The organism is Thermococcus sp. AM4 (assembly GCF_000151205.2).
Lineage (GTDB): Archaea > Methanobacteriota_B > Thermococci > Thermococcales > Thermococcaceae > Thermococcus.
Map to the genome: position 1 here is coordinate 766,630 of NC_016051.1, position 111,254 is coordinate 877,883.

The following is a 111,254-nucleotide window of genomic DNA, read 5'->3' on the forward strand; positions in this document are numbered from 1 at the left end:
GAGTTACTTGGCGGGTTACTGAGAAGGGCAACGTAATAAGGAGGGAGGGTTGATCACCCCTCAATGCGAAACGCAACAAGGGGAACTCCTTGATCTGTTTCCTTAGATTCTGATAAGCCTTCAAAGACCAGGTGGCGCGAACCGCTCTCACCGTAGAGGTCGAGGGTAAAGGTGAAGGCGCTCATGTTATCGCTTTTGTACCTCACATCAATGGAGAAGTTCCCCGGCCAAACGTCGGGAATTGCTCCCTCTGGAGACAGAACTGAGACAAAACCTGAGGCATCAATTGAGAAATAATCACTGGGAAGCTCGTTCAGCGAGAACTGGTAGTATGGATACGTGATGGTATCCGAGGTGTACCCGCCCGCGAGCTTCCACGAACTAACCGGGGCGGGCATTACGTTGGGCGGCCTCTCGTGTCCCCACGAAAGCGAGGCAGGTTCGAAGCCCTTTACGAAGACGTACTCCTCGTAGAAATTGCCACCGCTTACGTGCACACTCCAGCGTTCGCACCTGTAGGTAAAGTTCATCCAGACGTACACGCCTTCACCGCGACCAAATGCCGCGTGAGAGACGCTCCCCCCATGGGGGCTGTAGAGATAGACCGTTCCCACTCTCATCAATTCCCCGTTGAGGAAGACGTAAACTCCGAATCCAACGCGCGCGTTTTGGGAATAGCTCCAGGTTACCTGTCCCCAGCTGGTGTTGTCAAAGTTCCTAACCTCCGCAACGACCGCTGGGATAGTCATTTCTTTCGATTCTTCAAGAACCTCGCTGACATCATCCGATCCCGAGGTGCAGGAAGAAGTCCCGCTCTGCCCAGGCGACGCGTTAACCTGCAAAAGCCGCCTATACCTTGGAACGATCGTTATTTTTGAAGAGCGGGCCTTTTCGTCCAGGGGAAATCCGTGAACGGCAACTTCGCAGCCCCGCACAATGGTCAGCACAATGAAGGGCTCACCTCCGTAGGATCTCTTCTTTACCGCTTCACTCCATGCTCTCCTCAGCCCGGACACGTCCAGATAAACGGTTCCTCCCTTAATCGAGAGGGGCTGGATTTCCCTAAAGCCATCGGGATAGAGGGCCTTAACGAGAATCCTCGCCCCCGTGGAATTCTGGATCTCGATCGCCACGACCTCCGAGGAGGACGAGTGAGCGTGAAGTGCCATCGCAAGAACTCCCAACACGACGAGGATCGCCGTTAACAGTGCAAGCATCTTCCCCTTCATGGGAACCACTAAAACAATGTAGGCTCATCATGATATTTAACAATTGCTGTTCATCGCCGATATTTTGCATGAGTATATTGTTCTTTCGACTGTGCAAAGTATAAAGAAGCTCCAGTTGGGGCCGTTTGCGGTTTAGTGGGCTTGAGACTGTCCCAAGGAACCCACAATTAAACAAAAGTATAATTACCGAATTAAATAATTATCGGGGCTAAACCCCGAGCAGGAACTTCCAGAGGGGAACGACCCTTATCTTCCTGCCCTCAAACTCCCGCACGTCTTCTTCGTCGAGAGTAACTACCGTCAGATTCTTGCAGTTGAGCGTTTTGGACGCGCGGATAAGGGCTGAAATCTCTCGTTCCCTGGCATCTTCAAGGCTTAGGGTGACCTGAATCAGTTCAACGACTCTCCCGGATTCAGAAACCACGAAATCAACCTCCTTCTCGCCGGAACCGCCATAGTAGTGAATCTCCAGGAGAGGATTGAAGTAGTGCTTCCTCCTGAGTAGCTCAAGGAAGACCGCGTTTTCCATGTCCCTTCCGGTCTCTTTGCGCGAGAAAAGGGCAAGGCCGGTGTCCACGAGATAGACCTTCTTCGGCGCCCTGAGGGATTCCTTCTCGGAGCGGGCGAACCTGGGGAGGAAGAAAACGAAGAACGAGTCTTCCAAAGCCCTGAGGTACTCAAGAACGGTCGTCTTCGACGTCCCGAACTCCGACTTGAGAAAGCGGTGTATCGCGCTGTACGACGTGTACTTAGCGTAGCTCGCCAGGAGAAGCTTGACTATGGCCTCAACGAGGGCCACGTTCCTTATCCTGTGCCTCTCAACGACGTCCCTCGTTATCATCACCGAGAGATACTCTTCAAGGATTCTAACCCTGTCCTCGAACAGCGCCACTTCTGGAAAAGCGCCATAATAAAGGTACTCGTCGAGCAGTTTCCGCACTCGATTGGTGGTTCTGCCGTAGATGTCCTTCCGCTCGAAGGATAGGCCCCTGAACCTCAGGAACTCCCGGAAGGATAGGGGAAGCAGAGTGTACGCTACCCCCCGTCCCCTGAGCTGGGTGGCGACTTCCCTCGACAGCAACCGCGACGAAGAGCCGGTGACCGCCACGAGGAAACCCTCATCGAGGAGGTATCTAACGCCGATTTCCCAGTCCGGGACGTTTTGAACCTCGTCGAGCAAAAAGTGAACCGTCTTCCCGATGTTTTCGGGGTAGAGGTCAAAGTAGGCATCAACGAGGTTTGGAAAGTCACGTCCGGTTATTCCAAAGAGAAGGGGGTTTTCGAAGTTCATGTAAACGTAGCGCTCCCGTTCTTTACCTATCAGCGAGTAGAGGAGGTACGTCTTCCCTGAGCGCCTCGGGCCGACAATCGCGGTTGCCTTGCCCGGAATGAACGTGAGCTTGAGTTCTCTCTCGATTACCTCAGGAAGTTCACGCTCATGGAAGAGCCTTATGTATCGCTTGACGTCCTCAGGGTTCATGGTACTATACACTGTACCAATGCTTAAAAAGATTTGGTACGCTTTACTGTACCAAAAACAACTTTTCTTGGTACATCGCACAGTACCAGTCAAAGGCAAGCCTAACGGTCCCGGAGAGAACGGGAAAATATCAGAGCGCGCCCTTCTCTCTCAGAAGCGCGAGATAGCTCGTGAAGGCTCCCGTCGAGATTGTATCGCCGAGGCCGACCGTCGAAACCGGGTTCTTAACGAGCCTCGTCGGGATTATCACGACCTTGTATTCCCTCGTGCGGAGCCTCCTCTTGGCCTCCTCAAAGCGGAGCTTGACGTACTCCCCGCGCTCGTTGTAGGGGACGCTTAGACCGACTTTAAAGTCCTCGGGCGAGCGGACGTCGCCGAGCGAGGCCCTCGCCGCCGCTAAAGTCGTTGCCAGCTCAAGGCTTCTCCTGAGCTCGTCCTCGCTCAACGGGTTGTCAGCGTGGGTGATGTACATGAGGTAGTAAATCGTGTGGATTTGAAGAACCTCGAGGTTCATCTCGTCGATGAGGATTTTTCCGCCCAAGACAGTGTCCTCGATGCGGTTGTAGGTGAATATCCTGTCGGCGAGCTTGGAGTAGCCGAGGGCGCTCAGAACGTAGGCTATCTCAGACTCGTCCATGCCGACGCTGTCAACGAGCGGGAAGAGGTTGTAGATGACCTTCTTCCTGAGTTCCCTGCTCTGTATCGAGGCGAACTCGAGGTGGACCTTGACGTCCTTCTCGCGCTTGAGCAGGAGAATGTCCTTCTTGGCCTCCCTGAGGTAGTAGTTCGCGTCCTTTCCGTCGGAATAGCGGAGCCTTATCCCCTGATAGCCCGAGAGGATTGCACCGTCAATCTGGAGGCCAATCTCGGGGAGGAAGGGTTTGAGCTTCTCCTCCGTGTAAATCCTTATGCTCTCGAAGCGGGCCGAAACGATGAAGCGACCGGAGTACGGAACTGTAATCGTCTCGTCGCCCAGTCTGAAGGTCGTTCCAGCGCGGAACTCAAAAATCCTGTTCACCTTGACGGGGTCGTTCTCGCGGTAGGCCTCGCGGGGGTGCTTCAGAACGAGCTTTCTGTTCTCAACGACGGGATAGAATAAGTTGGGCTTATTAACGAACATCTCCGCCTGCCTTTTCGCGAGGTGGGGAGTGTAAACGATTACCTTCCTGAAGTCGAGGTTGGCCAGGAGGTTCGCTATTATTCCAGCCTGACCCCCGATTCTCTCAACGTCGTACTTGAAGTGGCTGTCGAACCAGCCCTGGAGCTCCTCGTTGACGAGTGGAACCGCCATCGGCTTTCCGGTCTTGAGGGCGTGAACGAGCCTCGCAACAAAGTCAATCGGCTCCTCAATCTGCCGGGGGAACTCCTCCATTCTTTTCCTGACCGCATCGGCGCCGAACTCGTCGATGAGCCTCTGAACGGTCTCGCCTTTCAGGTAGACTATCGCGTCAACGTTCGCGTTGTAGGCGGTGAAGATCGATAGCTTCCTTGCCTCGTCGAGGAGCTCCATCATTATGTATCACCCTCAGTGAGTAAAGAGCTCTGAATCTTAAAAGGATTTCGGGAGGCTTTATCACTCCGAGTGTTCAGGCAAATTTTAAAAGCACATGCACGTGATTATCTTTCGGGATTTTGAGGTGGTACACATGCGATTTAGGAGAACCGTTATGTCGGTAGGCCTGGCCCTTCTCCTACTCCTAAGCGTGGGGGGGGCCGTTGCACTTTTGGAGCCACAGCCAAAGCCAGACCTGATCGGGGACCTGCCAAGGCCGGTGATAATCGGGATGAGCGTGCATAAAACCGTCTGCAACGGAAAGGCCACCATCGACGTCACGGTGAACAACTACGGGGGAAGCACCGCCATGGGCACGCTCAAGGCCTACGTCGACGGAAACGCCGGGGACGGCGTGGCCATAGAGGTTGACCCATACCACCCAACGACCTTCACAGTAGAGGCCCCCGCAGGGCCCGGTGAGCATACTGTCAAGGTCGTTCTCACCTATCCGGGCGGAAGCGACTCGATGAGCAAAACGGCGACGCTCCTCAAGGATTCCGACTGCGACTACCTCAGCGATCGGGAGGAATACGAATACGGAACCGACCCACTGAACAAAGACACCGACGGGGACGGTATTATCGACTCCCGGGACATGAACCCCGTTGGGGACTACAGGATAACGATCTACATCCTCAGGGCGAGGGCGCTGGACGATGTTGACAGTTCGATTACCGGTCACAACCCTGCGGACATGAGCCTCGACGTTACCGTGAACGGACAGACCAAAACGCTCCGCCTGACCGACAATCAGGACGACCTGGAGAGAAAGATCCCTGCCGGTGCGGATCCGCTCTTCAACCTTGAGGACTACGCAATAGCCAAGGCTACCTTCGACGTCCCGGACGACAGGGTTTTCGTCCCGATAACCTTCCACCTCTACGACAGAGATAACGATGACGGGACAAAGAGGACCGAAATGGACGTTTCCCCCGGTCCCGACACCGTTGCGAGGATAATGTACAACCTCAAAACAGGAACCTGGAGCGGCGACGATTATCCGGGGGACGCGGAGAAGTACTTCGGTTACGGCCACCTGAGCGGCTGCGGCGACGGCTCGTGCGGCGTTTCTTCTCACGATCCCGACAAGGATCTGAAAGTCTACGTCAAGTACGAGAGCATACTGCAGAAAAAGGGAATCGACGGGAGAATTTTGAAGGTGTACTCGCCCGCCAACGTCAGTGAAGTAAGGCTGAAATCCGGAAAAGACACCATGATCATCAGAAAACCGGAGAGCGTCCACGTGGCTGAAGTTCTCCTGAGCAACGGGAGCGTTGTGAACGTCACCCTCGTCAACACATACAACGCCAGGATCTTCGACCTCAAGCCAATAAAGCCCCCCGTCAATCCGGACGTTCCCCTGGCCAGGAAGAACCTATCGAGCGTGGAAGTGATAGCCACCACCCCGGAGGAACCGTTAAAGGGTGAAGTTGAGATAATTCCACTGGAAGGCGGCCTCATCGATCCCGGCCTCGGGGACGTAGTTACGTACTCCTCCCAGGAGGAGCACGACGGGGAGATCTGGTTCGTCATCGTGCCGGACGATTCCGACGGGATACCCTTCTGGCGCGAGGTCGAGCTGAACAAAGAGCTGGAAGCGAACGGGTTCTCAGAGAGGTTCGACCCGGGCGACGGCTACATGATAAGAAGCTACTATCCAGAGCTCGCCGAAAGCCTGAACGAGATGGACGAGCTCGGCGACTACGACGGTGACGGTGTTCCGAACGCGGTTGAGGTTTTGATCGGGAAGGATCCTGCGAAGAGAGATATACTTGGAATCCAGCTCAACGTTTCCGTTGAGTGGAAGATGAGCGATGAGGACAAGGAAAAACTGGTTTACAGCATCAGGAAGGCGAGCGACTTCATCTACGACTACACGGACGGCTACGCGATGATTACGAGGATAACGGTCTGGGACGACAAGAGGAACTGGGATAAGGCTGATGTTAGGGTGCACGATACAACATGGGTGATTCCCCAAACTGGTTTTGAGATTTTCTATCAGGGGTGGCCAAAATCTGCAATAGGAGGATATTGGACTGGCGGAAACGTTATGATGCCTGAGAGGTATCAGGGTGGACCAGGGAACGGTGGTTCCATTGGTGACGTTAGCTGGGGCAGGACTTTGGGCCACGAGCTCGGTCACTACGTCTTCTGGCTTGGGGACGAGTACATGGACTGGCACGGTCATAGTTACCAGCTCTGGTACTATGGAACACTGGAGGCCGCGGCAACTGACTCGACAATAATAGCAGGCGGGGTACTCTCCGCATTGGATTTAACATACTACGCCTATAAGATACAGTTTGGGGACTTTATGAATATTCATTCGGTCATGAATAAACAGTGGAAGTGGAGTGAGCTCAGCACGCCCAGGGATTACGAGAAGTTCAAGAAGGATGCGAGTGAGCTATGGGACAAAACCGATATAGTGTGGAAACTCCTAGGATACAACTCACCCGACGACATGCTCACAGACCAATGGGGTAACGTAACAAAGAACTCTACAACCGACTATGGAATTTGGCATTGCTCAGCATGGGAGGCTGTTTATTCATTCATCACAGACCATAACACTCCTACTTGGATTGTTAATAAGTTTAATAACCCTAAGACACCCCCACGCCGTCAGAGAATCGTAATATCAGCGTCTTTGGCAATTGATAAATGGTTTAAACCCAAAACAGGCCCATATACTGGCGTTGGTTATTTCATGGAGGTGACTTGGGAATGAAAAAGGTTTTAGTTGCTCTCCTCTTGATTCTGCTCCTTTCCTTCTTCGCATATAACGCGTACACTTACCATCAGCTCTCCTCAGCGGAAGGAGCTTACAAGTTAGCGGGAATTTCAGGAGATGAAAAGCTCATTGCGGTCTACCATGATGCTCATTTCTGGCAGTTCGCAACGTACAATCCAAAAACCAACACGCTCAAGCTCTACACGGTTGAGCAATCTTCTATATTCTGGCTGAAGAGCATAACAATGGAAAGCGCGAAGGCTTTAGTAAACTACACTCCCTTAGCTTTAGACTTAAACCAGCTCAAACGATACAAGCCTCACAGTAAAGCACTTCTCTTCAAAACCCTCGGCTGGAAGTACGACTACCAAATCAACGGTTCATACTGGGCAAACTTAAGCGAAATCATCCGGCCGGGAGAAAAATATTATCGGATTTATGGGCTCGGGAGCAGTTCTGGACTTTGGATTAAGTCAAAAGCCGTGTGCAGAAAAACCACCCTCGAGGCTGTATGCTACGGAACAGTGGGGACTAATGGGATTCTCGTGATCCCAGGATTTAAGGATAGTAAAATGCTGTGGGTAGTTGAAGGAGTTAAGGGAAATCCCCAAGTGGCATTCTTTTATCCTGGAGTGGTGCTCAAGACTGTGACAGAGGAGAACAAAGTATTCACGTACTCCAGCGAAGATGGTGACGTAATTGAAAGCATCGTCCAAAAGCTTGAGGGAAAAAATCCCTTTTACCTAGAAGTATGGTTTTCAAGAAAAGCCAAGTGCCCAGGTTACGGACAAATTCTGGCCAACAGGGGAACGTTTTGTGAGCTCTATGCTTGTTACAACGACAATTCAACAAATATAGAACTTGAGAATATTTCCTGCATTCCAAACCTTGAACTAAGAAACGGGTGAGGGAGACATGAAAAAACTTACTGTGATTTTTGGACTCCCTCTAGCTCTCCTCTTGCTCTTCTCTTACTCATACCTCCCAAGCGAGAACATGAACGAACTCTACCAAAAGATTCCAGAGCAAATGAGAGAGAATTCTCAACTTATCGCGGCTTACTACTCCTCCCAAACCGGCTTTAGCGGCTTCAGAGAATACCAATTCGCATTCTACAATCCAAAAGAGCGGACAATTAGCATTTACACGTTCAAAATCTCCAAACTCTTGAAAATCTGGCCAAGAATGACAGAAAACAAAATAACCTGCAAGACCCCATTCAACTACTCAATCCTCGCAACAAGTCCGAAAAAACTCAAAAACTTCACAAACTGCAACAACTGCAGAATACTCCTCTACACGGGCAGAATTTACAAGAATGAGGAAATTGAGAGAATTCAACCAAGAATAGATAACATTCTGCAGCGTAATCGGGAATACTGGAAGGTCAAGGGGATAAAAAGCTCTGAACTCTCTGTCGGAACCGTTAGCATGTATTCAGGAGACACTATAAGGGATATCGGATTCGAAGGTTACCCTGGAGCGCTTCTCCTGCCCAATCAAGGCTCGGAAGTTGGAAAGGCCGTATGGATCGAGATTTACCTAAAGAACAATAAAACAGTTGTGAACGTCCACTATCCAATGAACATAACCCTCAGCGCGATAGCCAAATACAAGATTACCAATAGCTCACTGTGGAGTCCTGACTACACTAAACTCCAGAATATGCTGAGTGAACTGGAAAAATTCGGGAAGTACTCAAAGAAGGCATGGAGATTTAAAGTCTCAATATGGGATCCAGATACAGTATGGATCGAATGGATAATCCCCAGTAAGAACACGTATAGCTATCTCAAAATCGGGAACCAACCCATTCCCATTAGAAGGATATACTTCAAAAAGGTCTACATAACCCACTGTTCAAATAACTAACACGTGATAGACAAGTAGGAGGGCAGACCATGAGAACTCTGGCTGTCTTTGGTTTCTTTTTGATCATCCTTTCCTTCTTCGCCTATAATGCCTACACTTACCATCAGCTCTCCTCAGCGGAAGGAGCTTATAAACTGGCAGGGATTCCAGGGGATGAAAAGCTCATCGCTGCATATCACGATAATGGCTTCTGGCAGTTCGCAACGTACAATCCAAAAACCAGAGAACTCAAAGTCTACTACCTCAGCCAGGGTCATCCATTAGATTTTAGAATCAAAAAGACAAAAACCGTAAAAACATCATTAAACTACTCTCCCCTCGCCCTTGACTTGAAACTCCTTAAGAAAGCGCCGGAAGAGACTCCAGCGTTGCTCTTCGCGGGGAAATGGTACACTAAGGAAAACCCACCAAAATTCCCTACAGTTGAGCAAATCCTTAAAGAGTGCGGCAACAAAACAATAAGGAGATTGAGTGCTTATTATGCCGAAAAGGAACTCTGGATTGGGGCAATAACCATGCAGACAGGCGATGCAATTTATGGAGGAATAGGGCCCGGGAGAATCCTCGTAATACCAAGTTTGAGATCCTACATGGAAAAACCCTTTGTGTGGCGTGTTGAAATTCCAGCAGGAAGGGATAGGTCCCAGCACATTGTCTATTACCCAGGCGGAATTGCAATCAAGGGATATGGAGAAGTCGTTCTCCCAAAAGCGTTTGTGATGGAGAAATGGGTTCTTGAAAAGTCTTTAAACGCAACATTGAAAGCACTGGCAAAGCCTACTCCAATCTCAGGCTCTGCAAGAAGTTTTGTCGATCTCACGATATCCTGCTGGGGCTCAAACTCAATAGAGTGGAGCATCATGTACATTACCAGATACTGGCCCGGCATCTCAATGCAGAACAAAATACCGGAAGGTTACGTTCTTAGTGACTATGGTCAAACCCCCGGAAAATGCCAATAACAAGAACAGCCAATTCACAGGGGTGATCCGGGATGAAGAAGTTCCTTGCTTTGGTTTTACTTTTCCTATTTTTCGCCTATAACACCTACACTTACCATCAGCTCTCCTCAGCGGAGGGAGCTTATAAACTGGCGGGAATTCCAAGCAGTGAAAAACTCATCGCTGCATATCACGATAATGGCTTCTGGCAGTTCGCAACGTACAACCCAAAAACTCGGAAACTCAAAGTCTACGCCATTTACACTGACAAACCAATCCTCCCATGGGGAAGGGACGTAAAGAGCGTAAAAACACCCTTAAATTATTCCCCACTCGCGCTCAATCCAAAACTCCTCGAAAAAGCGCCAAAAGAGACTCCCGCATTACTCTTTGCCGGAAAATGGTACACAAGAAAAAACCCGCCAAAATTCCCAACGGCAGAGCAAATAGCCAAAGAGTACGCTAATAAGACCCTGCGAGAACTCACGGCATACCACGCCAGAAAAGAACTCTGGATCGGAGGTATAACCATCCAAACCGGCGATGCGATTTACGGAGCAATTGGGTCAGGTGGGGTTCTGGTAATACCAGATCTAAAACAAACGGGAAAAAGTTTCATTTGGGAGGTCGAGATACCTATCGACTCAAACGCTTCTAAGTTTGTTGTCAGGTATCTCACTAATATGACAGTGAGAGGAATAGGTATACCCACTCCATCCAACGATTTCATAGTGACCAATGAAACTGTAGAGAAAGCACTAAGCCTATTTGAGAAATCGCAGGTTTCGAAAGCTAATCCCATTTTCCTTGTGATTACCTTATACTCAAGGAGTTCGAATCTTGTAAAGATAAGCATCATGTCGATCACTACATATCAGAAGGGAATATCAATGATGGACAAAATTCCCCGCGGGGACACTCTTGGAGATTACCAAGAAATTCCGATAAACAACACAGAATCAAAGTCTAAAATGCCCGACTAGCATCAATACCAAGTGGAGGTGGCTTGGGGATGAACATCGTTAAGGCTTTGTTTGTTTTTCTTTTTGTCTTTCTCCTCTTGCTTGGCGGATTAGCTTATACAAAGCACACAAAGAACGAGAGATTAAAAGACCCCAAATTCGTTTACGAACACTACCTAAAAACCTATGAAGCCCAGAATTACACCCTCCTTGGAGTCTACTTTGAGCTGGACAGGAGTTCAATACTCAACCCGTGGAAGCCTAAGTGGGAGTTCTATCTCTACAACTCAAGCGGAAAACTCGTGAAGCTTACAATAACGCCAGACGGAGAGAGCAAAGAAAAAGCCAAAACAATCCTCAACTACACAAACCTGACGGTACCTATTAATCAAGTCCAAAACCTACCAAAATACGAGGAAAGATTCAGGGAGATAGTATACCTGCCCAGAGAAGGAAAACTGATAGACCATCCGGCAAGGGGTTACAGTGATTTCAGGAAAGTATGTGTAAAACTCAGCAGAATCCTTGACAACAGAACCTTCAAACTAATCAAAACCATTCGTGGAGGAGTCTATCATTGGTTAACCTTGAAGAACACGAGTATTGTTGGTGGTGTTTTTACGGTAATGAGTTCTACTGATCCGCTTTGCGAGGGCACTTGGCTGGTGGTTGAGCCGTACAACGAAACGCACGATTTAGTAAAAGTCATTTACCCGCACGGGAATGCAAGTACACTAGTAAAAGCACTAAACCTGCCAGTCTTCCAAGGAAAAGAGTATTTGGGACTTTTGAAGAAAGTGGAGGCGGGACATTGCTCGGCTGTGGAGGGTACTTTAGTGAATGCCACTGGAATTTACGTTAATCCTCACGCTCAGGAAATCTTCAACCAAACGGCACCAAAAGCAATAAAGGAGAGGAGATGCTTCACAATCATACAAGTGATAGTCCTGAAAAACGGCACGGTGAAAACATGGGCAAGAGGAACAATATGGTGTGCCAGAGGAGACTAAATACCCACACACTAACACTGGCTACTTCATGGAGGTGGTCTGGGGGTGAAGAAGATCGTTGCCTTTTTGTTTTTGTTCCTTACATTCACAGTGTCTTGGATACTGTGGGAGAGCCATGAAGCCGTGTCCTGTTTTAACTCTCCATATTGCATGACGGAACATCTTAACATAACAGACCACATACTCATCATGCAACACAACGGAAACGAATGGAGAATCGTTACCTACACCGCGGGGAAACTGTCCCTCCATAAAATCGAGCTCAGCGGTTTTATAATCCCCAACATCAGAGACTCCGTGAAAAGCGTCGAGACACAAGTTGATTATTCACCCCTGACTTTTGAAAACAATGCCCTCAAAGGCTTGAAAGGAACAATTGGGCTCATTGCGAAGTTCAACGGAAGCGTTAAGGCCATTCCACCCACTGAGCTTCAAAAACCCCTTGCTTATGAAGAATTACTGAAACTGTGTTCTTCATGCAAGCTCCTCCTTGGCGAGGGCGGGAATTTCCTAAGGCTCGGCTACACCAACCTCACAAGTGGTTACGTGGTCATGCCCTCCCCTAAAGGTAGCTCCAGATTCGTCCTTGAGATCCAATCTTACAACGCAACCAAAGATGTCATAATCGCCAAATACCCAATGGGAACCGTCAAGGGATATATCCCAAAGCTTGATCTTCCTCGTATCGGAAACACGCGCATTCCAACTGACGCTTCCCATTACCTCGAATCCGCTTGGGGTATCCTTGTAACAAAGAATGAAACAGTACTCAATCCAGATCCGTGGAGCATTGTTGAGGAACTAGGAGAATGCAGAATGGTGTACAAAATTACAATTTACAACAACGGAACAATAGAAAAAACAGAATACGGGCTGCCCTGCTGGAGAAGGTAAAACTAAAACCCTTACAATAGTGTTGGCTACTTCATGGAGGTGAGGTGGGGATGAGAGCTCTGCTTACTCTCCTCTTAATTTTGCTCCTTTCCTTCTTCGCATATAACGCGTACACTTACCATCAGCTCTCCTCAGCGGAAGGAGCTTACAAGTTAGCGGGAATTTCAGGAGATGAAAAGCTCATTGCGGTCTACCATGATGTTCATTTCTGGCAGTTTGCCACTTACAACCCTAAAACTCGGGAGCTTAAGGTGTACTACGTCGGTCAAAATCTCCCCCTGCTCTTCAGGACAAAGAAAACAAAAACCGTGAAAACGCCGTTAAACTACTCCCCACTCGCCCTTGACTTAAAACTCCTAGAGAAAGCCCCAAAAGAGACTCCCGCATTACTCTTTGCCGGAAAATGGTACACGAGAGAAAACCCGCCAAAATTCCCAACGGCAGAACAAATCGCCAAAGAATACGAGAACAAAACCCTGAGAGAACTCACGGCATACTACGCCAGAAAAGAACTCTGGATTGGCAGCATAATCCTCCAAACGGGAGATGCCATTTATGGAGGCATTGGGCCAGGACGAATCCTTGTGGTTCCGGCTCTGCAGGACAACATTAGCTTCGTCTGGTATGCTGAAATTCCAGTTAATGCAAATGTTTCACTGAAAAGAGCCGCGTACCCGGGAGACATTACAGTGAAGGGAACCGGAAAGACTAGCCTTTCGACGAGACCCTTTATAATTACAGGGAGGATATTGAACAGGGGACTAACTTCAGCTTTGCGTTCAATTGAAGAGTATCAAGCAAAGGCCGGGCAAAAAACAGAGTTCGCATCCATAACCTTCTACTGTTACCCTGAGAATATTACTTGGGGTTTGATATTTTTAGACGAGTACTGGAAAGGAATTTCAATGGAAAGGAAAATCCCAAGGGCCTACGGCCACATAGATGTTGGTGACACTCATGAGAAATGCAACAAAACCTGAAAATCCAAAAACAGGCCCGTATACTGGCGTCGGCTACTTCATGGAGGTGACTTGGGGATGAAGAGATCTCTTATCCTCTCTAGCCTTCTTTTGATCTTTCTCTTGCTCTTCTCTTACTCCTACCTCCCGAGCGAAAACATGAACGAACTCTACCAAAAAATTCCAGAGCAAATGAGAGAGAATTCCCAGCTCATTGCGGCTTACTACTCTTCCCAAACCGGCTTTGATGGCTTCAGAGAATACCAATTCGCATTTTACAATCCAAACGACCAAACACTCAGCATTTACACTTTCAAAATTTCCAAAATATTGAAAATCTGGCCAAGAATGACAGAAAACAAAATAACCTGCAAGACCCCATTCAATTATTCAATCCTAGCAACAAGCCAGGAAAAACTCAAAAACTTCAAAAACTGCAACAACTGTCAGCTCTTCCTCTACAAGGGCAGGATTTACAAGAACGAAGAAATCGAGAGCATTCAACCAAGACTCTCGGAAGTGTTGAAAGCAAACGAAAGCTACTGGTGGGTTCAAGTCCTCGGAGCCAGCGAACTATCAACAGGAAATATAATAGGCTCCTCTGGCGATGCTGGAGAAATGTTTGGTCTATCAGGGTACCCAGGATTGCTGATTCTTCCGGCAGGAAATAACGCAAGCAGGGGAGTAATCATTGCGATTCAACCGTTGAATGAAACTCATGAGGTTATCAGAATACACTTTCCGCTGAACGTTACTTTTGAATTCGTGGAGAGACATTATGGCAACCCAGATTTTCCCCTCTGGGATTTGGAGAACTTGTCAAGTGCTGTTAAGCGCTTGCAGGCTTTTAAGATTGAACCAAAACCCTGGCGCTGGGAGGCCACACTAAGCGGCAAATACGCCGGAATAGCATGGTTCACACAATCAGGAGCGTACTACGAATACGAAATACATCCTCAGTCAAAGTGGATTTATAATGGTGACTTCACAATATCGCGGTTCGAGTTCAGGTGTAGGAGAGGAGGTGCATCCCCATACTCATACTACTACCCATAACGGAGGTCGGAAGATGAAGGGACTTCTCATGGTTTCAGTTTTTGTCTCAATCCTTTTGCTTTTCGGGATGACTAAAGATAAGCTCAATAACCTGAATTGGGGTGATCCTAGATGAAGCGCATAATGTTGCTTTCCCTTGCCTTGCTCTTTCTTTTAATTGGAGGCTGGACGTATCATCTCTACACCAAAAACGAACAACTAACGGATCCAAGCTTTGTCTATGACCACTATCTCAAACCCTATGAGGCTCACCATTACAGATTAGTTGCAGTGCAGTACACACTTAAACCAGGTTTCATCGTTCAATGGGAACCCCACTGGAAAATTTACCTGTACACGGATCACAGACTTCTTGAACTCGATGTGGACTACAGAGGGGGAAGTACAAGGAACTATTCGACTGTTCTGGACTACTCAACGATCAGCACCTTAGTAGAGAATTTTCGAAATTTGGATCTGCCAGCTAGGGACTATTCAACGTGGATCTACGTTCCCAATGAAGATAGACTAGTTGAATATCGTGACAAGTGCATGAAACTTGAGAAAGTGCTCGACAATAGGACGATAAAGTTGATAAACTCAACGTTTAGCAGAGATCTTCCCAATCCAAGGGATCTTAAACTCATTAAAATGAAACCCATCGGAGGGGTTTTGGCGTTGCACTATTACCGGGGCTGCAAATGCTCGGCCATGTGGGCTGTATTCAGCCCCTACAATGAGACCCACGATCTGGTGTGGGTAGTTTATCCATGGGGAGTCGTGAAGGGCTACTCACCCGCGTTAAAGGTTCAGCCTTTTAATGGCACGTACTATCTCAAACTTGCGGACAAACTAAACAATAGGTACTGTGAATTCCTCGGGGGGGTCATTGTAAACGCGACTGGAATATACGTTAATCCCAATGCTGAAGTTGTCTTTCGAAAAGTTATTGAGGAGGCCAAAAAAGATAGGCGACGGCTTATAATCCCGAGCATAACAATATACAGAAACGGCACTATAGATGAAAGGGGAATAGGCGTTATGTGGCCTTCTTACGGATCCGGGTAGGTGATATATGAAAAAGAGCGCTTGCGTTTGTTTAACCCCTTTTTTCTACCCTAGCACCCCAATAGAATCATTGAGATCTAACCGGGGATAACACCTGAAAATCTGAAAAGGAGCACTAATACTCCGTCAAAAGCCTCCCAAGCTCGGGGATCTTCTCCATAACGTCCATCTCTCTTAAAGCCAGCCAGAGAGAGGCCTGGTTGCTCGTGACGACGGGAACACCGAGATCGTCCTCAAGGGCCTCGATTATCTCGAACGTTCTCCAGTTGGTGCAGCTTATGAAAATCCCCTCAACCTCGTCCATAAAGGCCGACTTGGCCAAACGGTAGGCCTCGTACGGCTCAAGCCTTCCGATCTGGAGGTTGTCCGTGAGGCCAAGGCCGACTATATCGAGGACGTTGAACTCGTTTGCCTCAAGGAACTCCTTTTCGCGCCGGTTTATCTCGTCGGTGTAAGGGGTCACGACGAGTATATCGCGAACGTCGAGAATTTTCAGGGCCTCCACAACGGCGGTGCTCGTGCTTATCACTGGAACGTTCACCTCGTCCTCTATCCTCGCCTCGAGTTCCTTCTCGAAGTCCTTACCGCCGATGAATGAACCGCTCGTGCATCCATAGAGGATCAGCTCAACGCCAGCATCGCGGAGGAGTTTTGCGCCCTCAACCGCCATCGTGCTCATTTTGAGAAGTTCCTCCTCGGTGACGTCCCTCAGGGGCATCCTTGAAACGTGAAGCGAGACGCCGTAGGGGAGGTAGCTGTGGAGCTCCATCTCCATCGTGGTGTTTGATGACGGCACTATGAGGCCGAGCCTTCCTCTCCATCCGTACATGCTTTCACCCTTTGAAGTTTCTCGAGGGCTCTATTAAACCTTTGGTTTTGAAAAGGGATTAATACGCAATCCACCAACGATCCATGGTGGGAGCATGGAGCTGGACGAGGCTATAAGGAAGAGAACCTCGGTGCGCTACTTCCGCGAAGAGCCCGTTCCAGAAGAGGCCATCAAAAAGCTAATCGAGGCCGCGATAAGGGCTCCAACTGCCAGCGGACTTGAGAACTGGCTCTTCGTGGTCTTCAGGAGCGATGAGGCGAGGGAGAAACTCTACGAGCTCATGGCGAAGGGCATGGAAGTTTACTACCGCGCGGTCAGCCTGCCGGAGGAAAAGATAGAGAAGCTCAGGAAGAGGATGTACGAAGAGGGCATGTACCGGGCGCCGGTCTACATAGCGGTCTTCATAGACAGGCGCGTTCGCTTCCTCCCGGGAGAAGAGTTCGACGAGGTTGAGTTCATCTGGAGCGTCGAGAGTGCAGCAATGGCGATTCAGAACCTCATGCTCAAAGCTGTGGAGCTCGGCCTCGGCACGGTCTACATCGGCGTGACGAACTTCAGAGGCATCGAGGAGAAGGTTAGAGAGCTCGCGGGTCTCGACGAGAACCACTACCTCGTGGGTGTCATTCCAGTTGGCTACCCGAAGACCGAGCCCAAACCGAGGCGGAGAAAGAAGGGCGTTGAAGATGTGACGATGTTCATCTAAACTTTTTTATCCCCTTCACCCAAGCAGGGACGATAGCCATGATAGAGTTCGTGATCCTGCTGGGCGTCATAGGCGGCTGGTTCATAGCCACGACGACCCTCATAGCCATGCTCATCTTTGGGAAAATGTGGGGACTGATCGGCGTCCCCCTGCTCGTGCTGGGCGTTGAGCTCAACAAATTCCTGAAAAGGCGGTACATGGACGTCGTTGTCTCCAACTCGCCCCGCGCGAGGGAGATATCCAAGCACATCTTTGAGATGAACGAGCTCATAATTCTCTCCTCCTACGCCGCCGCCCTTTTCCTGTACATCGTCGTGCAGAAGTACGTTGAGATCGTAATCAAGGTGCCACCGAGGTGATTCCATGAACGTCGTCATAGTCCGCTACGGCGAGATTGGAACGAAGTCGAGGCAGACGAGGAGATGGTTCGAGAACATACTCATGAACAACATACGCGAGGCTCTGGTAAGCGAAGGAATCGACTTCAAGAAGGTCGAGGCCAAGCACGGGAGGATTCTCGTGAGAACGAACAAAGCCAAAGAGGCCGTTGAGGTCCTTACGAGAGTTTTTGGCATAGTCTCGCTCTCACCGGCGATGGAGGTCGAGGCGAACCTTGAGAAAATAAACAAAACCGCGCTAAAGCTCTTCAGGAGGAAGAAGAGGGAGCTCGGCCTTGAGAAGCCGAAGTTCCGAGTTACCGCGAGGAGAATCACCAAGGAGTTCCCGCTGAAGAGCCCCGAGGTTCAGGCCAAGGTCGGGGAGTACATACTCGAGAACGAGGAGAGCGAGGTTGACCTTCACAACTACGATATCGAGGTCGGCGTCGAGCTGATGGAGGGCAAAGCGTACGTCTTCGTTGACAAGGTGAGAGCCTGGGGAGGACTGCCGATAGGCACGCAGGGCAAGGTCGTTGCGCTCCTCAGCGGGGGCATAGACTCACCTGTGGCAGCTTTCCTGATGATGAAGCGTGGTGTCGAGGTCATTCCGGTTCACATCTACATGGGCGAGAAGACCCTTGAGAAGGTCAGGAAAATCTGGAACCAGCTGAAGAAGTACCACTACGGCGGGAAGGCCGAGCTTATAGTTGTCAAGCCGAAGGAGCGCGAGAGAATCCTTGAGAAGCTGAGGGAACTCGGGAAGGAGAAGTACACCTGCGTGTTCTGCAAGTTCATGATGGTGAGGCACGCGGATAAGATAGCCAAGGACTTCGGCGCGAAGGGCATCGTGATGGGCGACTCCCTCGGACAGGTGGCGAGTCAGACGCTTGAGAACATGTACATCGTCAGCCAGGCGAGCGACTTACCGATTTACAGGCCGTTGATAGGCATGGACAAGGAGGAGATAGTCAGCATAGCGAAGAGAATCGGCACCTTCGAGCTTTCAACGCTTCCCGAGGACGAGATACCCTTCATCCCGAAGCACCCGATAATCAGGGGCTCGTGGGAAGAGTTCAGGAAGCTCTACAAGGCGGTCTTTGGCGAGGAGCCAAGGAAGAGGGAGTGCTGAGGTGGTCGCGGTGGAACTCGAACGCTTCGCCTCCTACGTAGCCCTCTCCCTGCCCATCATCTTCATCGTGGGCTTAGCGGTGGTTATCCACGCCAACCCGTGGTTCTCCTTTACAGACAACGCGCTGAGCGACATGGGGTCCTTAAAAAACCCCAACCGCTGGCTCTTCAACGGCTTCGTGATGTTCTTCGCGGTAGTTGCAATGGTTCCATCCGTTGTAGCCTTCAAGCACGGTCTCTCCTACCTGATGCCCCTCGCGCTGGTCTTCCTGTTCCTCGTTGGAGTTTTCCCGGAGGAGCTCCCCTACCACACACCCTCAGCGGTTCTCTTCTACGTTCTGGCTTTAGCTGATATAGCGCTCGTCGGGATAAAGCTCGGGCGGAAAAACCCTATCAACTACGTCTGGAGCGTTCTCTCGGTTGTCGTGTTCCTCACGATGCTCTACCTGATTAGGGCGAGGGTCTTCAAGGGGCTGGCGATTCCGGAGTTGATAGGGGCATCGCTAATCCTCGCGTGGTTCGTCTACATCGGCCTTCTCCTCAAGGGTTTGAAACCCTGAGTTGAAGAAAGCCTCATAAAAGCCCACCCGAAGTTCCGGTCATGAAGGCCGTCACACTGCTCAGCTCGGGCATCGACTCACCTGTGGCAATCTACCTGATGCTCCGGAAGGATGTCGAGGTAGTTCCGGTTCACTTCAGGCAGGATTCCATCAAGGAGGAGAAGGTTCACGAGCTCTGGGAGGTTCTGAGGAGGTATGGCAAGCTCGACGAGCTGATAGTTGTAGATTTTGCGGAGGAGCACGTCCCGGTGTTTGAGAGGCTGAAGGAGCTCAAGAAGGAGCGCTGGACCTGCGTCTTCTGCAAGTGGCTGATGCTTAGAAGGGCCTGCAGGATTGGGCACGAGGTCGGGGCGAGTACGATAATAACCGGTGACTCCCTCGGACAGGTCGCTTCACAGACGCTCGACAACCTCCTAATCGTCAGCAGGGCGAGTGATTTACCGGTTCTGAGGCCCTTGATTGGACTCGACAAGGAGGAAATCGTTTGGATAGCCAAGGAGATAAGAACCTTCGAGATAAGCGCCCGCGAGGAGCCGGGGTGTCCCTTCACGCCGATGTATCCGATAGTTAGGGGCTCACCTGGAGAGTTCAATAAAGTGTTGGAGGAACTTCGAAGAAATGGGAATAGTTTATAAACTGAACCATTCCATTAAGCCCAACGGTTCCAATTTTGGATCCAGACGGTGGTGTTAATGCCGGACTCTTCGATTGTGATCGCGGGTGCCCTAACCGTGATGGGCATCGACGTACTCGCCGCACTGCTGATATTCTCGATTTACCTTAAGAACAGGAGAACCTCCGCACTCCTCTTTTCAATGGCGTGGTTCTCGGATTTTCTGGCGATAGCGACGTCCTCTTCGTCAGCATTAAGGCCTATCAGCCTGTTAATGCTCCCCCTCTTCTCGTCCCTTATGTTCGCGGGCTCGTTCTACCTAGTCGATGAGGAGGGCATAAAGATCAGTACAAAGACTGTTAGGCTGTTCTCCGCCGCACCGGTTGCTTACATGCTCTACCTACTCATGGTCTACTGGTACACGCAGAACCCAGAGTGGACGGCGACGGTTGCGGCTTCACTGGGTATCACGGGCGTTTTTGTGACCGCATCCGGGCTCATAGTGAAGAACGTGGTTAGCATATATCAAAGTGTGGCAAAGTATCTCTACGTTGGGATAACCCTGTTCGGTCTCCACCTGATCCCCGCCGCCCTCTTCGGCCAGGAACGGTGGTATCAGCCAGTAGGATTCCTGCTCTCCGCGAGCCTGATCGTGGTGATGACGACGGCGATGGTCAAAATAATGCGCTCGGAGGGCTTCAGGAGGATATCCCTTCAGGAGCTTCCCCAAGAGCCGGAGGCAGAATTCGAGAGCCCGGTGGTTATAGTTCACCCAAGGGAACTACCAGAGATAAAGGAGAAGTTCAGGGATTTTCCTGTGCTCGCGTTTCTCAGAAACACGCGTGACGTCCCCGATGCCTGGACCGTTTACTTCATGACGACGGTTCCCTTCAGCGAGAGGAGGAAGAGAACCATAGAGCCAACGGAACTTCCCAGGATGGGGGAGATAATCTACCGCTACCTTCAGGAAATGAAGTCAAAGAACCTCAAGGGTGTCGTACTGTTCGATTGCGTCGAGTATCTGCTCGTGTACAACAGCCAGGAAAGCCTCCTCAAGTTCCTGGCAAAGGTTAGGGATTTCGTGGTTGTGAGCAACGGCTCTCTGATACTGGCGGTTGATCCCCAGGGAGTTGAACCCCAGTTCATCGCCCAGCTCAGGAGGATACTCCTCTGAGCTCAACTTTTTATACCCATGTTCTCTACTCCCTCTGCCCCCGCGCGAGGACCCCGGGGAGAATGAACCGGGGGGCGATGCGGGGGCCACAGCCCGGTCTCAGCGAGGTCCCCGCGGGAGGGCCTTCCGCGTCCCGGAGCACGATGACCGCGGGAAACCCAGACCGGGCACAATTCTCGGCCCGCCTGGGTTAGCCCGTCCAATTCTGCCGTCCGGCTGAGATGAGGGCGGGAGTTACGGGCGGGCCACACTCTTGAATTACTCCAAAGAAATTCACAGAGAGCTATTCTCTGCCGGTTCTACTCAGAAACCTAGAAAAGGATCAAAAAGTGGAGGGAAATCACTCGAGAACCTCGAGGATCTTGGCCTTGATGATGCCCTTACCACCGGTCGGCTCGACGAGGGTTGCACCGCAGACGAGGCAGCGGACCTTGGTGGCCGGGTGGCTGAAGACTATCTGCTCGTTGCCGCAGTCAATGCACTTGACGCGGAGGAACCTGCTCCTCGGCATCGGGATGAGGTTCTTCGGGAGCGCCATGTTCACACCTCCACCAGCTCGAACTTCTTAACGCGGAAGCCCTTTCCTCTGGTGTGGGCCTTGCCGCAGACGGTGCAGCGGAAGCGGAGGTCGAGCTTCTTGACCGGCTTCTCCCTGCCAGCGGGGTTCGGCCTCGGGAAACCGCGGTAACCCTTGAGGATTCTTCTAAACCTCCTCTGGCCCTGGCTGAGCTCGCTCCTCGGCCTCTTCTTGACCTTCTCTACCTTGTGGATGGTGTGCTTCTTACAGTACGGGCAGTAGGTTCTTATCTTCTTTGGATACTTCATCCCACTCACCTCCAGAGGGAGCCCGGTGGGTTCCTCCTCGGATACCCCCGAGCCATGAGGCGTGATAGTGCCTTCGCCTTCGGTTGGGGCGAAGCTTTAAAAAGTTTTGCCGGGGAAAAGTTTAAGAACAAAAGGTAACTAAAAATCTCGGAGGTGGTTGAAAAATGGTCGGAATCGAGGAGACCATCAGGGAAATCGAGGAGGTTGAGAAGAGGGCCGAGAAAGAATACAGGTCCATTCTCAAGAAGCTCAAGGACCCCCAGTACGCCGACTTCAGGGTGCTCCTCCTCAGGATGGCCATAGACACGGCCCTTCACAAGCATCTCGCGGAGGCCCTGAGAAAGGCGTACAAGGAGGCCGTTGAGCTCGTCGACGAGTTTGGCTACACCGACGGCATTGAACTGCCGGAGGACGCCCCGAGGAGGCAGATGAACGAGGAGATCGTCGTGATACCCGGACTGCCGAGCATAATACTCCCCGGCGGCGAGTTCATGGGTGGAAGGATACCCCCTGAGGAGGCGCTCAGAGAACTGCTCAACCTCAAGCTTGAGAACGTCGTCATACCCCTTGAGAAGAAGAGGGACATAGTCAAGGTCGTGGATGAGATCCTGAGCCTTGAAGGCAGAATGAGGGACGGCTACTCCCACCTCGAGAAAAGGGCGATACACCCATTGATAAAGGCGATCGCCGTGGAGAGCAAAAACAACGAAGAACAGCACATAAGCGTTCTCCAGAAAATCAAGGAAAGGATGGAGTGATCATCCTTTCATCTTTTTGTCCCAGTTCTCGAGCATCCTGTCCAGAGCTAAGAGGCTGTTCAGTCTGAGGCGGACGCGCTTGTTCTCCCAGTCTATCGAGCCCTTGAACTCGTTTAGGAGCTCAAAGACCTTCTCGGCCTCCTCCCTCGGCAGGTACTTGCCGTAGAACTCCTCACCGCAGTGGGGGCACTTGAAGGCGAACTCCTCGATGGCCTTCAGGAACCTCTCGCGGTCCTTCAGCGTTTCCTCGGCGTTCTCAAGGCTCAGCATCTGCTCAACCAGCTCCCCCCAGTCGAGGGGCTTTCCGCACAGCGGGCACTTCGCCATCTCAATCACCCGTTCTCCCTGAGGAAGTTCTCAATCTCCTTGAGGATTAGCTTTATGGCCTTATCAAGGTTGGCCTTTCCGTTCGCTCCTGCGGCCCCGGCGTGGCCACCGCCAGAGCCTTCAATAACGGGCCCCACCTTCTCCATGATTTTTCCGAGGTGGAGGCCCTTCTTAACGAGGCTCTCTTTGGCCCTTGCAGAAATCCTAACGCCCTTCTTCTCGCTCCCGACTATCGCGATATCTGCCCCAAGCTGGAGGAAGACCTTGCAGGCGTAGGATTCGTAGGCCGAGACCTTCGAGACGGCGATGATGTACTTCCTGAACTTCATGATTTCGAGCCTCTGGCAGGCCTTTAAAACCGCCATCCTCCGGGCGTTGTCGGTGTTTTCGTCGCTGGCAGGGGCAACGAGGGAAAATACCTCCCCCATCTGGAGCGGAAACCTCTCCAGTATCTCGCTCACCGCTTTGAAGGTCTTCGCGTTGGCAAAGCGAAAGTTGGCCGTGTCGGTAACGATTCCCGCCAAAAGGGCTCTCGCGCTTTCCTCGTCGGCAAAGCCGAGGTACTTGAACAGCTCCCACACGATTTCAGCTGTTGATGTCCTTGAGGAGTCAACGACCGCTATATCTGCTTTAATCGGCCTCTCCTTCTCCACGTGGTGGTCAATCAGGATTACCGTCTTCCCCTTCGGAATCTCAATCGGTTCGAGCTGTTCGAGGGAGGAGGTATCGAAGATTACGACAACGTCCTCCTCAACGGTCGGGTTTTTCTCAACGGGAACGGGCGAGAGCGTCAAAAGCCGTTTCGCGTAGGAGGAAACGCTCTGGGCAACGCCTATTCTAACCATCTCAACGCCGATAAACCTGAGGTAGCGGGCGAAGGCTATCGCCGAGCCGAGGGAATCGGGGTCGGCGTTGTGGTGGCAGAGGAGGAGGTAGGATTTGTCGCGCGAGCGCTCGAGAAAGCGCTTAAGCTTGAGCTTTCCCTTCATTTCAGCTCCTCCAATGCTTTTTCTACCCGCTCAATAAAGCGTTCTGCGTCCTCTATTATGCTTTCGGCCTCCTCTTCACTTGGGCGGTATGTTGGGTCATAGTCAGCTCGCTCCCTACTTGTCTCAGCAAGGGAAAGCGCCTTTGCATAGTATTTTTCAACGATACCCATGTTCACGAACTCAAGCCCGAATTTTGCAATAACTCCTCGGTGGCTTTTTGTGACGACCCCTTTAGCACGAAGAAGGGCACTTGCCGCATAGAACATCGCATAATATGCTCTGCTAATCGCATCTCTGTAAAATCCATTCTCAAGAAGCACTCTTGCCGCTTCAAGGGATTCATGGGCATCGTTAAGGAGTATTTCGACCTCAGTGGCCAACCCTAACTCCCTCCCTGCTCACGTTGATGTAAAACGCCGAGTTTATGCCCTTCATGAACTCGAACTCCTCGACGCTCAGGACTTTGGGGGATACGTAGACGCCGTACTTGAGAAGATAATCAACGACGAGGTCGGCAAGCTTCTTTTGGCTATCCCAAGGGTTTTTCTTGACAATCACGAGGATATCAACGTCGCTTTCCTCACTGGCCTCTCCCCTCGCGACGGAGCCGAAGAGTATGACTTCGATGACGTTGTCTCCCAGCAGTCTTCTGACGTCCCTTGCGAAGGCCTCGGCTACTTCCCTGTGTCTCATTCTCCCACCAAGAAGATGTTGTCAAAACTGAATTTAACCCTTACCCGCAATCTCCCTCAGCTTTCTCTCAACCGCTTCGTAGGCCTTCTCGAGGGCCTCGTCAATCAGCCTCTCGACGTCCACCTTGACGAAGACAGGCACTTCGAGGTAGACCTCGATTTCGAGGTTGAGCGTTTCGTCCCGGTTTATCCTCGTGGTTACTTCGATGTCCTTGACGTCGCTCCTGTTGAGGGCGTCGAAGACGTGCTTTATTATGACCCTCTGCGCCAGCTCCCCGATTTCGATGAGCTGTTCTTCGCTCAGCTCTGGAAGACCTATGTTGATAACGCCCCTCTGCTCCATGCTCACCACCGGGGGAGAAAAGGGAAATCAGCCCGCCGTCGGGCGGAGCGAGCTCTGTATCTTGGCGGTCAGTTCCTTGAGCTTCTCATTGAGCTTCTTCTCCTGCCTCTCAAGGGCACTGAGGCGGACTTCGAGAGTTTCTACCTTCTCCTTGAGCTCCTCGACGGCCTTGGCCTTGTCGGTCTTGACGATGAGCGTCCCAACGGTCTTGTAGACGACCGCGTCGTCGGGGAGCTTTTCAATCTCCTCAAGGGCCTTCTTGGCCTCGTTGAGTTCGAGCTGGACTTTCTGCTTCTGCTGAACGAGAAGCTGAAGCTGCCCCTGGTAGCTCTCAAGCTGGGCCAGCATGGACTGAACCTGTGGCGGAATACCCTGCATGACAACACCTCCGTAATCGTAATGCCGGGTTAGAATAAGGGCGGGGCTTTAAATAGTTTAGGCCGGAAAAGTTAAACTCAAGCCGGCGGGGAAGCCCCGGAGCCGGACTTCATACTCAGCCGGTAGAGGAGGGCACCAAGCAGGAGGCCCAGCAGAATTATCCCCGAGACGAAGAACCACACGACCCCATCGTCGCACGTTGTTGGCGTGCAGTTTCTTGTGAGGACGAGATACAGGACAACCGACACCAGCATGACCGTCAACACTGAAGTCAGGCCGAACTCGGCGGGGGGCTCACGGGTTCTTCTCAGGAACAGGAACGACGCGAGGGCAGGCACCGCTATGAGGAGACCAATTTGGAGTAGCTCCTCGATGGGACTGGACCCTTCATCAGAGGGAGGAAGGAGCATTATGGCGGCGATTATGGAGAGGTAAACGAGGAGAACAAAGAGGAAAGAGGCCAGGGTTCGATTCATCAACAATCACCCCTCTGGATTAGTGTGTTCCATTCACTTTTGTTATGTAGATCCCCGGTTATAAGCTTTACCACTTCTTGTTATTAATTTCCAGAGGACGTGTGAGAATCACACAAAATCAGAGCTCAAGGGAATCCATCGCGACCTTAATCCATCTCAAATATGAGTTCAGCGTTCCCCGTAATGCCGAGTTGTCTTTGGCCAAAAAGCGGATTACGATTTTCCTCCCGTCGAGAAGGAAATCAATCCTGCTCCGCCTGTAGGGGACGGTCTTGTGCTCGTAGAGAACGCTCTCGTAGACAACTCTGGCCGTTTCCTCGTCGGGAAAGGCGAGCTCAATCACTCCCTCGATTGGCCAGACTTCCTCAGAAGAGCTTCCTTGTAGTCCCATCTCCGCCCGTCCTCCATAATCCAGATTTTCACGAGGATTAAAGGCCCTACCGGCCGGTCCTTTGTGACGTCGAAGCGGTAGAAGTTGACGGCCATTCCCCTGGGATAGTTCTCGATTACGCCGATTACGTCCGTGTTGTTCTTGTCCGCGATAGTCTGGAGACTCTTGTTACCGCGCGGGACGAACTTTCCGCCGGTGAGCTCGGCGAAGGCCTGGGCGAAGGCTGTGTGGTCTATGCCAACGCGCTTGGCGGTGGTTACAACGAAGGGCATCTCCTCGCGGATTGGCCTGATGTCCCTAAAACCGATTTCACGCTGGAGCTTAATGCCGTGGAGGTAGAGGTAGCCAAGGTAGCCCCAGTCGTCGGGGTCAACCTTGATGAAGGTCATCTTGAGCGGGTTGCCCTTCCAGACGTTGATTATCAAGAGCCTCTCGTAGTTCCTGTCGTAGGCCTCCATGAGCAGGTCCTGGATGGTCTTCTTTCCCCTGGTCAGGTAGAGCGAGTTGGGGAAGACCTTCTCCAGGTCGTGGCCGAAGCTCCTCGTCCTCCTCGTCGGTCTGTGGGAAGTCGTTATCAGCATCATGGCATTTCTTAGCTCTGGTGCAGGGTTAAAAACCTTTTCCCGAGCCGGTTCTAATTTTCTCGAGAGCCGTTCTGGCTTTCCTCTCGAAGTCCTCCTTGTCCTGGTACTCCCAGTAGTGCTCGGAACTTGGAAATTCTCCGGCCTTGACCTCGCGGTTGTACTGACTCAGGGCCTCCATTATAACCTTCCCCAGCTCGGCGTAGCGCTTGGCGAAGGGAGGCGAGCTTTCGTAAATTCCAAGGAGGTCGTGCCAGACCAGAACCTGACCGTCAACGTACGGACCCGCCCCGATTCCTATCGTCGGTATCGAGACTTCCTCAGTTACGAGCTTCGCGACATCAGCTAAAACGAACTCCAGAACGACCGCGAAGGCTCCGGCTCGTTCCAAGGCTTTCGCGTCGCGCAGGATTTCCTCGATTTCCTCCTCCGTCTCGCCCGTGATTCTGTAGCCACCGAGCCTTAGATAGCGCTGGGGAGTTAAACCAGTGTGCCCCATAACCGGAATTCCCATTCTAACGAGCTTCCTGACGAGCTTCTCGTGGTCGGCACCGCCTTCAATCTTCACAGCATCGGCTCCGGCCTGAATAAGCCGAACGGCGTTCTTAACGCCCTCCTCGATGCTGACTTCGTAGCTGGAGAAGGGCATATCCGCTAAAACGAGCGCCCGCTTAACGGCCCTTGCAACGGCCCTCGTGTGGAATACCATCTGCTCCATCGTCACGTTGAGCGTGTTGTTATCGCCGTAAACGACCATGCCAAGGGAATCGCCAACGAAGACGATGTCAATTCCCGCTTTATCGGCCAGGAGCGCCGAGGGATAATCGTATGCCGTCACCATCGTGATTTTCTCCTTCCCCTTCATCTCGCGGATTTTCTTCGGCGTTACCTCCCTCATGCCACCACCGGCTTCGTTTCGACGGCGGTCTAATTAACGGTTTCGATAGGGTTATATACCAACGTCGGTAATTACCTACAGGTGGTAGCATGGGCAGGGTAAAGACGAGCGTTTACGTTGACGAGGAGCTGTGGAGAGAATTTAAAGAGCTGGCCCTTCGGGAGGGAAGTGAAGTTAGCAAACTGCTGGAAGAGGCAATAAGGAACTACATAGTCAGGGAGCTGATAAACGTTGACGACTCGGACATCCCAATATGGTTCGAGCCGGTTAAAGTTAGGGGAAAGCCAGCATCAGAGATAGTGAGGGAGATGAGGGATGAACGGGAGAAAAGCCTACTTGGACAGTAGCGCACTCATCAAGCGCTACGTGGACGAGAATGGGAGTGAGGTCGTCAAGGAGCTATACAAGAAAGCCTACAGCGGGGAAGTCAAGCTTGTAACGAGTCTCTGGAATGTGGGAGAAGCACTCGGAGTCTTTGACAGAAAAAAGCGAAGAGGCGAGCTTGATGAGAAAACTCACGACTTCGTAAGGAGAGCCCTCCTTGCGGACATTAAACGACTCTCAACCCTTGGTGTTCTCGAACTCGTACCCGTCCATTCCATGCTCCTCGCCGATGCGTGGGAGTTGATTGAGGGGTATCACATTTATCAGGCAGACGCCTTGCAGATAGTTTCGGCGAAGTACGTTGGAGCCGATGCCTTTTACACCGCAGATAAGAGGCTTCACGATGTGGCCCTTAAAGAGGGCCTGAACTCAATCCTCCTGGGGGTGAGAGAATGAGAACCTGGGAGCACTACGAGCACACGGCAGACATAGGCGTTCGCGGTTACGGCTCAACTCTGGAGGAGGCCTTCGAGGCGGTCGCGCTGGGTCTCTTCGACGTGATGGTGGACGTGAGGAAGGTCGAGCCGAGGGAGTGTCGCGAGGTTGAGGTGGAAGAAGAGGACCTGGAGGCGCTCCTGTACAGCTTCCTTGAGGAACTCCTGGTGCTCCACGACATGGAGGGGCTGGTCTTCGGCGACGTCAGGGTCAGGATAGAGAAGACAGAGAACGGCTACCGCCTCAAAGCGAAGGCCTGTGGAGAGGTCCTCGACTACGAGAAGCACGAGCCGAAGGAGGAAGTCAAGGCGATAACCTACCACGACATGAGGATTGAGAAGCTCCCCGACGGGAGATGGATGGCGCAGTTCGTCCCCGACCTGTGAGGTGATTGGATGAGCGCGAGGGACGTTATCAGGGAAACCAATCCCCCATTTTACGAACGCTACTCAAGGCTCGACGATTCGGACGAGTTCTGGGAGTTCATGGTTAAGCCCCTCAGGCAGAGCATCAGGGTGAACACGCTCAAGGCACCGCTGGAGGTTGTGGTTGAGAGACTCAGAGAGGAGTTCGAGCTCGAGCCGATTCCCTGGGTCAGGGAGGGGTTCTTCATCAACGTTGACAACCTCGCGAAGGTCCCGGAGCACGGCCTCGGCTTAATCTTCGGCCAGGAAGCGAGCTCAATGATTCCGCCGGTGGTTCTCAAGCCGAGGCCGGGGGAGCTGGTTTTGGATATGGCCGCTGCGCCGGGCTCGAAGACCGGACAAATAGCCCAGTACATGGAGAACGAAGGCTGTATAATCGCCAACGACCCCAACAGGGACAGGGCCAACGTTCTGATAGCGAACCTCAACAGAATGGGGGTCCTGATAGCGAGGGTAACGACGAGAGACGGGGCCAAATTCGCGCGCTTCGAGAATACCTTCGACAGGGTTCTGCTCGATGCCCCCTGCTCCTCGGTGGGGATGATACGAAAGAGCTGGCGCTTCCTGAGGGAGTGGCGTGAGAAGGCCGTCGTCAAGTACATGAACATTCAGAAGAGGCTCATCTTGGCGGGCTACAAAGCGTTAAAGCCCGGCGGAACTCTCGTATACTCCACATGCACGATAGACCCGCTGGAGAACGAAGAGGTCGTTGACTACCTCCTGAGGAAGACCGACGCGAGGCTTGAAAAGATAGACCTGCCCGTGAAGACGAGCGAGCCCGTCCTTGAGTGGGAGGGGAAGACCTACTCGGACGAGCTGAGGAAGGCTTTGCGTATACACCCGAACGACAACGACACCGAGGCCTTCTTCATAGCGAAGATAGTCAAGCCGGGTGATGGGGAATGAGCAACCCAAGAAACGAGATTGGGAAAACCGGCGATGCCGAGCTCGTTAAAAGGCTCCTTATCGAGAACTATGGTTATGCTCCGGAGCTAATCTACGAGATAAGGGGCAACCACAGCAAGGTCTACGCCTACAAGCCTTGTCAGTTGAAGATAAGCGACACAGGCAGGCGAGGAATTTACTTCGGCAGGATAGAGAGCGACGGGATAAGGCTTACCATCGAGGGTGCCTTCCTCGTCGGACCAAGGGCAACGAAGAACGTTGTTGAGCTGGACGATGAGCGAGCGAGGCGCTACTTGGCCGGGGAGAGTGTTGAGATTGATGCGCCGGACGGCTGGGTGCTCCTCAAATGGCGCTCCTACTACCTCGGCTCCGCTAAGGCCAAGAACGGGAGGTTGCTCAACTACGTCCCGAAGGAGAGGAGGTTAAGGCTTGAGTAACATTTCCGTCCCGCGAAAGCTTAAAATAATTTTAGGGCAACCTAAGGAGGGGTGAGAAGATGGTTCCGCTGAAGAGGATTGACAAAATCCGCTGGGAGATTCCGAAGTTCGACAGGAGAATGCGCGTTCCGGGCAGGGTTTATGCTGACGACCAGCTCATCGAGAAGATGCGGCAGGACAGGACGCTGGAGCAGGCCGCCAACGTTGCCATGCTCCCGGGCATCTACAAGTACTCCATAGTGATGCCCGACGGGCATCAGGGCTACGGCTTCCCGATTGGCGGCGTCGCCGCGTTCGACGTAAAGGAAGGTGTGATAAGCCCCGGAGGCGTCGGATACGACATTAACTGCCTTGCCCCCGGCTCAAAAGTCCTCACGGAGCACGGATACTGGATTAAGGTTGAGGAAATGCCCGAAAAGTTCAAGCTCCAGGGTCTGAGGGTCTACGACGTTGACGAGGGCCACAATGATTTCTCACAGGTTGCCTTCGTCGCCGAGAGGGACGTCGAGGAGAACGAGCTCGCGGTGAGAATCATCACCGAGTCAGGAAAGGTCATCGAGGGCAGTGAAGACCACCCGGTTCTAACCCCCCAGGGCTACGTTTACCTCGGCAACGTCAAGGAGGGGGATGAAGTCCTCATTTATCCGTTCGAGGGCGTTGAGTTCGAGGAGCGGAAGGGCGTTCTCCTAAGCGAGGATGACTTTAAGGGCGAGGACGGCCAAATAGTGAAGTTCCTGCGCGAGAGAAAGCTACTTCCGCTCCGCTGGGACGACCCGAGGATAGGAACCCTCGCGAGAATCCTCGGCTTCGCCTTCGGCGATGGTCACCTCGGCGAGATGGACGGCAGGCTCTACCTGAGCTTCTACGGGAAGGAGGAGACGCTGAAGGAGCTCAAGAAAGACCTTGAGAGGCTCGGCATCAGCGCGAACCTCTACGTGCGCGAGAGGGACTACCACATCGAAACGGTGAGTGGCGAGTACGAGGGCAGGAGCGTTTCAGCAGAGCTGAGGGTCACCTCAAGGAGCTTCGCCCTGCTCATGGAGAAGCTCGGAATGCCGAGAGGTAGGAAAGCGGAAACCCTGTACAACGTCCCTGAATGGATTAAGAGCGCGCCCCTCTGGGTGAAGAGGAACTTCTTGGCGGGTCTCTTCGCGGCCGACGGAAGCATCGTCGAGTTCAAGGGCAACACTCCACTTCCGATAAACCTCACCCAGTCAAAGGCGGAGGCGCTTGAAGAAAACCTCAGAGGGTTCATGGAGGAAATAGCAGGACTTTTGGCGGAGTTTGGCATCAGAACAACGGTTTACAGGGTCAAGTCGAAGAAGGGCGTAACGTACAGGCTGGCCCTCGTTGGAGAAGAGAGCATCAGGAACTTCCTCGGCAGGATAAACTACGAGTACGACATCGAGAAGAAGGCGAAAGGCTTAATCGCCTACGCCTATCTGAGGTTCAAGGAGCGCGTTAGGGCCGAGAGGAAGAGAGCCGCCGAAATCGCGAGAAGGGTTTACGCCGAGACCGGAAGCGTAGCAAAGGCCCACGAGGCCGTCAGAGATGTCGTCAACAAGCGCTTCGTAGAGAGGGCAATATACGAGGGTGAGAAAGAACCGCGCGTCCCCAAGGATTTCCCGACCTTTGAGGAGTTCGCGCGCGAGAGGGGCTACGAGGGCGGCTTCGTCGCCGAGAAGGTCGTTAAAGTCGAGAGGGTTAGGCCAAGCTACGAGAAGTTCTATGACATCGGCGTCTACCACAGGGCGCACAACTTCATAGCCAACGGAGTTGTCGTTCACAACTGCGGCGTCAGACTGATTAGAACGAATTTAACGGAAAAAGAAGTCAGACCAAGGATAAAGGAGCTCGTTGACACGCTCTTCAAAAACGTCCCGAGCGGACTTGGAAGCAAGGGAAGGGTGAGGCTCCACTGGACCCAGCTCGACGACGTCTTAGCGGACGGCGCCAAGTGGGCCGTTGACAACGGCTACGGCTGGAAGGAGGATTTGGAGCACCTTGAGGAAGGCGGGAGGATGGAAGGTGCCGACCCGAACGCCGTCAGCCAGAGGGCGAAGCAGAGGGGAGCGCCACAGCTCGGCTCCCTCGGCTCCGGAAATCACTTCCTCGAGGTTCAGGTCGTTGACAAAATCTACGACGAGGAGATAGCCAAGGCGTACGGCCTCTTCGAGGGGCAGGTTGTGGTAATGGTCCACACCGGTTCGCGCGGTCTCGGCCACCAGGTGGCGAGCGACTACCTCAGGATAATGGAGAAGGCCAACAGGAAGTACGGAATCCCCTGGCCCGACCGCGAGCTGGTGAGCGTTCCCTTCCAGAGCGAAGAAGGTCAGAGGTACTTCAGCGCGATGAAAGCTGCCGCGAACTTCGCCTGGGCCAACAGGCAGATGATAACCCACTGGGTCAGGGAGAGCTTTGAGGAGGTCTTCAGGAGGAAAGCGGAAGACATGGAGATGCACATCGTCTACGACGTGGCACACAATATAGCCAAGGTGGAGGAGCACGAGGTCGACGGGAGGAAGGTTAAGGTCGTCGTCCACAGGAAGGGAGCGACGAGGGCCTTCCCGGCAGGCCACCCGGACGTGCCAAGGGCTTACCGCGACGTCGGACAGCCGGTTCTGATTCCGGGCTCGATGGGAACGGCGAGCTACGTCTTAGCTGGAGCCGAGGGTTCGATGAGGGAGACCTTCGGAAGCTCCTGCCACGGCGCAGGAAGACTGCTCAGCAGAAAGGCCGCAACGAGGCAGTACCGCGGTGACAGGCTCAGGAACGAGCTCATGAGGCGCGGCATCTACGTCCGCGCGGCTTCGCTCAGAGTCGTCGCAGAGGAGGCCCCCGGAGCCTACAAGAGCGTCGATAACGTCGTTAACGTCGTCCACCAGGCTGGCATAGCGAAGCTCGTCGCCAGGATGCGCCCGATGGGCGTGGCGAAGGGCTGAGGTTTTTCAGCTCTTTTTTTGCTTTTCTGTATGTTCCCCGGATCAATATCGAAAGTCTTCCAAATCCCAGGCGAGACAGTTCTCGTTTTTCAACTCGTCTTTTTCAGAAATATCTTTTGCCACCAATCCATAGCTCTTCTCCCAGCCATCAAGTCCCACAAGCTCCGCCTTCCTCTCCAAGTCCTTCAAAATTCCCCGCGCTTCTCTTTCCTCCAACTCCTTCCACTTCACCTCAACGAAGAGCGCCTTCCTCTCGCGTTCGTTCAAAGCAACCAAATCAATCTCCTCGCCCTTACGCCACCACCTGCCGATTTTTGTAAAGCGGAACGGCAGCTTTCCGGCCCTGTTAAGGGCGATTAGAAACTGTCCCACAACGTCTTCAAAGACGCCTCCGAGGTAACGGTTGTAATCCTCCAAGAACTCCCCCCAGAATTCGAGGCTCTCAAGCTCTATCCGCTCCCTGTAGCGCTCGACAAAGCGGAAGTAGAAGTTCAGGTAGTTGTCCTCAATCCGGTAGAGGGTGTTCTTTGTGTTGGGCCTCGCCGTTACGGGGATTTCCCGCTTGAGAAAGCCGAGCCTTTCGAGAACTTCAACGTACTTGAAGAGGTTCGAGCGCGGGATTCCCGTGTAGTTGCTTATCTCGTTGAACCTCCTCCTCCCTTCGGCGACCGCCTTCAGAACCAGCTTGTAAACCCTCGGCTCCCGCAATTCGCTGGACAGGAGAAAGTCCGCCTCGGCGTAGAGGAAGCCCCTCTTATCGAAAGCCAGCCTCTTCACGTCCTCAAACCTTTCAAACAGCTCAAGGTAGGCGGGAATTCCGCCAGCTATGCCATATACCCTAATCGCCTCCTCGACATCCACCCCCAGGAGTTTCCAGGAGCTGAAGAAATCGAGTTGGGAAAGCTTAATCTGACCGTCCCTCCTGCCGTAGAGGGGGCTCTTCTGGCTCAGAACGTGTTCCTCCATCATGCCAACCGATGAACCCACGAGGATTAGGTGAAGGCTTGAGGCTCTCACTACCTCGTCCACGATGTACTGAAACTCGCTGAGAACCCTTTTATCCGACTGAATGAGATATGGGAACTCGTCTATCACAACGATGAGCTTTTCCTTCTCGGCGAGGTATTTAAAGACGTTGGAAAAGCTTGAAAAAGAGGCCACGCTGAGGAAAGGCGCCGGAAACCGCTCAAGAACCGCCCTTGAAAACTCCCTCAGGTTGTCGAGGTAGGTGCTATTCCGGGCCAGGTAGTATACAGAGGGCTTGCCGGTTATGAACTCTTTGATGAGCCTCGTTTTTCCGACCCTTCTCCTGCCATAGACTGGAATGAAGGAGTTCTTTCTCTCCCACAGCCTCTCGAGGAACTCAAGCTCCCGCTCCCTGTCAATGAAAGTTATAGGCATGGTATAATACTCGGGCTATAACTTTTTAAGGATTTCGAAGGAACCTAAGGCCTCGCGAAACGCTCAAGGAACCGCCCGGCCCCCTCGAAGTCTCTTCTCTCGAGGAGCCTCTGGAAGCCGAGGTAGAGGCCGAGGAGCTCAAGGTTTTTCTCCTTCATAAGCTCATCAACCCGGGCGTCGAGCTCTCTGAGGGCCCTTTCGACGGCCTTCTCGGAATAGTCCGCGAACTTAAGGCCGTTCAAAATCCCGAGGAGTTTCTGGGCCTCGAGCTTGACGGTTTCAGGCGTTCCCTCTTCCTTCACCCCAGCCTTGGAGCCCTTCGGCTCTACCCTCTTCCCGCTGATTTCCGCCAGGAACTGCCTGAACTCCTCAAGTTCCGGCTCTATATCGATGCCTGCTTGCTTGAGAACTGGGAATGGGTTGTCCGCCTTGAGTGCTGTGCGGAGCGCCTTAAGTTGGTCCTCCTGATATTTATCATATAACTTGTCAACGATCTTTCCTGCCTTTTCCACGGCTGTCCTTATGGTTTCCCGCAGTTTTTCCTTGTCGTATCTGTATCCCAGCTTTTCTAGTTGGAATTGAATCTTATCCACAATTAGATCCGGATTTTGCTTCAGATGGTCGTAGTGTTTTCCATCTTCTGCAATATCTGACAGAGCATTTCCAACAATGTGTCCAATGTTCCCGTTGTATACACCTGTGTGCTCCGCCAGGGCCATCGCAAGGAATGGCTGTATGAATACTAATTTTACGAAAGGCGGCTCTTTAGTATGCGTTGCAATCTCGTGGAATTTCTTCCGCATCGACCTTATATATATAATAGCTACCTCCACCAATATCGAGTATTTTCCTTATCTTTTCCTCGTTATTATCCGGATCTGCGCGTTTGAGAAGCTCGATGATCCCCTGTCTGTGCTCCAATATGGTGGCTGTTAGGTGACCTATCGCATCGTACGTCGTGTCGTACTTTGCCGCCACGCGCCTCCTTAGTGCTTCCCAGTCGACTTTCTGCACCTCTTTCTTCTTTTTCCTGAAGAGCATCACACCACCCATCAAACTACGGCGGAAGAAGAGAAAAGGGTTTCGAAGAAGACCTCACCTAATCCTCGCGCCGAGCTTTACCTCCTTGTCGGGCATGAGTAAAGCCACGTTCTCGCCGTCGTCAGCGGCCAGAAGCATTCCCTGGCTCTCGACACCGCGGAGCTTCTTGGGCTCGAGGTTCGCTATGATGACGACGGTCTTGTTGAGGAGCTCTTCCGGCTTGTAGTACTTCTTAAGGCCAGCCACCAGCTGTCTGACCTCGTCGCCCAAATCAACCTTGACCACGTAGAGCCTGTCGGCGTTCGGGTGGTCCTTGACCTCGATTATCTTTCCAACGCGGAGGTCGAGCTTCGCGAAGTCGTCAAAGCTGACGTAGTCCATCTTTCCACCCTCCTTTTTCTTCACCTTCTCCTTCTTCGAGGCCTTTCCGGGCTTTTCGGACTTAACCTCGAGTTCCTCACCGTAGACGCTCTTAAGGATTGCGAAAGCTTCCTCCCTGTTCTTGAAGCGCTCAAGGGCGACCTTCACGACATCGTCGCGCTTGTAGTACTTGTCGAGTAGCACCCTCGCGCTCTCCGGGTTTCCGCGCGCTATGTAGTTGAGTATGAAGTGGATAATGTCCTCGTCGGCGACCTTCCTGAACATCGGAGTTGCCTTCCTGACGCGATGACCGGCCGGAATCTCGGTGAACTCCCAGCGCTTGAGCTCCTCGAGGTTGAGCAGGTGCCATATCTTCTCGCTGGCATCGGGAAGGAACGGCTCAAGGAGGATTCCGAGGGCCTTGACTATCTGGAGCGAGACGTTCACGGTGGTGGCCGTCCTCTCGCGGTCGGTCTTTGCCGTCTTCCAGGGCCTCTGGTGGTCGAAGTAGCGGTTGCCGAAGATGGCCAGCTCCATAACCCTTCTGAGCGCGTCCTTGAAGCGGTACTGGCTTATGAGCTCGCCGACCTCCTCGAAGGCCCTCTCAATCTCCTCGAAAGCCTGCTTGTCCAGCTCGTTGAGCTCGCCCCTCTCCGGCACGATTCCGTCGAAGTAGCGGTTCACGAAGGTGAGCGCACGGTGAACGAAGTTGCCGAGGTTGTTGACGAGCTCCTCGTTTATCTTCACCTTGAAGTCGGCGAAGCTGAAGTCGCTGTCGCGAGTTTCGGGCATTATCGCGGTGAGGTAGTAGCGCAGGTAGTCGGCAGGGAAGGCGTCGAGGAACTCGTGAACCCAGATGGCCCAGTTCCTGCTCGTTGAGAACTTCTTGCCCTCGAGGTTGAGGTACTCGTTGGCGGGAATGTCGTATGGGAGATTCCACTCGGCCTCGACTTCCTCGTCCTTATACTTGCCGTAGGCCATCAGGAACGCCGGCCAGAATATCGCGTGGAAGGGTATGTTGTCCTTGCCGATGAAGTGTGTAACTTTGGTCTCGCCGTCGAGGTTGAGCCAGAACTTCTTCCACTCCTTCTCCTTTCCGGCGCGCTTGAGGGCCTCGATGGTGATTGAGATGTAGCCGATAGGAGCTTCAAACCAGACGTAGAGGACCTTGCCCTTGACGTCCTCGTCGTCGAGGGGAACCGGGATTCCCCAGTCGAGGTCGCGCGTTATGGCCCTCTCCTCAAGGCCCTCGTTAATCCACCCCAAAACGGTGTTCTTGACGTTGGGCTTCCAGTGCTGGCTCTCAACCCACTTCTTGAGCCTCTCCTCGAAATCCTGCATTTTGATGTAGTAATGAGCTGAATCCTTGAAGGTTATCGGGTTCCCGCAGATGTTACAGCGCGGGTTGATGAGGATTTCCGGCGTTAAGGGCCTTCCGCAGACCTCACACTGGTCGCCACGCTGGTTTTCGGCACCACAGTAGGGGCAGGTTCCGATGACGTAGCGGTCCGGGAGGAACATCTTGTCGTGCTCGCAGTAGGCCTGCTTGGTGACCTTCTTGACGAGGTGGCCGTTTTCCAGGGCCTTGAGGAAGAACTCCTGGCTTATCCGGTAGTGGACGGGAAGCTCGGTCCTGCCGAAGTAGTCGAAGCTGATTTTAGCCCTCTCGAAGGTCGTCTTTATGTGCTCGTGGAACTCGTCAACGATTTCCCTCGGGCTTCTGCCTTCTTTGAGCGCGCGGAAGGTTATCGGCGTTCCGTGCTCATCTGTGCCGCAGATGAAGAGCACTTCCTCGCCCTTCAGTCTGAGGTAGCGGACGAATATATCGGCTGGCAGATACGCTCCCGCCAGGTGGCCCGCGTGAATCGGCCCGTTCGCGTAAGGGAGTGCCGAGGTTACCATGTAGCGCACCATTTCAACCACCGTTGGCCGTTGTTTCCCGGTTTTATAAGGCCTGCGGGTTTTAAGCATTACGGTGGGTTATTAAGTTGCGGGTAAAATATGCAGGGTTTGATATATCACTTGCCGAGGGAGAGGCTCTTGGCCCTCACCACGATAGCTCCTTCGGGAAGCTCGATTTCTCCCCTCGTGATTATCAGCGCCCCGTCGTAGGTGGTCATCGTCAGCCTCGTCTTCTTGAAGCCGCCGGTTTCGCCAATTATGACGAGGGGACGCCCCTTGAGTTCGAGAAACCTCTTGAAGTCCTCCGGCTCAACGAAGATGAGCACTCCCCCAGCCACAACCCGGTTCGCGTCAACGGCCATCCCGCAGCCCATGGCACCACCGGGACTATTCCGATCCCGTTCCTAATTGGTTTTTCGCTCGAAGTCCCTTGACGAGCTCCACCAGCTCCCAGAGGTCAGACACGTAGAAGTCCGCACCGGGGACGCGCTCAAAGCGCACGATGTTCACCGTCCTTATCCCCGCGTTTCTCCCGGCCAAAACGTCGTTGGAACTGTCGCCGACGAGCAGGACTTCGTTTCGTTTCAGGCCGAGTATCTTAAGGGCCTTGTTCAGCAGGTAGGGGTTCGGTTTGACGCCGTCGAGGTAGGAGTAGTCCTTTCCGAGGATCACGTCGAAGTGCCTGTCGAGCCCAAACGCCTTGAGTACGAGCTCCGTATTGTCCTGAGAGGCGTTGCTGACGGCCGCGAGCTTCAGACCGAGGTTCCGGAGCTCTCCAAGGGCCCCAACGTCCGGGAAGGGTTTTATCTTCCCCGCCCTCAGGAGTCTTTCCCGATAGGCCCTGTTTGCCCTGTCCATCGCCTTCCAGAACTCAACGTGATCAATCCCGAACCGCTCAACGTACTTCCTTGAGAGCTCTCCCCGAACTATCCTCCTGAACGTCTCCCAGTCGAGGAGAACACCGAGTTTTTCCATAGCGGGCTTTCCGACCTCCTCATACCATCCCCGCAGGGTGTAACCCTCGTAGTAAACGAGGGTCTCGTCAACGTCAAAGATCAGAGCCCTGAGCATGTGACCCCGCCCCCAGCTTGTCCCTTATCTCCACCGGCAGGCCCTCGTAGACCTCCTTGAGGGCATCGATGAGCTCGACGAGTTCTTTAGCGGTTAGAGTCGTCGTCTTCGGACCGATTTCGAGTATCAGCGCATCGTATTCCTCCGGCGAAACCTCCTCAAGCTCGTCTAAATGCTCCGCTTTCCTCGGGATTATGTTCACCTCTCCAATCATTCTACCGGCCCTTATCTCGGCTTCCCGCTCCTCTATCGGCACCTCCTTGGGGCAGTCGTAGCGCTCGACGAAAATCTTGATGTCCACCACGGGAGTTCCGTCGAGGGCGTCAATCTCGTCTATGTATAGCCTCCCATCCTCGATGCGGTGTATCCTGACGGTGTAGAGAGCTATCGGATTCGGCCTGTAGGGCGAGCGCGTGGCAAAAACGCCGGTGAGCGGGTTCTTTGGGTTTCCGTAGGGGTGCACCTTGAGGATTTTTCTTCTGGCGGGCGTGTCGCTCTCGTGGAACCAGAGGACGAGCTTGACCCAGTCACCTTCTCTGAGGCCCTCCGTTGCCTCCCGGAACTCGGGCAGGATTTCGATGTGCGTTTCCCCGCTTTTCCTCACGAAGCCGACGGGGGTTATTTTGAAGGGCTCGAAGTTCATGGGCACCACATCTTTAGTTCACGGGGGATCTTATAAATCCCAGCACTCCGCAACTTTTAAAAATGGCTGTTGTTTTCAAAATACAAAGGTAAATTGAAAACATTTGCGAGGTGTAGACAGTGAAGCCCAGCAGGTTCAGGAGTATTGTGGAAGAGATAACGTCCACGATATCTTCGGTGTACATTGGAAACGAAACGCCGATAAGAAAGACCCTTGCAGCCCTTCTCGTGAACGGCAACGTTCTCTTTGAAGACTATCCGGGACTCGGCAAGACCCTTCTCGCCAAAGCCTTTGGAAAGACGCTCGGACTCAGCTACACGAGGATCCAATTCACCCCGGACCTCCTGCCCGCAGACATAATAGGAACCAAGGTGTGGCGCCACGATAAGGGGGTTTTTGAACTCGTTAAAGGCCCAATTTTCACCAACGTCCTGCTCGCGGACGAGATAAACCGGGCTCCCCCAAAGACCCAGTCGGCACTGCTTGAGGCCATGGAAGAGAGGCAGGTGACGATAGAGGGGGAAACCCACAGGCTTGAGAGGCCTTTTTTCGTCATAGCAACCCAGAACCCCATAGAGTTCGAGGGAACGTACCCGCTCCCGGAGGCCCAGCTTGACCGCTTTCTCCTCCGTCTGAGCGTCGGTTACCCCAAGAACTTAGAAACCGAAATAGCCATCATGGAGGCCCGCCTGCGCTGGGGCAAGGACGATCCCACCGGGGACATAAAACCTGTGATTGACAGGGAAACCCTCTTAGAAATGCAGGCCCTCGTCGAGGAGAGCGTCTTCGTCGGACGGGAAATCCTGACCTACATTGCGAGGCTTGTAAGAAACGCGCGTTCTGACGGAAGGGTTGAGGCCGGCCCGAGTCCAAGGGGAGCACTTGCCCTGATGAAGATCGCCAAGGCCAACGCTTTAATGGAGGGAAGGGATTACGTCATCCCAGACGACGTAAAAGCCTTCGCAATCGAGGCATTGGCCCACAGGATAGTCATAAAACCGGAGCGTGCCTTTGAGGGCGTCATGGGTAGGGATGTGGTTTTGAGTGCCCTCCAGAAAACACCTGTACCAAAGGGAGAGAACGATGAGGCGTGAGGGATACGCTCTGATGTTGCTCCTCTTCATTTTCCTCGCAACCTTGACCCTTGGATACGGGAGTTCTTTCAACTCTGGAGACGGCAGTAAAACGAGGAACATCATAAGTGAACTCCTGAAAGAAACATCCAACAAAACCGAAAAAGTTAGCGGTTTAGATTCTGGAATCAACGGAAAGCCGACTTTGATGGAACCGTTCACCCCCCATCGTAGTGGAAATCAGGAGCCTGGAATCCCACCGACCGACTTGAAGTTCACCCCAACTAACCTGAAGGTTCAATGTCCTGTTGCAATCCTGCCGAGGGATCCCATGCTGGTCTGCGTTAAACGGCCCGCCAAGAGCGTTCCACTTATCTCCTGGAGCTTCCCCCGGGACTTTAAGATGGTGGTCTGGTACAGGGGAACGTACTACATCCCCTACATCAAAAGCCCCACTGGCCCGGACTACCTGAAGGGCATCAACGGCCGGCCCCGGTATAGCCTCGACACGGAGACCCCAATCGTCGTAACGACCTATGGAATCTCAAAGAGGTTCAGGGTTTACACCAACTTCACGGGCCCGCTCAACTATACCTCCGGACTTCCCCTTAAGGTTGAATCCTGGACTGAGAGCGGCTCCACAGTCCTTTACACATTCGAAATCCCTCCCCTTGATAGAAACTACACCCCTGGTTACTATCCCGTTTTCATCTCCATCCAACCCAAAACCGGCAGGACCGTTCTCCTCATGTGGATAGCCCTCCTTGAAAAGCCCTTCGTTAAGATAACAAAATACCCCAATGTCCTTGCTGGCAACGGTGATCTTAGAATGTCAGTTTCGGGAACCGTTGTTTACCCAAACGGAAGCCCAGTCAATGACGGTATTATCACCGTAACCCTCAACAGGACAAAGAACACAACGGGCACTATAGTCGGTACCGTTCGGATCAGCAACGGCACGTTCAACCTGACCGCCGTCATCCCGGAGGGTGAAACGCCCGGAAGCTACCACATAATCGCCCACTACAGCGGTTACCTCGCATACCCCTCCAACAGCGATCCGGTAGTCAGGATAAAGAGAGTTCCAGAGGTCAGACTTGAGCGTCTAAACGGGACACTCGAGATTTTTCTAAACTGGAACGGCAATCCCCTGCCCAACAGGACGATAACCATTGTCGCTGGAAACCTGAGCACGAATCTCACGACCGATGCAAAAGGCCGCGCATTCCTCAGAATCGACAACGCCACAGGAACCATCAGGGTGGTGTATTCTGGGGATAGCCTTTATTTACCCCTCGACAGAACATTTAAAATTCCCCCCGCGGGAAAAGGTGGGAAAACGGATTCCACAGGTAAAAAGACGAGGCACTTCCCCAGCGCTTCTCAAATCCTGGGGTTAGCAAAATTAGCATCCGGACTTTTCATAGGTGCGGGCCTCGTCTACGTTGTGATGAAGCGTAAGAACCTCCCCAAACTCCCCCTACAATCCCCACTGGCCAGTGAGGAGCCTTTAAAAGTTCTCCGGCCGACCAGGAGGGTTTTCCTGCTCGATGAGCCGATAAGGATCGTGCTGAACAGGCCCGCTGAAGCCTTCCTTGACGGGGAGCCCCTTGGGAAGGGGGACACGTTTGAACTCCGGCCGGGAGTTGGAACCCACGTCTTCTCGTCAGAGAGCATTAGTTTTGAGTTCTATGTTCTTCCCCCGCGAGAAGCCGTGATTAAGGCCTACAATCTTCATTTCCTCCCCTATGTGGAGTCCCGGGGAGTGCCCACCGGGAGAAGAACTCCCTTCGAAATAATTAAGGATCTCAGGGGAAAGGGGCTTAATGAATCGGCCCTTGAAGAGATCGCGCTACTCTTCGTTCTCGCCGACTACGCGGAGCGTCCCCTCAGGACCCGTAGCTTCCAAGAGTTCATAAAAGCCCTTGAGAGACTGGGGGTGTTCGATAATGGAGATGAAGAAGGTTAATTCAGCCATCTCAACGGTCTTCACCTGGACAGTAATCGGTTTGATGTTCATGAAGGATCCCATCCCTTCCATTCTACTCGGCATCGGAGCGGGGGTTGCAGTGTTCGCCCGATATGCCGGAAGATACCGCGACCTCCTCATCCGGGGTGCTGGGTTTGGAATAGGTTCCATCGCGTTTCTCCTTTACCCCAGTTCCCGGTGGTACAGGTGGTTCTTCGTTTGGATCACCGCGTGGGTTGCAGTCTCCTATATCCTCTCCTATCTTCTGAGGGCGAAGTTCAAGAGCGACTTCGTTGAAAGGAACTTCCTCGCGTTCCTCTCCGTGGGGGCAGTCTTTTCGTTCCTTCTTGCGTACCCGGATCCGAGGGGAGCACTGCGTTTGCTGATCCTACTAACTATAAGCGCGCTGATCCTTTACTTGACCTATGCCGTCTCCACGTACATTTCCTCACACTTTGGAAGGGGGTCGCGCATTAAACCTCTCCCGCTCCACTCTCTCAAAGTTCGAGATGACCACTACTCAAGAGAACTCAAAAAGATCATAAGCACCTTCGTTGAGAACGGAGACAAAGTTCCCCTGGCAGTTTTCCTTATCAGAAACGCTCCGGAGGGCCTAACCGAAGACCAGATTCGCGAAATCGTGAGACCAATCGTTGATTACTCGCCACCTCACGTATCTTCCCTGTTGCCTCCCTGGGTTGCCGAAAAGATTATGGAGGAGGAAAGGGCAAGGAGAGCCGAGGTTCTCAGGCAGACCCTTAGAAAGCTCGGCTTTTTGGGGGTTGACTCATGAGGCGGATGAATGTCCTCCTGCTAATTACTCTGACCCCGTTCTCAATCGCCCTTCTTACGGGAATTTTTGGCCTCGCGTATGCGAGTCTGATCCCGGCGTCAATACTCGCGTACTCCCTGGTGGTGGAACCCCCCTCTGGTTTCCACGTGGAAAGGACTGTTGAGGCGGATAAGATAGCCGTCGACAGACGGGCCAAGGTTCGTGTAAAGCTCACCGTTGAGCGGGGCGCGGGTTTGGTTTTCATCGGGGACGTTGCATCCCCCGGACTTCGGGTTTACGGCCGAAACCGCAGGGTTTTTGTAAAGCTCCCGAGACGGGTTCTGAAGGTCGAGTATTCCTACGAGGTCTCCCCCTGTAAAAGAGGCCTCCACTCAATCTCGCCTGTGGAGGTTATAAGCCAGGACTTCCTTGGAGTCCTCGGAACTAACTACGAGATATTTGAAGACGAGGTAACAATAGAGGCAAGACCCGCTGTCAGCAGTCCCAGGATGGACCTTCTAAAGAGGACTCGGGCCAGAAGACTTGGTCTGCCCCTTCTTCTTTCCCGCAGGGGCGCGTCGTCTAGAGAGTTCAAGGAGATCAGAAATTACCTGCCGGGAGACCCGCTCAATGCGGTTAACTGGAAAGCGACCGCCCGCCTCGACGTTCCCCTCGTCAATGAGTATGAACCCGAGGGCATGGCAACGGTCATGATCTACGCGGACACGACGGCCGAGATGGGGACGGGGGACATCTTCAACGGGGCCCTCGAAAGCGCCCTCAGCCTCTCGCTTTCCCTGGTCTACACCCTTCTCCGGGCAAACCTGAAGGTCGGCCTTTACCTGGCGGGCTCCGAAAGGCTCGTGACACCGAGAATTGGAGCTCAGGCGTTTTCAAGCTTTATGAGGGCCGTTCTTTCCGCAGGCCCATCCCCCAATCCGGAACCGATAACACTTGCAGTGGAGCGCTCAAAAAAGGCAGGAAAGATAGATCTCGCGGTAATCATAACTCACATTACCCCCTACAAGGTCCTTGAGCTGAAGGAAGCTATCGAAAAGCTCAGAAAAACCTTCAATTGCAGGGTTCTGCTCGTGGATATCAACCCGTATGGGGCAATGGACGAGGATCTCATGCACCTTTCGCGCATTCACAAGCGAAAGCTTGCCAGGAAACTTGGAGTGCCCGTGATAGAGTGGATCCCCTCACGGGAAAAGTCGAGCACGGTCCTGAAGAAAATCTTAGGGGGTGCCTACTTTGCGCTTTAGGGTCTCAACGAATTCACTCAAGCTCGCCGTTCTGGTCTCGTTGCTCCCGCTGGCATGGTTGGCTTCACTGACGGGCGTCCTTCAGTTGCTCGCTCAGACAGTGGAGGCCCAATTGGGGATCCCTGTTCCTCCCCTGCTTGCGGGAATTGTCATCGTGCTCGTTCCCGCGTTTGCATACACCTATATAACAGGAGATCTGTTTAAACTCTTTCTCGCGGCACTTGCTCTATACCTACTCCCGGCGATCTTTGGAATGGACTTTGATCTGCTCGATAGATACGTTCCCGGGGCTATCGTGCTGTTTACCGGTTTTCTATTGGCGCTCTTTATAGCGTGGATTGAGCGAGATCTCGGTTATGTCAGGAATGAAGAGAGAGAAGGACTTTTGATCTTGGCCCTTCGCGAGGTTCTCATGCCCCTGCTCCTAGGAATACTGCTGACGGTTCCGCTCCTGTGGCGCAGTTCCTTCGGAAAACACCCGAGGAACCTTCTTCCCCTGGCCTTTCTGCCTCCACTCCTTCTCTTCGCCACCATGACCTTTGCGCTTCGCTTTCGGAGAGACCACAACGAGGTGCCGCGATCCCCTAAAAAGTCCTATCTAATCCTCCGCACCGCGATGAAGGCGGGAGATTCCTTCGTTATCGACATCCAGGAGAGAACTGAGAGGAGTGTAACGTTCGCTTTATCGGGAGGCTTTCCCGTGCACCGACCGGTACTCCTTAAGATTGAGTGGAACAACGAACCCCCCGAGGTCGTTGTCCTCAGATCCCCCTGGGACACAAGAATCCTCCTAAAAGCGGGGGAATTAAGAAAAGGAGAAGAGGATTACTTTCTCTACCTCCCTACGTCCCGTGCTCCCAGCTCTCTAAGTATTTTCTCTGCTCCTCCGTGAGCTCCTCAATCTTTATTCCCATTGCGCTTAGCTTAATCCTCGCGACCATCTCGTCAATCTCCCTCGGCAGGACGTAAACTTTGGGCTTAAGCCTCTCGTGGTTCTCCTTGATGTACTGCGCCGCCTTCGCCTGCAGTGCAAAGCTCATGTCCATAATCTCCGCCGGATGGCCGTCGGCCGCCGCTAAATTGACCAGCCTTCCGTCGGCTAAGAGGTAGAGCCTCCTTCCGTCCTTAAGCTTGTACTCCCTGATGTTGGGCCTCGGCTCGCTTATCTCAACGGCGAGCTCCTCCAGGTCGGGCTTCCATATCTCAACGTCGAAGTGGCCGGCGTTGGCGAGGATTACCCCGTCCTTCATCAGCTCGAAGTGCTCCCTGCGAATGCACTTGATGTTGCCCGTTGAGGTGACGAAGATGTCGCCTACCTTTGCCGCTTCCTTCATGTCCATGACGAGGAATCCGTCCATCCTCGCCTCCAGTGCCCTAATCGGGTCAACCTCAACAACGATTACGGTAGCGCCGAGACCCCTTGCCCTCATCGCTATTCCCCTTCCGCACCAGCCGTAGCCGACAACGACGACGTTCTTTCCTGCGACGAGCAGGTTGGTTGTCCTTATTATGCCGTCCCACGTGGACTGGCCGGTTCCGTAGCGATTGTCAAAGAGGTACTTCGTGTAGGAGTCGTTCACCGCTATGATCGGGAACCTCAGAACCCCGTCCTTCTCCATCGCGCGGAGCCTGATAACGCCGGTCGTGGTTTCCTCGCTTGCGCCCCAGATGTCGTCTATCAACTCTTGCCTTTCGCGGTGAACGGTGCTTATCATGTCCGCGCCGTCGTCTATGATGATGTTGGGCCTTATATCCAGAGCGCGGTGCATGTTCTCGTAGTACTCCTCCCTGCTCTCGCCCCTAATCGCGTAGACCTTGACGCCGGCCTTGGCTAAGGCCGCGACGACATCATCCTGCGTGCTCAGCGGGTTGCTGGCGGCGGCAGAAACCTCCGCTCCTCCGGCCTTGAGGGTCAGGAGCAGGAAGGCGGTCTTCATTTCGAGGTGAAGGGTTGTGGCGATTCTGACGCCCTTAAAGGGCTTCTCCCTCTCGAACTCCCCCCTTATCGTCTGGAGAACGGGCATGAAGCGCGAGACCCAGTCAATCTTCTTCTCCCCGCTCGGTGCGAGCGAGATGTCCTTAACACAGTAATCCTTCGTGCAGTCCATATCAATCACCGGTGGGTTTTTAATTTCCGGAGTTAAAAAGGGTTGGTGTTGGCATGATAGTCGACCTCTCGCTCCCCCTCGGAGAGGACACGCCGGTTTACCCCGGCGACCCTGAGGTGAAGGTCAAGCCCTGGGCCTTCATCGAGCGCGACGGCTACTACATGAATGCCCTCAAGCTTGGCGAGCACTCCGGGACGCACGTAGATGCTCCGGCTCACTTCATCCCCGGCGGGAAGACGGTAGACGAGATGCCCCTTGAGAAGTTCATCGGCGAGGCCTTCGTCGTTGACGTCCGCGATGGGGAGGGAACCGTCAAGCTCGACGAACTGCCCGATTCAGGTTATTACGGGAAAATCGTCCTCTTCCTAACCGGCGGAAGGGAACTTTCGCCCGAGGTCGCGCTATTCCTCGTGGCGGAGGGGGTTAAAGCCGTTGGCACGGACGCGATGAGCATCGGCGACGAGACGGTTCACACGATTCTACTCAGCGAAGAGGTGCCGGTGTTCGAGAACCTCGTTAACCTCGATATCCTGCTCGGGAGGACCTTCACCTTCGTGGCCTTTCCCCTGAAAATCGAGGGCGGCTCCGGAAGTCCGGTAAGGGCGGTGGCACTGCTATGATTCCTCGGACTCCTCGCGCTCGAGAAGCATCTTGAGGGCCTGGGACAACTTCTCGTTCTTCTCGCGGAGGGCAGCGTTTTCCCGCTCCAGTTCATCAAGACGCTCCTGGAGACGCTTCAGCTCGCTGAGTAGGGGGGCAACCTTGGATTTTGGAACGTATTCCTCCTTCATGCGCCTGACCGCTTCGAGCGCTTCCTCAAGGGAACCGGCCCCCGTCAGCCGGAGGAGCTCACGTTCGGCCTTTGAGAGCCTTCCCGTCTTCTTCTCGTACTCCTGGACCCTCTTCTGAAGCTCTTCAATTCTCCTGTTCAGCTCGGCGTAACTGGAGAGCTTCTTCTTCAGCTCAGCAAGTTCTCCCTCCTTTCTCTTGAGGGCCCCCCTGAGCCTCTCAACCTCTCGTTTCAGCTCGTAGTTCTCGATTATGAGCCTCTCGTGGCGCTCCTGCAGCTCCTTCAGGGATTTCGCGAGATCCCCGCTGAAGCCCAGAATAGAGCCCTCAAGCTCCCTTATGCGCCGGTCCACGAGTTCCTCGACCTTCTCCTCGATGAGGCGGAGGTAGCTCTTCTCGAACCTCGCCAGTATCTCGGCCTGGTTCATCTCGAGCTTTTCCTCGAGCTCGTTTATCCTCGGCAGGAGGTTGCTTATGCCCTCTATGAGGAGGGTTTTCCTCTGGACATCGCTCAGGCCCTTTTCGAGAACGTTTATGCGCTTCTCCAGCGCGGAATCGCGCTCCCTCATCTCGGTCCTCGTGTCCTCAAGCTTCTGGCTCAGGGACTCGATTCGCTCCCCGAGGAGACCGCGCTCGATGTGAAACTCCTTTATGAAAGAGGCCAGCGCCTGGAGGGAGAAGAGTGAGTAGTCGCCTAACTTTTCGGCCTCCGGGACGACGGCCTTAACGGTATCCCAGTCCCTCAGGGTTTTAAGCTCCGAAAGAATCTCTGGATGCCTCTCCCGGAGGTAGTCCCATGTAACTCCCTGCTTTCCCTTGTCGAACATTCCCATCAAAGTGTTCAACGAATCCAGAACTTATATAGCTTTTGTGTAGGCGGTTCCTAAGGACGGAGGTAACGCAGGTGTTAGAAGAACCCAGCACGGAGAAATTAGTGGCCGGCGGCGTTCCCGGTTTCCCGCCCCCTCTCGGAGGGCAGTACACCCGGGAACGCAGGCGGGCTTAACTTCCGGGGTCGAAACGAGACCGGGTGTAACCCCGCCGCCATGGCCGCCGTGCCGATACCTCCCTCCAGAGATGACTTTATAAACTTTGCGGTCCGGCAAAGGTTTATCAGATCCAACCGCCAATCTAAAACGCCATGGAGGAGCTCTACCTTGAACTCATGAGGATCGCAAGCCCAATCGGCGAACCCCTGACACCTGAAAAGAGAGCCCGGGATTTCATAGCCGAACTGCAGGGGACTCCCAACGGGGAGGAGATAACCGTAAGGGGCTTCCTGCTGCTCAGAAAACCTCCAAACGCACCCAAAGATGCCGCGTACTACCTGCTCTCCGCCCTGAGCCCGAGCGAGCTCAGAAAACTCCCCAGCAGCGCCCCGAGACCATACATCGTCGTGAGGATCGGGCCGGAAACATCGATAGGGGGGAAATTCCTCTCGGGCTCGTACGTTGAGGTCAGGGGGATCCTTGAGCCGTACCCATGGGGAAACCTCCGAATGATCCGGGCCCTCTCGCTGAGGAGCGCGGACTACTCGGACTACTGGAAGGACTACAGGGAGATGGCACTCGGCCCGAACGAGGTGGAGGAGCTCATCGAAAGCTCGATATACACCAACAGGGAGTTCCAGCTGGGCCTCATCTACGCCCTCTACGGCTCGCCGCCCGTGCTCGAGTCACCGAGGGGATGGAGCGAGGGGTACGAGCTCTCGATCCTCGGTCAGAGGGGCCGGGAAGGTTCACTGCTGACCCTCTGGAGGATCCTCAGGTTTCTCTACACAAGTCTCCCCGAGGAGCTCAGGTTCAGGAAGGGGAAAAGGAGCGTCTTTACCGACGGTTTCCTTGACCTCGATTTCAAGATCTTCGATCCAAACGGCACGCCGGTGAGATACTACGTTCCGAGAACCCCCGGAAAAGTGAGCAGGTACGCCGAAAGGATGATCCTCGCGAAGAAACTCGCCGGGATGCTCGCCCTTCCGAAGAGGGCCAGCCCGACAGACGGCCTGAGCAGCAGGGCGGAGACACCCTTCGTCTTTATTCCCGAGGAGGACGAGCGCCCTTACCTCGAAAACGAGTCCATGCTGAGGGACTACCTGCCGAACCTGATCGTCACGATCTTCGTTGAGAGGGAGCGGATAAAGAGCCTCTCGACGTCCGGAAAACTTGGGGAGACATTCCAGAGAAAGTTCGAGGACTGGCTAATGGAGAAGAGAAACGAGTACGGGTGGGCCTTTGACGTGCTCACCATTCCCGGTGGCGTTTTTGACGTGGGAATACGCTACGAGCTGAGCCTTCGGCTCCTCGGATCGATGGCGAGGCTGGATGGGAAGGTCAGGAGGAGCCACCTCGGAAGGGTAAAAACGCTCAACGACGAGATCCTCAACGACTGGATGGCGGTTCTCTCGTCCATGCCCCAGAGCGAACTCCAGAGGCTGCTGAAGCTTTACAGGGGCTACATGCCCGGCGATCATCGGGCCGCAAAGGCGCTCCAGCTCTTCAGGAACCTCGCCTCAACAACCTTCACGGGGGAAGTTGCGAGGGAAACGTTCAGGGCCGAGCTCATAAGGGCAGGGTTCTCCGAGGAAGCCGCCGAGAGGATCATCGAGACGCTCGTGAGGGAGGGCTACCTCTACGAGCCCTCCGCGGGAGTTCTAAAGCTCGTTCGGTGATGGGAATGGGGAAGAAGAGGTTCATCAGGGAAAGGGAGCAGAGGGAGAAGAAGAGGATCGCCCGGGAGAGGGTTGAGACGCTCTTCACGATGGCGGAGAGGGTGTTTCCGTACAGCAGGGAGCTGGCCAACAGGTACGTGGAGATAGCCCTCGCCGTCCAGCAGAAGGCGAAGATAAGGCTCCCGAGGAAGTGGAAGAGGCGGTACTGCAAGAGGTGCCACTCATTCCTCGTCCCCGGCGTCAACGCAAGGGTAAGGCTGAGGAGCCGGCCGTACCCCCACGTGGTCGTCAAGTGCCTTGAGTGCGGCCACATAATGCGCTATCCCTATCTGAGGGAGAAGAAGGAAGGCAGGAAAAAGTCCTAACCGCTTTCCTCCTCTGATTCGGCGAGGGCTATCCTCATGAGGCCCTCCTTAACCTTCTCCATGACGAGTTCGCTGCGGTCGTTGAGTTCCTGGAACTTGACCTTGATGATCTTCCTGAACTTCGGGCTCTTGAGTGCCAGCTCCGTCAGCGTCTCGACGGCGCTTATCCTCACTATCTCGTTCCTGTCGTAGAGGAGTGACAGAAGCCTTGGAAGGAAAGGAGTGGCGTAGCGGGTCTGGTTTTCAGCGAGGGCGGAGATGAAGTTGAGGGCCGCGAGACGATCGGTCTCATCGGGAGAAGTCAGCATCGAGGCTATCTCCCTCGCTATGTTGCCGAGCAGCCTGGGATTGTTCCGCATGATCTCCTCGAGGACGTAGGCCATGTTTATCCTGATCTTCGGATCGCCGATGCGGTAGTTGGCGAGGATCACCGGGACTGCGCCCCTGACGAGCTCGGGCTTGATCCTGGAGAGCACGCCGATGGCCCTCGCTATCTCAAGGGTAAGGGGTATCGCCTCGCTCTTCCGTATCATCACGAGCAGCTTCCTGAGCAGGGGGTCGATCAACTCCTCATGATCCTCGATGACGTTCATTATTACTATCAGAGCGTTTTTCTGGACTATCCAGAGGTCGTCGTCGAGGTACTTTATCACCTGATCGAGGACGTCCTTGTCGTACGAGGCCCGGACTATAACCTCGTCAAGCTTCTCGCCCGTCGCGAGGGCCTCCCTAACGTCCAGCTCTTCCTCCATGGGAACCACCCCTCACGGCAAAAGCAGCGAGCACGGACAGGAAAACGATGAAGGCCGGCCCGCAGATGCCCTTAGATTTTCCAATCTTTGACAGGTCCAGAACGTAGAAGTACGAGCTCCCAGTTCCAGCGACCACTAAGCTTCCATCGATCGCCAAGCTCCGGACGTAGCCAACGTTGAGGTCCTTCCAGAGAACCTTTCCGTTTTCCGGGTTTAGGACGTACAGGCCCCCCTCGCTGTAGATCTTCGTGACGTTGCCCTCTTTCCTGCTCTCGAACCTGCCGATTCCAACGACGAGCTTGCCGTCGCCGTAGGCGAGCGTTTTGGCCCTGTACGGGAAGTCCTCGCTCCAGAGGAGCTTCCTCTCCTTCAGGTCGTAGGCGGCCACCTTTCCGTTCCTTCCGTCGAAGCCCGAAACGTAGAGGGTGTCCCCAACGACGAGGAGATCCTCAACGAAGAACGTGCTCTCGTTCCACAGCACGTGGCCCTCTCCATCGACCATCAGGAGGTAGCCCCGGGTGTTGTTGAAGCCCGTTCCCGCTATGGCCATGCCGTCCCAGACCTCCAGGTCCCTGACCCACCAGCCGGTGCTGATGTTCCAAAGTAACCTGCCGTCGTAGGAAACGCCGTAGAGCGCGCCGAACTGGTAGTGGGCGGAGTATCCCGAGGGCAGGCCCGAGCCCACGTAAACGACATCCCCCACTCTAATTCTGCCCGGCATAGTGGGAAGCTTAACCCTCCAGCCGCCTTTGAGGGAGAGGCTTCCGTTGTCGAGGAGTCTGGCCTTGAAAACTTCCCCCGAACTGCTGAACGTGCCGTTGGTGTACCAGATGTCCCCATCCACTCCGTAGACGTAGCCGTCCCTCATGACGAAGTCGTACAGCTTGTTGGGGGTTGGGAAGTTGGCCTTTATGCGGCCGTTCTTATCGAAGAACACGAAACCGCCGAGCCCCCCAGCGAGAACCCCGTTCCGGAGGGGCCGGATTTTAATCACGTAGCCCGAATCGTTCACCCAGAGCCTGCTCCCGTTGCTCGAATACGCGGCCATGAGGCCGAGGTAGTAGATCCCGATGAGCTCCTTTCCGGCGGTCATCCTGTAATCGCAGGCAGCGTAGATCGTGCCGTTTGAGATGGCAACCGCCTCTATGCTCTTCTGGTACGGGATGTTCTCTCCAACGGTCCCCTTGAACAGCAGGGGGTTCTCCTCCGCCATTACCGGCGCGAGAAATCCCAGCAAGAGCATCAAAGCCAGTCCAAGGGCTTTTCCCTTCATCCTTCACCGCCCTCCTTAAGTTTCCTTGCCAGGGGAGTTGGCTCCACGACCTTTCTTATGCCCTTAATCCGTAGGAGCCCCTTCCTTATCAAACTGTCGTAGATCCTCTCAACGTCGATTGGATCCATCCTCAGAACGCGCGGCACTTCAAGCGGGTCTATGCCCGTGAGCAGGGCATCGAGAACTTCCCTCTCAACGGGCTCAAGCTCTGGACACCGCAGCTCCCTTTCGAGCCAGGGGAACTCCCGGGAGAGATCCGCGAGGTAGCCCCATCTCAGAGGAGAAAAACGCTGGAGGTAGCGCAGAACGAAGAGCCTGACCTTCCTCCCCTCGATCTTGACCTCGAATTCCTCCGTGCCATAGGGGGAGTGAACTCTAAGCCTCCACACGCCGTTCTCGCAGGAGGCCTCGCCCACCGAAGAGAAGCTTATCAGTCTCTCCCCCTCCTTCCCAACCGCTAAAAGACGCCCGGGCCCGATTACGCGCAGGTACGCAACATTCCAGTCTTCCCCGGGCTTCCGTACAAAGACCGGAACCCCGTTCAAAAGCTCAACGAAGATCCTGTGGATGAATGCCTCGAACTTTCCCCTGTCGTAGATTAGGGGGTTGTCCCCAACGCTCAGTATCAGAACTCGATCGTCTGAGAAGCGAAGGGTGAAGTTGGGCTCATCGCAGGGGAAAGGGGGAAGGAAACCGAGATCCTCGAGCAGGGAGAAGGAGAAGAAGTCCTCACCGAGCTTTCCATCCACGAATCTCATGGAAACGCCGCTGTGGCTTAAGGTGACCACGACCTCCCTTTTCCTGGTTCTCTTGCCGTCTCTGAGAACTTCAGCCCGGGCCCTCACCTCAGCGGGCATATTCAACCCCCCTGGACCGCCTAAAGGTTCTCCTGAAGGGCTCGGGGTGCTCGGCCAGTTTCTCGATAAAGCCAGCGGAGGGGATGATGTAGACGTCAAGATTACTCCCGTGATCGTCGTGCACCAGCCCAACGAAGACGGGAAGTCTCTTTCCTCCTCCGAGGAAGTTCAGGATCCTTTCGAGCTGATCAACGGTTTTTATAGGAAAGGGCACGCTGGGAAGGAGATCGTAGCCCATGATGTTCGAGAGCCTGCTGGCAAACTGGCCGGCTATGACGTTGCCCATCTCCCTGAGAAGGGACTCCATGAGATCCCTTATGTCGTAAGTTTCGAGAATTCCGGTCTTTTTCAGCTTCAGGAGGCGGCTCACGATGGCGGAGGAGTTCTCGAAGTCGAAGGCCATTATGAGTTCCGGGCCCTCACCTATGGCAAAGCCCACTAAACTGACGCCCTCTAAGAGACCTTCAATGACCAGATCTGAGGACGAGATAACGCGGAACTCGGAGAGCTCCATCTTGCCGCTCGGATCGATTTTGGCAAGCGACTCTCTGAGGGCGATCTCAAGCAGCTCCCTCACGAGGTTAACCCTTCTCACGCAGCAACCCCTCCATAAGACTGATCAGATCAATAAGCGGAACCGGCTCATTGCCCCCCAGTATTATCACCCCGGTGAACACGCTCTCCTCGGGCTCGCCGAAGGGAACCAGAGAACGGAGCGACCTGACAACCGTCTCCCTCTCCCCGAGAATTCTATCAACGAGCACGAGCACCTTTTCCCGTCCCTCACGGTCGAACTGGAAGAGGAGCCCCTCAACCTCCCCCTCCGGCAGGGGGGCGAAGTCTTCAACCACATCATGGAGAAGGACAGCCGGGAAAATCCCCGACTCAACGGCCGCGACGTAGACACCTCCAACCTTTCTGACGCTCTCCACTCCAAGTCTGAACTTGCCGAGCACCCCTATTGAGGGGACGGCGTATTTCTTTCCCCCGACCTCGACGGTGTAAACCCGAAGGATCAGCACATCAGCAGGAACCCTCAGCGTTATCACAGTGCCCCTGCCCTCCTCGCTGCTCACGTGGACGCTGCCGTGAAGTTCCCTGATGGACTCCATGACCACGCTCAGCCCAAAGCCCCGCCCGCTCTCCTCGGAAACCTCCCTCTCGGTGCTCATTCCAGGCCTGAATATCAGCATGAGCGCCTCCTTCCGGGAAAGCCTCTTGGCTTCCTCCGGCGTTATTATGCCCCTTTCAACGGCCCTTTTCTTGACCTCAGCGATGTTGATGCCCCTGCCATCGTCCCTAACGCTGATCTCAACGTAGCTCGGATGAGGGACGATTGTTATCTCAATGAGCCCCTCCGGTGGCTTCCCGAGTCTGACCCTCTCCTCAGTCCTTTCAATACCGTGAATAACTGCGTTTCTGAGTATGTGCACGAGGGCCTCCCAGACGACGGCGGCAACGGCCCTATCGACGGCGACGTCTTCTCCAATGATAACGACCCCAACCCGCTTCCCCCTCTCTTCGGCCAGCTTCTTGATCGAGGGGACCAGTTCCTCTATCCTGTTCTTTAGCCTCACCGTCCGCATGGACGTTACCGTCTCCCTCAGCCTCTGCACGGCCTCCGAAAGTTTGTTGCTCAGTTCCACCATCTGTTCCGGGCCACAGTCGCCGGAAACAACGTCCCTCAGCCATTCCTCTATTGCAACGAGCTCGCCGAGGGAGTAGAGGAGCTCGTCCAGGGCGGAGACATCAACGGGAACCGTCCTTTTCCGAGTCCTGATTGGAGAGGGTCTAAAGGCGTTCTCTGGGAGCGATCTCGTCTCCATGAAATCCTCATCCAGCCCCTCGACCCTGATCACGTCCTTAACCCAGGGGTGGCGGAGGATAAGCTCCCTGATCTTCTCGAAGGGCATGTTGCTTTCAAGAAGAACCTCAAAGAAACCCTCGCCGAGAAGCGTACCTTCCCTTATCTCCTTCTCAGGGGGCTTCACCGATAGGAGCCTACCCGCCTTCCTGAGGTCCTGGATGATAAGAAGCGCCCGTGCAGCCTTAAAAGGAGTCTCCTCTGTAAGGTAAACCCTGAGCCGGAGCCTTTCTCCTTTCCCTCCGTTTTGTCCTTCATGTCCCTGCACCTCCACCTTCCTGACACCGTTCACGGAGCCAAGCTCTTCCCTTATTTCATCGGGGCTTAATGGAGTCTCAATGACCAGTTTGAGCCTTTCCCCGGGTTTGACCCTGCCCTCTATGATGTCGCTGACGTCGGGATCAGAGGAGACCAAACGGCCCAGTCTTTGAAGTTTGGACAGAACCGCGAAGGTCCACACCGGGATCTTCTCGGGCACGGGTTCAAAGTCCACCGTCACCTCGTACCTCCTCTCCAGCGCAACCTTCAGTGGGGGAAGCCTTCCGGCCTTTCTGGAGGCGTTTTTGAGGTAGAGCGTGGCCTTCGCTATCACTGGGGAGAGCTCAACTTCCCTCTCGTCCCCGAAGTCCTCGATCGAGTGTATGAGCCTGTCAATCGTGACGATGAGCTCCCAGATTATGGAGAGAAGCTCCTCGTCGGGGGAGAGGTCCCCTGCGCGTATCATGTCCAGAATCGTCTCAAGCCAGTGGGCGGCTTGGGTGAGCTTTGGAAACCCCGCCAGAGAGGCCGTTCCTTTAACGGTGTGGGCACTTCGTATCATATCCTCAACGGTTTTCGAGAGGTTTTCCTCCTCACCCCTAAGCCGGGAAAAAAGCTCTTTGAGTTCGGCGACCTTCTCCTTTGCCTCCTCCAGGAAACTCTCGATGTAGTTTGTCCCGATGACGCCCACCCCCGTAAAGGGCCGGCCGGGCGGTGGATCCCTGGAACCCTGGCCCTATCGTCCTTCTCAGTCTCACTCCCCCGGCCGGCCGCCTATTCCTGGCCCGACAGTACTCTCTCGACCTCCTTGAGCACCTGTGAGGGTTCAAAGGGTTTGACTATATAACCGGACGCCCCGGCCTCGATGCATTCTATAAGCTTCTTATCGCTGTCCACGGAGGTTATCATGATAACCTTGGCGTTGGGGTCGATCTTTTTTATCTCCCTCAGGGCTGTTATGCCGTCCATGTCGGGCATTATTATGTCGAGGGTAACGATATCGGGGCGGAGCTTCGAGTATAGCTCAACCGCTTCCTTACCCGTTGAGGCTTCTCCCACCACCTCATGCCCCGCCTCGGTGAATATTTTCCTGAGCAGGATCCTTGCGAAGAGCGCGTCGTCAACTATCAGTACTCGCGCCATCGTCCCTCCCTCTAAACTGTGTTTTTCGTAAACTAAAACCCTTATGTGTAGGTAATTGTGTAGCTACACTCCACCAATCTCCGCGGTTTTGGAAAATCTACAATACCCACTCGCGGCCATGATCAACATTTGGAAAAAATACAACGATCAGGGCATGAGGGTCACTCTCAGCAGGCTGCGACCGAGGGGTTCTATGGAGACGTCGAAGCCGTTGCCTTCGATAGCCCTGATGACCTCCTCCCTCCGGGGGAAGCCCACAAAGTCCTTGTTCAGCCTCTCGAAGAACTCCAGGGCCTCGATGTGTCTGAACTCCTCTCTGAAGGGCTCAAGGATAATCAGCCGTCCACCGGGTTTGAGGGTTTCCAGAGTTCTCTTCAGAACCCTGCCGTAGTCCTCGGGCTTCAGGTACTCCAAGAGATAGCTTATAACCGCAACGTCGTATTCGTTTACGGGCCGTATCAGGCGGACGTCGAGCTCTTTCAGCTCAACGGGGAGGTTGTCCATCTCAGCGCGGCTCCTCGCTATCTCCAGGATCGCGGAGGAGTAATCAACTCCGGTGTAGAAGCCATCGTAACCCACGATTCTTCCGAAGTAACTGGGCGCGGCCGATCCGCAGCCGAGATCAAGCACGCTCATCCCCGGTCTGAGTTCCGCAGCGGCTGAGATGGCTTTTCTGTAAAGATCCGCGAAGTCCGTGGTCATCCTTATATCCCAGAAATCAGCATCTTTGTCGAAGTCCATGAGCACGTGGGGATGCGTTGGCGTTATGAACGCGTAGTCTACCATCCTGTATATCTCCTCAAGCGTTGAAACCCATCCGGGTAAAAGCGTATCGTAGTGCTCCTGCGGGACCTTCAGCGTGTAGGAGAACCCGTTGAGCTTTAACCTGCCCTCGTGCTCCTCGGCAATACCTATGGCCTTCAGGGTGTCCAGAAACTCAAGGAGTAGCCTTCTGTTCGGTATGCCAACGGAATCGAGGACTTCCCTGTGAGTTGGCTCCCTTGAAAGGACCTTGAAAATGCCGTGCTTTGTGCCGAGCTGTATTATGTGGAGTATCGCCATCCTGACCATCTGCTCGATGTTGGAATCGACCACTGGAACGAGCCTTTCCAAGCTGTCCATGCCGACCACCTCACATGAACTTCCTGTAATACCTGTAGTATTCCTTGAGGTATTCAACCACCTGCCTTCCGTACTCGGTGAGCCTGTAGTACTTGAAGCCGCCGTTGGTTATTTCCTCGACGAGACCGAGGTAGACGAGGGAGCTTTCGCCGTTGTAGCGGTTTCCCAGTCCGACCAGGGCCCCCCGAACGTTCGATGGATCGGACCCAACAACCCTGGCGATCTCAGAAAGGTACGTTGCCGACGGGTATATTTCATTCAGGTACAGAAGAATTCTCTTCCTCAGTTCACTCCTGTGGAGGGATCTTAATACCTGCGGGTCTATGATCATTGTCCTTACGGCCATTTCTCCCCCACCTCCAGTGCTTCTCTGCGGCCTTTAGCCCGCTGATTTTACTGGCCCACTGATCATCCATGGCAGCCAACACTCTGTTTGTTTGGATACTATATAACGTTTTTGGTTTTAAATTGTATGCATTCCAGCACTTGTCCATTTAATCTGTGGCCAATTCATTGAATATAATTCATTTTGCAGGATTTTCAAAGTTTGTTTAGGGGATTTCCAAAGAGCGAGGTTCACCTACATATGCACCTACATAACCAGCTACACCACTAAGAACAAAAAAGTGCTTTATATCCAAAGCTTGTAATCATTAATGCAAACAACCCCAGGGGGTGCATGGCTGATGAAGGCCAAGAGCAGAAGAGGTGCGGTTGGTATTGGAACCTTGATTGTGTTTATAGCGATGGTGCTAGTGGCGGCAGTGGCTGCAGCAGTGCTCATTAACACGAGCGGCTTCCTCCAGCAGAAGGCCTCCAGCACCGGCAGACAGAGCACCGAACAAGTCGCCAGCGGAATACAGGTCATGAAAGTTACGGGCCATGTCAGCAGCGGAAAGATCGACAAGCTCGCTATCTACGTCGCCCCAAACGCGGGCAGCTCGGGCATTGACCTCAGCAATACCAAGCTTATACTCAGCAACGGAACAGTTCAGGCAGTTCTCAAGTACTCAGGAACCTATGCAAACGCAAGCAGTGATATATTCTCTGGAACGGTCTGGCCAGACCCAGCTACTGATGCGACTAAGTTTGGCCTTATAGTCGTCCAGGACTACGACGGCTCGCTCTGGAAGAGCCCGAGCACTCCAACACTCAACGCCGGAGACATAGCTATCCTCGCTGTTACCGTAGGAGGAACTAACGCAATATTCGGCAATGGAATTCCAGTGAGGACCCACATAACTGGCAAAGTAGTTCCGGAGTTTGGTGCCCCAGGCGTCATCGACTTCACAACCCCAAGCACCTACACCTCAGATATAGTGAACCTGCAGTGAGGAGGTGATGGGAAATGAGATTCCTTAAGAAGAGGAAGGGTGCCGTCGGAATAGGCACCTTGATTGTGTTTATAGCGATGGTGCTAGTGGCGGCAGTGGCTGCAGCAGTGCTCATTAACACGAGCGGCTTCCTCCAGCAGAAGGCCTCCAGCACCGGCAGACAGAGCACCGAACAAGTCGCCAGCGGAATACAGGTCACCAGCGTCGTCGGCTACACTCCGGACAAGGACAAAATAACAAGGCTCGCCATCTACGTTACCCCCAATGCTGGAAGCAAGGGCATTGACCTCAGCAACACCAAGGTCATACTCAGTAACAATGTTACCGAGGCAATCCTTCACTATGACAAGAATGCTAACACCTATGTTAAGGGACCCGTTGCAAACATCTTCAACAACATCCTAAACGATGGTACAAACACCTTCAACTGGTCCGAGCTCACCAGCACCACCTTTGGAATAATCGTTATTCAGGACTACGACAAGTCGGTTCAGAAGACTGCACCGACCCTCAGTGCCGGTGACATTGTCGTACTTGCAGTTGATGTCTCTAAAGTCTTCAGCACCATGAGTGGAATTCCCGTCAGAACCCACATAAGCGGACAGATCGTCCCCGAGTTTGGTGCCCCAGGCGTCATCGACTTCACAACCCCAAGCACCTACACCCAGAACGTTATTGACCTCCAGTGATCCCAGCGCTTCTCTAATTTTCCCTTTCGTTCTTTTAAGGATTTTCAGGAGGTGATGCTATGAGAAGGGGAGCAATCGGCATCGGCACGCTGATAGTCTTCATAGCTATGGTCCTAGTGGCTGCAATAGCCGCAGGAGTTATCATAGGTACAGCGGGCTACCTCCAGCAGAAGGCCCAGGCCACGGGCAGGCAGACCACCCAGGAAGTCGCCAGCGGGCTGAAGATCGTCAACATCTACGGGTACATACCGACCAACCCCCCAAGCAGCGGGCTCATTGAGAGGATGGCCATCTTCGTAACACCGAACGCCGGAAGTGAGGGAATCGACCTCAGTAACGTTAAGATAGTGCTCAGCGACGGGAAGAGGCTCGTGGTCTACAACTACTCCGCCCAGTTCCTGAACCCGGGCAGCATAAAGGACCTCTTCAACGTGACCGAGATACCCATCTGGACGGCAATAAACAACACCGCCAGCTTTGGAATAGTCGTCGTTAACGACATAGGAAGTAAGATGCAGGACACCCACCCCACGCTGGAGTTCGGTGACATGGTGGCGCTCTGCATATGGACCAACATGTTCCAGAGCGATGGCGGTAACGGCATAGGCCCGAGCACAAAGATAACAGGAAAGGTGATACCCGAGCGGGGAGCCGCTGGAGTTATCGACTTCACGACACCCGCCACGTTCAGCGAGAACGTGATGCAGCTCCAGTGAGGTGGTGAAAGATGCCAGGAAGACGCGGTGCCATCGGCATTGGCACCCTGATCGTGTTCATAGCGATGGTACTAGTGGCGGCAGTAGCCGCTGGAGTGCTCATAGCGACCAGCGGTTACCTCCAGCAGAAGGCCATGAGCACCGGCAGACAGACCACCCAGGAAGTTGCCAGCGGACTCAAGGTTATGAACATCTACGGCTACGTCCCCGTGAGTCCGCCCAGCGCCGGCAACATAACTGAACTCGTTATATACGTCACACCCAACGCCGGAAGCAGCGGCATCGACCTCAGCTACGTCAAGGTCGTCCTCAGCGACGGCTCCAAGATGACGGTCTTCAAGTACAACCCCAACGCGTTCTACACCGGGGACATAGACAACGTGTTCACCCTGCCCGTCTGGGTCAACGTGACCGGCACGAACTTCGGCATAGCTGTGGTTCAGGACTCAGACCTCAGCATGATAAACAACAAGGACCACCCTGTCCTGAACTGGGGTGACATCGCGGCACTGCTGATAAACACGACCGGGTTTGGCAAGGGCGCTGGACTGCCGCCAGCCACTCACGTTACCGGTAAAGTGATACCCGAGAACGGTGCCGCCGGAGTCGTGGACTTCGTAACACCTCACGCCTACACGGACAAGATACTGACACTGCAGTGAAAGGGGGTGGCAGAATGGCACTGGCTTTCCTTTCATCTTTATTTGGGAAGAAGAAAAAGGAGGAAGTGGCCACCCCCGAAGCGGAGGAAGTAACGTACGAGGAGCTCGAAGAGACCGTGGAGAACAGGGAGGAAAACGAGCAGATAACCCAGCTCATGGAGAGGATAAACGAGATCGAGAACGACCTCCCGAGGATAAAGATAAGCATCGACACCATAAAGAAGCAGATACAGGAGCTCCGCGACGACATCGACAGGCTCGACAAGACCATCAAGGACGTCATGATGCTCTACGAGGTCATCAGCCAGGAGATCAACCCCTTCAAGGAGCAGATGGGGCAGGAGAACCCGCTCAGCAACGAAATACAGGAGCTCAGAAAGGAGCTGGAGAACCTCAAGATGGAGCTGGCCCAGGTCAAGAACGACATCAAGGTGCTGGCAGGGTATGGTGTGGACATAGACTCGATAATCTACGAGGTGCTGGCGGAGGTGTGATGCAATGCAGCTAGCGGGGTTCGTCACCGAGGCCGACATCAACGCCAAGCTCTCGGAGCTCAAGGGCAAGGTACCCACCGTCGTCATAAACGAGCTCAGGGAGAAGCTGATAGCCAGGAAGGACCAGCTCACGCCGGAACAGCTCGACAAGATCGTCAAGAAGGTCCTCGAAACCTACGGAAACCAGGCCACGAAGTACGAGCAGCTGAGCAAGCGCGTCGATGAACTGGGCAAGAGGCTCACGGAACTCGGCATACAGCTCAGCCGGCTCATAGAGAGTCTCGAGGAGGCTAGGTTCAAGGTTCAGGAGAAGAAGGCCGAAGAGGTCACCGAGAAGGTTGAGGAAGTTCACGAGAAGATCGGAAAGCTCGAGGAGATGCTCGAAAAGAAAGAGGAGAAGAAGGAAGAGGAGGAACTCTCGGAGGAAGCCAAGAAGAAGCTTGAGGAGCTTCACAGAAAGGTCGAGGAGCTCGAGGAGAAGCTCAGCGGAAAGGTTGCCGAGGAGGTCATAGAGGAGGCAAAGGCCAAGGTCGAGGAGCTCGAAAGGAAGCTGGAGAGCGGGGAGGCAGTCACGGAGGAGGAGCTCAAGGAGGCCATGGAGAAGGTCGAGGAAGTAAAGGCCGAGGAAGTTGAGGAAGTTCCAGTGGAGGAGAAACCAGAGGAAGAAGAGGAAGAGGTTCCCGCTCCTGAGGAAGGGGCTGAGGAAGAGGTACAGGAGATTGCCGAGGGGGCAGAAGAGATCACCGAGGAAGAAAGACAGGAAGAAGTCGAAGAGGTTGAAGAAGCCGAAAAGCCCGAAGAAGTTGAGGTTGTTGGGGAAACGCCCGAGGAAGAGGTTGTTGAAGAGGTTCCCGCTCACGAGGAGGTTGTTGAGGTTACGCCTTCCCCCGAAGTTGTTGAGGAGGAAAAAGCCGAAGAAGGTGGTGTTGAGATGGCAGAAGGAAAACTCCAGATTCCCGAGGATATTGCGAACCTTCTCTTCGAGGAGGAGCCAAGAAAGGCCAGGCTCGAGAAGCTCCCGGAGGACGTCGTATCAACGATGATAGCCCTCAAGTGGCTCGGATTCCTCATCGACAGGGTCGGCATACAGAACCTGGAGAGGGTCCTCGAGTTCTACTACGAGATCGGCTGGATAAGCGAGGAAGTGCTCAACCAGCTGCTCCGCTACGCCAAGGGCACTAGGCCGCACCACAGGGACCCCGAGTGGAAGCCGGCCGACAAGCTGACCGTGCAGGACCACCTGATAAGCCTGCTCTTCATAGAGAGGCTCAGGGGGCTGAGGATCAACAGGGACGTCCTCGACAAGCTTGAGAGGGAGATAAAGCTCCTGGAGAAGACACTGGACGAGTTTTACGGCATCTGACTAGGCAATAGCAGAGCGGGGGAGGGTACAATGGGCTTCAGCGTTTCAGCGAGTGCAGCGATAATCTTTATCTCATTTTTGATCGCGGCAACAACGCTCTACACCGCCTGGGACAACAGCTACAACAACGTTCAGGCAGCTCAGGAGGACTGGTACAATCTCCGAGTCTCTCAGGTTCATTTTAGCATTAACGTGATAGATCTCAACCGTGTGGACATTGATGGGGACGGATACGATGATTTGGAAATTGATTTCACCTATGGGGGAATCCCCACAAAGACCGTAATAGATGTACTCCTCGATGGTGTGTACCATAACAGAGTCACGAGTTCAAAACTCAAATATCTGATTCCAGGCAACTCCTACGCAATCTATGTCCAAAATGGCGTTCCAGACACAAACTCTCACCGCGTAATACTAGCATTCAAGAATGGATGCAAGCTCATCATACAATACCACTATTCAACAACACAGGGTGATGTAGTTTTGGACTCCCAGCCAGTGACAACCTGTCCAGTGGAGGTGAGCTGATGGCGGCAGGAGGACCCGCCAGCGAGCTGATAATGTTCATCGTGGCAGTTATCGTTGCCGGTACCGTCGCGGGGGCATTAACATACGTGACAACCGACATAGCCCATGGGATAAACGATCGGGGAGCCCTCATGGCGGACAAGCTCAGAACGGACTTCGCGATAATCAACGACCCCACGAACATCCCAGTTTACGGAACGGGGCCGTACAACTACACGTTTTACGTGAAAAACACGGGGAAAATCCAGTTCCCATTCAACCCGGACGCGGTTCAGGTCTTCATAGATGGAAACCTGGTCCCGCCCTCAAACCTGACGTTCACGGACATCAACAACAACACGATCACATACCTCAACCCCTACGAAGTCGGCCAGATCATAGTCACCCTGGGCACTGCACTCCCCACGGGCACCCACAAAATCCTGGTCGTCCTAGAGAACGGTGTCAAGAGGGAGCTGATCTTCGAGACGTGAAATAAAATCAGCCAGCGGGGGTGATCGTGATGGTCGAGGAACTGCTCAAGATCGAGCTCAAGGGCGATGAGCTTCACAGACGCCTTGGCGGCGGCATTCCAGCGGGTACTATCATGCTCCTTGAAGGGGACAGGGGGACGGGGAAGTCAATATTCGTCCAGAGACTCCTCTACGGTTTTCTAATGAACGGCTACAACGCGAGCTACATCTCAAGTCAGTACACCACGGTGGAGTACATAAAGCAGATGACCTCCCTCGGCTATGACATAATCCCTTTTCTAATCAGGAAGAAGCTCGTTTTTGTGTCGCTCTATCCCCTCCTGAGCGGGGTTAGCGAGAAGAGAAAGTTTCTGAGCAGACTTCTTGGCGAGCCCCGCCTCTGGGAGCCGAACGTCATGATCATCGATTCATTTTCATCGCTCCTTTCCAGGGAGCAGGAACCGAACGCAATCCGGGATTTCCTCCTCTACGTGAAGAAGCTGGCCTCCCTCGACAAGGTCATAATAATGACCGCCAACACCGAGGAGATCGACAGGGATTCGCTCTTCGTGCTGGAGGAGGCCGCAACGCTCCTGATCCGGCTGAACGTCAAGGTGTTCGGTGGCGACCTCAAGAATTCGGCGATGATAGTGAAGTACAACAACGCCAAGGGCATCTTCCAGAAGATAATCCCCTTCCGCGTGGAGCCTAAGGTGGGGCTGATAGTGGAGATCGCGGCGGTGGTGTGATATGGCGCAGGTGATCAAGAGCGACACGCTGGAGGAGGCAATGCGGAGGAACCCCCACCTTAGGAGGTACGTGGAGAGCTTCAGGAAAAAGTACGGCAAAATGCCGGAGTTCCACGCCCAGCTCAGCAGGGACATGAAGGAGATAATGTACCCCAACATACTCTACCCCGTCGGCGATCCAATATTCATCCACATCTACGGCGACCAGAAGACCGACAAGAAGTACATCGTCATAGAGCCCAGGATAGAATCACCAATCGAGGAAAAGAAGTACGACATGATAAAGGACCGCATACTTGAAATCGCCCCAACCAGAAACATTCCTGAGGATCAGGAGGAGTTCGAGAGGTTCCTCGATGCCCTCTACGACGAGGCCGTTCTCTCGCTGGTAAAGGGCAAAAGGAAAATTCCGGGAACGAAAGAACCTTTCAGCCTCACCAAGGAGGAGATGGAGAAGTTCCGCTACCTCATAAAGCGAGACATCATCGGAATCGGCCCCCTCGAGCCCCTCGCCAGGGATCCCTACATCGAGGATATCCACATCATCGGCGCCAACTACGTCTCGCTCGTCCACAAGATATTCGAGGCCCTGCCGACCAACATAACCTTCGGCGACAACGTTAAACTAGCCGACTACTTCAAGAACATCTCGGAGCGCATTGGAAGGCCCGTAAGCGACAGGAACCCGATAGTGGACGGAGCCCTCCCCGACGGCTCCCGTATCAACATAATCTACTCGCCAGACATCTCTCTCAAGGGTCCGAGCGCCACAATCCGTAAGTTCACTGCGACGCCGATAAGCATAGTCCAGCTCATATCATGGGGAACCCTGAGCGCAGAGGTTGCCGCATACCTCTGGATAGCGCTCGAGTACGGAATGAGCGTCTTCGTCTGCGGTGAGACCGCTTCCGGTAAGACCACCCTGCTAAACTCGATAATTCCCTTCATCAAGCCGGGTTCAAAGATATTCACCGCCGAGGACACGCCCGAGGTTCAGGTTCCACACCCCACGTGGCAGAGGCTCATCACCCGTGAACGCGGTCCCGAGGAGAGCAGGGTTACCCTCTTCGACCTCCTCAAAGCGGCCCTGCGTTCGAGGCCCAACTACATCATCGTCGGTGAGATCCGTGGTGCCGAGGGAGCGATAGCGTTCCAGGCCATGCAGACAGGACACCCGGTTATGAGCACCTTTCACGCCGGCGACGTCAAGAAGATGATACAGCGCTTCACAGGCCACCCGATAAACGTTCCGATAACCTTCATCGACAACCTCAACATAGCTGTCTTCCAGCAGGCGGTTTACCTGAAGGGCAAGTTCCTGAGGAGAACCGTGAGCGTCGTCGAAATAGAGGGCTACTACGAGGAACTGGGTGGAGTGGCCACGAGAAACGTTTTCGAATGGGATCCGGTCAACGACAGGCACATATTCCGCGGATTCAACAACTCCTACATTCTCGAGAGGAAGATAGCCGAGATAGCCGGCTACGAGGATCCAAAGGATATATACAACGAGCTCTTCCTCAGGGCGAGGATCCTGCAGAGAATGGTGGAGCTTGGCATAACCAACTACTGGGACGTCTACCGCGAGATCAAGGCGTTCTACCAGCGCGGTATCGAGGGCCTGAGCTTCAGGCTCTGAGGTGATGACCATGCCCGACAAGGAGAAGATCAGCGTCTTCACCAAGGCAGACCTCGACATGAAGACGTACGTTCGAAAGATCCTCATTCCAAACGTGGTTATCTCAGCGGTTCTCTTCATAGTCGCCTCGATCATATCACGGCTGTTCATGCTCTCGTCCGCGCTCACAATGATGCTCTACGCCATTCCCGTCGTTCTGCTCATCTACGCCGCACTCTACCCATACATCCAGGCCGATTCAAAGAAGATCTCGATAAACTCCCGCATCCCCTACTTCATAACCTACTTCGCAGTCCTCTCAACCAGCGAAATGGGCAGGGCTGACCTCATCAAGGTGCTCGCGAGCGATCCAAAGCTCGGCGCCATAGCGAGCGAGCTGAAGAAGGTCTACATTATCGTCGATAAGCTTCACCGTTCGATGCCCGAGGCCTTCCGCTTCCTGGCGAGGAGAACACCGAGTAAAGTTTTCGCGGACTTCCTGGACAGGCTCGCCTATTCCCTCGACAGCGGTGTGGACATGAAAGAGTACCTCTTCCAGGAGCAGAAAACCGTCATGGACGACTACGAGACCTTCTACGAGGGTGCCCTCTACGATCTGGACGTGTTCAAGGAGATATACGAATCGATAATCATCTCTGTCGTCTTTATGGCGAGCTTCATAATCATCGGTCCGCTGATAACGGGCCAGGACATCGGAAGGCTGGCCCTCTACACCCTCGCGATAATCCTCGCGGCCGAGATAGGAGTGTTTCTCGTCATAAAGTTTAGAATGCCCGAGGATCCAATATGGGCGGACACCAAGGGAATAGAAACGGAGAGAATGAAGAGGCTCAAAAGGGCCGGCCAGATATCCGCTCTTGGCGTCGTCATAATGGGACTTGTGTACTACCTCTTCATCGCCCCGAGGTTTGATATACCAGAACCCTTCGCCGTCGCCCTGATCTTCACGCCCCTCTACTACGTCGGACATCTTGCGGCGAAGGAGGAGCAGTCGATATTCAGGAAGGACGAGAACTTCGCGGCTTTTATAAGGAGCCTCAGCTCTTCCCTGGCTGCCAGCGGAACGTCCCTCGTCCTCGTCCTCAAGTACCTCAGCGCCCACGACTTCGGATCCCTTACGGACGACATAAAGGCCCTCTACCGGAGGCTCGCCATACGCGTCGACAGGGAAAGGGCTTGGGACTTCTTCATTGCGGGAACGGGGAGCTGGCTGATCGGCATCTTCTCGGAGATATTCAGGGAAGCGATAAGGCTCGGAGCCGAGCCGGATTACGTCGGTCTCGTCATCAGCAGGAACTTCGAGAGGCTCGTCCGCCTAAGGAGAAAGAGACAGCAGAGCATGGCGAGCTTCATAGGCATAATCTACGGTTTAACGGCGTCGTTCGCCTTCGCCCTGGCGGCTTCGTTCCAGGTTGCGGCCTCGATAAACACCCTCTTCGCCCAGCTCAAGGTGCCAACCGAGTACATAGGCGATATAATCCACGTTATCCCCCCGGCTGGAATGAGCTTCGTCATGTACGTGATGCTGACCATAATGGTGATCCACTCGTTCCTCTCGGCGATAGCAATAAAGACCGCCGACGGCGGCCACTGGATAGTCGCGCTGAAGTACTTCGTCATCCTCCTGTGGATCTTCGCCGCGGGAATGTACGCGGGACAGGTGCTGATGAGCAAGATGATGGGCATAAACAGCCAGACCGAAACGACCCAGCTCCTGAGGGTTCTGGTGTCTTCCATCTGAGAAAGGCTTAAGGGAGAAGGCTCCCATATTTTTATGGTGTTCCGATGAGGGAAGAGGAACTCAGGGAGCTCTGGAAGAGAACGGTTCGAAGGCTTGAACTGGAGGGTATTCTGCGCGATGAACGGGTTAAGGAGGCCCTCCTGAAATGGCCCCGCTACCTCTTCGTCGAGGATAAATACCGGAAATACGCCCATCTGGACGAACCTCTGCCAATTCCCGGGGGACAGACGATAAGCGCGCCGCATATGGTGGCGATAATGCTCCAGCTCGCAGATCTAAGGCCCGGTATGAACGTCCTGGAGATAGGCACCGGGAGCGGATGGAACGCGGCACTGATGGCCGAGCTCGTAAAGGGAGAGGTATACACGGTTGAAAGGCTTCCCGAGCTCGTCGAGTTTGCAAGGGAGAACCTAGAGCGGGCGGGAGTTAAGGGAGTCCACGTTATTCCCGGAGACGGCAGCAAGGGCTTTCCCCCAAAAGCTCCTTACGACAGGATAGTGGTTACGGCAGGGGCGCCGGAAGTGCCGAAGCCCCTCATAGAACAGCTTAAACCCGGGGGCAAACTGATAATCCCGGTTGGAAGCTACCACCTGTGGCAGGATCTCCTTGAGGTTATCAAACTGGCGGACGGCTCGATAAAAATAAGAAACCACGGGGGAGTGGCCTTCGTCCCGCTGATAGGGGAGTACGGGTGGAGGGAATAACCTTTAATAACTCCCACCATACCCGAAAACGCGATGATGAGATTGGCCTTTGGGGTACCGATGCCCGGGATCGACGGCCTGAGCCAAAAACTTTAAATTGTCCCGATATTTCTTTTTCATGATGGTAAATGGAAGTCCTTCGATGCGAGCACTGTGGGGCTCCCCTCGACGTAACGCCAGAGGACGTAATCGTTGTATGTCCATACTGCGGCTATCCTAACTCCTACGACAGAATTTTTACCGAAAAGAACGTCTTCTTTGTTGAGAGCCTCCCAAAGAAGGAAATCCTGCGCCTCTTCTGGGAGCGCGTGAGGAGGGACAGGGACTACCTGGGCCTCCGCGGGAAGATCGAGGTTGCGAAGGTTGAGGGATTCTACGTTCCGCTGTGGTTCGGCAGGGTAAAGGGAAGGGGATACGTTAGGTACGTGGACAAAATCAGGGAGGGCAACAAGACGAAAAGGGTCGTCAGATCCCGGGAATTCCGGGAGGAATCTGTCGTCTGCGTCCCCGCAAGGAGGGGAGTCTACGATATAGCCGTTGAAGCCCTGGCAGAGAAGTTTGAGAGGGGCGGCTACCTCACCTTCAAGAAAATTGAGGACGCGCTCAGGTACATGATGGACGTACGGCCAATATCAAAGCTCACTCCAGAGAAGTGGGAGGAACTCGAACCGGAATTCCTGAACACCGATTTCGGAAGGGAGCAGGCAAAGGCGGCACTCCTAGACAGGGCGTCGGACAGGGCCAAGGAAATCCATGCTCCAGGGGACACCGAGGTAAAGGCCTTCGGATTCGGCGGGGAAGTTGAGGAGGTTGCCCTCGTATTTTATCCGCTCTGGAAGGTTTACTACGACATCGGGGGCGGGACGTATTTCATTGCATACGACGGCCACAAAGGGAGGGAAGTACTCGCCCTTGAGCCTGTAAGGGTCTGGCGGAAGATGGCGTACGGCCTTGCGGCGCTGGTGGGAGTGAGTGTGGCGGCTTTGTTCTCAACCCCCTACGGCAACGTGGAATACTGGGGGCTCGTTGCCCATGCCAAACAGGGGGCACCCCTGGCCCTGATAATCCCGGCGCTGCTCGCCTACTTCGGGTTTGAGCTGGCCAGGGGCTACGGGAGGAAGATGGCGCGTGACGTGAGGGTCGAAAGATGAAAATCAGGTGTCCTAACTGCGGTGCCGAGTTCGAGGCGGAAGGGGAAATGGTGACGTGTCCCTACTGCGGATTCCAGATAAAACTCGGCGAATCCAGAACGTTTACTTACCCCCTGCGGGTCGAAAATCCCTGGAACGTGCTGGCATCTTTTATACGCCTCCAGCGCCTGTCCCCGACCGACGTTGAATGGAAAGCCCGTATCATTGAGAGAGAACTCCTCTATGTTCCATTTTATGTCTTCTTCGTGAAGGCAAGGGGAGTTGCTAGTAGGGGCATCATTTCCAAAGAAGGGGCAGGTTACGTTGAGTTCTTCAACTATGCCACCGTGCCCGCAGTTGAGGGCTTTGAGGAGCTCGTTAACTACCCCTTACCCGTGAGGGGCAGGAGGTATTTCGATGGACACGTCAAAGGTAGGCTCCTTGAAAAGACGATTGAAGCCTCCGAGGCCGTGAAACGACTCAAGGATGAACTCAGAAGCATCCTCAAGAACGAAGCGCGACGGTACTTCCACTGGAGCAACGTTGAGGTGGGAATGCCAACGTTTGATGTCCACCTTGACGGACTTGTCTATTATCCGGTCTGGCGAATCAGGTATAAATACGGCTTTTTCACGTATCTGGCCTACGTGGACGGCGCCGATGGGAGGATCCCCTACGCCGAATTCCCGATAGCCCTGCCCAAGAGGTTCGTCAACTTCACCTTAGGATCCCTTCTTCTGGCATCGGGCCTTTTCCTCTGGAGGGTTCTTTCCCCCTACGGAGCGACATCTATCGTTGGTTCGATGGGTGCTGCCGTTGTTGCTTCCTTCCCGTCGCTGAGGCGCGCATTCACCCCTCGCGGAAGAGCCAGTGAACACCGTCTCCTGGCCGAGATGGCCGAGGACTACGCCCCGGAGGAGGAAGCCTTCGGGACGATAAAGCGCTTCTGGAAGGCCCACATGTGATCGTCAAATTTTTAAATCCCCTCTTTTAGTTACCTTCGGAAAGATTAAGGGGGTGAGACCTTGCCGGCTGTCATAGAGGAGGTCGCTAAGGTTTCCTTTGAGAGAGTTGGAATGCACTCCCACATAAAGGGCCTCGGCCTCGATGAGAACGGAAGGGCCAAGTTCATCGCCGACGGCATGGTCGGCCAGGTTAAGGCGAGGGAAGCGGCCGGAATAGCGGTCGAGCTCATAAAGCGCGGAAAGCTCGCCGGCAAGGGAATCCTCCTCGTCGGCCCGACCGGGAGCGGTAAAACGGCGATAGCGATGGGTATAGCGAGGGAGCTCGGCGAGGACGTTCCCTTCGTCCAGATAGCGGGAAGCGAGATTTATTCCGCTGAAGTCAACAAGACGGAGTTCCTCAAGCAGGCCATGAGACGGGCGATAGGCGTTAGAATCAGCGAGGAGAGGAAGGTCTACGAGGGCGAGGTCAAGAAGATTGAGATAAGGCGCACGAGGCACCCGTTCAACCCCTACGTCGAGATTCCGGAGAGCGTCATCATAACCCTCCGCACGAGGGACGACGAGAAGACGATAAGGGCCGGCAGGGAGATAGCCTACCAGCTCATGGAGCTCGGCGTTGAGGAAGGCGACGTCATACAGATTGACGCCGAAACGGGCAAGGTCTCGAAGGTCGGGACGACGAAGGAGGAAGAGGGGCTCTTCTTCAAGCGCAAGGTCAGCCTTCCGAGCGGTCCGGTGCTCAAGATAAAGGAGTTCACCTACACCGTTACGCTCCACGACCTTGACGTTGCCAACGCCCGCGGAAACATCTTCGGCCTGCTATTCAGCACTGGGGCGGAGATAAGCGACGACGTCAGGAGGCGCGTCGACGAGACTGTTAAGAGCTGGATTGAAGAGGGAAGGGCAACGCTTGTTCCTGGAGTGCTCTTCATAGACGAGGTTCACATGCTCGACATCGAGGCATTCTCGTTCCTTGCGAGGGCCATGGAGAGCGAGCTCGCGCCGATTCTCATCCTGGCCACCAACAGGGGAAGGACGAAGATAAGGGGCACCGACATCGAGGCCCCGCACGGAATCCCAGTTGACATGCTCGACAGGTTGCTCATAATCAACACCGAACCTTACAAGAAAGAGGAAATCAGGGAGATAGTCAAGATTCGCGCGAGGGAGGAGAAGATTGAGGTGAGCGAGGAGGCCATAGAGTACCTCGCGGAGCTCGGCGAGAAGACCAGCCTGCGCTACGCGGTCCAGCTCCTCGCCCCGGCGAGTGTCTTGGCCAAGGGCGGAAGGGTCGAGAGGGAGCACGTTGAAAAGGCCAAGGAGTACTTCGCCGACCTCAGGAGGAGCATCGAGTTCGTCGAGAAGCTCGAGGGAATGCTGCATTGAATGTTTTTATTTTAAAATATCTTGGTAATTTTCAGTTTGCGTGACTTCTTCAATTGATTGGAGAATGATAACCAGCTTACCTTTTGTTCTCTCATCCTTTATGGCATCAAGATTCCTAGTTATCTCAACTTTGGCGGATAGTGGGGGCGATAATATTTTTCCATGAAGATAGCGGAATACTTTGGAATCTAAACCATATAACACTACTACAGTTTTTTCAAGGGGTTTTCCTAAGTATCTTGGTGCGCTATTATGGATGTCAAGGAACTTGCGGAGTACCATGTCAAGATTGCGTCTACTGTGAGCAATTTTAATCTCAACTAGTATGTATCCATACTCAGTCATTACAATAATGTCTGGCCTAATTCTTTTCCGGTCTGCACCCTTAATTACAGGTTCAATTAGTATGTTGTTATGACCATAATGTTTTGATAATAGATTAAGGGTATGCGTAAATGCTAATGAATGGAGATTTTCATAGTCAATGTGTTTTTTGATAGTACTAAAGGGCACATCGAGAAATATGCTCTCATCCTCTTGAGTATCTTTTCCTATTGTAGATCTGATTTTTAATATCTTTTTTATCACGGGATATTCTTGCTTGAATAGAGGAGAGTCTCCTAGTAGATCTCTTAGTTTTTCAATATCTTCCTCTTTAAGATCAAAATCATAATCGCTTAAATTAGTATCTTCTTTCTTAACGATTCCCTGTAGTTGGGAAAATTCTTCCTCGCTACCTTTTTCAAGATAACTAACTAGTTCATGCCACAGATAGTCAATGATACTCATGTCTAAGACTATTTCCAACAACTCATCGCTCTTAATTCCAAGTTTTTCTTTTTTGTTAATGCTCTTTGCAAGAGCATATCTTAATATAAAAGTATTTAGAAATCTTTTTATCTCTCGTGGAGTTAGAGATTCCTCTAGAGCATTAACAATTTTTGTTCGTATCTTATTGAGTCTTTCGGTAGTTACTTCATAGCTTAACTTTGTCTTTTTAAATATATCATCAATTATCTTTTCTGCGATTTCTTCTTTGTCCCATTCTGGAAGGTTTATCCGAACTTGGAAGAATTTACTAAGATAATCTTCTGATGAATATTCCTCAGAGTATCCAACTTTTTCATAATACTTCTGTAGGAGAGCTTTTGTGACATATGGATTTAATGCAATCACATATATAATCCCTTCAATATCCAAGAATATTTTTATTGAATTTAAGATTTCTATAGCTTTATCAGGAGCACACCTGTCTAAGTCATCAACAAGTACTACTATTCTAAACTTGGGATTGTCTGTCCTAAGTTCTTTAATGGCATCTTCTAAGTACCTGAGTACATCATAATAAATATTTTTCTCGGGAGAAATCTCCGAGAGTATCTCCACGTTTTCTTTTTCAGAATCAAAAGAACCTCCAAAGCCAGTTGAAATTGATACGGGGGTTCCAGGTACGCCAAATCCTATTTGTGTATTTTTAATGATTCCTTCTATGACTCTAAGAGTCTTCCTTAGTTTCTCTTTAGTAGTTTCCCTAAGAGATGAGTTCTTTGATTCCCAGTTTTTGAGTGCAAAATAAATAGACTTCAATAATGGAAGCGTTGCATAGTGATTCTCACGCTCGTATCTCCATGCATTAAAAAAAACAACTACAATATTCTTTTGATTGTCATTCAAATGTTTTTCAAGGGACTTTAGAAAGGATGTTTTTCCTATACCCCACCCTCCAAAGACCCCAATTGTAAACCTCGGAGGCTCGCTATTGGTTATTATCTCTGATACTATTGTAACATAGTCCTTAAAGGAATCTTCTACAGGCACATCAGGTATTATCTGAGGAATGAATTCGGACATACATGATACAATAGATGGATAGTTTTATAAATTTTACGAATAATTTGGTCTTTGGTAGATAGTTTCATAATACTTTTAAGCTTTAATTCTTTAACGCTCACGGTGGGAGTACGGGCAAACAAACGCCATTGTTCTTGTTCTGATTCTCCTCGGGGCACTCGTTAGCGGGTGCATCTCGACCCCGGGAATAACTCAAACCCAGACCTACGGTGCCAGGAACGCCCCAACATCTTCTTCTCCCAGGACTCAAACCAGCGAAAGCTCGTCCTTCACGAGCACCGTTGGAAGCGCGGAGATAAATGGAACATTTTCCGGCTGGCTGATGGCCCCGATAACCTCTTCAAGAAACCGAACGATTCCTAGAGTCAATGAACTCCACCCTCTACAGGCTCAGGATCATGGTGGTTGCAGAAAACAGAACTGAGGAAACGACGTTCTATTTGGTAAACGTCTCAGGATGTGGAGTCCCGAGCACCCGGACAGAGTAACCGGAAACGTGCTCGGTGCGCGGCTTATCATAAAGGAAGAGAAGGGGAAATTCCTGCTCAGCGCCGTATGCAACGGTACGGCCGTTCCCCTCGGGTGTCTGAGGATACCCGACTCAACCACGTCTCCCAGAACCTAAAGCATTCCAGCTTTCACAAGCGCACAGAGGACGTCGAAGAATGCCGAACCGAGCCAGTGCAGGAGAAAGCTCTGGAGGAAGCTTCTCCCCCGGAGGTCCATCCAGCCGAAGAGTATCCCGGCGAGAAAGGAATAGGGGATCTCAACCGCCGGCTTTCCGAGGTGGACGAGGGCATAGGGGATGTCCTGGGCGAGGATCGCCGCCCACTTCCTCTCGGATGCGAGGGGAAAGAGCAGAAATCCCCTGAAGAAAGCCTCGTGGGCCAACATGACGACGCCTATGACGAGCTCCTTCCATAGAAACCCCATCCAGCTTGAATAGACAAAGTTCGGGTAGTAGGCCACCATTGAGGGCACCGCGAGACCGGCAAAGCTCATAACAACCGCCAGGCCGAGAAAGGCGAAGAAAACCCTCCAGTTATCGTCGGGAAACCTTAGTCCAACATCGGAGGGCCTGAAACCGAGAACCAGAGAAACTGCCAGGGGGACGAGAAGGTACCACAAAACGAGCCAGAGGGCCCATCTCTCAAGGGAACCGTCAAAAAACCTGGGAACGAAGGATAGGGGGAGAAGAACAGCGAACAGAACGTAGGGGTTTCTCCGCAGGCCCATCGATCACACCATGAAGCTTATGGTTACCGTTCCCGGGTACCTCTTGACCTCGATTCCGCGGTTTGTGAAGGCTATGCCTATCTCGAGCGGCCTGTTAGGGTTGGCCCTTCTCGCGACCCTTATGCCGATTTCGTCGCCGAGGCGATCCTTGTTGAGCCTCGCAACGTAGGAGTAGAGGAGCCTTATGAAGTTCCTATAGTCGTGCATGTCGTTGAGGAACTCCCTCTGCTCGGGGTTGAGGCGGGGCATGACGTACCTGTGGAAGAACCAGTCGAACGTTCCAGCGGTTTCAGAGGAGTACACGAAGAGGAGCTTGTAGAAGTCTATGTTCTTGTTGCCGAAGACCGAATCCATGTAGGGAATCGCCTTGCCCAGGAGCCTGCTGGCCTCGGTGAAGTTCAGGTTGACCAGCCTCACGAAGACGTCGCTCCCCTTCATCTCAAGGTGGATGAACCGGTTGTTGCCGAAGTCCATGTAGACGTGGCTGTAGAACATGACGAAGTTCCTCGGTCTCGTGCTCATCTGCTGGAGGATACGCATCATCACGTCCCTCAGCCTCGCCAGCCTGGTCGGATCGCCGATGAGAACAGCCTCTATGCCCCCAACTCTCTCCCTGAGCACGACGTCCCTGTCGAGTCTGAACTCAACCTCCCTCCTCCAGCCGGGCATGTTGTAGCGGTTGAGGATCCTGAACTCAAGGAGGGACACCATCGCGCTCTTCTCAAGGTTTCCAAACCTCTTCTTGAAGACGACCACTGGATGATAGCTAGAGGCCGGGTTGAGGTACGAGACAGGTATCTCCGTCACCTTCACGAAGGCATCCAGGGCCTCTCTGATCTTTCTCTCGTCAGCCTGTGAAAACCTGCCGACGAGATCCCTGACCAGCATCTCAAAGCGCTCCCTCGTCACCGCCATGCTCCCACCAGAATAGTACTCCAACGACCGAAATTATAAACCTCTCGGCGGAACCAATAAGAAAAGCGGAAAATGAGGGGCTCACTGCCCCGTCTTCTCGTCATCCTCAGGTGCGGTTGCTTCACCCGCTTCGTTCTCCCCAACGATCTCTTCGGTGGGCTCTGCCTTATTTTCGGTCTCTTCTTTGACTTCACCGGTCTCATCGCTCTCGGCCTTCTCCTCTTGGACGGTCTCAGCGAGCACCTCTTCAGTCTCCTCTTGCTCCTCAACATTCTCTTCAACGTTCTCCTCGGCGGCTTCCTCCGGAGGCTTGAGGAGCTCCTCAACACTGGGCTTGAAGGTTACCTCCTCGTAACCCAGGAACTTGAGGTCGCTCTCGAGGAGTATCTCGCCGAGGACGAGGGTGTTCTTATCGATTTCCTCAAGAACGGGCGTGAAGTTTATCGTGACGTCCTTCTCGCCCACCTCGATGACGACCTTGCTGGCGTCAATCCTCGGGAGGCGGAGCTCGATCATTGCCTTAACTTTCTCTATCGGGTCCTCAACCTTCTCCACTATCTCGACCTCGTAGACGAGGTGCTTGCCGGCGTAGGGATGGTTGAAGTCAACGCGGACGCGGCCCCCGCTGACTGTGAGAACCCTTCCCTTAATCTTCCTGCCGCCCTCACCCTCAATCTCGACCGGCATTCCTGGGAACGGGATTATGCCCTGCCTCCTGAACTGTCCGAGGGTAAAGACCTTTATGAGCTTCGGATCGCGCTTTCCAAAGCCTTTCTCGGGCGGAACGATGATCTCGTACTTCTTACCAACCTCGAGGCCCTCGAGCTGCTCATCAAGCCCCTTTATAACGTGGCCTGCCCCAACAGCTATCGGAACGGGGCCGTAAACGCCGTTCTCCTTGTAAATGCCAGCCTGCTTGGCTATTTCCTCCTCTGTGGTGTCGAAAATCTCGCCGGTTTCCTTAATCCTTCCGGTGTAGCGGAGCCTTATGACGTCTCCCTTCTCGACCTTGACCATCTTTACAACCCCCTTTTTCTTGCCTACTCCGAGTTGTGGAGTTGGTTTTTAAGCTTTCCCGCGGCGATAAGCTAATAAAAAGGCCCTCCCAAAAGGCCCCGGTGGTGGGAATGGCGATTAGGATATACAACACCCTCACGAGGCAGAAGGAGGAGTTCAAACCGCTCCGCGAAGGCGAGGTTAGAATGTACGTCTGCGGCCCAACGGTTTACGATTACCCCCATCTCGGCCACGCGAGAACTTACATTGCCTTCGACGTCATAAGGCGCTACCTTGAGCACAGGGGCTATACGGTTCTCATGGTGATGAACTTCACGGACATAGACGATAAAATCATCAAGCGCGCCAACGAGACAGGGGAAGACCCAAAGGAGCTCGCGGAGCGCTTTTTGAGGATTTTCCTCGAGGACATGAAGGCCTTAAAGGTCAAGCCGGCCGACGTTTACCCGCGCGTCACCGAGCACATGGACGAGATAATCAACTTCGTGAAGAAGCTGGAGGAGAAGGGCTACGCCTACGAAGGCTCTGACGGCGTTTACTTCGAGGTCAGGAAGTTCAAAGATTATGGAAAGCTGAGCAAGATAAAACTCGAGGACCTCGTGAAGGGCGCGCGCGTCGAGCCTGGAGAGGGCAAGAGGAACCCCGAGGACTTCGCCCTCTGGAAGAAGGCCAAGCCCGGCGAGCCCAAGTGGGAGAGCCCCTGGGGAGAGGGGAGGCCCGGCTGGCACATAGAGTGCTCCACGATGAGCAGCAAATACCTCGGCGAGAGCTTCGACATCCACGGCGGAGGAAACGACCTCATCTTTCCCCATCATGAAAACGAGATAGCCCAGAGCGAGGCCTGCTTCGGCCACGAGTGGGTTCACTACTGGATGCACACCGGCTTCCTGATGGTGAACGGCGAGAAGATGAGCAAAAGTTTAGGCAACTTCGTAACCGTTAGAGAACTCCTCAAGCGCTACGACCCGGAGGTAATCAGGCTCTTCGTTCTCCAGAGGCACTACCGCTCGCCCCTCGACTACAGCGAAGAAGGTATAGAGCACGCCAAGAACAACCTTGAGAGGCTTTACAACACTCTCGAAAACATCCGCGTGGCGATGGGGCGGGCGGAAATATCCTTCCGCTGGGACGAGCCCGAGTTCAGGGTCTACGAGGCCATAAGAGACGCGAGGAGGAAGTTCTACGAGGCCATGGACGACGACTTCAACACGGCCGAGGCTTTGAAGGCGGTCTTCGAGGTCAGCAACGCTATCAATAGATACCTTACCGAGGTCGAGACACCAAAGGAGAGCATCCTCAGGAAGGCGTGGGAGTTCTTCAGAGATGTTGGCGAGGTCTTCGGCCTGTTCGAGGACTACTTCAAGGAGCAGAGGGCCGGAAACGAAGAGGCCTTGATAGACCTACTCATCGAGGTCCGCGCCCAGCTCAGGAAGGAGAGGAAGTTCGACTTGGCCGACAGAATCAGGGACGAGCTGAGGAAGCTCGGAATCCAGCTGGAGGACACACCGCAGGGGACGGTCTGGAAGAGGATTAAGGTCTGAGAGAAGTTTCTCATCGTCTTTTGATTTAATCACCCTCTCCAGACTTCTTTTTAAAACTCCCCTCTCTCAGGATTTATCTTTAACCAAAAAGATAGATTCAGGTTGTCGAAGAACTTTGTATCACATGTGTCGCAGCTCCCCAGAGTTTCGGGGATATGTCTGACACGGGCTCACTTCTTAGATTACTCCTTTCTCATGGAGCATGTTGAGGTATTCCTCGTAGTTCATGGGGCATTTCACGAAGTCGTCGAACTTCTTGGGGTCGTCGAAGTGGAGTTGTTTCATGATTCTCTTCACGAGGGCCGGCCCGAGTTCCTCTTTGTCTTTCCCTCGACTGAGAATTGTCATCACGCGCTTTTTCTTGCCGTTCTCGGTCAGGATGTACTTGGTGTGCCGGCCGCCTTCCTTTTCGATGAAGCCCTTCTTTCGCAGGGCTTTCTGGAGTTCTCTTCGTTTCATGAGCTCACCTCTACGTGCCGGAGAAGTGCTTCCCGCAGTTTTCTGGCGTCCTCGTCAAGGTTGTCCTCGTCTTCGAGGATGTATTCCTCGATGAGAGCTTTGAAAACATCTTCCGCATCTCTTAGGGCTCTAGTTAATGTCTCACCGCAGCCGTAGAGCTCCAGCTCGGGGTTTTCCACGCACCAGATGTTTTCCTCGCGGTTGTACTCAACTTTGAGGGGGATTGGAGCTTTGAGCTTGTAGCCTGCGAATTCACCGGTTAGTTGCAGGGTTTCGAGGATTGGGGGGAGGATTTTCTTGAGTTCAACGAGCTCAAGTTTGAGTTCCTGGAGTTCTTTTTCTATTCGTTCGATTCGGTGGATGATGACTTGGACGCTTTCACTCATAGGCCCACCCCTGAATTAGTGTTTTATGTCTGTCAATACTGCGATATTCCTTAAAAGGTTTGAGAGATTTTCCAGTGTGGACTCTTGCCCGCTTTTCGAAAAATCCCCTCCGCCTGGGGGGATGAAGGAGCATGAAGTTTGGGGAAGACCGAGATAGCCAAGCAGTTGGCTACCTGAATAACAAAAGAAGTTAGGGAACGAAGCAACCCTCGGTTCAGCCTCAAAAAGGCAGTAAAAATAAAACACATCAAAATCACTCACGGCACCTGGAAAATCCTTATGGTGTTCGTGCCGACGGTCTTGCCCACCGGAGCGCCTTTGGTCAGCAGTACGGTGTCCTCTTCCCTTGCCAGACCGAGGCCCTTTATGACCTGAAGAATCTCAGCCTCGTCGTCGCTCTCGACCACGAAGGGATAAACTCCGTAGCTGAGCATCAAACTGTTGGCGACCTTCTCGTCCCGTGTGAAGGCGAGGATCCACTGCTTGGGCCGGAAGCGCGAGATAAGCCTTGCCGTGTAGCCGCTCCTTGTAGGCGTCAGTATGTAGCGCGCGTCTATGACCTGAAGGGCCTCGATTATGCTCCGCGTTATGGCGTCCTTTATCGTGCCCTTCTTCGGTATCTTCTCCTTCCACTCCAGCATCCTCACGTTGCCAAAGCTCTCACGGTAGCCTTCCGTCGCCCGTGCAATCCTCGCCATCATCCTCACGGCGTCAACGGGGTACTTGCCCACTGCAGTTTCCTCCGAGAGCATCACCGCATCGGCGCCGTCCAGGATGGCGTTGGCGACGTCCGTAACCTCTGCACGGGTCGGCAGTTTCTCTGTGGTCATGCTCTCCAGCATCTGCGTAGCCACTATCGCGGGCTTTCCGGCCATGACGGCCTTTTCTATGAGCTTCTTCTGAAGTATTGGGAGCTTCTCTATCGGCATCTCAACGCCGAGGTCTCCCCTGGCAATCATCACCCCATCGGCGGCACTCAATATCTCATCAAAGTTCCTAACCGCGTCGGGCCGCTCTATCTTGGCCACGACGAAAAGCCGGGCGTTGCGCTCCTTTATGAAATGCCTGACTTTGAGGACATCATATGCCGAACCGACGAAACTTATGCCTGCAATGTCAACGTCGTTCTCGATCATGAACTCAAGTATCTCGAAGTCCCTCTCGGTTACGGCCTCCAGTGGGATTCTGGCGTTTGGAACGTTTATGCCCTTATGGGAGTACAGCGTCCCTCCCACAACTACCTTACAGATAACCTCCTTTTCGGTGACCTTAACGACCCTCAGAACAATGAAACCGTCGCTGAGGTAGATAGTATCGCCTGGGGAAACAAGCTTTGGAAAGTCCTTGAACTCCACTGGAATTATGCCCTCCATTCCCTCCACGTCCTCAACGGTTAGCGTCACCGTCTGGTTCCGCCTCAGCTCGACCTTGCCCTCTAAGAGTTTGCCGACGCGAATCTTAACGCCGGGCAGATCACCGAGTATTGCAACCCTGCGGCCGAGCTTCTTGGAGGCCTCTCTAATTCTTTTTATGACCTTTTCATGTTCCTCGAAAGTCCCGTGGGAGAAGTTCAGCCTCGCAACGCTCATTCCTGCTTTGATCAGGCTCTCTATTGTCCTTCTGTCGTTCGATGCGGGCCCTATCGTTGCTATGATCTTTGTCTTATGGGAAGGCAGTCGCATGGCATCACCACCAATGAAGGATCTCTGGAAGAGAAGGTACTTTAATATATCGTCCCGTCAGAAATACAACTATTTAACGTAATTAGCCCCATTTGATGTCTCTCAAATGATGCTTGGTATTGTTACGCTAATTAAAAGAGACAAAATTTTTATTTAGACATTTAATTAATCTAACTTTAAACAAGATTATTTATAATACAAAATAAATGCAAATAAATTTTAGAATTGATAATATTGTCTATAGCAAAACATTAAAACATAATTTTTTTAGTTAGTTAACTACTAACAAGAGTTAATATATCACCACAAAGAACTGAACTTTGAAGCTATAAGTTACTTTATTTGATAGTTTATATTTTAGCATACCCAAAGAAGTGACAGAAAAGGCAACATACATTAAGAATGGAATTTGGAGCCAAAAATCTCCCCACATTTTGAGGGTTGACACTGTTGAGCGTCCTTTCAAGAGCGCCTTTGGGCGAACCAGAAACCGGCAACGGGGATAGGAATGATTGCCCGCAAACCTCCCCGTTAATGGTGAGAGGTTAACTTGTTGAAACCCTCACCCCTCAAGACGAGGAGGCGGTCAGATGCAGAACAACAGAATAATTCAGGAACAGCGGTTAGGGTTAGACATGCAGGTTTTATCCTCTATCTTGAACCACTTCACTCCAGTTCCTAAGTTGCAGTATCCACTCTAAAAACCTGCCAAGCAGAGGAATGGGTAATGAGTCACCCAATGACAATCTGATGGCTTTCATGATCCAATGCAATGCCTTTACTTATACATTGATTTTGGATATAAGGCACATTATATCCAAAATTCCTGGACAACATTAGCCATTCAAGAGGGCTGTTTCAGATATGCCCATAGGCCAACTCCGCTCTAATAAACAAAACAACGGGGTTCTTGGTTTTTAACCCAATGTATTTGCTCAAGATTTGTCTTGATCTTCTCGCTTATAGCTGTTAACCACGATTAATTGTAACTAAGAAAATTTTCTTTGGATCGGGGCTTTTAGGGGCAAAACTCCATGAAAAAGCATACTGTACAGTGTGTGCTATATATCTGGGCCCTTTTGATACTCTACAATCTCGTAAATTTTTTGAAAAATTTACTTTTTTAAAGTGTAAATAAATTAGAATAAAAAAGTTATAAATTTAACGCTGATTTATTTTTGTAAAAGTACTGTTAATAAAAATCAAAAATAAAAAAGAGCTAAAATTAACAAAGATAATCATTAAAAAAGTCAAAAATATGATACAATCAAAACGTAAACACACTCCCAAAAATACAGAGAGTTGATCTTTGAATGTGAGAATCATAGAGAGATCGTGAATAAAAAATCAGAAGGAAATTCTAAAGAAGACATCATAAACGCTCGCGAACGTAGCGAAGCACGTTGTCAACTATCTGAGGAGCAACACCGATGTAATTCTCGGGTCTCAGCGAGGCTAAATCTTCCTCGCTCAGGTACTTCCTAACTTCCTCGCTCTCCTTCACGACCTCAAGGAAGTCCCCTCCCTCCTCAAAGGCCTTCATGGCCAATTGCCTAACGAGCTCGTGCGCCTCCTGCCTGCCCATGCCCTTCTCGGCGAGCTTCAGCATCAGCGGCTCGGCCATTATGAGGTTGTGAGTCATGTAGAGGTTGCGCTCGATGTTCTCCGGGAAGAATTCAAGGCCCTTGAGAACGCGAATTGTGACGCGGAGCATCTCGTCGAGGAGAACGAAGCTCTCGGGCAGAATAACGCGCTCGACGGAGGAGTTCGTAAGGTCCCTCTCGTGCCACAGCGGATTGTTGAGCAGCGCGGGGATAACGTTCGAGTAGATAACCCTCGCCAGACCGCAGACCTTCTCCGTCCTTATCGGGTTCCTCTTGTGGGGCATCGTCGAAGAGCCCACCTGCTTCTTTCCAAATGGCTCGCTTACCTCAAGGATTTCCGTCCTCTGGAGGTTTCTAATCTCAAGGCCGATTTTATCGAGGGTTGATGCAACCAAGGCCAAAAACATCATCAGCTCGGCGTATAAGTCCCTCGGAACGAGCTGGTTGGTTATCAGCGCTGGCTTAAGGCCAAGGTCCTCCATGACGAGCCTCTCAATCTCGAGGGCATTCTCCCCGAATGAAGCGGCAGTTCCAACGGCACCACGCATCTTGCCAACGAGAACGCGCTTCTTGAGCTCTTCAAGCCTCTCAAGGTGTCTCTGAACCTCGTCGAGCCAGAGGGCGAACTTCATGCCGTAAGTTGTTGGAACCGCGTGCTGTCCGTGGGTCCTGCCGATGCAGACGGTGTACTTGTGCTCCTCGGCGAGTTTCATGAGAACGTCGCGGAGCTCCCTAAGGTAGCGCTCGATGAGCTCGAGGCTCTCCTTTATGAGGAGTGCGTTGGCGGTGTCGATTATGTCGTTGGAGGTCGCGCCGAGGTGGACGTACTTCCCGTCCTCGCCGCAGACCTCGCTTAAGGCCTTGACGACGGCCATTATGTCGTGGTGTATTTCGGCCTCTATCTCCTTGACGCGTTCGAGTTTCACCCACTCAGTGCTGGCCCTCTCGGAAATCACGCGGGCACTTTCCTCGGGAATGTTGCCGAGCTTCGCGTGGGCCCTCGCCAAGGCCGCCTCAACGTCGAGGAGCTTTTGAAGCTTGTTCTCCTCGTCCCAGATGCGCCTCATCTCCTCGCTCCCGTAGCGGTAGTCAATCGGATGAACGGCCATCGTAATCACCACTCTTGTGATTATTCAGCAGGTTAAAATGTTTTCTTTTGGCATCTCAGCGTCAATAACGTGCGGGATAATGGACAATTTTGAGGTCGGCTCGACCATTAAGAAGACTGGAGTGGGGAGAGAACCGAAAAGTATTTAACCCTATGCCCGCGATAGCCTAACGACAAAACTTCCGGAGGTGCCAGAAATGGCTGAGGAGCACGTCGTCTACATCGGAAAGAAGCCGGTTATGAACTACGTCCTGGCCGTTATAACCCAGTTCAACGAGGGTGCCAAGGAGGTCACCGTTAAGGCTCGCGGTAGGGCTATCAGCAGGGCCGTTGACGTCGCCGAGATCGTCAGGAACAGGTTCCTCCCAGAGGTCAGGGTTAAGGAGATCAAGATCGGCACCGAGGAGCTTCCGACCGCCGACGGCAGGACCGCCAACACCTCGACCATCGAGATCGTTCTCGAGAAGCCGTGAATTGATTAAATCCCTTTCCTTTTACTCTCACCCTCAGCTCCAAACTCTTTTGAAGTCGTGGAAAGGTTTAATACCTCGCTCCCCAAGTTGTTACGGGGGAACCACGTGGGCGAGGGGAAGATTATAGAGATCAGCGATGAGACCGCAAAGCTTTTGGCCCAGATCATAACGAACGAGAAGGCCTTAGCTATTCTGCATGCCATTGAGGACGAGCCGAAGTCCCTGACCCAGATCGCGGAGGAACTTGGGTTCCCCCTATCCACGGTGAGCTACCACATAGACAGAATGCTAAAAGTTGGCCTTGTGGAAGTGGCCGGAAAGAAGTACGGCAAGAAACTCCAGGAGGTTAAACTTTACCGGGCCTCCAACAAGCCAATTCTCATCGTGCCGAGAAGGGAGGCGCCGAAGGTCACGAAGAAGCTGTCCGCCTTCGAGAAACTCCACGTGATAAGCCTTAGCGTTGCCTCGATAGTTTCGCTCCTCGTTTACAAGGTTTTAGAAAGGTTCGCTGGAACAAGGGTCGTTGGAACCCTTTCCACGAACAACACCTCTGCAGTTGAGCTTAACGCGGTTAAATCAAACGTCACGACGACCCCCGGGAGGTTTATTCCGGGTTCAGTCTCTCAGGTTTCACCGAACGTGACGAGTAACACAACCATCGTTTCCCCTACAACTCCCGTGAAAAATGTTACACACAACGCCCAAGGGGGCGATCTGGCCCTGCTCGGCGCGGTTCTAGCCTTTGCGGTGGTCTTTGCCGTGACGTACCTTCTCCTGAGGAGGAAACGTTTTTAAGAGTGTAGCCCAACTCCCTCCGAAGGGGTGATAGAGTTGGCAGAGATCAGCGTGGGTCAGATCGTCAAGAGGAAGGCCATCATTGTAAAGCCCGACGACACCGTTCACAAAGTTGCCAAGATCCTCGCCCGGAACAGGGTGGGGAGCGCGGTGGTCGTGGAGAACGACGAGATAGTCGGAGTTGTAACCGATCGCGACATTCTGGACAAAGTCGTTGCCAAGGGGAAAGACCCGAAGAAGGTCAAGGTTAAGGACATAATGACCCAGAACCCCGTGACGATTGAAGACGATTACAGCATCTCCGACGCGATAGACAGGATGATGGAAAAGGGCATCAGAAGGCTACTCGTTACAAGACTTGGAAGGCCCCTCGGTTTCGTTACCGCCGCGGATCTGCTCTCTGCACTGAACGCGTACAACCACGAGGAGGAGGAAGTCGAGGAAGAGACCGAAGTCTACGGAATATGCGAAATATGCGGCCAGTACGGACCCCTATACCGGGTGTATATCGAAGGAGAGGAGAAGTGGGTCTGCGAGGCCTGCAAGGACAGCCTCAACCTCTAGCCTTCAGCTCTCTCATTATCTCATCGAGGATTATTCCGAACTCCCTGTTCCTGTTCTCAACGCTTAGAACATGAAGCCTTCCGAGGGGCCTGAACTTGTCGGCCATCCTCCTGTGGACGACCGCTAAGAGATGCTTGTCCGAGTTCAGCACCTCGCCAACGGCCTTCACGAACTCGTCGCTCTTGTACTCCATCGGGCCGATTTCGTCTATTACAACCAAGTCCGCCTCGACCAGCGCGCGCCTTATCGCCGAAACCCCAACTCGCTCAAGCTCATCAACGTGGACGACGTATTTTCCGAAGGGAACCCCCGGCAAATGCGAAGTTCCGCGCAGGCTCGCGAGCGTTCCTTCTTCACCGGTGTCGAGGGCGATGATTTTGAAGCCTATTCTCCTTCCGTTTCGCCTTACCTCTCTCGTTATCATGCCTCCAACGATGTAGCCCCATCTCTCAACTTCCCTCGCGACCCTCTCGACGAGCGTCGTCTTCCCAACCCCTGCCGGGCCGGTCACGAAAACCCTGACCATTTTCACCACCGAAGGAGCTTTAAGTTCCTCCCTTAAACCCTTTGGGGTGGTCGCGGTGGAGATAAGGTATAAGCCTGAAGAACTCACGAGGCTCCCGAGGAGCGTTCGCTACGAGCCCGGAAAGGTTATCATGATTGACCAGACGCTTTTGCCGAGGGAGTTCAAGACCATCGAGCTGAAGACCGTTGAAGAGGTCGCCGAAGCTATCGTCACGATGAAGGTGCGCGGGGCTCCTGCCATTGGCGCGGCTGCCGCCTTCGGTCTTGCCCTCTACGCGGACACGAGTAAAGCCAGAACCAAGGACGAGTTCATGGACGGATTCTACCGGGCCTACGACCTGCTGAAGAACACGCGCCCCACCGCCGTAAACCTCTTCTGGGCACTCAACAGGATTAAGAAGCTCGTCGAGGAGAACGCCGAGAGTCCTCTGGAGGAAATAAGGAAGCTCATAGTTGCCGAGGCGCAGAGGATAGCGGACGAGGACGTCGAGGCGAACCTCAGAATGGGCCACTACGGTGCCGAGGCCCTGCCTGAGGGCAACGTTCTCACCCACTGCAACGCCGGAAGCTTGGCTACCGTCCAGCTCGGGACCGTTGGAGCCGTTCTGCGCGTGATGAACAAGGACGGAACTCTCAGACTTCTCTGGGTGGACGAGACGAGGCCCGTCCTTCAGGGGGCCAGGCTTTCCGCCTGGGAGTACCACTACGATGGAATTCCGCTGAAACTGATAACGGACAACATGGCCGGCTTCGTGATGCAGCAGGGAAAGGTTGACGCGATAATAGTCGGCGCCGACCGGATAGTGGCCAACGGCGACTTCGCGAACAAGATAGGCACCTACACCCTGGCGGTTCTCGCGAAGGAGCACGGGATACCGTTCTTCACGGTCGCACCGCTATCAACGATTGACATGAGCATGAAGAGCGGGAAGGAGATACCGATTGAGGAGAGGAAGCCGGAGGAAGTTCTGACCTGCGGCGGTTGCAGAATCGCCCCAGATGTAGACGTCTACAACCCGGCCTTCGACGTCACACCGCACAGGTATCTGACCGGCATAATAACCGACAGGGGCGTCGTCTACCCGCCGTTTGAGAGGAACCTGAAGAGGTTGTTCAAGGAGCAGGAATGAGCTATTTCTTTCTCCTTATTTTCCCAAGCAACTCCCTAATCCTTCTCAGAACAGACTTCTCTTCCTCAATATCCTCGACGAAAACACCCTCTATTTCGCCGAGGCGCTCCTCGAAGGCCGGCAGGAGAAGGCCAACCAACTCAAGTGGTTCGAGACAGGGGCAGTCAACGGAGTAGTCGAGCGGTTCTCCGTCAGGAAACTCCGCCCTGAGCGTTAGACCTCCCTTCTCCTTCCTGACTTCAAAATGGGCGATGCCGTTCTTTCCGACGACCTTTCCCCTGACGAGCATCGAAGGTAGTTTGGAGGAAAATTTAAAGGCCTTTTTTGAACGGAGGGTTGAAAACGAGAAGTTAAAGTTCCTTTTCGAGGATAAACGCCCTCTCGAGGTAGCCTCTCTTTTTATACCAATCAAGGGCAGGGTTGTTGATCTCAACGCGGAGCGAGACCTTTGAGGCTCCTTTCTCTCTCGCCCACTCTTCGGCTTTTTTGAGAAGTGCCGAGCCTATTCCAAGGCTATGAACTTTGGTCTCAATGTCAAAAATATAAGCCGTGGGCACAAAATCCACTGTGTCCTCCATGATACAGATCCAAACGTGGCCGAGGTATCTCCCATAGGGGTCCACCGCAACAAAGAACTTGTGCTCCCCATGAGCCAAGAGGCGGTTTATAACGCGATAGTATGCCGAGGTATATTCATCGCCCAGATCTGCCCGCGAGAACTCTCTGCTCACTGCCAGATCATACTCGAAAATTTCATCAAGGTAGTCCTCCCCTTCAGTTATTTTAAAGTTCTTGGCAGTCTCCTCAATCGGGGGCAACTCAGTTTTCTTTTTCCTTCCCCAGAGCACCGCTAACAGCCTCCTCACGCGTTATCCTCACCCATTTGTTCCCCTTTAGGTAGGCGTAACCCCTCGTGTAGCCTTCAAAAATCGAGTAGAGTTTTTCTCTGAATTCCCGGGGAATTGCATCAATCCTTGAGCTTTTCCCGTCGAAATGCACCATCTCCACATACCAATGAGGCTTTCCATCGAGCGGGAAGTTGGGAAAGCGGCGCTTTATTAGGTAGAGCGAGTGTTCGAGCTCATCGCGGTCGAGCCTTACGAGGCCCTTCCTCAGCCTTTCAGGGAGCGTGACTATGTGCCAGTCCCTGTACTTAATCAACCTCGGATTGATGCCGTTGGCGAGCAGGAAGGTAAGGATTCCGTTGCACTTGAAGCAGGTTCCGCAGGGAACGTAGTCGTCGCCCTCCCTGTGGACCGAGTGGCAGCTCCTCTGAAGGACGAAGAGTTCTGGATAGCGGCTGTGAAGAATCCTCTCCACTATGAGACCCGTCAAAGGCCTCACCGCTGACCACTGGCGGATTTTAAGGCCCCTCTCGGCGAACCAGCGCGTCATGTAGAGCTCGAAGTCCTGGCTCTGGTCGTAGGTGGCGTTGTAGTGCTCTATCCCGTGGAAGGGCTCGTAGGAGCGGGGGTCGTCGTACTCGTTGCCGAAGAGCAGGTCCCCGATGGAGTACTTGTAGAGCAGCGGCAGGAAGGCGAAGGCGTAGCCCTCAAAGAAGAACAGCCTAATTGGATAAACTTCGGCCCTCTTCCTCCTCCCGACGCCGTGCAGGATTCTCATGTTCCGCTCTATGAAGGTGTAGAGCCTGTCGGCGTTGCTCCAGACTTTCCTTGTATTCGGTTCATTCTTTTCGAACCAGCGGTATGCAGGAACCGCCACGCGCCAGTGGGCACCGGATTCGTTGTAGAAAAACGGGTAAACCTCGCAGCCGAGCTCCTTCATGAGTCCGTAGGTCAAGAGGCTTTCCTTCCCGCCGCTGAGCATGACCGCACAGCGGGAGTAGTCGGGCTCGAAGTCTATTTCCTCCTCTTCGATTCCCTCCGGGGTTAGCTTCGCCATCGGCTCGGCCATCTCGGGCTTTATCTCCTTTGGCACGAACTCCGGTCTTAAGAACTCGCTCGGATTCGCGATTCTGTTCACGAAAATATCTCTCGCGGTCACGCGCATCATGTCCTCAAAGAACCTCATGTCCCTGCTATCGAGGGTGAACTCGAACCGAATTTCGGGCGTGAAGAGGCCGTAGTTTATAGCTGGGACGATGCTCATGAGCTTGGCAAAGGCTTCTATCTTAGGAATCCTCTCGCGGTAGGAGTGGACGAGCTCGTAGCCCTTTTCCTCGCCGTCAATTCCGAGGACGTAGCGCGCTTTGATGCGCCTTGAGGAAATCCTCGGCCGCTCTATGGCGATGTAGTCAAAGCACTTCAGCTCTGGCAGGCTCACCGCCAGTCACCTCCCTCCTAGAGAGCCGTAGGATAAGCCTCGCTATATCGCCGACCCCCTGGAGGAAGGGGACGCGCGTCATAATCCCGGTCTCGGCCTCTATCTTCCTCGCCCACTCAAGGGCTTCATCATCGCTCAAACCGGAGGAGTTAATCGTTATCGCCACAGGCTTCTTCCCGCTGAGGAGCTCTATGAGCTGGATGTAAACTTCAAGCGGGGGGATTTTGAACTCGGGGAAATCGTCGTAGGTCCTCCTCGAGGGGGCGTGCTGGAGGACGATGAAGTCGGGTCTCGCCGCGGCAATCAGGTCAAAGCCGCCTGGAAATGCCGGATGGAGGAGCGAGCCCTCGCCGTGGGTGACGATTACGTCTGGCCTCTCCCCAACCCAGGCGCGGTAGAAGACGTCCTCTATCGCCCCCGGCACGAAGTCGTCTATTATCGAGTCCGTGACTATAGCGTACCTGAAGCCCTGCATCCAGCCGGTCTGGCCCATCGCTATAAACTCGCTCTTTAAGCCGAGCTCTTTAAACGCCTCGTGGAGCATTATCGCAACGGTTCTCTTTCCTATCGCCGCGTCCGTCCCGAGAACAGCTACCTTTACCGCTTTAACCTCCGCTATCTTCCCCGTGAAGGGAATCCTCGTGTTGTAGAAAATCTTCCTCACGTCGACTATCTCCACGCCGTAGCGCCTCGCGAGGTGCTTGAAGTAGGGGTCGTCGCTCAGGAACTCGTGGAGGCCATTCACAACGCCGAGGCCGTTCTTTATTGCATTCTCAACGATTTTCCGGTAGTTCTCAGGCAGTTTTCCTCCCGGAGTTGCGACGCCGATGATGAGCCACTTCGCGTTCGGGTTTTCGTGGAGCGCCTCCTCCAGAGAGGCGTATATCGGGATTCCGCGCCTTATTCCGTCGAGGACCTCACCTGCGTCCTTTCCCGCGAGCGTTGAATCTATCAACCCCACGATTTTGAACCTCTTTGAATAGCGGACGAGGCCGTGGGCGGTCTTCCCGTCGGTCGTTAGATAACGCCCCTCGGTAAGGATTAGCGCCTCATCCAACCCGGACACCCCCAGTGACAACGAGGACGAACCGTCCGTTTCTCAGGTTAAATTTCCTCACGAACTTCACGAGGCCGGCCAGCACTAAAGCCGACGCGGGAAGGGGTCTTATCCCTGCCACGACGCGCATCAGCTCGGCACACCTCAGGGCGGTGTCGTCGGCGAATCCGAAGACGTAGCCGTTTGACTCGCGGACGGCTTTCAATGCCCCGTCGGCATCGAAGGACCTCTCCGAAACGAGGGGCTCGTTGAGTTCCGTCTCCGCGAAGTCTCCGTTTCCATCGCCGTAGAACCTCCTCAGGATTTCGTTGCCAAAAGCGGTAGTCACGCCGACCATCCTCGGAGCCAGACCGACAGCCTTAAACCCCTCCCAGAGACCCGCCATCGTCGTCCCGTTGCCGAGGGGCACGAAGACCGCGGTGGGGTTCACCCTTGACGCAATCCAGAGGGCCATCTCCGAGTAGGCCCTTATATCAACGGCGCGGTTACTTCCCGGGTTGGCGTCGTAGAAGCCGTTCTCCCTCGCGAAGGCCATGCTGGCCCTGACGGCCTCCTCGTAGGTGCCGGGAACTTCGATGACCTCCGCGCCGAGCGCCCTCATCTCGGGGAGCCTTTCGAGGGTATAGTCTCTGGGAACAAATATCACCGCTTTCAAGCCCGCGAGGGCGGAGTAATAGGCTATTGCCACGCCGTAGTTGCCGCATGTGCCGACCGTTATCCCCGGAAAACCGTGTTTAACGGCCTCACCAACGTGGGCGAGGGCGATCCTGTCCTTGTGGGTCCCGGTTGGGTTGACGCCCTCGTAGTCGACGTAGACCTCCCTAACGCCGAGGAGCTCCTCCAAAACCGTGGCACGGAAGAGTCTGCCGAGGCCGCCGGGCCCCTCACCTGCCTCAGATTCACTCTCTGAAAGACCTTCTTTGGACCTATAAGATCCGGAGCAGGCTGCTTTTATGGCTTCCATGGTTTAATTCCCCCGATATTTGGAATGGGGCATCATCGGGTTGGCTAATGGTATATAAACCTTTCTCCCAGGTATGGCCTTTTTCAGGGCCTAAATATGTTAGGAGCCAGTAAAATTTTTAGAAAGCCGAATAATTGCCATAAAAATGGAAAAGAAAAGTTTTTAACCCGTTGTCTAACCGTAAAGTGCCCCAGAACGGGGCGAGGTGGTGGAAATGTACCCACCCAAGAAGAAGGTTCGGCCCAAGATTGAAGAGGAGGAAGAGGAGTTCGACCCCCTTGAAAGCGTTGAAGAAGCCTATGAGGACTACGATGAATACGATACCGAATGGGACGAGGAGAGCTGGGACACTGAAGATGAAGATGACTGGAACTGGGATGAGGACGAGGACTGAGGGTTAAGTTTTTAAACTCTCTCCTTTTCTTCCGCGGCCATGCCGGTCAGTCAGAAGCGCAAGAGAGCGAACCTCAAGAAGCTTGAGAGAAAGAGCCAGATGAGGCACCGGCCGAATCCGGAGAAGTGGTTTTACTCCTTCGTCCCCTTCAAGGTCTCAACCGGTGGGGCGGCGCCTTTAATTCCCCTCCTCACAATGGAGCTCGGTGGTGGCCCGAGGGAGGTCGGCCTCGTCAACGCTGTCGGAAGTCTGTCCTCGATGCTCGGCGGTCTCTTCTGGGGGAAACTCAGCGACAGGCTTAACAGGCGGAAGGTCTTCCTGATACTCGGTTTCCTCGGGACGGCGCTGTCGACCTTTCTGTTCGCCCTCGCGGGGAGCATTCCATCGGTGGTTTTCGCAAACGCAATCTACACCTTCTTCATAGCCGCGACCGTCCCGATTCCCGTCCTCATAATAACCAAGGTCTTCCGCCTTGAGGACTGGGACTACGCCATAGGGAGGTTCAACGAAATAGGTGGCTGGGCGTGGGTGCTCGGGCTCGTGATTGGTTTTATCCTGTCCCACCTGCTCCCCATCAGGTGGATTTTCGCCGTTCTCGGCCTAATCGGTCTGCTCTCCGTCCCGTGGGGAATGCGGACGATAAGGGAGGTCCCACTTCACCTCGACAGAAAAGTCCTCGGGGTCTACGCGGGCTACGTCGTCGAGAAGTTCCGCTACCTCCCGAACTTTATAACGCACCTCCCGAGGTTCTCCACCTGCGGTTTTGAGAGGCTCTACCTCTCGGCCCTCCTCTTCTGGTTCGGGGCCATGCTCTACTTCACACAGTTTCCCGTCCTGCTTAAGGCAAGGGGCTTCGGGGCCTCGGTGCTCTACCTGATGAGCATAGGGAACTCCTCAATCTCGGCCTACATGTACACCCGCGTGGGGAGGCGCGTTAAGGAGAGGGGTGGTTACGGAACACTCAGATTCGGCCTCCTCCTCAGGGGACTCGCGTTCCTCCTGCTCGCCGTTGCAACGCCCATCAAGGGGCCCCTATTCCCGGTTCTCGCCTTCGTATCCTACTTCCTTGCGGGCTACACATGGGCATTCATCGGCATATCAACGACCGCCGTGATTTCCCGCCTCGCCCCACCCGAAAAGAAGGGGACGCTGATAGGGGCCTACAACCTCGTGAGCTCCCTCGGGGCCATAGCCGGCAACCTGACGAGTGGTTTCGTTGTTTCAATGCTCGGTTTTGCTGGCAACTTCGCCCTCGCGTCCGTCTTCCTCTTCCTCTCGCTCATCCCCATAGCCCGTCCGAAGGCTAAAGCTCGATAACGCTTCCAGTCCTCACCGCCACGAACTTCCCGGGGTACTTTCTCCGCACGTAGGCCTTTGCCTCCTCGCCCGAGCAGTGGGCAGGGGCTATGAACTCCGTCATCCCGGCAAGCCTATCGAGAGTCTTTCTGGACGGATAGTGAAAGCCACCGATTACGAGGTGCGCTTTTTCGTGGCCAGAGACCTCAAGAACGGCCCTCGTCAGCCTGTCCACACCCGGGTGAGAGCAGCCGACTATGACGACGAGACCGGAGTTCGTCTCAACCCCAACTGCCTGCTCGAAGTTTTCGACCGGTCCAGATGTCCAGACGCCCGGAAAGAACTCCCCCGCACCCTCAACGGGAACCACGTTCAGCCCCCAGCCGGGAGCGGACTCGATGGGCGGAGAATAGAGGTCAAGCCCCGGGTTCAGCTCCCCAATCAGCGGAAAGCCGCCGTAGTGGTCGTAGTGCCAGTGGCTGAGAACCGTGAAGTCGAGGTTCGTCAAGGGAACGCCAAGGAGTTCAGCGTTGTGGAGAATTACCTCTCCCCTCGTGTCAGCATCGAAGAGGAAGCGGTTCTTTCCCCCGACGAGGACGCTCCAGCCCCAGTCGTTGATGAACCCCTCCCCGGGAGTGTTGTCGTTTAGGATTACGAGCCTCATGGAGCCACCTCCAAAAACTCCCGCAGGGCACCGAAGCGCATCCAGCTTACGTCTATGAACATGTACCTTAAACGTTGCGAAAGTTAATGACGAGACCGTTAAAAGGACTCCCGCGAACTTAGTCCGGTGGTGGCGATGTTCTGGCTCAAGACAAGAATCATCGAGGGCAAAGGTTCTCTTGAGAAGCTCAGGAAAGAGGCGAGCGGGCACGAGAAGGTCCTTATTCTGGCCAGCAACTCGATGAAAAAGCACGGCTTCCTGAGAGAGGTGGAGGATTACGTTAGGGAAGCGGGAGCGGAGGTTCTGTCCATAGCCGGCCTTCCGGCGGAGCCGAGCGTGGAAACGATAGAGGAGTTCCTGCCGAAGGTGAGGGAGTTCAAGCCAGACCTGTTGATAGCGCTCGGCGGTGGAAGCGTGATAGACACGACGAAAGCGCTGAAGGTCTTCTACGATGCTCCCGAGCTGAAGTTCGAGGAGATAGCCTTCATAGACCGCTTTTCAAGGCCCAAACCCGTCCCTAAGCTGAAGACGAAGCTCATAGCGATTCCCTCGACGAGCGGTGCCGGGAGCGAGGTCTCCGGAGCGAGCGTTCTGAAGAAGGGAGGAATCAAGTACAACATCGTTACGCCCGAGATAGCGCCCGATGTGGCGATACTCGACCCGAGGCTACCGATGACGATGCCAAGGGAGGTAGCGCGGAACTCCGGGTTGGATGTGCTCGTCCACGGAATAGAGGCTTACACAACCAAAGTCGCCAACGACTTCAGCGACGCGATGGCGATTAAGGCAATAAAGACCGTCTTCAGCTACCTTGAGAAGAGCCTCGAGGGTGACGAGGAAGCGCGCGAAAGGATGCACTACGCCTCTACGATGGCCGGGATAGCTTTCCTCAACGCGCGCCTCGGTCTCTGCCACGCGATGAGCCACAAGGCCGCTTGGCTCGGTCCGCACGGACTTCTCAATGCCATATTCCTGCCCTACGTCATGGAGTTCAACGCCGGGAGAAGCGACTACGCGAGGAGGCGCTACGACGAGATAGCGAGGGAACTCGGACTTAAGGACTGGAGGGCGCTGGTTGATGCCGTCAGAGAGCTTAACGAGCGGACGGGCGTTCCGAAGCTGAGCGAGCTGGTTGACGAGGAAACTTTCATGGCGAGGCTCGACGAGATGGCCGAGAAGGCCTACCGCGACGGACTGGTGTTCTTTAACCCGGTTGAACCAAGGCCAGAAGAGATAAGGGAGCTGTATTTGAAGGCCTTCAGAGGAGAGTAAAAGGGGAAGAAAAGCTGGATTTCAGCCAACTTTTACCTCCTTTTCTCCCCCGTTCTCGACCCCGCGAATCTTTCCGCCCTTCATGACCTCGACGATAGCTAAGCTGAGTATCGCCAGGAAGAGGTAGATTCCGGCGGAGGTTCCAAAGAGCACCTCGTAGGCCTTCGTTGTCGGTATCTTTATCTTAACCCAAGATGGGGCACCGGGCGGGTGGAAGAGGGTGTAGTAGGTGCTCATGACGGTTCCCGCTATAGCTGGCCCCCACGTCGAGCCGAAGTTCCTAAACAGGCTGTTGGCACCGGTCGCGACGCCCATGACCCTCTGCGGGACGCTGAAGACGAGGACGTTGATGAAGGAGATGTTCATCAGCGTTATTCCCGCGCCAACGTAGGTTATCATCGCCACGAAGGCCCAGAGGTGGTTCGGCGGGAATTGTGGAGCATACTTGGCCAGAACTGCGAGGCCCGAACTCGCGATGAGAGCGCCCGTTATTGCGAGGGGTTTGGCGCCGATTTTCGGCATCAGCTTACCTGCCAGGGGGGCTATTACGAGCATGACGCCCGCCATTGGGGTCATGAGCAGACCGCTGTCGAGTATGCTCTTGCCGAAGCCGTACGGTGGCTTCATCTGGAAGATGTAGGTGTTCGCCTGGCTCATCATCGAGATTCCAAAGGCCGCGAACATGATTCCGAGGTTCACTATGGCAGGATTGCGGGATGTCACGATGTCGAGGGGAATTATCGGGTTCTCCGCCCGTTTCTCCCAGAGGACGAGCAGGACCGCGCCGACTATCGAGACAGCGAAGAGGACGAGGGTTTCCCTTGCGGTCCAGCCGACGTTCGGGGCGCGCGTTACAGCGACGAGTGCCGGAACGACGGCCCAAACGAGGAGCAGAGCGCCCTGCCAGTCGAGCTTTCCGGGGTTGATGTATCTGCTCTCGCGGAGTATCTTCCACGCGAGGATGAACATCAACACGGCGAATGGGGCGGCGGTATGGTAGGTCCAGCGCCAGCCCCAGTGCTGGGTAACGTAAGCTCCGAGCGGGAGGGCTATGACCATTCCCACACCGAACATCGCGCTTATCATTCCCTGAACCTGGGGCACCATCTCGGGCGGGAACTCCTCACGAACGAGGCTGAAGGCGAGCGGGAATATTGCCATTCCAAAGCCCTGGATTGCCCTGCTAAAGAGCAACCAGCGGAAACTCGGCGCAAAGCCGTTGAGTATGACGCCGAGGGTGTAGAAACCGAGGGCAACGAGAAACATCTTCTTCTTGCCATACATGTCGCCGAGCTTTCCAAAGACCGCGACGCTGACCGTTCCGACGAGGAGGTAGATTGTGAGAACCCAGCTGACGTCGTTGGGGTTTATCGCGAACTCCTTCTGAATCGTTGGCAACGCCGGTGTGAGCATCGCCTCAGTGTACATGACGAGGAGAGGGAGGAGAACCACGACGAGCGCCGCCTTCTTTGCATAGCTGAGGTCATAGGTTTCACCGTTCCTCGTGACGTTCATATCTCTTCACCGATATGTCGAACGATATATCGCTTTATAAAGTTAGCGGTAGGGGTTGAAAGCGAGTAAGGTATATAACCACTATTGAGAAACACCAAACCATGAAAGTCATAAGCGTGAAAGTTCCAGAATGGGTTTCGGAACAGGAAGCCGAGCTCTGGATAGCGGAGGGACTCGGGAAGAAGATATCAAGAAAGATAGTCCTTGAGGCCCTTGCCGAAGGAATACCCCTGGATAAGAAATTCTTTGAGGAAACAAGGGAAGAAGTCTGGGCCGAAGTAAAGCACAAATATATCAAAATGGGATTGATATGAGGGTCGTTGTTGATAGCAACATTCTGTTTTCCATCATAGTATCTGGAAGGAAATCAAAGGCATTCAGGCTTCTCGAAGAGCACGAGCTTACCCTCTTCGCCCCGGAAGAGGTCATCCTTGAGTTCAGACGGCACTCCACTAAACTTAAGAAGTTTGCAAAGGACTTTGAATACCGAACGTTTCTGACCTTTTCACTGGTTCAGATAATCCCGCTTGAGTTTTATTCCAACAAAATCAGAGAGGCTTATCAGATAGCCTCCAAGTTTGATGAAAAAGATACGCCCTTCATAGCCTTGGCCATGAAGCTTGGTATTCCCCTATGGACGGGAGATAAAAAGATTCTGAGCGCGGCTATCTCAACGGGAAGATTTTTGGCCCTCGATTCTACTGCATTAGAGTCTCTGCTGAATGGAAATACGCTGGAAAACGTAATCAACGAAATGAAAACTCGACTTGGTATTTTGAGAACACAGTAAAGTTCAAGAACTGAAGGTTCTCCCTTGAATCATGCACCTCCTCCTCAGGAAGGCCATCAGAGAGCGCTTTGGGAAGCTCAACCGGCTCCAGCAGGACTCGTTCAGGGAGGTTAGCTCCGGGAAGAGCGTTCTAATCATTGCCCCGACCGGTTCCGGAAAAACGGAAGCGGCAGTCCTGCCGGTTTTCAACGAAATCCTTGAGGAAGGATTAAAACCGATTTCGGCGCTCTACATAGCCCCGCTCAAGGCGTTAAACAGGGATTTGCTTGAGAGGCTCGAATGGTGGGGAAGGAAGCTCGGAATAACCGTCGAGGTCAGGCACGGCGATACGTCAGCCTACAGGAAGGCGAAGCAGACGAAGAACCCGCCCCAAATGCTAATCATCACCCCCGAAACCCTCGGCGTGATTCTGACGGTTAAGTCCCTCCGGAAGCACCTGAGCAACGTGAAGTTCGTCATCGTTGACGAGATAGCGGAGCTTGTAGACAATAAGCGCGGTTCTCAGCTCCTCCTGAACCTTGAGAGACTTGCCGAGATTGCTGACTTCCGGCGAATCGGAATGACGGCGACGGTTGGCAACGAGGAAGAAGTGAGGGACTGGCTCAGAGCCGAGGCGATAGTAAAGCCGAACTGGCGGAAAGCCTACCGCTTCCACGTGCTCTATCCAAAGCCGAAGGAGGAAGACAGGGAGCTTGCGGAGAAGCTGAGCGTCTCGCCGGAGATAGCGTCGAGGCTTAGAACGCTGTGGGAAATCGTTGAGAGACACGGAAAGGCTCTGATATTCACCAACACGCGCCAGTTCGCCGAGGTTCTTGCGCACAGGCTGAAGGCCTGGGGGAAGCCTGTCGAGGTTCACCACGGCTCGCTTTCGAAGGAGGCGCGCGTCAGAGCCGAGAAGGCCCTCAAGGAGGGAGAAATCAAGGCCCTAATCTGCACCTCCTCGATGGAGCTCGGCATAGACATAGGTGATGTGGACGTCGTAATACAGTATATGAGTCCGAGGCAGGTGAACAGGCTGGTTCAGCGCGTCGGCAGGGCGAAGCACAGGATTGGAGAGGTCAGCGAGGGCTACGTCATAGCGACGAACGTCGAGGACTACCTCCAGAGCATCATCATAGCGAAGAGAGCTTTGGAGGGGCGCTTCGAGGCGGTCGAGCCGATAGGCGGGCTTGACGTCTTAGCGCATTTCGTCGTTGGGTTGCTCATCGAACACAAACGCCTTCCGCGCGAGAGGCCCTACGAGATAGCGAAACGAGCGTATGTTTACAGAGATTTGAGCTGGAGCGATTACCTCGACGTTCTCCATGTTCTGGAGGACGCTCGCCTTGTCGGCTACGATGAGGAGAGCAACCTCCTCTACCTCAGGAGGGGAGCGTTCCAGTACTACTACGAGAACCTCTCGACGATTCCGGACGAGGTCTCGTGGCGCGTTTTCGACGCCAAAAGCGGGCACGTCATAGGAAGACTTGACGAGAGCTTCGTGATGGACCTCGAGGAGGGCATGGAGTTCGTCATGAACGGGCGGAGCTGGATAGTGCTCAAGATAGACGACGAGGCGAGGCTTTTGAAGGTTCGCGAGAGCAAGAGCCTCGAGAGCGCGATACCGAGCTGGGAGGGCGAGATGATTCCGGTTCCCTTCGGGGTTGCCTTCGACGTCGGCAGGCTGAGGAGGGAGTTAGCCTTCGACTTCAGAAAGGCATTGGGCCTTCTGGAGGGCGTTGAGTTCAGCGAAGATGAGCTTAGAAGGGCCCTCGAGGAAATCAGGGACGAGCCGTTTCCAACGGATAGGGACATCGTAGTTGAGAGCACGCCGAAAGCTTTGGTAATCCACGCGGACTTCGGGAGCAGGGCGAACGAAGCGATAGGGAGGATAGTCCACTCGCTCTTAATCCTCCGCTACGGCCGGGTCTTCTCCGTAAGGAGTCAGGGGCACGCGATAGTCTTCAAGACTCCGTTCCAGCTCAATCCGGAGGAGGTCAAGCGCTACCTCTACCAGGAACCCGAAAGCGTCGAGCTCATTCTGGCGAAGTCGCTGAGGGATTCGCACGCCTACCGCTGGAGAATGCTGAACGTGGCCAAGCGCTTTGGGGCGCTGAGGCGGGACGCGAGGATAAGGAGAATCGAGAGGCTCTTCGAGGGGACGGTGATTGAGAGGGAAACGCTCAACGAGCTCTACCACGACAAGGTTGACGTCAAAAAGGCGGAGCTCGTGATGGAGTTGCTCAAGGCCGGTTCGCTGAGGGTGAAGACCGTCCTAAGAAAGGAGCCGTCAACTCTGGCGAGGCTCAACATGACGGTGAGCGGGGAGTTCCTGCTGTCGGGTGTTCTTGAGAGGGACGAGCTGATTGAGCTGTTCAGGAAGAGGTTGCTCGAGCACGAGGTCGTTCTCGTCTGCACCAACTGCGGGTGGCACTCGAAGACGAAGGTGGCGAGACTTCAAAACATTAATCTGAGGCAGTGCCCGCGCTGTGGTTCAAAGATGTTGGCGGTGGCGCACCCGATTGACGCCGAGGAGTTCCTCTCGGTGCTTGAGAAAGTGAGGCACGGAAAACCGCTGGAGAGGAAGGAGGAGAGAGCCTACAGGAAGCTGTTAAAGGCGGCAGATTTGGTCGATACCTACGGCTTCGAAGCGGTGTTAGCCTTGGCGAGCTACGGAACGGGACCGGATACTGCCGCGCGACTGCTTGCGCAGTACAAAGGGGATGCATTAATCCTCGCGCTCATGGAGAGGGAAAGGCAGTTCATAAGGACGAGGCGGTTCTGGGTCGATAGGAAGGAGAAGGAAAGCGACAAAGCCGGAAACGGAAGCTAGTAGAAATCCTCCAAATCCCAGATGAGGTAGCATTTCTTCCTCAGCCCCTCCTTTCCCTCAACGCTCCTCGCGATGATTCCAAACCGGAACTTTCCATCAAAGCGGACGAGCTCTGCTTTGCCCTCCAGCCCCTTCAAAATCCTCCCCGCGTCCCTTTCGCTCAGGTCCCGCCACTTAACCTCAATCAGGCTGGCGATGTCTCCTCCCAATGCAACGATGTCTATTTCTTCGCCCCTGAACCACCACCTGCCGAGGGTCTCGAACTCAAACGGCCTCTTGAAGAGAAGGAACTCCCTCGCGAGGTCCTCAAAGCGAACCGAGAAAACCTTGTAGAGGTCGGCGAGCTTGGCGGTTCCCGAGGCTATCTCGGCCATCTGGGGGTAAGTCAGAACAAACCAGCTCAGCAGAACCGGGTCGCTTATCCGATATAGGCTCACCTTCCTGCTCCCGAGGATTGGTGTTTCCTTCTCGACGAAGCCGAGCCTCATGAGGGTCTCGATGTAGGGGTAAACGCTCCTCGCCGGAAGGCCGAGGTAGTTCGCAATCCTCTCAAGCCTCCTGTTGCCCTCTGCAATCGCCCTGAGGATGGAGAAATAGCTTTTCAGCTCCCTCAGCTCCTCTCCGAGGATTATGTAGGGTTCGTCGTAGAACAGGCCGTAGTCGCTCAAGAACTCTTCTCTAACGAACTCCTCAATCGATGAGTAGCGGGAAGCGAGCCTCAGATAGGGCGGAATCCCTCCAACGAGCATGTAAGCTCGTATCCCATATTCTTTATCCTCAAAAAACTTCAGGGCGTTGGGGTAATCTAAGGGCTTCAGGTGAAGGCTCCTCGTCCTCCTGCCGTAGAGGGGCGAAGCGTGGCTCAGAACATCGTCCCACATCATGCCAAGCAGGGAGCCGGAGATGACGAGCATGACGTTTTTCTCACTCAGAATCCCGTCCCAGACCCTCTGGAGGTCGCTCAGAATCTTCCGGTCGGACTTTATGGCGTAGGTGAACTCGTCGAGGACTATGAGGCAGTCCTCTGCCCTCTCGGCGAGGTAACTCAGAAGGTCGAACCAGTTATCAGTCTCAACCTTCAGTATCAGCTCGTCCCTGAGGAACGAGGCAAGGGCGCGCTTGAACTCCCTCATCTGCACTTCCTTTATCGCCTCGGGGAACGTAAAGAAGAAGGTCTTCCTGCCCTTGGAGAACTCGCGCATCAGCCTCGTCTTTCCAACTCTCCTCCTTCCGTAGAGAACGACGAAAGACGGCCTATTCTCCCACTCCCGCTCGAGAACCTTCATTTCCTTCTCGCGGTCTATGAACTCCACAGCTTTCACCAGATTGTATAAGCGCGATTATATATAAATGCGTTTCGATGAAATCCCCAATCCCCAACCAGTAACTGGGGGCCTGCTTAATAAGATTGGGTCAAAGGGGAAAAAGAAAATCTCACTCCTTTGGTTCGTTCCCGCCGTAAATCTCGTTGAGGGCCTTGAGGAACTCACTTGCCGTAACAACGTCCCTGACGTCTATGCGCTCGAACTTGGTGTGCGAGATGTCGAGGTTGCCGGGGCCGAAGACTATCGTCCTCGTTCCGTTGTACATGAAGTTTATCGCGTCCGTCCAGCTCCTCATTCCGCCGAACTCGTCGAGACCCGTCCTGTCCATCGCCTTCTTGGCGAGCTGGACTATCTCCTCGTCCGGCTCGAGCCTGTAGCCGTCCCATATCTCGGTGTACTCGTAGCTCTTGGTGTACTCGTCGAGTATCGGGTCCATTAAATCCAGAACGTCCTCGACCTCCTGCTCCGGCAGAAGCCTCGCCTCGAGCCTTCCCTTGCACAGGGCGGGGATTAAGTAGACGGGGTTCTCGCAGACGAGCTCCTGAATGCCTATGTGCGGGTCGAAAAACTCGCCTTTAGCTTTGAAGGGTTCGAGCTTCTTGAGTTCTTCCAGCATCTTGTATGTCTCTTCAATCGCGTTGACACCGCTCTCCGGGCAGGCGCCGTGGGCTTCCTTGCCGTCCACTTCGAAATACGCCTCGATGTTGCCTGCGTGGGCGATGTGAACCTCAAGGTCGGTCGGCTCAAGGACAACGGCCATTCTCGGTTTGTAGCGCTCCATGAAGAGCGCGCTCCCGCGACCGCCGAGTTCCTCGTCGCTGACGAAGACAATGCCGACGTTAAGGTCTTTGTTTTCCTTCCTCAGCTCCTCGAGCATGAGCAGAATCGCGGCCGCTCCACCCTTGATGTCGCTCGCGCCGGTGCCGTAGATTATGTTTCCCCTGACGAAGGGCTCGGCTCGAATCGGTATGGTGTCAACGTGGACTTCGTAGAAAAGCTCCGCTTCCGGGTTCACAACGAGGTCTATTATCTCGCCGTCGCTCTCTATCTTGACGTCGTAGTCGAGCCTGTGCAGGAACTCCATGATGTGGAGCATGAGCCTGTCTTCCTGGCCCGAAGGCGAGGGTATCTTCAAAAGCTGGAGGAGTATCTCCTTCGCTCTCTCGGTCTTCATTTGGTTCACCTAACTTACCCTCGACGTCGCCCTTTATAAACCTCGGCATTCCAAGCATTCTTGGAGCCATATGAAAAGACATCACGCGCCGTTCAGATTTCACTCCCCACCCTCTGACAGCCACCCCTCCAAAGTCCGAGTGACGAGCCTTAGGAACTCCTCCTTCGTCCCGCCCCTCCGGTAAAACTCCTCGAGCAGTTCCATGAAGCGCTTCTCATCCTCACTGAACTTCTCCCCCATCCAGCGGAAGATTTTGAAGCGTTCCCCAAGGAGCTCGACGGTGTGAAAGCCCTCGTCCCTCGGGGTTGGCTCAAGGTCCTTCACGAGCTCGACGGTGTTTATCGTATCGTAGCCGAGTCTCTTCCAGAAAGCTATGGCGTCCTTATCCTGCGGCAGGACGAAGAGGTAAAGAGCCGAATCCCACTTTAGAACCTCCTCCTCGGCCCGCTCTACGAGCGCCCTTCCGATGCCCCTTCCCCTGAACTCGGGCCTTACGAAGAGCTCTTCCACCCAGAAACTTCCATCCCTGCTCGAAATCCTGATGAATCCAACGGTTTTTCCGTTTTCAACGGCGAGAAAGATTATGTCGCCCCTTTTGAAGTAATGCGTTGCCTCGACCCTGTACTCTGCCTCAGCGTGTGGACTCCAGCCCTGCTTTCCCCTGAGCTCCTTGAAAAACTCGATGTAAAGCCCTTGGAAGTCGGGGAGGTTTTCCTCGGTTAGGCGAATTATCTCCATTTATTCACCCCCTCACGAGCCTCTTCCGGAAAACCAGAACGTTCGGCTCCTCAGTCTCATCCCAGAGGGAGAGACCTAACCTTTTGAGTCCGGGCAGGAGAGGTTTGACTCCACTCGGGAGCATGACGTCGAAGTTCCCCCTCCCGCGCTCCTCAGCGACCCAAGCCATAGCGGGAAGCATCGCCTTGAGAGTTGCCAGGCCGACGTCGAGGGGCGTAAACGTCGCTCCTCTCCTTGAGACGAGGAAGCGGAAGCCGTTGAAGTCGTAAATGTGGGCGTTTTTCCGAATCCAGTCTAAAGCCTCTTCGCTCCTCCTCACGAAGCGCCAGCCGACGGGAATGAGGCCGAGTGTCAGGTCGCTCAGCTCCGGCTCGATTTGCTCGGGCTTCTCTGGCTGGAAGTCCGCAGTTTTGGCGCTGAAGATAAAGAACTTCGCCTTAACCCTAAAGCCCGTCTTTTCGGCCATCGCGATGCTCTCGCGGTTGAGGAAGTAGGTCGCGAACTCAAGGGCCTCGATTTTTCCCTCCTTCGCGAGTCTCTCGCCGAGCCGGAGCATAAAGTCGTGGAGCTTTCGCCCGTAGCCTCTTCCGCGGTAGTCGGGATGAACCCTCAGCCCCTCGAGCCAGCCGACCTTTCCGGGCAGAATGGTTAGCTTTGCCGTTCCAACGACCTTTCCGTCCACCTCGAGCACGTAAAACCCGCCGTCCTCAAGCCAATCATCAAAGACCCGTGCTAGATAATCCTCACCACCCCACGTCAGCCTCGCTATCTCCTCGATGAAGGGTTTATCGTCTGGCCTAGCCTCGCGTATGATCATTCACCTCACCCATATGGGATAGGAAAAACCTTTTAAGGCCCTTTCTCAATTACGTACGGTGGTGTTAATGAGGCGCCTACTCGCGGTCATCGTTGCCCTGCTCATCCTCTCAGCTTTCCTCGGATACACATACCACAGGGTGGACGCGGAGGTAAAGAACGCAGAATCCGGCCTGCTCTCCGTTTCCATCACCGCCCTCTCCTGCATGAGCGACATGGACGCGTTCAAAACGATGCTTGAAACCAACACGAGCGCGGATCTGCTGAGGGAGCGCGCCGGGAGGTACGCCTACTGCGCGCAGGTTCTCAGCGAGGCTTCAGAGTCTCTATATGAACTCACCGGAAAGGAGACCTACCGGGACATCCACGCTGCCGCGTCAAACCTCGCGGTTTTCTTCAACCACGTGAGGAACAGCGGAGAGCCAAAAGAGCTCCTCCTCAAAAACGTGGACGTTATCGTTTCCATCGGTGATGCCATCTCAGAGGTTTACAAGGCCGAGCTAAGGGGTGGTTTGAGGAAAAACCAGACTGGTCGGCTGCTCAATCTAACGAAAGGTCTCTCGTGGTGAGCGCGAGGATTCCGAGGGCGAGAACTCCCAGGAGAAAGGCGCCGACCGGGAGATTCGCCCCTGTTCCCCTTTCAATCAGCCACGCAAAGGTCAGCTGGGACAGCGGAATGACCAGAGTTGCGAGGGCATCGAAAAGGCCCCTCGCGGTCCCAAGGCGCTCAAGCGGGATAAACCTCTGCATTAAGCTGTCGAACGAGACGTTGAGAAGCTCCCCGCCAAAACCGAGGATAAACACCGCTGGAAACAGCGCCACCACAGATGGGATGCGTACGATGAGGAGTGAGATGCTCTGGAGGAACATTCCGATCATCAGCGGGCCCCTGAGGCCGATTCCCTTCCTTTTTGCGAGAAGGGCAATAATCACTACGGCTGCAAGACTCCCGACGGTTGTGAGAGACTGCAAAATCCCGTAAACGAACTCCCCCGCGCTCAGCTTCCTCAGCGAGGCGAAGACGAAGATCCTGAACGAGCCGAGGGCGAAGTTGAAGAGGAGCACCGAGACGAGGACTCCTATGACGAACCGCTTATCAACGGCAATCCCTTCTCTCGAGGCCTCAAACGGGGTTTCCTCGCTCTTTCTCTTTACCTCGACGTTCAGATACGGAATTAGTGTGAGCGCTCCAACCAGAAGGAGAACCGCGTCGAGGAGCATGGCCTTTATCCCGAAGCGGTAAGACAGAAAGCCGGCCAGCGGAAAAGCCGCCAGCGAAACGGCGTTTCCAACTGTAGCGAGCTTTGCGTTGAGGCTTTGGAGCTCCGAGGGGTCGAGGGTCATCGAGGCGACCAGCGAGAAGCCGTAGTAGCGGTGGAGGATGTCGAGGGCGGAGATCCCGGAGACGATGAGGTAGAATGCAACGACGTTTGATGAGAGTGGAATTATGAGAACCGCGAGAATAGACTGAAGGAGGAGCGCGAGGAAGGCCAGCCTGACCTTCCTGGCCGTTCTGTCGAGCGTCCTTCCGAGGAGGGGCGGGAGGATAACCCAGGGCAGGTGGGAGAAGAGGGCAAAGCCACCGATGCTCAGGAGCGAGCCGGTGCTCTGGAGGATGCCCCAGGGCAGGGCAACGCTCTCGATGGCGTCTCCCACTGTTCTGAGGGCTGATGTGAGGAGCTGGAGGCGGTAGAGGGTCCGCTTCATGACCGGATTTTAGGGGAGGGTTTTAAAAGAACTGCGATTTGCTTTGGGCTTACGTCCGAGTTGTGGAACTGCTCACCCCTGACCGGAAACGCTAAAGGAATGACCACTCAATCATTAACCATGCCCGATGAGGAACTCGCCAGGGAAGTTCAGGAGCTCAGGAAGGCGCTCGAAGAGCTGAGGGAGAGCTTTGCCCTCGTTTCCCAGCTGGCGCAGGCCTATCTCCGCTTAATCAACCTCTACGCCCAGTACGGCGGGCTGGGAATAGAGGTGGCCGTTCCCGAGGTTACCGACCCCATATCGAGGGAAATCGTCCGGATTCTCTTCGACCTCAAGCGGGCGAACGTGAGCGAGATAGCGCGGGAGCTGAAGGGCAGGCGCGGAAAGGCCTCGCGGAACACCGTGAGGGCCAAGCTGAGGGAGCTTAGGGAGATGGGAATCGTCGTCGAGGTTCCCGGGGAGAGGGGAAAGTGCTACGCCCTCTCAAAGAAGGTGGTCAAAAAGTGGCTCGAAATAATCGGAATCCCGATTAACCTTGACCGAACTAAAGATTATCGAGGTGATTGATATGGAGGAGAAAGTTGGAACCCCCAAGAAGAAGCTGGAGGAGCTCCTGGACGAGCTCATGGAGGAGATGAGGAACGCGAAGACGCCGGAGGAAGTGAAGGTTCTCAGGGAGAAGGCGGAAATAATAGAGGACCTCATCGAGGCCTACGAGGGCGACAAGGACCTTGAGAAGATACCCCTCCTCATGGAGAAGGTCGGCGACATGGTGGAGGACATCCTTCAGCCGCTGAAAGAGCTCCTCAACGAGCTCTACAGCCCAGAGAGGGTTCAGGCGATTGGCAAGAGCGTGGCCGAGTTCTACAAGAACCTCGTCGAGGCGGGCATGGACAAGGAAGCGGCGCTTGAGCTCACGAAGGAGTTCATGGACTCGATAAACCCCGGGAAGAAGCTCATTGAAGCTCTGGCGAACCTCACCAAGAAGGGGGCTGTTGTGATAAATGGCCCGACATACTACGGGAAAAACGATGGGGAGGAGAAAGAAGAGTGATTCTTCCCCTTCTCCGCTTTTTTCTCCGCCTTCCGTTGCTCGCGTTTAAAATCGCCGGCCTCGTGAGGATAACCAATCGGGCGAGGCGGAGCTTTAAGAGAGTTCTCAGGGAGGAGGGCCTTCCCGGGGACGTAGTCGAGGAGCTCGCCGAACATTTCACGCCCAAACTCCCTTCGCTCCTCAAACGGTGATCAGTTCTTCAAGATTTTCACGAGTTACCGGAACTTCGTGGACGTCCGATTGAGCAGCCATTCCATCTTTAGTCTTCAGTTCCCCACATGGCCATAACGGTCGCTTTTACCGCGCTCTCGTTCCCGTAGAGGAGCATCACCCTGTCCATACCCGGCCCGTTGTACAGCTCAATGTACACACTTCCATTGCCCTCAAAGTAAGCCCTCCTGACGATCTCCCCCGCCGGATCCCGGGATTTCAGGGGTGGAAGGGGTTTCTCCTGGAAGCCCAGCTCCTTAATCCGCTCCTCCAGCTTAACGTAAACTTCTCCCCCACATCCCCATCTGTAAACGGCCACCTCTATTCTTGCCCCCTCGGGGGTGAAGCCGCTCGCCGAGAGAAGGTCGCCGGAGAAGATTTTGCTCCTTCCAGTTCTGTTTTCAATCCGGGTGTGCATGAAGAGACCGAGCACCTTCCCGGGAGATGGGCCCACCCACATCATGCTGAACATAAGCTTGTTGAGGGTGTACTCGGCCATGTCGGGCCACTCCTTGTCGTAGGGAACCTTCAGGATCACGATGAAATAGAATCCACCGAAATACGCGCCAAAGGCAGAGTACAGCGCATCCCTCCCCAGCCATTTGTCCCTGTCGGTGGCGTTTCCAATTGTGGCAAGTTTCTTTTTGAGCGCGCCCAACGCTTCTGCTGCCGAATAGGAATCCGGGTAAGCAAAAACGCCGACGTACGCGCTGGAAACCTTAAAGGTTTTATTTGCAAGACTGCCCTCCGGAACGGGGAAATCTGGCCTGGCTGGCACGACCGAGTACTTTTCTTTGAGGGGCTTGATGAACCCGGCGATGCTGCTGTTTGGATCCATCCCGCAGAGGGGATCCGATGGGGCTATTGTTCCAATTTCATCCAAAAACCCTTCTCTCATGGAGGTCATTGAGGTTGAGGTTTTCGTTTCAGGGGACTTCTCAGGGGAGCTCAGGCATCCGGCGGCGATTACGATGACAACCAGGATAAGGGTTAAAACTTTCCTCATGGTGACCCCTGCCTTACTACTTGAGGGGAGTATAAATAGTTTTTGCAGCGTATGTGAAGCAGCGTATGTGAAAACTCTGCGGGTTAGCCCGGTCGCGGCCGCATTTTTCTCCCAAACGCTACCGTTGGGGTTCTGTTTCCGCGGGGCTAAAAGTACCTTTCAAAGAAGTCTCCCAGGTCTCTTCCGCTCAACTCCTCCGCGAGCCTTCTGAAACTCTCGAAATCCACGTTCTCAGCTCCCGCGAGAATCCTCAGCAGATCGTAGAAGGAATCCTCCATTAGCAGGTGAAGGTCGTAAAGGATTAAGGCCCCCTTCGTGTACGATAGCTCCCATAGGCCGAGCCTCCCCCACTCCGACGGTTTGAGCTTCTCCGCCTCCGGAAAGCGCTTAACGATGGCTTCGTAGTTCCTTCTCAGGCCCTCGATGAAGCGGTTGAACGCTTCCTCGCCGTGTATCTCTCTAATCGCAAGCGCCGTTAGATAGTTGGCAAAGGCCTCGTCGAAGAACCTGCTCAGGTGCGCCTCGGGCGTTGCCCTCGGGTTCCAGAGGTGGGCGAGCTCGTGGTAGAGGTTTGCGGGTATCTCGGCCCTCAGCGAGCTTCCGGAGACGAGCGCGTAGCCCTTCCCGGCCTGCCCACCGTAGTTCTCCGGCGTCTCGATGACGGTGAACATATTCGTCCCGCGCCCCAAGATTGCCGAGTAGAACCGGTATGCCTTCTCAAGCAGTTCGAGCGTCCTTTCAATTCCTTCCTTGCCCAGAACGAAGAGCCTGAAAGGCTCCTCTTCAATCTCTGTGGAGGGCGCTATGGCGATGTCGAGCCTGTTTGTGCCCTCGATTCTCAGCCGGTTCCCGCGTATTTCCCCGCCAAAAGCGACCACCAACCCCTCTGGAACTCCCTCCACCGTTATTTCCGCGTTAAATTCGGAGCTAACGACCGACTTTATGAGGCTTTCAAAGTCCGGCTCCGATGGGATTGGGTAGAAGAGCGAGTCCGTTCTGAGGAGGGTGTACTCCGGGTTTACGGAGTCCTTGAGGTAGGAAAGGACGCTCTCGTAGCCCGCAAGCCTTCCCGAATAGCTAAGCTCGACTTCCTCGCGCGGTTCTTCAAGCCGAACGACGCTGGTCTTAAAGGCCTCAACGCCTCTGAGACCCTCCAAGCACCATGAAAACGGGACGCTCGTGGAGTCCACTTTCAGCCCCCTGTTGAGGAGGAAGGTTATCGCTTTTCCGGCCAGCTTTAACTTTGTCTCTACTTCCAGCGCTCCCTTTTTGAAGTCGAAGTTCAGATGGAGTTCCAAGTGCTTAATCATTCCCACTACTTCTGAACTTCTCGTAAATCAGCTCGTCTAAGTACCTCCCGTCGCTCCAGACGTGCTCCCGGAACCGTCCGCTCAATGAGAAGCCGTTCTTCTCGAGAACGCGGATTGAAGGAATGTTGTCGCTGTGAACCTTCGCCCAGACCTTACGCAGATTTAGGTGCCTGAAGGCGTATTCGCAGAGGAGCCTCACGACTTCCGTCCCATAACCCTTTCCCCTCTCCTCTGGTGCGAGGTAGTAGAACAGCTCACCCCATCTCGCGCTCCAGTTGGCCCAGTTGAAGCCCGCGATGCCTATGAGGGTTCCATCGTTTTTGAGGACGGCAAAGGCAGGCGCCTTTTCCTTGTTCTTCTTCAGCTCCTCGTAGAACTCCTCCTCTTCCTCTGGGAGTGTGAAGTAAGCAGAGTTAAAGAAGTTCCTGACCGTGCTTCTCTCGTTGTACCATTCCCAGCTTTTCCTAAGGTCTTCTTTGAGTAGTATTCCCAGAGAGACCTTTTCTCCCCTGAGGACTACCGGTCGCATGAAAATCCCCAATTATTACAACGCGAAAGAGTTTTAAGCGTTTTCTATGGCGTTGGTTTCAGTGGTGTCGATGAACCCGCTCGCGGTTTTCGCCTTGGCTTTCCTCCTCGGGTTCTCCAAGGGTCTTACCTTCGCCTGCTGGTGGGATACTTGAGCAAAAGGTTGTTATGGGGAGAAGCGAACGATGACCATCTCCCAATCCTCCGTCACGCCCGCCACAATTCCCTCCCCCAAAACCTCGACCCAGCCGTTTTCCCAGAGCTTCCGAACCTTTAGCCCCTTTCCGCCGACGATTTCAACGACGACGGCGTTTCCTTCGAGTTCGCCCCCGACGAGGAGCCTTTCCCTGAGGGGCAGGAGCGAGGTCGCGCTTCCCTCGCCGAGCTGAATCTCCCCTTCACCTGTCCGAACCCAGAATTTTTCGCCCCTGTAACCCGCCAGGACGAGTTCTTCGTTCCAGAGGCCGGCTGTGAATGCTATCCCTTCCG

General features: G+C 53.8%; 120 protein-coding genes and 1 rRNA gene (1 of these 121 running past the window's edge). 61 read left to right on the forward strand and 60 right to left on the reverse strand.

What is annotated here, in order from left to right; all coding sequences use genetic code 11:
- Positions 1-53: 53 nt before the first annotated feature.
- The 3 genes from TAM4_RS04220 to pfkC all read right to left on the reverse strand — a co-directional run bounded on the left by TAM4_RS04220 (position 54) and on the right by pfkC (position 4,222).
- Positions 54-1,229, reverse strand: a complete 1,176-nt coding sequence (locus TAM4_RS04220; RefSeq protein WP_014122004.1) for a hypothetical protein — start codon at positions 1,227-1,229, stop codon at positions 54-56.
- Positions 1,230-1,437: 208 nt separating this feature from the next.
- On the reverse strand, positions 1,438-2,709 hold the full coding sequence (locus TAM4_RS04225; protein ID WP_014122005.1) for an ATP-binding protein: 1,272 nt from the start codon (positions 2,707-2,709) through the stop codon (positions 1,438-1,440).
- A gap of 130 nt (positions 2,710-2,839) precedes the next feature.
- The gene (gene pfkC / locus TAM4_RS04230) at positions 2,840-4,222 is read right to left on the reverse strand and encodes an ADP-specific phosphofructokinase (RefSeq protein WP_014122006.1); all 1,383 of its coding nucleotides are present in this window, start codon (positions 4,220-4,222) and stop codon (positions 2,840-2,842) included.
- 133 nt (positions 4,223-4,355) lie between these two features.
- On the opposite strand from pfkC, the gene TAM4_RS04235 reads away from it, so the two are divergent.
- From TAM4_RS04235 to TAM4_RS11515, 10 genes are all read left to right on the forward strand, one after another.
- Complete coding sequence (locus tag TAM4_RS04235) at positions 4,356-6,998, forward strand: hypothetical protein (RefSeq protein ID WP_237702126.1); 2,643 nt, start codon at positions 4,356-4,358, stop codon at positions 6,996-6,998.
- Positions 6,995-7,909 (forward strand): hypothetical protein, encoded by a 915-nt coding sequence (locus tag TAM4_RS04240; protein ID WP_014122008.1) that lies wholly within the window; start codon positions 6,995-6,997, stop codon positions 7,907-7,909. Before TAM4_RS04235 ends, TAM4_RS04240 begins: the two co-directional genes overlap by 4 nt.
- 7 nt (positions 7,910-7,916) lie before the next feature.
- Positions 7,917-8,873: a hypothetical protein gene (locus tag TAM4_RS04245; RefSeq protein ID WP_014122009.1), complete on the forward strand. Its 957-nt coding sequence runs from the start codon at positions 7,917-7,919 to the stop codon at positions 8,871-8,873.
- Positions 8,874-8,902: 29 nt separating this feature from the next.
- Positions 8,903-9,835, forward strand: a complete 933-nt coding sequence (locus tag TAM4_RS04250; RefSeq protein WP_014122010.1) for a hypothetical protein — start codon at positions 8,903-8,905, stop codon at positions 9,833-9,835.
- 32 nt (positions 9,836-9,867) lie between these two features.
- On the forward strand, positions 9,868-10,797 hold the full coding sequence (locus TAM4_RS04255) for a hypothetical protein (RefSeq protein ID WP_014122011.1): 930 nt from the start codon (positions 9,868-9,870) through the stop codon (positions 10,795-10,797).
- Between the two features lie 29 nt (positions 10,798-10,826).
- Positions 10,827-11,786, forward strand: coding sequence for a hypothetical protein (locus tag TAM4_RS04260; RefSeq protein WP_014122012.1), 960 nt, complete (start codon positions 10,827-10,829; stop codon positions 11,784-11,786).
- A gap of 45 nt (positions 11,787-11,831) precedes the next feature.
- On the forward strand, positions 11,832-12,680 hold the full coding sequence (locus TAM4_RS04265) for a hypothetical protein (RefSeq protein ID WP_014122013.1): 849 nt from the start codon (positions 11,832-11,834) through the stop codon (positions 12,678-12,680).
- A gap of 50 nt (positions 12,681-12,730) precedes the next feature.
- A complete protein-coding gene (locus TAM4_RS04270; protein ID WP_014122014.1) occupies positions 12,731-13,660 on the forward strand; it encodes a hypothetical protein in 930 nt (309 codons plus the stop codon).
- Between the two features lie 57 nt (positions 13,661-13,717).
- Entirely contained in the window at positions 13,718-14,695 is a 978-nt protein-coding gene (locus tag TAM4_RS04275; RefSeq protein ID WP_014122015.1) for a hypothetical protein, read from the forward strand.
- A gap of 111 nt (positions 14,696-14,806) precedes the next feature.
- Positions 14,807-15,742: a hypothetical protein gene (locus TAM4_RS11515; RefSeq protein WP_014122016.1), complete on the forward strand. Its 936-nt coding sequence runs from the start codon at positions 14,807-14,809 to the stop codon at positions 15,740-15,742.
- A gap of 115 nt (positions 15,743-15,857) precedes the next feature.
- Here the strand turns inward: TAM4_RS11515 and TAM4_RS04285 are convergent, their stop codons facing one another.
- Positions 15,858-16,571, reverse strand: a complete 714-nt coding sequence (locus TAM4_RS04285; RefSeq protein WP_014122017.1) for an aspartate/glutamate racemase family protein — start codon at positions 16,569-16,571, stop codon at positions 15,858-15,860.
- 94 nt (positions 16,572-16,665) lie between these two features.
- Between TAM4_RS04285 and TAM4_RS04290 the strand changes: the two genes are divergently transcribed.
- From TAM4_RS04290 to TAM4_RS04315, 6 genes are read left to right on the forward strand one after another with little or no spacing between them, the layout of a single operon-like run.
- Complete coding sequence (locus tag TAM4_RS04290; protein WP_014122018.1) at positions 16,666-17,274, forward strand: nitroreductase family protein; 609 nt, start codon at positions 16,666-16,668, stop codon at positions 17,272-17,274.
- Between the two features lie 38 nt (positions 17,275-17,312).
- Entirely contained in the window at positions 17,313-17,633 is a 321-nt protein-coding gene (locus tag TAM4_RS04295; RefSeq protein ID WP_014122019.1) for a hypothetical protein, read from the forward strand.
- A gap of 4 nt (positions 17,634-17,637) precedes the next feature.
- Complete coding sequence (thiI, locus tag TAM4_RS04300) at positions 17,638-18,780, forward strand: tRNA uracil 4-sulfurtransferase ThiI (RefSeq protein ID WP_014122020.1); 1,143 nt, start codon at positions 17,638-17,640, stop codon at positions 18,778-18,780.
- Positions 18,781-18,790: 10 nt separating this feature from the next.
- A complete protein-coding gene (locus tag TAM4_RS04305; RefSeq protein ID WP_014122021.1) occupies positions 18,791-19,339 on the forward strand; it encodes a DUF998 domain-containing protein in 549 nt (182 codons plus the stop codon).
- Positions 19,340-19,380: 41 nt separating this feature from the next.
- Positions 19,381-19,974: a hypothetical protein gene (locus TAM4_RS04310; protein WP_014122022.1), complete on the forward strand. Its 594-nt coding sequence runs from the start codon at positions 19,381-19,383 to the stop codon at positions 19,972-19,974.
- A 57-nt stretch (positions 19,975-20,031) separates the two neighbouring features.
- Positions 20,032-21,126 (forward strand): DUF835 domain-containing protein, encoded by a 1,095-nt coding sequence (locus TAM4_RS04315; RefSeq protein WP_014122023.1) that lies wholly within the window; start codon positions 20,032-20,034, stop codon positions 21,124-21,126.
- Between the two features lie 340 nt (positions 21,127-21,466).
- On the opposite strand, the gene TAM4_RS04320 is transcribed toward TAM4_RS04315, so the two are convergent.
- Both TAM4_RS04320 and TAM4_RS04325 read right to left on the reverse strand, forming a co-directional pair.
- Positions 21,467-21,664, reverse strand: a complete 198-nt coding sequence (locus tag TAM4_RS04320) for a 30S ribosomal protein S27e (protein ID WP_014122024.1) — start codon at positions 21,662-21,664, stop codon at positions 21,467-21,469.
- Positions 21,665-21,666: 2 nt separating this feature from the next.
- Positions 21,667-21,951: a 50S ribosomal protein L44e gene (locus TAM4_RS04325; protein ID WP_014122025.1), complete on the reverse strand. Its 285-nt coding sequence runs from the start codon at positions 21,949-21,951 to the stop codon at positions 21,667-21,669.
- Positions 21,952-22,115: 164 nt separating this feature from the next.
- Between TAM4_RS04325 and TAM4_RS04330 the strand changes: the two genes are divergently transcribed.
- On the forward strand, positions 22,116-22,709 hold the full coding sequence (locus TAM4_RS04330) for a hypothetical protein (protein ID WP_014122026.1): 594 nt from the start codon (positions 22,116-22,118) through the stop codon (positions 22,707-22,709).
- On the opposite strand, the gene TAM4_RS04335 is transcribed toward TAM4_RS04330, so the two are convergent.
- From TAM4_RS04335 to panB, 10 genes are all read right to left on the reverse strand, one after another.
- On the reverse strand, positions 22,710-23,036 hold the full coding sequence (locus tag TAM4_RS04335) for a Trm112 family protein (RefSeq protein ID WP_014122027.1): 327 nt from the start codon (positions 23,034-23,036) through the stop codon (positions 22,710-22,712).
- A gap of 5 nt (positions 23,037-23,041) precedes the next feature.
- A complete protein-coding gene (locus tag TAM4_RS04340) occupies positions 23,042-24,025 on the reverse strand; it encodes a bifunctional oligoribonuclease/PAP phosphatase NrnA (RefSeq protein WP_014122028.1) in 984 nt (327 codons plus the stop codon).
- Positions 24,022-24,405, reverse strand: a complete 384-nt coding sequence (locus tag TAM4_RS04345) for a HEPN domain-containing protein (protein ID WP_014122029.1) — start codon at positions 24,403-24,405, stop codon at positions 24,022-24,024. Before TAM4_RS04345 ends, TAM4_RS04340 begins: the two co-directional genes overlap by 4 nt.
- Positions 24,395-24,718, reverse strand: coding sequence for a nucleotidyltransferase domain-containing protein (locus tag TAM4_RS04350; protein WP_014122030.1), 324 nt, complete (start codon positions 24,716-24,718; stop codon positions 24,395-24,397). Before TAM4_RS04350 ends, TAM4_RS04345 begins: the two co-directional genes overlap by 11 nt.
- Positions 24,719-24,751: 33 nt before the next feature.
- Positions 24,752-25,060 (reverse strand): DUF3194 domain-containing protein, encoded by a 309-nt coding sequence (locus tag TAM4_RS04355; RefSeq protein ID WP_014122031.1) that lies wholly within the window; start codon positions 25,058-25,060, stop codon positions 24,752-24,754.
- Between the two features lie 27 nt (positions 25,061-25,087).
- A complete protein-coding gene (locus TAM4_RS04360) occupies positions 25,088-25,438 on the reverse strand; it encodes a prefoldin subunit beta (protein WP_014122032.1) in 351 nt (116 codons plus the stop codon).
- Between the two features lie 77 nt (positions 25,439-25,515).
- Positions 25,516-25,914 (reverse strand): hypothetical protein, encoded by a 399-nt coding sequence (locus TAM4_RS04365; RefSeq protein ID WP_014122033.1) that lies wholly within the window; start codon positions 25,912-25,914, stop codon positions 25,516-25,518.
- A gap of 118 nt (positions 25,915-26,032) precedes the next feature.
- Positions 26,033-26,305, reverse strand: a complete 273-nt coding sequence (gene pcc1 / locus TAM4_RS04370; protein WP_048149959.1) for a KEOPS complex subunit Pcc1 — start codon at positions 26,303-26,305, stop codon at positions 26,033-26,035.
- Entirely contained in the window at positions 26,254-26,889 is a 636-nt protein-coding gene (locus TAM4_RS04375) for a ribosomal biogenesis protein (protein WP_014122035.1), read from the reverse strand. Before TAM4_RS04375 ends, pcc1 begins: the two co-directional genes overlap by 52 nt.
- Positions 26,890-26,914: 25 nt before the next feature.
- A complete protein-coding gene (gene panB / locus TAM4_RS04380) occupies positions 26,915-27,784 on the reverse strand; it encodes a 3-methyl-2-oxobutanoate hydroxymethyltransferase (protein WP_014122036.1) in 870 nt (289 codons plus the stop codon).
- A gap of 89 nt (positions 27,785-27,873) precedes the next feature.
- On the opposite strand from panB, the gene TAM4_RS04385 reads away from it, so the two are divergent.
- The 6 genes from TAM4_RS04385 to TAM4_RS04410 are packed head-to-tail and all read left to right on the forward strand — an operon-like array spanning position 27,874 to position 33,313.
- Positions 27,874-28,131, forward strand: a complete 258-nt coding sequence (locus TAM4_RS04385) for a ribbon-helix-helix domain-containing protein (protein ID WP_014122037.1) — start codon at positions 27,874-27,876, stop codon at positions 28,129-28,131.
- Entirely contained in the window at positions 28,100-28,564 is a 465-nt protein-coding gene (locus tag TAM4_RS04390) for a type II toxin-antitoxin system VapC family toxin (RefSeq protein WP_014122038.1), read from the forward strand. Before TAM4_RS04385 ends, TAM4_RS04390 begins: the two co-directional genes overlap by 32 nt.
- Positions 28,561-28,989 carry an archease gene (locus TAM4_RS04395; protein ID WP_014122039.1) on the forward strand — a complete coding sequence of 143 codons (429 nt, stop codon included), beginning with the start codon at positions 28,561-28,563 and terminating at the stop codon, positions 28,987-28,989. Before TAM4_RS04390 ends, TAM4_RS04395 begins: the two co-directional genes overlap by 4 nt.
- A gap of 9 nt (positions 28,990-28,998) precedes the next feature.
- Positions 28,999-29,934, forward strand: coding sequence for a tRNA (cytosine(49)-C(5))-methyltransferase (locus TAM4_RS04400; protein ID WP_014122040.1), 936 nt, complete (start codon positions 28,999-29,001; stop codon positions 29,932-29,934).
- Positions 29,931-30,371 (forward strand): hypothetical protein, encoded by a 441-nt coding sequence (locus TAM4_RS04405; protein WP_014122041.1) that lies wholly within the window; start codon positions 29,931-29,933, stop codon positions 30,369-30,371. Before TAM4_RS04400 ends, TAM4_RS04405 begins: the two co-directional genes overlap by 4 nt.
- A gap of 59 nt (positions 30,372-30,430) precedes the next feature.
- The gene (locus tag TAM4_RS04410) at positions 30,431-33,313 is read left to right on the forward strand and encodes an intein-containing RctB family protein (protein ID WP_014122042.1); all 2,883 of its coding nucleotides are present in this window, start codon (positions 30,431-30,433) and stop codon (positions 33,311-33,313) included.
- 42 nt (positions 33,314-33,355) lie between these two features.
- On the opposite strand, the gene TAM4_RS04415 is transcribed toward TAM4_RS04410, so the two are convergent.
- From TAM4_RS04415 to tsaA, 7 genes are all read right to left on the reverse strand, one after another.
- Entirely contained in the window at positions 33,356-34,714 is a 1,359-nt protein-coding gene (locus TAM4_RS04415; protein WP_014122043.1) for an ATP-binding protein, read from the reverse strand.
- Positions 34,715-34,758: 44 nt separating this feature from the next.
- Positions 34,759-35,517, reverse strand: a complete 759-nt coding sequence (locus TAM4_RS04420; RefSeq protein ID WP_148258616.1) for a hypothetical protein — start codon at positions 35,515-35,517, stop codon at positions 34,759-34,761.
- Positions 35,480-35,755 (reverse strand): hypothetical protein, encoded by a 276-nt coding sequence (locus tag TAM4_RS04425; RefSeq protein WP_048149968.1) that lies wholly within the window; start codon positions 35,753-35,755, stop codon positions 35,480-35,482. Before TAM4_RS04425 ends, TAM4_RS04420 begins: the two co-directional genes overlap by 38 nt.
- A 54-nt stretch (positions 35,756-35,809) precedes the next feature.
- Positions 35,810-38,029 (reverse strand): methionine--tRNA ligase, encoded by a 2,220-nt coding sequence (gene metG / locus TAM4_RS04430; RefSeq protein ID WP_048149973.1) that lies wholly within the window; start codon positions 38,027-38,029, stop codon positions 35,810-35,812.
- Positions 38,030-38,133: 104 nt separating this feature from the next.
- Positions 38,134-38,391, reverse strand: a complete 258-nt coding sequence (locus tag TAM4_RS04435; protein WP_014122046.1) for a hypothetical protein — start codon at positions 38,389-38,391, stop codon at positions 38,134-38,136.
- A 13-nt stretch (positions 38,392-38,404) separates the two neighbouring features.
- Positions 38,405-39,088: an HAD family phosphatase gene (locus tag TAM4_RS04440; RefSeq protein WP_014122047.1), complete on the reverse strand. Its 684-nt coding sequence runs from the start codon at positions 39,086-39,088 to the stop codon at positions 38,405-38,407.
- A complete protein-coding gene (tsaA, locus tag TAM4_RS04445) occupies positions 39,066-39,731 on the reverse strand; it encodes a tRNA (N6-threonylcarbamoyladenosine(37)-N6)-methyltransferase TrmO (protein WP_014122048.1) in 666 nt (221 codons plus the stop codon). Before tsaA ends, TAM4_RS04440 begins: the two co-directional genes overlap by 23 nt.
- 119 nt (positions 39,732-39,850) lie before the next feature.
- Between tsaA and TAM4_RS04450 the strand changes: the two genes are divergently transcribed.
- The 5 genes from TAM4_RS04450 to TAM4_RS04470 are packed head-to-tail and all read left to right on the forward strand — an operon-like array spanning position 39,851 to position 45,702.
- On the forward strand, positions 39,851-40,825 hold the full coding sequence (locus tag TAM4_RS04450) for a MoxR family ATPase (RefSeq protein ID WP_014122049.1): 975 nt from the start codon (positions 39,851-39,853) through the stop codon (positions 40,823-40,825).
- The gene (locus tag TAM4_RS04455; RefSeq protein WP_014122050.1) at positions 40,815-42,773 is read left to right on the forward strand and encodes a hypothetical protein; all 1,959 of its coding nucleotides are present in this window, start codon (positions 40,815-40,817) and stop codon (positions 42,771-42,773) included. The genes TAM4_RS04450 and TAM4_RS04455 overlap by 11 nt, the downstream gene beginning before the upstream one ends.
- Positions 42,754-43,566, forward strand: coding sequence for a hypothetical protein (locus tag TAM4_RS04460; protein ID WP_014122051.1), 813 nt, complete (start codon positions 42,754-42,756; stop codon positions 43,564-43,566). The genes TAM4_RS04455 and TAM4_RS04460 overlap by 20 nt, the downstream gene beginning before the upstream one ends.
- A complete protein-coding gene (locus tag TAM4_RS04465; protein ID WP_048149978.1) occupies positions 43,563-44,810 on the forward strand; it encodes a DUF58 domain-containing protein in 1,248 nt (415 codons plus the stop codon). Before TAM4_RS04460 ends, TAM4_RS04465 begins: the two co-directional genes overlap by 4 nt.
- A complete protein-coding gene (locus TAM4_RS04470) occupies positions 44,791-45,702 on the forward strand; it encodes a hypothetical protein (protein ID WP_148258617.1) in 912 nt (303 codons plus the stop codon). The genes TAM4_RS04465 and TAM4_RS04470 overlap by 20 nt, the downstream gene beginning before the upstream one ends.
- Here TAM4_RS04470 and TAM4_RS04475 read toward each other — a convergent pair.
- Positions 45,653-46,918, reverse strand: coding sequence for an adenosylhomocysteinase (locus TAM4_RS04475; protein ID WP_014122054.1), 1,266 nt, complete (start codon positions 46,916-46,918; stop codon positions 45,653-45,655). The genes TAM4_RS04470 and TAM4_RS04475 overlap by 50 nt on opposite strands.
- Before the next feature lie 53 nt (positions 46,919-46,971).
- On the opposite strand from TAM4_RS04475, the gene TAM4_RS04480 reads away from it, so the two are divergent.
- The gene (locus TAM4_RS04480; RefSeq protein ID WP_014122055.1) at positions 46,972-47,538 is read left to right on the forward strand and encodes a cyclase family protein; all 567 of its coding nucleotides are present in this window, start codon (positions 46,972-46,974) and stop codon (positions 47,536-47,538) included.
- Here TAM4_RS04480 and TAM4_RS04485 read toward each other — a convergent pair.
- Entirely contained in the window at positions 47,533-48,540 is a 1,008-nt protein-coding gene (locus TAM4_RS04485; RefSeq protein ID WP_014122056.1) for a hypothetical protein, read from the reverse strand. The two genes, TAM4_RS04480 and TAM4_RS04485, sit on opposite strands and share 6 nt — an antisense overlap.
- 103 nt (positions 48,541-48,643) lie before the next feature.
- Positions 48,644-48,765 (reverse strand): 5S ribosomal RNA (rrf, locus tag TAM4_RS04490).
- 83 nt (positions 48,766-48,848) lie between these two features.
- Between rrf and TAM4_RS04495 the strand changes: the two genes are divergently transcribed.
- Together TAM4_RS04495 and TAM4_RS04500 are read left to right on the forward strand one after the other, a co-directional pair.
- Positions 48,849-50,375 (forward strand): hypothetical protein, encoded by a 1,527-nt coding sequence (locus tag TAM4_RS04495; RefSeq protein ID WP_014122057.1) that lies wholly within the window; start codon positions 48,849-48,851, stop codon positions 50,373-50,375.
- 5 nt (positions 50,376-50,380) lie between these two features.
- Positions 50,381-50,740 (forward strand): ribonuclease P protein component 4, encoded by a 360-nt coding sequence (locus tag TAM4_RS04500; protein ID WP_014122058.1) that lies wholly within the window; start codon positions 50,381-50,383, stop codon positions 50,738-50,740.
- Here TAM4_RS04500 and TAM4_RS04505 read toward each other — a convergent pair.
- The 8 genes from TAM4_RS04505 to TAM4_RS04540 all read right to left on the reverse strand — a co-directional run bounded on the left by TAM4_RS04505 (position 50,737) and on the right by TAM4_RS04540 (position 58,355).
- Positions 50,737-51,492: a sister chromatid cohesion protein PDS5 gene (locus tag TAM4_RS04505; RefSeq protein ID WP_014122059.1), complete on the reverse strand. Its 756-nt coding sequence runs from the start codon at positions 51,490-51,492 to the stop codon at positions 50,737-50,739. The two genes, TAM4_RS04500 and TAM4_RS04505, sit on opposite strands and share 4 nt — an antisense overlap.
- Positions 51,470-52,765 (reverse strand): PQQ-binding-like beta-propeller repeat protein, encoded by a 1,296-nt coding sequence (locus TAM4_RS04510; protein WP_014122060.1) that lies wholly within the window; start codon positions 52,763-52,765, stop codon positions 51,470-51,472. The genes TAM4_RS04505 and TAM4_RS04510 overlap by 23 nt, the downstream gene beginning before the upstream one ends.
- Positions 52,762-53,622 carry a hypothetical protein gene (locus TAM4_RS04515; protein WP_014122061.1) on the reverse strand — a complete coding sequence of 287 codons (861 nt, stop codon included), beginning with the start codon at positions 53,620-53,622 and terminating at the stop codon, positions 52,762-52,764. The genes TAM4_RS04510 and TAM4_RS04515 overlap by 4 nt, the downstream gene beginning before the upstream one ends.
- The gene (locus TAM4_RS04520) at positions 53,612-54,217 is read right to left on the reverse strand and encodes a hypothetical protein (protein WP_014122062.1); all 606 of its coding nucleotides are present in this window, start codon (positions 54,215-54,217) and stop codon (positions 53,612-53,614) included. Before TAM4_RS04520 ends, TAM4_RS04515 begins: the two co-directional genes overlap by 11 nt.
- Entirely contained in the window at positions 54,204-56,435 is a 2,232-nt protein-coding gene (locus TAM4_RS04525) for an ATP-binding protein (protein WP_014122063.1), read from the reverse strand. The genes TAM4_RS04520 and TAM4_RS04525 overlap by 14 nt, the downstream gene beginning before the upstream one ends.
- Positions 56,436-56,518: 83 nt before the next feature.
- A complete protein-coding gene (locus tag TAM4_RS04530) occupies positions 56,519-56,887 on the reverse strand; it encodes a response regulator (protein ID WP_014122064.1) in 369 nt (122 codons plus the stop codon).
- A gap of 147 nt (positions 56,888-57,034) precedes the next feature.
- Positions 57,035-58,009 (reverse strand): class I SAM-dependent methyltransferase, encoded by a 975-nt coding sequence (locus TAM4_RS04535; protein ID WP_014122065.1) that lies wholly within the window; start codon positions 58,007-58,009, stop codon positions 57,035-57,037.
- A 10-nt stretch (positions 58,010-58,019) separates the two neighbouring features.
- On the reverse strand, positions 58,020-58,355 hold the full coding sequence (locus tag TAM4_RS04540) for a helix-turn-helix domain-containing protein (RefSeq protein WP_014122066.1): 336 nt from the start codon (positions 58,353-58,355) through the stop codon (positions 58,020-58,022).
- Positions 58,356-58,695: 340 nt separating this feature from the next.
- Here TAM4_RS04540 and TAM4_RS04545 point away from each other — a divergent pair, with 340 nt between their 5' ends.
- From TAM4_RS04545 to TAM4_RS04615, 15 genes are all read left to right on the forward strand, one after another.
- The gene (locus TAM4_RS04545) at positions 58,696-59,343 is read left to right on the forward strand and encodes a flagellin (RefSeq protein ID WP_014122067.1); all 648 of its coding nucleotides are present in this window, start codon (positions 58,696-58,698) and stop codon (positions 59,341-59,343) included.
- A 14-nt stretch (positions 59,344-59,357) separates the two neighbouring features.
- On the forward strand, positions 59,358-60,032 hold the full coding sequence (locus tag TAM4_RS04550) for a flagellin (protein ID WP_014122068.1): 675 nt from the start codon (positions 59,358-59,360) through the stop codon (positions 60,030-60,032).
- A gap of 59 nt (positions 60,033-60,091) precedes the next feature.
- Entirely contained in the window at positions 60,092-60,748 is a 657-nt protein-coding gene (locus TAM4_RS04555; RefSeq protein WP_014122069.1) for a flagellin, read from the forward strand.
- A gap of 11 nt (positions 60,749-60,759) precedes the next feature.
- Complete coding sequence (locus tag TAM4_RS04560; RefSeq protein WP_014122070.1) at positions 60,760-61,410, forward strand: flagellin; 651 nt, start codon at positions 60,760-60,762, stop codon at positions 61,408-61,410.
- Positions 61,411-61,424: 14 nt separating this feature from the next.
- Entirely contained in the window at positions 61,425-61,904 is a 480-nt protein-coding gene (locus TAM4_RS04565) for a flagella accessory protein C (protein WP_014122071.1), read from the forward strand.
- Between the two features lie 4 nt (positions 61,905-61,908).
- Positions 61,909-63,267 (forward strand): FlaD/FlaE family flagellar protein, encoded by a 1,359-nt coding sequence (locus TAM4_RS04570; protein WP_014122072.1) that lies wholly within the window; start codon positions 61,909-61,911, stop codon positions 63,265-63,267.
- 30 nt (positions 63,268-63,297) lie between these two features.
- Positions 63,298-63,798, forward strand: coding sequence for a flagellin FlaF (locus tag TAM4_RS04575; protein ID WP_014122073.1), 501 nt, complete (start codon positions 63,298-63,300; stop codon positions 63,796-63,798).
- Entirely contained in the window at positions 63,798-64,271 is a 474-nt protein-coding gene (locus tag TAM4_RS04580) for a flagellar protein G (protein WP_014122074.1), read from the forward strand. The genes TAM4_RS04575 and TAM4_RS04580 overlap by 1 nt, the downstream gene beginning before the upstream one ends.
- A gap of 29 nt (positions 64,272-64,300) precedes the next feature.
- Positions 64,301-64,999 carry an ATPase domain-containing protein gene (locus tag TAM4_RS04585; protein WP_014122075.1) on the forward strand — a complete coding sequence of 233 codons (699 nt, stop codon included), beginning with the start codon at positions 64,301-64,303 and terminating at the stop codon, positions 64,997-64,999.
- Between the two features lies 1 nt (position 65,000).
- Complete coding sequence (locus TAM4_RS04590) at positions 65,001-66,638, forward strand: type II/IV secretion system ATPase subunit (RefSeq protein ID WP_014122076.1); 1,638 nt, start codon at positions 65,001-65,003, stop codon at positions 66,636-66,638.
- 10 nt (positions 66,639-66,648) lie between these two features.
- A complete protein-coding gene (flaJ, locus tag TAM4_RS04595; RefSeq protein WP_014122077.1) occupies positions 66,649-68,379 on the forward strand; it encodes an archaellar assembly protein FlaJ in 1,731 nt (576 codons plus the stop codon).
- 44 nt (positions 68,380-68,423) lie between these two features.
- Complete coding sequence (locus TAM4_RS04600; protein WP_014122078.1) at positions 68,424-69,083, forward strand: protein-L-isoaspartate(D-aspartate) O-methyltransferase; 660 nt, start codon at positions 68,424-68,426, stop codon at positions 69,081-69,083.
- Between the two features lie 128 nt (positions 69,084-69,211).
- Positions 69,212-70,234 (forward strand): zinc ribbon domain-containing protein, encoded by a 1,023-nt coding sequence (locus tag TAM4_RS04605; RefSeq protein ID WP_014122079.1) that lies wholly within the window; start codon positions 69,212-69,214, stop codon positions 70,232-70,234.
- Positions 70,231-71,178: a zinc ribbon domain-containing protein gene (locus TAM4_RS04610; RefSeq protein ID WP_014122080.1), complete on the forward strand. Its 948-nt coding sequence runs from the start codon at positions 70,231-70,233 to the stop codon at positions 71,176-71,178. The genes TAM4_RS04605 and TAM4_RS04610 overlap by 4 nt, the downstream gene beginning before the upstream one ends.
- A 111-nt stretch (positions 71,179-71,289) precedes the next feature.
- Positions 71,290-72,564, forward strand: coding sequence for a RuvB-like domain-containing protein (locus tag TAM4_RS04615; RefSeq protein WP_371137000.1), 1,275 nt, complete (start codon positions 71,290-71,292; stop codon positions 72,562-72,564).
- A 6-nt stretch (positions 72,565-72,570) separates the two neighbouring features.
- Here TAM4_RS04615 and TAM4_RS04620 read toward each other — a convergent pair whose 3' ends face one another.
- The 5 genes from TAM4_RS04620 to TAM4_RS04635 all read right to left on the reverse strand — a co-directional run bounded on the left by TAM4_RS04620 (position 72,571) and on the right by TAM4_RS04635 (position 77,583).
- A complete protein-coding gene (locus TAM4_RS04620) occupies positions 72,571-74,415 on the reverse strand; it encodes a P-loop NTPase fold protein (RefSeq protein WP_014122082.1) in 1,845 nt (614 codons plus the stop codon).
- A gap of 246 nt (positions 74,416-74,661) precedes the next feature.
- Positions 74,662-74,784 (reverse strand): hypothetical protein, encoded by a 123-nt coding sequence (locus tag TAM4_RS11935; protein ID WP_014122083.1) that lies wholly within the window; start codon positions 74,782-74,784, stop codon positions 74,662-74,664.
- Positions 74,785-75,036: 252 nt separating this feature from the next.
- Positions 75,037-75,651 (reverse strand): CPBP family archaeomyxosortase MrtA, encoded by a 615-nt coding sequence (gene mrtA / locus TAM4_RS04625; RefSeq protein WP_014122086.1) that lies wholly within the window; start codon positions 75,649-75,651, stop codon positions 75,037-75,039.
- Positions 75,652-75,654: 3 nt separating this feature from the next.
- Positions 75,655-76,566 (reverse strand): hypothetical protein, encoded by a 912-nt coding sequence (locus TAM4_RS04630; RefSeq protein ID WP_014122087.1) that lies wholly within the window; start codon positions 76,564-76,566, stop codon positions 75,655-75,657.
- 81 nt (positions 76,567-76,647) lie between these two features.
- The gene (locus TAM4_RS04635; RefSeq protein WP_014122088.1) at positions 76,648-77,583 is read right to left on the reverse strand and encodes a peptidylprolyl isomerase; all 936 of its coding nucleotides are present in this window, start codon (positions 77,581-77,583) and stop codon (positions 76,648-76,650) included.
- Between the two features lie 110 nt (positions 77,584-77,693).
- Here TAM4_RS04635 and cysS point away from each other — a divergent pair, with 110 nt between their 5' ends.
- The gene (cysS, locus tag TAM4_RS04640; RefSeq protein ID WP_014122089.1) at positions 77,694-79,124 is read left to right on the forward strand and encodes a cysteine--tRNA ligase; all 1,431 of its coding nucleotides are present in this window, start codon (positions 77,694-77,696) and stop codon (positions 79,122-79,124) included.
- A 177-nt stretch (positions 79,125-79,301) separates the two neighbouring features.
- Here cysS and TAM4_RS04645 read toward each other — a convergent pair whose 3' ends face one another.
- From TAM4_RS04645 to purB, 4 genes are all read right to left on the reverse strand, one after another.
- Positions 79,302-79,583, reverse strand: a complete 282-nt coding sequence (locus tag TAM4_RS04645) for a type II toxin-antitoxin system HicA family toxin (RefSeq protein WP_014122090.1) — start codon at positions 79,581-79,583, stop codon at positions 79,302-79,304.
- Entirely contained in the window at positions 79,580-79,969 is a 390-nt protein-coding gene (locus TAM4_RS04650) for a hypothetical protein (RefSeq protein WP_014122091.1), read from the reverse strand. Before TAM4_RS04650 ends, TAM4_RS04645 begins: the two co-directional genes overlap by 4 nt.
- 257 nt (positions 79,970-80,226) lie before the next feature.
- Positions 80,227-81,651 carry a pyruvate kinase gene (pyk, locus tag TAM4_RS04655; protein ID WP_014122092.1) on the reverse strand — a complete coding sequence of 475 codons (1,425 nt, stop codon included), beginning with the start codon at positions 81,649-81,651 and terminating at the stop codon, positions 80,227-80,229.
- Positions 81,652-83,023: 1,372 nt separating this feature from the next.
- On the reverse strand, positions 83,024-84,364 hold the full coding sequence (gene purB, locus TAM4_RS04660; RefSeq protein WP_014122093.1) for an adenylosuccinate lyase: 1,341 nt from the start codon (positions 84,362-84,364) through the stop codon (positions 83,024-83,026).
- Between the two features lie 196 nt (positions 84,365-84,560).
- Between purB and albA the strand changes: the two genes are divergently transcribed.
- The 3 genes from albA to TAM4_RS04675 all read left to right on the forward strand — a co-directional run bounded on the left by albA (position 84,561) and on the right by TAM4_RS04675 (position 86,195).
- Positions 84,561-84,836, forward strand: a complete 276-nt coding sequence (gene albA / locus TAM4_RS04665; protein WP_010477671.1) for a DNA-binding protein Alba — start codon at positions 84,561-84,563, stop codon at positions 84,834-84,836.
- 105 nt (positions 84,837-84,941) lie between these two features.
- Entirely contained in the window at positions 84,942-85,631 is a 690-nt protein-coding gene (locus tag TAM4_RS04670; protein WP_014122094.1) for a transcriptional regulator, read from the forward strand.
- 36 nt (positions 85,632-85,667) lie between these two features.
- Positions 85,668-86,195, forward strand: a complete 528-nt coding sequence (locus tag TAM4_RS04675; RefSeq protein ID WP_014122095.1) for a cyclic nucleotide-binding/CBS domain-containing protein — start codon at positions 85,668-85,670, stop codon at positions 86,193-86,195.
- Here TAM4_RS04675 and TAM4_RS04680 read toward each other — a convergent pair.
- Complete coding sequence (locus TAM4_RS04680) at positions 86,185-86,721, reverse strand: NTPase (RefSeq protein WP_014122096.1); 537 nt, start codon at positions 86,719-86,721, stop codon at positions 86,185-86,187. The genes TAM4_RS04675 and TAM4_RS04680 overlap by 11 nt on opposite strands.
- A 55-nt stretch (positions 86,722-86,776) precedes the next feature.
- Here TAM4_RS04680 and mtnA point away from each other — a divergent pair, with 55 nt between their 5' ends.
- Positions 86,777-87,850: an S-methyl-5-thioribose-1-phosphate isomerase gene (mtnA, locus tag TAM4_RS04685; RefSeq protein WP_014122097.1), complete on the forward strand. Its 1,074-nt coding sequence runs from the start codon at positions 86,777-86,779 to the stop codon at positions 87,848-87,850.
- A 1-nt stretch (position 87,851) separates the two neighbouring features.
- Here the strand turns inward: mtnA and TAM4_RS04690 are convergent, their stop codons facing one another.
- From TAM4_RS04690 to TAM4_RS04710, 5 genes are all read right to left on the reverse strand, one after another.
- Complete coding sequence (locus TAM4_RS04690) at positions 87,852-88,139, reverse strand: hypothetical protein (RefSeq protein ID WP_014122098.1); 288 nt, start codon at positions 88,137-88,139, stop codon at positions 87,852-87,854.
- A gap of 61 nt (positions 88,140-88,200) precedes the next feature.
- On the reverse strand, positions 88,201-88,716 hold the full coding sequence (locus TAM4_RS04695) for a GNAT family N-acetyltransferase (protein WP_237702127.1): 516 nt from the start codon (positions 88,714-88,716) through the stop codon (positions 88,201-88,203).
- Entirely contained in the window at positions 88,670-90,133 is a 1,464-nt protein-coding gene (locus TAM4_RS04700) for a hypothetical protein (RefSeq protein WP_014122100.1), read from the reverse strand. Before TAM4_RS04700 ends, TAM4_RS04695 begins: the two co-directional genes overlap by 47 nt.
- Positions 90,105-91,190 carry a DUF1611 domain-containing protein gene (locus tag TAM4_RS04705; RefSeq protein WP_014122101.1) on the reverse strand — a complete coding sequence of 362 codons (1,086 nt, stop codon included), beginning with the start codon at positions 91,188-91,190 and terminating at the stop codon, positions 90,105-90,107. The genes TAM4_RS04700 and TAM4_RS04705 overlap by 29 nt, the downstream gene beginning before the upstream one ends.
- Positions 91,183-92,154 (reverse strand): pyridoxal-phosphate dependent enzyme, encoded by a 972-nt coding sequence (locus TAM4_RS04710; protein WP_014122102.1) that lies wholly within the window; start codon positions 92,152-92,154, stop codon positions 91,183-91,185. The genes TAM4_RS04705 and TAM4_RS04710 overlap by 8 nt, the downstream gene beginning before the upstream one ends.
- A gap of 214 nt (positions 92,155-92,368) precedes the next feature.
- On the opposite strand from TAM4_RS04710, the gene TAM4_RS04715 reads away from it, so the two are divergent.
- Both TAM4_RS04715 and TAM4_RS04720 read left to right on the forward strand, forming a co-directional pair.
- A complete protein-coding gene (locus tag TAM4_RS04715) occupies positions 92,369-92,548 on the forward strand; it encodes a hypothetical protein (RefSeq protein WP_014122103.1) in 180 nt (59 codons plus the stop codon).
- A 39-nt stretch (positions 92,549-92,587) separates the two neighbouring features.
- Positions 92,588-93,865 (forward strand): MFS transporter, encoded by a 1,278-nt coding sequence (locus TAM4_RS04720; RefSeq protein ID WP_014122104.1) that lies wholly within the window; start codon positions 92,588-92,590, stop codon positions 93,863-93,865.
- Here the strand turns inward: TAM4_RS04720 and TAM4_RS04725 are convergent.
- Positions 93,852-94,508, reverse strand: coding sequence for an MBL fold metallo-hydrolase (locus TAM4_RS04725; RefSeq protein WP_014122105.1), 657 nt, complete (start codon positions 94,506-94,508; stop codon positions 93,852-93,854). The genes TAM4_RS04720 and TAM4_RS04725 overlap by 14 nt on opposite strands.
- A 135-nt stretch (positions 94,509-94,643) precedes the next feature.
- Here TAM4_RS04725 and TAM4_RS04730 point away from each other — a divergent pair, with 135 nt between their 5' ends.
- A complete protein-coding gene (locus TAM4_RS04730; RefSeq protein ID WP_014122106.1) occupies positions 94,644-95,780 on the forward strand; it encodes an iron-containing alcohol dehydrogenase in 1,137 nt (378 codons plus the stop codon).
- Positions 95,781-95,801: 21 nt separating this feature from the next.
- Here the strand turns inward: TAM4_RS04730 and TAM4_RS04735 are convergent, their stop codons facing one another.
- Positions 95,802-97,295 (reverse strand): MFS transporter, encoded by a 1,494-nt coding sequence (locus TAM4_RS04735; protein WP_014122107.1) that lies wholly within the window; start codon positions 97,293-97,295, stop codon positions 95,802-95,804.
- Positions 97,296-97,396: 101 nt separating this feature from the next.
- On the opposite strand from TAM4_RS04735, the gene TAM4_RS04740 reads away from it, so the two are divergent.
- The 3 genes from TAM4_RS04740 to TAM4_RS04750 are packed head-to-tail and all read left to right on the forward strand — an operon-like array spanning position 97,397 to position 100,897.
- Positions 97,397-97,609 carry a hypothetical protein gene (locus TAM4_RS04740; RefSeq protein ID WP_014122108.1) on the forward strand — a complete coding sequence of 71 codons (213 nt, stop codon included), beginning with the start codon at positions 97,397-97,399 and terminating at the stop codon, positions 97,607-97,609.
- Positions 97,606-98,085, forward strand: coding sequence for a PIN domain-containing protein (locus TAM4_RS04745; RefSeq protein WP_014122109.1), 480 nt, complete (start codon positions 97,606-97,608; stop codon positions 98,083-98,085). Before TAM4_RS04740 ends, TAM4_RS04745 begins: the two co-directional genes overlap by 4 nt.
- Before the next feature lie 31 nt (positions 98,086-98,116).
- Positions 98,117-100,897: a DEAD/DEAH box helicase gene (locus tag TAM4_RS04750; RefSeq protein ID WP_014122110.1), complete on the forward strand. Its 2,781-nt coding sequence runs from the start codon at positions 98,117-98,119 to the stop codon at positions 100,895-100,897.
- Here TAM4_RS04750 and TAM4_RS04755 read toward each other — a convergent pair.
- The 4 genes from TAM4_RS04755 to TAM4_RS04770 form a co-directional block, all read right to left on the reverse strand.
- On the reverse strand, positions 100,894-102,210 hold the full coding sequence (locus tag TAM4_RS04755) for an ATP-binding protein (protein ID WP_014122111.1): 1,317 nt from the start codon (positions 102,208-102,210) through the stop codon (positions 100,894-100,896). The two genes, TAM4_RS04750 and TAM4_RS04755, sit on opposite strands and share 4 nt — an antisense overlap.
- A 121-nt stretch (positions 102,211-102,331) precedes the next feature.
- Positions 102,332-103,396: a M20/M25/M40 family metallo-hydrolase gene (locus tag TAM4_RS04760; protein ID WP_014122112.1), complete on the reverse strand. Its 1,065-nt coding sequence runs from the start codon at positions 103,394-103,396 to the stop codon at positions 102,332-102,334.
- A gap of 99 nt (positions 103,397-103,495) precedes the next feature.
- Positions 103,496-104,134, reverse strand: a complete 639-nt coding sequence (locus TAM4_RS04765; protein ID WP_014122113.1) for a GNAT family N-acetyltransferase — start codon at positions 104,132-104,134, stop codon at positions 103,496-103,498.
- A 4-nt stretch (positions 104,135-104,138) separates the two neighbouring features.
- Positions 104,139-104,951: a GNAT family N-acetyltransferase gene (locus TAM4_RS04770; RefSeq protein WP_014122114.1), complete on the reverse strand. Its 813-nt coding sequence runs from the start codon at positions 104,949-104,951 to the stop codon at positions 104,139-104,141.
- Positions 104,952-105,018: 67 nt separating this feature from the next.
- Here TAM4_RS04770 and TAM4_RS04775 point away from each other — a divergent pair, with 67 nt between their 5' ends.
- On the forward strand, positions 105,019-105,519 hold the full coding sequence (locus tag TAM4_RS04775; protein ID WP_014122115.1) for a hypothetical protein: 501 nt from the start codon (positions 105,019-105,021) through the stop codon (positions 105,517-105,519).
- Here TAM4_RS04775 and TAM4_RS04780 read toward each other — a convergent pair.
- Positions 105,491-106,657 (reverse strand): MFS transporter, encoded by a 1,167-nt coding sequence (locus TAM4_RS04780; protein WP_014122116.1) that lies wholly within the window; start codon positions 106,655-106,657, stop codon positions 105,491-105,493. The two genes, TAM4_RS04775 and TAM4_RS04780, sit on opposite strands and share 29 nt — an antisense overlap.
- Positions 106,658-106,777: 120 nt before the next feature.
- On the opposite strand from TAM4_RS04780, the gene TAM4_RS04785 reads away from it, so the two are divergent.
- Genes TAM4_RS04785 through TAM4_RS04795 form a run of 3 tightly spaced genes read left to right on the forward strand, consistent with a single transcriptional unit; the run spans position 106,778 to position 107,902 of the window.
- On the forward strand, positions 106,778-107,224 hold the full coding sequence (locus TAM4_RS04785) for a winged helix-turn-helix domain-containing protein (protein WP_014122117.1): 447 nt from the start codon (positions 106,778-106,780) through the stop codon (positions 107,222-107,224).
- Between the two features lies 1 nt (position 107,225).
- Positions 107,226-107,711 carry a hypothetical protein gene (locus TAM4_RS04790; protein WP_014122118.1) on the forward strand — a complete coding sequence of 162 codons (486 nt, stop codon included), beginning with the start codon at positions 107,226-107,228 and terminating at the stop codon, positions 107,709-107,711.
- Entirely contained in the window at positions 107,708-107,902 is a 195-nt protein-coding gene (locus TAM4_RS04795; protein ID WP_014122119.1) for a hypothetical protein, read from the forward strand. Before TAM4_RS04790 ends, TAM4_RS04795 begins: the two co-directional genes overlap by 4 nt.
- 68 nt (positions 107,903-107,970) lie before the next feature.
- Here TAM4_RS04795 and TAM4_RS04800 read toward each other — a convergent pair whose 3' ends face one another.
- The 4 genes from TAM4_RS04800 to TAM4_RS04815 all read right to left on the reverse strand — a co-directional run.
- The gene (locus TAM4_RS04800; protein WP_014122120.1) at positions 107,971-108,927 is read right to left on the reverse strand and encodes a hypothetical protein; all 957 of its coding nucleotides are present in this window, start codon (positions 108,925-108,927) and stop codon (positions 107,971-107,973) included.
- 146 nt (positions 108,928-109,073) lie between these two features.
- On the reverse strand, positions 109,074-110,237 hold the full coding sequence (locus TAM4_RS04805; RefSeq protein ID WP_048149997.1) for a peptidase: 1,164 nt from the start codon (positions 110,235-110,237) through the stop codon (positions 109,074-109,076).
- Positions 110,230-110,766, reverse strand: coding sequence for a GNAT family N-acetyltransferase (locus TAM4_RS04810; RefSeq protein ID WP_014122122.1), 537 nt, complete (start codon positions 110,764-110,766; stop codon positions 110,230-110,232). The genes TAM4_RS04805 and TAM4_RS04810 overlap by 8 nt, the downstream gene beginning before the upstream one ends.
- Before the next feature lie 165 nt (positions 110,767-110,931).
- A protein-coding gene (locus TAM4_RS04815) for a hypothetical protein (RefSeq protein ID WP_014122123.1) crosses the window boundary here: on the reverse strand, positions 110,932-111,254 show its end. It continues 601 nt past the right edge of the window; only the last 323 of its 924 coding nucleotides appear in the window; its start codon lies beyond the right edge, outside the window; it ends in the stop codon at positions 110,932-110,934.

Bases quoted from the DNA above. Each gene is read 5' to 3' on its own strand.
- TAM4_RS04315 (WP_014122023.1), top strand. From the start codon at position 20,032: ATGCCGGACTCTTCGATTGTGATCGCGGGTGCCCTAACCGTGATGGGC.
- TAM4_RS04735 (WP_014122107.1), bottom strand. From the start codon at position 97,295: ATGAACGTCACGAGGAACGGTGAAACCTATGACCTCAGCTATGCAAAG.
- TAM4_RS04725 (WP_014122105.1), bottom strand. From the start codon at position 94,508: ATGAGGCTCGTAATCCTAAACGACAACACTCCCGGGGAGGGGTTCATC.
- TAM4_RS04440 (WP_014122047.1), bottom strand. From the start codon at position 39,088: ATGCTCAGGGCTCTGATCTTTGACGTTGACGAGACCCTCGTTTACTAC.
- TAM4_RS04550 (WP_014122068.1), top strand. From the start codon at position 59,358: ATGAGATTCCTTAAGAAGAGGAAGGGTGCCGTCGGAATAGGCACCTTG.
- pcc1 (WP_048149959.1), bottom strand. From the start codon at position 26,305: ATGGGACTACAAGGAAGCTCTTCTGAGGAAGTCTGGCCAATCGAGGGA.
- TAM4_RS04790 (WP_014122118.1), top strand. From the start codon at position 107,226: ATGGAGGAGAAAGTTGGAACCCCCAAGAAGAAGCTGGAGGAGCTCCTG.
- TAM4_RS04395 (WP_014122039.1), top strand. From the start codon at position 28,561: ATGAGAACCTGGGAGCACTACGAGCACACGGCAGACATAGGCGTTCGC.
- TAM4_RS04650 (WP_014122091.1), bottom strand. From the start codon at position 79,969: ATGAGTGAAAGCGTCCAAGTCATCATCCACCGAATCGAACGAATAGAA.
- TAM4_RS04710 (WP_014122102.1), bottom strand. From the start codon at position 92,154: ATGGAAGCCATAAAAGCAGCCTGCTCCGGATCTTATAGGTCCAAAGAA.
- TAM4_RS04245 (WP_014122009.1), top strand. From the start codon at position 7,917: ATGAAAAAACTTACTGTGATTTTTGGACTCCCTCTAGCTCTCCTCTTG.
- albA (WP_010477671.1), top strand. From the start codon at position 84,561: ATGGCTGAGGAGCACGTCGTCTACATCGGAAAGAAGCCGGTTATGAAC.
- TAM4_RS04420 (WP_148258616.1), bottom strand. From the start codon at position 35,517: ATGCGGAAGAAATTCCACGAGATTGCAACGCATACTAAAGAGCCGCCT.
- TAM4_RS04320 (WP_014122024.1), bottom strand. From the start codon at position 21,664: ATGGCGCTCCCGAAGAACCTCATCCCGATGCCGAGGAGCAGGTTCCTC.
- TAM4_RS04785 (WP_014122117.1), top strand. From the start codon at position 106,778: ATGCCCGATGAGGAACTCGCCAGGGAAGTTCAGGAGCTCAGGAAGGCG.
- TAM4_RS04740 (WP_014122108.1), top strand. From the start codon at position 97,397: ATGAAAGTCATAAGCGTGAAAGTTCCAGAATGGGTTTCGGAACAGGAA.
- TAM4_RS04745 (WP_014122109.1), top strand. From the start codon at position 97,606: ATGAGGGTCGTTGTTGATAGCAACATTCTGTTTTCCATCATAGTATCT.
- TAM4_RS04270 (WP_014122014.1), top strand. From the start codon at position 12,731: ATGAGAGCTCTGCTTACTCTCCTCTTAATTTTGCTCCTTTCCTTCTTC.
- TAM4_RS04645 (WP_014122090.1), bottom strand. From the start codon at position 79,583: ATGAAACGAAGAGAACTCCAGAAAGCCCTGCGAAAGAAGGGCTTCATC.
- TAM4_RS04570 (WP_014122072.1), top strand. From the start codon at position 61,909: ATGCAGCTAGCGGGGTTCGTCACCGAGGCCGACATCAACGCCAAGCTC.
- TAM4_RS04220 (WP_014122004.1), bottom strand. From the start codon at position 1,229: ATGAAGGGGAAGATGCTTGCACTGTTAACGGCGATCCTCGTCGTGTTG.
- TAM4_RS04620 (WP_014122082.1), bottom strand. From the start codon at position 74,415: ATGTCCGAATTCATTCCTCAGATAATACCTGATGTGCCTGTAGAAGAT.
- TAM4_RS04295 (WP_014122019.1), top strand. From the start codon at position 17,313: ATGATAGAGTTCGTGATCCTGCTGGGCGTCATAGGCGGCTGGTTCATA.
- TAM4_RS04560 (WP_014122070.1), top strand. From the start codon at position 60,760: ATGCCAGGAAGACGCGGTGCCATCGGCATTGGCACCCTGATCGTGTTC.
- TAM4_RS04585 (WP_014122075.1), top strand. From the start codon at position 64,301: ATGGTCGAGGAACTGCTCAAGATCGAGCTCAAGGGCGATGAGCTTCAC.
- TAM4_RS04800 (WP_014122120.1), bottom strand. From the start codon at position 108,927: ATGAGGAAAGTTTTAACCCTTATCCTGGTTGTCATCGTAATCGCCGCC.
- TAM4_RS04335 (WP_014122027.1), bottom strand. From the start codon at position 23,036: ATGGCGAAGTGCCCGCTGTGCGGAAAGCCCCTCGACTGGGGGGAGCTG.
- TAM4_RS04515 (WP_014122061.1), bottom strand. From the start codon at position 53,622: ATGCCCGCTGAGGTGAGGGCCCGGGCTGAAGTTCTCAGAGACGGCAAG.
- TAM4_RS04225 (WP_014122005.1), bottom strand. From the start codon at position 2,709: ATGAACCCTGAGGACGTCAAGCGATACATAAGGCTCTTCCATGAGCGT.
- TAM4_RS04360 (WP_014122032.1), bottom strand. From the start codon at position 25,438: ATGCAGGGTATTCCGCCACAGGTTCAGTCCATGCTGGCCCAGCTTGAG.
- TAM4_RS04760 (WP_014122112.1), bottom strand. From the start codon at position 103,396: ATGAAGACCGAGAGAGCGAAGGAGATACTCCTCCAGCTTTTGAAGATA.
- TAM4_RS04630 (WP_014122087.1), bottom strand. From the start codon at position 76,566: ATGGCGGTGACGAGGGAGCGCTTTGAGATGCTGGTCAGGGATCTCGTC.
- TAM4_RS04810 (WP_014122122.1), bottom strand. From the start codon at position 110,766: ATGCGACCGGTAGTCCTCAGGGGAGAAAAGGTCTCTCTGGGAATACTA.
- TAM4_RS04775 (WP_014122115.1), top strand. From the start codon at position 105,019: ATGAGGCGCCTACTCGCGGTCATCGTTGCCCTGCTCATCCTCTCAGCT.
- TAM4_RS04610 (WP_014122080.1), top strand. From the start codon at position 70,231: ATGAAAATCAGGTGTCCTAACTGCGGTGCCGAGTTCGAGGCGGAAGGG.
- panB (WP_014122036.1), bottom strand. From the start codon at position 27,784: ATGAGGGAGGTAACGCCGAAGAAAATCCGCGAGATGAAGGGGAAGGAG.
- TAM4_RS04500 (WP_014122058.1), top strand. From the start codon at position 50,381: ATGGGGAAGAAGAGGTTCATCAGGGAAAGGGAGCAGAGGGAGAAGAAG.
- TAM4_RS04325 (WP_014122025.1), bottom strand. From the start codon at position 21,951: ATGAAGTATCCAAAGAAGATAAGAACCTACTGCCCGTACTGTAAGAAG.
- TAM4_RS04680 (WP_014122096.1), bottom strand. From the start codon at position 86,721: ATGGTCAGGGTTTTCGTGACCGGCCCGGCAGGGGTTGGGAAGACGACG.
- TAM4_RS04715 (WP_014122103.1), top strand. From the start codon at position 92,369: ATGTACCCACCCAAGAAGAAGGTTCGGCCCAAGATTGAAGAGGAGGAA.
- TAM4_RS04545 (WP_014122067.1), top strand. From the start codon at position 58,696: ATGAAGGCCAAGAGCAGAAGAGGTGCGGTTGGTATTGGAACCTTGATT.
- TAM4_RS04330 (WP_014122026.1), top strand. From the start codon at position 22,116: ATGGTCGGAATCGAGGAGACCATCAGGGAAATCGAGGAGGTTGAGAAG.
- TAM4_RS04510 (WP_014122060.1), bottom strand. From the start codon at position 52,765: ATGAAGGGAAAAGCCCTTGGACTGGCTTTGATGCTCTTGCTGGGATTT.
- TAM4_RS04485 (WP_014122056.1), bottom strand. From the start codon at position 48,540: ATGGGAATGTTCGACAAGGGAAAGCAGGGAGTTACATGGGACTACCTC.
- TAM4_RS04475 (WP_014122054.1), bottom strand. From the start codon at position 46,918: ATGGACTGCACGAAGGATTACTGTGTTAAGGACATCTCGCTCGCACCG.
- TAM4_RS04350 (WP_014122030.1), bottom strand. From the start codon at position 24,718: ATGAGACACAGGGAAGTAGCCGAGGCCTTCGCAAGGGACGTCAGAAGA.
- TAM4_RS04765 (WP_014122113.1), bottom strand. From the start codon at position 104,134: ATGGAGATAATTCGCCTAACCGAGGAAAACCTCCCCGACTTCCAAGGG.
- TAM4_RS04535 (WP_014122065.1), bottom strand. From the start codon at position 58,009: ATGGACAGCTTGGAAAGGCTCGTTCCAGTGGTCGATTCCAACATCGAG.
- TAM4_RS04605 (WP_014122079.1), top strand. From the start codon at position 69,212: ATGGAAGTCCTTCGATGCGAGCACTGTGGGGCTCCCCTCGACGTAACG.
- TAM4_RS04455 (WP_014122050.1), top strand. From the start codon at position 40,815: ATGAGGCGTGAGGGATACGCTCTGATGTTGCTCCTCTTCATTTTCCTC.
- mrtA (WP_014122086.1), bottom strand. From the start codon at position 75,651: ATGGGCCTGCGGAGAAACCCCTACGTTCTGTTCGCTGTTCTTCTCCCC.
- TAM4_RS04615 (WP_371137000.1), top strand. From the start codon at position 71,290: ATGCACTCCCACATAAAGGGCCTCGGCCTCGATGAGAACGGAAGGGCC.
- TAM4_RS04240 (WP_014122008.1), top strand. From the start codon at position 6,995: ATGAAAAAGGTTTTAGTTGCTCTCCTCTTGATTCTGCTCCTTTCCTTC.
- TAM4_RS04780 (WP_014122116.1), bottom strand. From the start codon at position 106,657: ATGAAGCGGACCCTCTACCGCCTCCAGCTCCTCACATCAGCCCTCAGA.
- TAM4_RS04540 (WP_014122066.1), bottom strand. From the start codon at position 58,355: ATGGCCGTAAGGACAATGATCATAGACCCGCAGGTATTAAGATCCCTC.
- TAM4_RS04750 (WP_014122110.1), top strand. From the start codon at position 98,117: ATGCACCTCCTCCTCAGGAAGGCCATCAGAGAGCGCTTTGGGAAGCTC.
- TAM4_RS04355 (WP_014122031.1), bottom strand. From the start codon at position 25,060: ATGGAGCAGAGGGGCGTTATCAACATAGGTCTTCCAGAGCTGAGCGAA.
- TAM4_RS04690 (WP_014122098.1), bottom strand. From the start codon at position 88,139: ATGCTCGTCAGGGGAAAGGTCGTCGGAAAGAACGGCATCGCCCATTTT.
- pfkC (WP_014122006.1), bottom strand. From the start codon at position 4,222: ATGATGGAGCTCCTCGACGAGGCAAGGAAGCTATCGATCTTCACCGCC.
- TAM4_RS04390 (WP_014122038.1), top strand. From the start codon at position 28,100: ATGAACGGGAGAAAAGCCTACTTGGACAGTAGCGCACTCATCAAGCGC.
- TAM4_RS04565 (WP_014122071.1), top strand. From the start codon at position 61,425: ATGGCACTGGCTTTCCTTTCATCTTTATTTGGGAAGAAGAAAAAGGAG.
- tsaA (WP_014122048.1), bottom strand. From the start codon at position 39,731: ATGAACTTCGAGCCCTTCAAAATAACCCCCGTCGGCTTCGTGAGGAAA.
- TAM4_RS04720 (WP_014122104.1), top strand. From the start codon at position 92,588: ATGCCGGTCAGTCAGAAGCGCAAGAGAGCGAACCTCAAGAAGCTTGAG.
- TAM4_RS04600 (WP_014122078.1), top strand. From the start codon at position 68,424: ATGAGGGAAGAGGAACTCAGGGAGCTCTGGAAGAGAACGGTTCGAAGG.
- TAM4_RS04235 (WP_237702126.1), top strand. From the start codon at position 4,356: ATGCGATTTAGGAGAACCGTTATGTCGGTAGGCCTGGCCCTTCTCCTA.
- TAM4_RS04375 (WP_014122035.1), bottom strand. From the start codon at position 26,889: ATGATGCTGATAACGACTTCCCACAGACCGACGAGGAGGACGAGGAGC.
- TAM4_RS04285 (WP_014122017.1), bottom strand. From the start codon at position 16,571: ATGTACGGATGGAGAGGAAGGCTCGGCCTCATAGTGCCGTCATCAAAC.
- TAM4_RS04555 (WP_014122069.1), top strand. From the start codon at position 60,092: ATGAGAAGGGGAGCAATCGGCATCGGCACGCTGATAGTCTTCATAGCT.
- thiI (WP_014122020.1), top strand. From the start codon at position 17,638: ATGAACGTCGTCATAGTCCGCTACGGCGAGATTGGAACGAAGTCGAGG.
- TAM4_RS04495 (WP_014122057.1), top strand. From the start codon at position 48,849: ATGGAGGAGCTCTACCTTGAACTCATGAGGATCGCAAGCCCAATCGGC.
- TAM4_RS04465 (WP_048149978.1), top strand. From the start codon at position 43,563: ATGAGGCGGATGAATGTCCTCCTGCTAATTACTCTGACCCCGTTCTCA.
- TAM4_RS04365 (WP_014122033.1), bottom strand. From the start codon at position 25,914: ATGAATCGAACCCTGGCCTCTTTCCTCTTTGTTCTCCTCGTTTACCTC.
- cysS (WP_014122089.1), top strand. From the start codon at position 77,694: ATGGCGATTAGGATATACAACACCCTCACGAGGCAGAAGGAGGAGTTC.
- TAM4_RS04400 (WP_014122040.1), top strand. From the start codon at position 28,999: ATGAGCGCGAGGGACGTTATCAGGGAAACCAATCCCCCATTTTACGAA.
- TAM4_RS04275 (WP_014122015.1), top strand. From the start codon at position 13,718: ATGAAGAGATCTCTTATCCTCTCTAGCCTTCTTTTGATCTTTCTCTTG.
- TAM4_RS04260 (WP_014122012.1), top strand. From the start codon at position 10,827: ATGAACATCGTTAAGGCTTTGTTTGTTTTTCTTTTTGTCTTTCTCCTC.
- TAM4_RS04405 (WP_014122041.1), top strand. From the start codon at position 29,931: ATGAGCAACCCAAGAAACGAGATTGGGAAAACCGGCGATGCCGAGCTC.
- TAM4_RS04310 (WP_014122022.1), top strand. From the start codon at position 19,381: ATGAAGGCCGTCACACTGCTCAGCTCGGGCATCGACTCACCTGTGGCA.
- TAM4_RS04255 (WP_014122011.1), top strand. From the start codon at position 9,868: ATGAAGAAGTTCCTTGCTTTGGTTTTACTTTTCCTATTTTTCGCCTAT.
- pyk (WP_014122092.1), bottom strand. From the start codon at position 81,651: ATGCGACTGCCTTCCCATAAGACAAAGATCATAGCAACGATAGGGCCC.
- TAM4_RS04425 (WP_048149968.1), bottom strand. From the start codon at position 35,755: ATGCTCTTCAGGAAAAAGAAGAAAGAGGTGCAGAAAGTCGACTGGGAA.
- TAM4_RS04590 (WP_014122076.1), top strand. From the start codon at position 65,001: ATGGCGCAGGTGATCAAGAGCGACACGCTGGAGGAGGCAATGCGGAGG.
- TAM4_RS04480 (WP_014122055.1), top strand. From the start codon at position 46,972: ATGATAGTCGACCTCTCGCTCCCCCTCGGAGAGGACACGCCGGTTTAC.
- TAM4_RS04290 (WP_014122018.1), top strand. From the start codon at position 16,666: ATGGAGCTGGACGAGGCTATAAGGAAGAGAACCTCGGTGCGCTACTTC.
- TAM4_RS04435 (WP_014122046.1), bottom strand. From the start codon at position 38,391: ATGGGCTGCGGGATGGCCGTTGACGCGAACCGGGTTGTGGCTGGGGGA.
- TAM4_RS04340 (WP_014122028.1), bottom strand. From the start codon at position 24,025: ATGAAGGGAAAGCTCAAGCTTAAGCGCTTTCTCGAGCGCTCGCGCGAC.
- TAM4_RS04415 (WP_014122043.1), bottom strand. From the start codon at position 34,714: ATGCCTATAACTTTCATTGACAGGGAGCGGGAGCTTGAGTTCCTCGAG.
- purB (WP_014122093.1), bottom strand. From the start codon at position 84,364: ATGGCCGTTCATCCGATTGACTACCGCTACGGGAGCGAGGAGATGAGG.
- TAM4_RS04805 (WP_048149997.1), bottom strand. From the start codon at position 110,237: ATGATTAAGCACTTGGAACTCCATCTGAACTTCGACTTCAAAAAGGGA.
- TAM4_RS04575 (WP_014122073.1), top strand. From the start codon at position 63,298: ATGGGCTTCAGCGTTTCAGCGAGTGCAGCGATAATCTTTATCTCATTT.
- TAM4_RS11515 (WP_014122016.1), top strand. From the start codon at position 14,807: ATGAAGCGCATAATGTTGCTTTCCCTTGCCTTGCTCTTTCTTTTAATT.
- TAM4_RS04730 (WP_014122106.1), top strand. From the start codon at position 94,644: ATGTTCTGGCTCAAGACAAGAATCATCGAGGGCAAAGGTTCTCTTGAG.
- TAM4_RS04635 (WP_014122088.1), bottom strand. From the start codon at position 77,583: ATGGTCAAGGTCGAGAAGGGAGACGTCATAAGGCTCCGCTACACCGGA.
- TAM4_RS04460 (WP_014122051.1), top strand. From the start codon at position 42,754: ATGGAGATGAAGAAGGTTAATTCAGCCATCTCAACGGTCTTCACCTGG.
- TAM4_RS04770 (WP_014122114.1), bottom strand. From the start codon at position 104,951: ATGATCATACGCGAGGCTAGGCCAGACGATAAACCCTTCATCGAGGAG.
- TAM4_RS04385 (WP_014122037.1), top strand. From the start codon at position 27,874: ATGGGCAGGGTAAAGACGAGCGTTTACGTTGACGAGGAGCTGTGGAGA.
- TAM4_RS04580 (WP_014122074.1), top strand. From the start codon at position 63,798: ATGGCGGCAGGAGGACCCGCCAGCGAGCTGATAATGTTCATCGTGGCA.
- metG (WP_048149973.1), bottom strand. From the start codon at position 38,029: ATGGTGCGCTACATGGTAACCTCGGCACTCCCTTACGCGAACGGGCCG.
- TAM4_RS04530 (WP_014122064.1), bottom strand. From the start codon at position 56,887: ATGGCGCGAGTACTGATAGTTGACGACGCGCTCTTCGCAAGGATCCTG.
- flaJ (WP_014122077.1), top strand. From the start codon at position 66,649: ATGCCCGACAAGGAGAAGATCAGCGTCTTCACCAAGGCAGACCTCGAC.
- TAM4_RS04250 (WP_014122010.1), top strand. From the start codon at position 8,903: ATGAGAACTCTGGCTGTCTTTGGTTTCTTTTTGATCATCCTTTCCTTC.
- TAM4_RS04410 (WP_014122042.1), top strand. From the start codon at position 30,431: ATGGTTCCGCTGAAGAGGATTGACAAAATCCGCTGGGAGATTCCGAAG.
- TAM4_RS04505 (WP_014122059.1), bottom strand. From the start codon at position 51,492: ATGGAGGAAGAGCTGGACGTTAGGGAGGCCCTCGCGACGGGCGAGAAG.